Raw genomic sequence first — 115,343 nt, 5'->3', positions numbered from 1 at the left:
CTTGATGGGGATAGCGGCAAGATAGTTTACAGCGCTGAGATTGGCGGCGGAACCGACAGCATCGTCTACGACGGCGATCTGAAGCGTATCTTCACTGCAAATGGCGTGAGCGCCAATCTCAACGTATTCGAGGTCGATGGCGCCGATACTTACAAGCCGCTGGAAACGCTCGGCACCCGCGCCGGCGTTCGTACGATGGCGATGGATCGTCAAACCAAGGCGATCTATGCCATCACGGCCGAAGGCAGCGCCGATGCCTCCAAGAAGATCCTGACGGCCGTCTCTCCCTTCTATGCCAACACTTTCTTCCCGAATACGTTCACGGTCCTGACCTACGGAAAATAGTGAAAGCACGATCAGAGCGCCGGCCTTGCTATTGAGCCAAGACCGGCGTTTTGACGCCGAAGTCAGGCACCCCTATGGCTCGGTGGGTGAAGCCTTACGCATAGGATTGGATTGATTTCGACACTGGCTAGCGAGCAGGAAACTGAAGAGACGACAGTTTTGTTGCCAATTGCGCGGCATCGACGGAAGCAAGATGACCCCCGGAGAAAAACGGATCGTCCGATACGTCACGACCGATCCACGGCGGCGGTACGAAGGTATCAAGCGCGGCGAGAGACTCCGCCTCAAATTCGCATAGAACCAGTCCGGCAAGATGATCCTCGAAGACATCGATGCAAAGTGCCGATGCAACCATGTCGTATCGCTTCTTTCGGACGCCTTTGCCGGCCAACGTAGAGAGAAGATCGTATTCTTGTGATGTCAGATAGATATTGACGATTGCGAGAGGACCATCGCCTTCGCCGGGATATTTCTTGCAGAGCTTATGCTGCGTATCGCCGTCGCGACGCGTGATCTTGCGCAGGCGCAACCTGGTCCCGTCGATATAGAGATCCTCGATCAGCCGAAATGCTGTTACTGAAAGATCCGGAATGTCGCGGACAAGAAACCGACGCTCATATTCGGGCCGTGCATATTTCGGAATTGAGTTCGCCATATCGCAACGGAGCGCCCGCCGCTCGAAAGCACGGGCGCCTGACCTTTCGATATCAATGCGTGGACATCGAGTGCGGCTGGTTGAGGCGGCTGCGCACGGCCGTCAATTCCGACGTCGTATGGTTGAGACGGTCCGCCAGCACGCGCATGATCTCGACGGCCATTTCCGGAAAATCGCTGAGCAGCTTCAGAAAATGTTCCTTGCTGATCTTCAGGGCTTCGAGCCTGGAGGTTGCCTTTACCGTAGCGGTACGCGAGACATCACAGAGGATGGCGATTTCGCCGACGATGGAGTTCAGGTCGACTTCGGCAACCTTGATCTCGCCGGCTGGGCTATCGACTAGAATATCAGCAGTTCCTGAAAGAACAACATAGGCCGCATCACCCTGATCGCCCTGATGAAACAGGGTTTGACCAGCATTGTAACTGACGCGATCGGACGTGAACGCCAAGAGTTTCAATTTTGCGGGTGCGATGCGCGAAAAAATCGGCACCCGCTTCAACATTTCAACTTCATCCTTCAGAAGCATGAGCTTCGGTACCCCCAGTGTTCGGCCCCAGACGCCACTGTCGAGATAGAATATTACGATAACAGTTCTTTGAACATACCGTTTTTCTCTAAAAGATCGGTGGTGGAACCACTTTCGACAAGGCTACCGTGATCGAAGACCAGGACGCGGTCGAACAATTCGGCAAAACTGGGATTGGACAGGACCCAGATAATCGCCGGCGCATACCCGTCGCTGTCGAGTTGCCCCAGAATCGCCCGTGCAATCTGATCCTGAATGCGATGGTCCAGCGCCGGCAGCGGGCGATTGCAGATAAGGTAGTCGGCACGTTTCAAAAGGGCGCGACCGAGATTGAGTTTCTGGCGCTGCACATTCGTCAGCCGCTTGCCGCCGGAGCCGACATCGAAATCCAGGCCGATCGACAAAACGCTGTCATGCATGCCGAGACGGCCGAATACATCATACATGATCTGATGGATGCTTTCCGGGGCATTGGCCTGCTGATGGGCAATACGACCGAACAGCACGTTATCCATCAAGGTGGCGGAGGCGGTAAAGCGCTCCGGATCGTAACGCTCGATAACCTTGGCAAGATCGGCCGGAATATTCTCATAGAATTTGGCGCGCGCCTGCACGATCTTTTCCATCAGCACCTGCGTCAGAAGGCCGAAGCGGTGACGCGGTTCGATATAGGAGAAGCTCAGCCGGATGATGGCGGCGCGCTCGTCGTCGGCCGCCGCCTCAAAGCCCTTGCCGTTCAGCTTTTGCAGCAGAGCCTCGTAAGTCGGAATGTCCTCGGCCGTCATGAAGGTCAGTTGCTGGAAGAAAGGATGGTCCGGCGGCAGATCGGTGAAGAGTTCGACGGCGTTTTCGGCAATCTCCAGACCCATGTCGTACAAATCGGATACCAGGCCGGTTTCCGCGAATACCTGCCGGAAATAGGGATGAGCAGCCAGCTTGCGGTTGGTCATCTGCGGCCGCTTCAGCGTGCCAAAAAGCAGATTTTCACCGACCGTCGCCTGTAGATTGTAACTATCGAACTGGAAGGGGACGACGAGGTCCTCGAGCTTCTCCTCCTCCAGCCGCGACCGCAATGCCTGCCGCAGTTCGACGATGCGCGACGTCAGATCCTCGTGAGAGACGGCATCGACATTCGAGCGCAATGCCATGTCGAAAATATCCTGCGACATCGCGACGGCATCGAGCACCGGCCGGATGGCGGAATAGATATCCTCAGGCCCCGTCGCGCCGGCGGCGGCATAATCGACCCAATCGCTGTTGGGATCGAGTTCCGGATTGGCTGCGCGCCGCGCCTCGGCGAAACTCCACTTGACCTTTTCTGCCTCATCGTCGCTGTAGACGGGAGCAACGAGCGGCGCATGCTTAAGGCCATAAAGGAGATTGCTGCGCAAGGTGCCGTGGAAGAAGAACGTCTCGGACGACGCATAGGCTATGCGGCGCCCGGTCAGCGATTCCGGCAATTCCAGCAGATCGCGGCCATCGATCGAGATGCGACCGCTATCCGGCCAGGTCAGGCGTCCGAATGCCTCCGCAAGATACTCGCCGCCGGCACCGCTGTCGCCGACGATCGCCACCCTTTCGCCGGGATGAATCTCAACCGAAACGTGATCGAGCACGCGCGCGCCGCTGTCATCGACGACGGTCAGATTGGTTGCAACGAGGGAATGGGTGATGCGGCCGGCCGGCGCGTGTGAAACGACCTGTATCTTCGGATCGATCAGGTTATCGACGCTGAACTGCTCGACCACCTGATTGTACTTGACCTGAACGTCCTGGCGCGACTGATCCCAGTCGATCAGTTCCTTCAGCGGCCCGGGGAGATCCTTGTAGGCATTGATGACGGCAACGAGCTGACCGATGTCCAGGCGGCCCTGCAATGCCAGAAAGCCGCCGATCAGATAGAACAGGAACGGCGTCACCTGAGCCAGGAAGTTATTGATGAACTTCACCATGAACTTCCATTGATAAAGATCGTAGCGGATCGAGAAGATCAACCCGAGGCGGTGCGCGATATCGGCGCGTTCCAGGTTCGTCGTGTCGTTGGCATGGATAGTGCCGATGCCGTCGACGATCTCGCCGACGCGACCGGACAATTCGCGCGCCGTCAGCTGCCGCTGGCGGCCAAGCTCCAGAAGCCGCTTGCGCATGCGGGGAATGACGATCGCCTGCACGGCGACGATGGCGGCTGCAATCATGCCCAGCCAGAAATTCTGCATGATGATGAAGACGAGCGCGGTCACCGCCTGACCGCCGAGAAGGGCGGGCTGCACGAAGGCATCGCCCGTAAAGCCGCCCATCGGCTCCACCTCGTCCTTGATCATGGTGGCGATTTCCGCGGGCTTCACCCGCTTGAAATGCGCCGGCGGAAACCGCAAGACACGATCGATCAGCTCGAAGCGGATGCGGCGAAGCATACGCTCGCCGAGACGCCCCTTGTAAGTATTGATATAGAGCTTGAAGAGACCGTTGAGCACGACAAGCGCCAGGAACACCAAGCTCAGTGCCACGAGCATCCACATGCGCGTCAGCTGCATGCCCTGAAAGACCACGACATGGCCGATCAGCGGCAAGTCGAAGGCGATGTGCATGAAAGTCTGCGTATCGCCCGGATGTTCGAAACCCTTGCCCTGGATCGGGCCGTTGACGATCTGCTTCGGCAGGTCGAAGGACAGGAAATAGGGAATCATCGAAGCCGCCACGACAAGCAGTATCCAGATCTGCTCCAGCCGGGTATTCGACCAAATGTAGCGCGCTAGGCTTTTTTCCATTGCTTACTGCAGGCTTTCAAATTCAACGCCCAGCGCCGGCGCGATGCCGGCACCGATGTTGCAGAGATGCGGGAAGGTTTCGTTGCGGATACGTGGCCCCATATGTGAAAGGGGACTCCGCCCGGTCTTTCGTCCACGCTCCTCCCGATTCATCGATTTCTCGATTTATATCACAAGATTGCGGGAATCCAGGAAGATAAAACGACAGGACGTCATCAACGCCCGCCGCTGCCTCCTATTCGATCCCGCGCAGAATGGCCGATGTCCTGGCGGCCCCGCCGAGATCGACATCCGGGGTGCCCGGTCTGGGTCTCGAAAGCGCTGTCCTCACGGCCTCGACAAGCAAATCTGTAGTCAACCCCGCCTCCGGCAAGGCCAATGCCAGCCCCAATCGCTCCAACCGCTCGGCTCTCACGGATTGTTCCGTCTCGCCGCCCGCGGTGAACGGAACCAGAATGGCGCGGCAGCCCGCAACAAGGAGATCGCCGACCGTGTTGTAGCCTGCCTGCGAAATCGACAGCTCGGCGCCGCGCAGAAGCGAGGGGAAATCCTTGCGGAAACGAACGAGTTCGACATTGCCGGGCGCGTCCTCGGCGAGATCGACGTAATCCTTTTCGGGCAAATTCGGCCCAGCGATCAACAGCCAGCGCCGATCGGTGGCCACACGGCTCGCCGCCTCCAGCGAGGCGCGGATAAGGTCACGGCCGACAGCACCACCGCCGGCCGAAACGACGATGTCGAAGGTTTCGATCGGCTCCGGCGGCAAAGCGGGTGCGACGAGACCCGTATAGACGATCTTGTCGGCGATCGCCTCCGTCAGGGGGAAGGTTTCTTCCAGCCGGACAAAATGCGGGTCGCCATGGACGAGCACGCCGTCGAAGTGATCGCGAAGAAGCCTGACTGTCTCTTCGTCGCGCCCCGGCTTTTTCTGTTGCTGCAGAATATCACGCACCGAAGTATAGAGCCGCGGCTTCGGATCGCTGTTGGAGATGGCATCGAGCAACGGCAGCAGCTCGAAACGCATCTGCCTGCGGCCGAAGGGAAATGCCTCGATAATGACGACGTCAGGCGCCGCCTGCCGGAATGCCTCCAGCAGCAGATCGCGCCTGCGTGACAGAAATTCTTCGCCGACCGGGTTGCCGTACTGGTCGGCAAGACCGGAAAAGCCGGCACTGCTGGCAACCACGGCCGGCAATGTGACGGAGGTAACATCCGTCCCCGGAAACCCGTTGACCGGCACGCCGCCGGTCACGACCGTCACCTGGCAGCCGTCCTTCGCCAGCGCACTGGCAACGCGGCTTGCACGCGCCAGATGGCCGATGCCGAGCAGATGTTGAACGTAGAAGAAAACGCGCAAGGGAGGGACATGCGAGGCCATCATGCGGATTTCCGCCATTGGTCTTCTTTCTGCCATTGCTCCTCGAACAAGCCGGTCAATTGCCGGATGCTGGCGTGATAGTCGAAATGGTCGCGCACCCGCTTTTCGGCCGCCGCCCCGAGCCTGTGGCGCAATGCCGGGTTGCGAATGGCAGATTCCAGCCCGGCGGCAAGCGCCTGTGGGTCTTCCGGAGGTACTACCAGGCCGTTCTCACCGTCGTCGAGCAATTCCGGCACCCCGGAAACATTGGTGGAAACGCAGACGAGCCGCTGGCTCGACGCTTCCACGAGCACATTGGGCAATCCGTCGCGATCGCCATCGGCCGCGACCCTGCAGGCAAGCGCGAAAATATCGGCCTGGCGATAATGGGTGAGCACATCCTCCTGGGCCAGCGCCCCCTTCCAAGTGATGCGATCGGCAATGCCGAGCGTATCGGCCAGCGCCTTCAACTTCGTAAGACCGTCGCCGCCGCCGATATGGGTAAAGCGCCAATGGAGATCGCCGGGCAGCAGCGCCAGCGCCTTCAAAAGCACATCATATCCCTTCTTTTCCACCGCGCGGCCGACGCTCAGAATGAAGGCGGGATCGGTACGGTCCGCCCCATCACGACCGGAGTGCTCGCCGGCAAAGGGAGCGAAGCGATCTAGATCCAGCCCGTGATAGCTCAGATATACCTTGTCATCCGCCTTGATCAGGTCACGCATATGCTCAAAGCCGGTGCGCGTGCAGGTCACGGTCCAGCGGGCGCGGCCGAGCTTTTCGGAAAGCTCCCAGTCGGGCGAAGTCCATATGTCCTTGGCATGGGCCGAGCAGGTCCATGGAATGCCGGTCATGATGCTGGCGTAGGCCGTCACCGAAGCCGGCGTGTGGATGAAATGCGCGTGCAACCACTCGCCGCCGTCGGGCCATTCATGTGCCAAGACCAGTGCCTGGCCGAAGCGGCGCACGCGGTTCGGCGTGATATCCCGCTTCAGGTCAGCCCAGAATTGCTTGAGCAACGGCTTGAAACCAGGCTTGCCGATGCCCGCAAGGAAGGCTCGCAGCACCCGCCTCGGCTCGTTGTGCAGATATTCCGGCAGGTAGACGACACGCGCCTTGATCTCGTCGTGGACGGGATGGCGCTTCTTGTCGGTGGGCTTGCGCATCGAAATCAGCGTCAGATCGAAGCCCGCCTTCTCAAGGCCGAGCAGCTCCTGTGCGATGAAGGTTTCCGACAGGCGAGGATAGCCTTTCAAGACCACCAATATTTTCTTGCGCATCAACAGGTTCCGGTGATCTACTCGGCAACGATCGACAGCGGCGTATAGCGCTCTCGGTCATCGAACCATTCGCCGACGGTGCGCGAGATATGCACCAGTCCTTCCAGGCGCATGTTGCTGTTGCTCGCCGAAGGGGGCGCCCGGTTCGGCAGGCGCTTCAACGCGGCGGCCAGTTGCTTCGGATCGGCCGATTCTTCTGGCAGCAGCATATCGACGAGACCGAGCTCGCTTGCCCGCTGCGCACGGATGAGCTGCTCCTCGCGCGGGCGCGTGCGCGGAATGATCAGCGCCGGCTTGTCGAAGGACAGGATCTCGCAATAGGTATTGTAGCCACCCATCGCGACGACGGCTTTGGCGCCGGCAATCAGCTCTTCCATCTTGTTATCGAATTCGATGACCTGCAAACAGTCGATCTTGCTAGCGCGCTCCAGTAATTGGCTGCGCTCCTTGGCCGGCATGTAGGGACCGAGCACGATCAGCGTCTTCTGCGTAAGAGAGCTGTCCTCCTCGAAAGCGCCGATGACGTCGCTGACGAGATCGGCGCCATCGCCGCCGCCGCCCGTCGTCACCAGAATATAATCCTCGTCGGGCACATGTTCGGACTTCGTGCCCAAAGTGGAAACGCTGCGCTGCAGGAAGCCCACGAACTCCATCTTCCGGCGCACGCCCGCGGGAACATCGAGACCGACGAGCGGATCATGGAAATCCGGCGGACCATAGACCCAGACGCGATCGTAGAACTGATCGATCTTCTGCAGCACGTTATTCTTTTTCCATTCCGCTTCCAGCAGGTGTGGCGCGTCCATGACGTCGCGCATGCCGAGAACAAGCGTCGTGCCGCGCGCCTTGAGATAGGTCAGCGTCTCCTCGACCTCACCCTTCAAGCCCATCGGCTCCTTGTCGACGATAAAGACATCGGGCTGGAATGTTTCGGCCGTGTGGCGAATGATCGACTGCCGCATCTTCAGCGTCTCCTGAAGCGCGACATGGCTTGCCATCGATGTGTACTCGCCGTCGCGCAGCTTGATGACGCTCGGCACCTTTACGAAATCCACGCGGGCACGATAATCGAATGCCCCGGCAATCGTTGCGCCGGAGATAATCAGCACGTTGAGCCCGCGATAGTCCTCTACAAGCGCGTGCGCGATCGTCCGGCATCGCCTGAGATGGCCGAGACCGAACGTATCGTGGCTATACATGAGGATTCGAGCATCTTCTAAGCGCCGCTTCATAGGCAAAACCTCTGGGGGTGAAAGTTATACGCGGTGTGTCGGCAAACGACAGCCGCGGCCGCTTCTCGAATTGCAATCCTATCTTCGCCATTCACCCTGCTATTTGTAGGGATCGGCGGCATCGCGCAAGCCGTCTCCTAAAAAGTTGAACGCCAGAATGACCAAAATCACCGGGATCATGGGAAAAAGGAGCCATGGATAGAAGGCGATAACGCTGACGCTCCTCGCCTCGGTCAACAAAATACCCCAACTCGTGATGGGCGGGCGAAGCCCCAATCCGAGAAAACTGAGCGCGGTTTCACCCAAAATCATGCTCGGAACCGAGATGGTCGCGGTGGCAATCAGATGCGACATGAAGCCGGGCACGAGATGCCGGCCGATGATGCGTCGGGTGGGAGCGCCCATCAACTGCGCAGCGAGTACATAATCCTCCTCTCGCAGGGATAGCAGCTTTGAGCGCACGGCGCGGGCAAGGCCGGTCCAATCGAGAATGCCGAGAATGATGGTGATGCCGAAATAGACGATGATCGGACTCCAGCTCACCGGCATGATCGCCGCCAGCGCCATCCACAATGGCAGGCTCGGTAGCGATTGTAGCACTTCGATGACCCGCTGCACGAGCAGATCGAAGAGGCCGCCGTGATAACCGGCCAGGCCGCCGATGACGATGCCGAGCACGAAACTGATCGCAATGCCGATCAGCCCGATCGTCAGGGATATGCGCGCGCCGTAGATGATGCGCGACAGCACATCCCGGCCCAGACGGTCGGTTCCAAGCAGATACATTTGCCCTCCGACCGCCGGGCAGACCAGATGGACGTTCGAATCCACCAGGCCCCAGAAGCGATAGGCGTCACCACGACAGAAAAAGCGGATCGGCTGCACGTCTGAGGGATTTTCGGTATAAATCCGGCGCAGCGTGTCGATATCGAGCGTCATCTTGCGGCCATAGACGAATGGCCCGACAAAATTGCCCTTATCGAAAAAATGCACCATCTGCGGCGGCGAATGGATGTAGTCGACATTGCGGGTATGAAGCCCGTAGGGCGCGAGGAATTCCGCAATCACGATCATGCCGTAGGCCAGCAGCAGGAAGATTCCGGAGGCGAGCGCGAGCCTGTGCCTCCTGAACTTCCACCACATCAGCTTCTTTTGCGAAGCCATGTAGTAGCGCTGTTGGCCGGCCGACATGGTTTCGAACTGATCCGGATCGAAATCCGCACTCGATACGTAATGCTCCAGGGGGGCGCCTGGTTTGGGCAGGGATACGCTCACTTTGTACTCCTGCCTTGCAAGCGGATGCGGGGATCGAGAAAGCCGAGCGCGATATCCGAGATCAACACGCCGATGACGTTGAGGAAGGCGAGGAACATCAGAAACGAGCCGGCAAGATACATGTCCTGGCTTTGCAGGGCCCGTATCAGCATCGGGCCGGTCGTCTCCAACGACAGCACGATCGCGGTGATTTCAGCGCCGGAAATGATCGATGGCAGGATGGACCCGATATCCGCAACGAAGAAATTCAGCGCCATGCGCAGCGGATACTTCACCAGGGCCTTCAGGGGATGCAGCCCCTTGGCGCGCGCAGTGATGACATATTGCTTCTGCATCTCGTCGAGCAGGTTGGCGCGAAGACGGCGGATCATCCCCGCCGTGCCGGCCGTGCCGACGATGATGACGGGAATCCAGAGATGCGAAAGGATGGAGCGCGCCTTTTCCCAGCTCATCGGCTGCGAAAGATATTTCTGATCCATCAGGTGGCCGATCGACACGCCGAACCAGACATTGGCGAAATACATCAGAATCAGCGCCAGCATGAAGTTCGGAATGGCGATACCGAGCAAGCCGAGGAAGGTCAGCCCGTAGTCGCCCCAGCTGTATTGATGGGTCGCCGAATAGATGCCGATCGGGAAGGCAATCAGCCACGTCACCAGGATCGTCGTCATCGACACCAGAATGGTCAGCCACAAGCGGTCGCCGACGACGTCGGAAACCGGTAGCTGATATTCGAAGGAATAGCCGAAATCGCCGTGCAGCATCCCCGCGACCCAGTGGACATACTGGATCGGCATCGGTTGATCGAGCCCGTATTCATGGCGTAGATTCTCGATCTCCTGCAGGTTCGCCGTCTCGCCCTGGGCGCGCAACTCGGCAATCTGGCTTTCGAAGAAGTCGCCGGGCGGAAGCTGGATGATGGTGAAGACCAGCATCGAAATGACGATCAGGGTCGGGATCATCACGGCAATGCGCCAGAGGATATATCTAAGCATTGCGGCGATCCTCCTTCATCCAGAAGGTATCCGGCATGTAGATGCCGAGATAGCAGGTCGGATCGAAGCCGTAGAGCGCCTTTTCCGGCACGTTCTGCATCCGCGCCGAATGGACGATCGGCTGCAGCGTGGCATTGATGAGGCCGATGGAAAAGACCTGATCCGTATAGATCGACAGCATCTCGTGCCAGATCTCGGCGCGTTCGAACGAGGAGGCGGCGGTTCCCCATTCGCGAAGCAGCTTGACGAGTTTGGCCGCCTCCGGAACATCTGGCGCGACGCCCTGCGTCTCGCGCGAGAGGTAATACATGCCCCAGAGCGGCCATTGCATCTGGTCGTCCTGGGTCGGGGCCAACTCGGCCGGGTTCATGTCCGCCGTCGGCACGCCGTTGTCGAGCCCGTACCAGAGCGACATCAAGATACGGCCGCCCATGGCGCGGCTGCGGAAGATGTCGCGCTGCGACACCCGGGTGAAAAGAGCGATGCCGACTTTGCGCCAGTGATCGGTGACCAGTTCCAGAACATCGGAATCCAGCGTGCTTTCGCCGGGAGTCTCGACCGTGATCTCCATCCGCCGTCCATCCGGCAAAAAGCGGATACCGTCCTCATCGCGCTTGGCAAGGCCGGCGGCGTCGAGGAGAGCGTTGGCCTGATCCGGATCATGGGCGACCCAGGCGGAGGCATATTCCGGCTTGAAGAGCGGGCTGTCAGGCAGGACCGTATCGGCGCTTTCCGTTCCCAGACCGTAAAAGACGGCCATGTTGACTTCGTGACGGTCGATCGCCAGCGACAACGCTCTGCGTACCCTCACGTCGCGCAGGACATCCCTCCAGACGGCATCGGCGCTATTCAGATTCGGAAAAAGCGCAACGCGGGAACCGCGCGCCATCTTCCATAGATCGACCTTGATCGGATAGCGCTTCTCCGCCTCCTTCAAGAAGGTATAGTCGTTGAAATCTATGCCGGTTGCCTGCAGGTCGCTCTCACCCGCGCCGGTCTTGGCGGCAATGATCGAAGAAGAGCTGATATTCAGGATCATGCGATCGATATAGGGCAGTTGCCTGCCGTTCTCGTCCACACGATGAAAATAAGGGTTACGCTCGAAGACGAATTGCTCGGCCGGCGGCGCGGTCGTGTTCTTCCAGGGATCGAGGACAGGCAGATTGGGGTTTTCCGGCCTGTAGGAGCGGGCCATCTTGATGTGAAGATCCTGCCATTTCTTCACTCGGCTTTCCTTCATCAGCGAAGAAAGGCGAATGCTGTCCTGATACTTCTTATGGAACTGCTTCAGGTAGTGCGCCGGCCCGGCGATGACGAGCGGCTGCGGCGCGGCGAGAATCGGCAGAAAATTGGGATTTGGATCATCCCAGGAATAACGCACCGTCAGTTCGTCGAGCAGCTCGAAGCGCGGCAGGCTGCCATGTGGGCGCAGCTCCAGAGCGCCCCCGCCCGGCGTCAGCTCCTTGTTGAGAATGACGTCTTCCCACCAATAGCGGAAATCATAGGCCGTGAAAGGTTGCCCGTCCGACCACTTGTGTCCGGCACGCAGTTTGAAGGTGAAGACCATGTCGTTGACGGAGGTGAAGGATTCCAGAATATCCGCCTGCAGCGACAGCGTGCGGTCATAACCGACGAGACGGGCATAACCATAGATCGTCATGAAGCGGATATCGTTCTGGCTGCCAATGATGGTGCGCACGGAGCCGCCATAATGCCCCGGCGTGCGCCCCATGGCCGCGACGTTGACGATACGCGGAAATTTCGGCAAGCGCCTGGCGAGATGCGGCAACTGGCCGGCCCTCAGCCAATCGGCAAGATATTCCGGTTCATTATCGACGTCGGCCGCAAGAACCGGCTGGGGCAAAACGGTAGAGGCCAGCAGGCCTAGAAAGGCGCGGCGATTGATCATTTGCGCAGCTCCTGGACACCGAGACCGCGACGGGCACGTACGAAATGTCCCCCGCCCAGATCGGCATAGGCCAGATCTCCATCCGCTCCCTCGGAGAATTGCGGCCCCCATTTCTGCTTGGCTGCGGGACCTTCATTGTTGAGGACGGAGAAATCCAGCGGCCGGTCGAGATCGGGGAACGGCACTGCCGCAAGCAACGAGCGTGTGTAGGGATGAACGGGATCGCGCAGGATGATCTCGCGCGGCGCGATTTCGACGATGCGCCCCCGCGCCATCACCGCAATCCGGTCGGCCATGTAATCGACCACGGCGAGATTGTGCGAAATGAACAGATAGGTCAGACCGAGCTCTTTCTGCAGGTCTTTGAGGAGGTTCAGGATCTGCGCCTGCACCGACACGTCGAGCGCCGAGACGGGTTCATCGAGGATCAGAAGCTTCGGCCCCAGCGCCAAAGCGCGGGCGATGCCGATGCGCTGGCGCTGGCCGCCGGAGAAGCTGTGCGGATAGCGGCTGAGAAAATGCTTGTCGAGGCCGATCGCCTGCATCAGCGCCTTGACCTTTTCCTTGCGTTCAGCGCTGTCCCCATGCCCATGGATTTCCAGGGGCTCGCTGAGGATGTTGCGAATGGTCATGCGCGGCGAAAGCGAAGAGACCGGGTCCTGGAAGACCATCTGGATCTTCGTGCGCAGATCCATCAATTCATCGCGCTTGACGGCGAGCACATCGATCTTGCCGCTGCCATCATCGAAGCTGACAGACCCGCTGTCGGCCGTGACGGCGCGCATCAGGATCTTGCTCACCGTCGTCTTGCCGCAGCCGCTTTCGCCGACCAGGCCAAGACACTCGCCGCGGCGGATATCGAAGCTGACATCGTCGACCGCGCGGAATTTCGTGCCATCCCGCCTTCCGAATAGCCCTCCGGCCTTCGACGTGTAGGTCTTGGTCAGGTTGCGCACGCTGAGCAGGACATCCGGCGCTGTCCCTGCCGCAGCCGCCGCGCGGTTACCGATCAGCTTCGTCTTGCCGGAGAAGGTGCCGAGATTGACGGGAACGTCCCGCAAGGATTTCAACCGCTCTCCCGGCTTCATGTCGAAATGCGGCACCGCCGACATCAGCGCCTTCAGATAGCGATGCTGCGGCTGACGGAAGATCGTTTCGACCGGCCCCGCTTCCATGATCTCGCCGTGATAGATGACCACGACCTCGTCGGCCATGTTCGCGACGACGCCGAGGTCGTGGGTGATCAGCAGCATCGCCATATTGAATGTCTGCTGGAGATTGCGCAGCAGGCCAAGAATCTGGGCCTGGATAGTGACATCAAGCGCCGTCGTCGGCTCGTCTGCGATCAGCAGTGCCGGGTTGCAGATCAGCGCCATGGCGATCATCGCGCGCTGACGCATGCCCCCGGAGAGTTCGAAAGGATACATGTCGAAGGTGTGAACCGGGTCCTGGAAGCCGACGAGGTTCAGCATCTCCTCGGTCTTCTCGCGCAACTCGGCTCTGCTCATCCCAAGGCTGTGAATGCGGAGCGCCTCGCTGATCTGGTCGCCGACCGTGTGTAACGGCGACAGCGAGGTCATCGGCTCCTGGAAGATCTTCGCCATGCGCGCGCCGCGCAGCCTGCGAATTGCGGCACCGTCACGCGGCAGCTGCAGAATATCGGTCGTCTGGCCGTCGAGCGGATCGGTGAAAAGAATTCGACCGGTCGCCTTCGCCGCCGGCGGCAAAATACCCATGATCGACTGGCTGATGATCGACTTGCCGGAGCCCGATTCGCCGACAAGGGCTGTCACCTTGCCGGGAAGCACTCTCAAGCCGGCATTCTTGACCACGCGCAGGCTGTCCCCGTAAAGCGAGAACGAGACGTCGAGGTTCTCGATACGCAGTAGATCAGTCCCTGACGCCATACATATTACTTCCCGCTCACATGACCTTTGTGGCCTTACAAGGCACACTAACGTAGGCTATAACGGGTGTCTAGCTGGTCAAAGCAATGCCGCCACTGTAAAAAAACTGTCGTCTTTCCAGTGATATATCGGCTTATGCTGAAGCGTAGGGTGTCTACGGTTGCGGAGTGACGTTTTCGACTTGAAGACGGCCCTCGAACTTCTTGGCATCCCTGTGCAGGAGAATGACTTGTTCGGCCTCGGACAGGCTGTCAGCCGCCTCTTCCTGGAAGATCTCCAGCGCGCCATTCGCCGCTGCCGCGGCTTTCGGGGAAACGACGGTGAAGCGCTGCCGCACGCCGCGCAGCTTTTCTTCCCCAAGTTTTCCCCATTCGCAATCGGTGTAGCTGGAGAAGGCCTGACTCGCGACGACCTCGGTCGAATACTTCTTGGTCAAGGATTGCAGCCGTTCGACCTCGTTGACCGCCGCGCCGAAGGCCGAAAACGTCAATCGATCCTTCAATCCGACGTTGCCGAACATAACGTTGCCGACATGGAGGCCGATCCCATAGCGCACTTCGCTCAGATTGCGCGACTGGCGATCGACGTTCAACGCTCTCATTCGGCGCTGCGCCTCGAAGACAGCCGAAAGCGCAGCCTCGCAAGCCACCTTGGACGGGTCCTTGTGCCGACCGCATGGATAGACGGCAAGAAACCCATCCCCGAGAAAGCTCATGATCTCGCCGCCGTTACGATTGAACGGCGCTGCAATCGCGTCAAAAAACTCGTTCAGCGTATCGATATAGGCCTGACGCCCTTCCTTCTCGGCATAGACGGTGGATTGCCGCATGTCGCCCATGACGAGCGCCGCCCGGATCGTCTCGCCGTCGCCGCGGCGGATCTGACCATTCAGCACGCGCTTTCCGGCATCACCGCCGAGATAGGTGGTCAGCATATTGTTGGCGAGCCTGCCGAGTACCGCCATCTTCGCGGCCATCGCCAGATGGTTCTGCATGCGCATCAACGCGCCGATCATGTCCTCACTGAAGCCGCCGATGCCGTCGGTCGACCAGGAGCCCATCATGCCCTGCACCGAACCGGCGCCGAAGGTCTGCACGAAGGCCATGTAGTCTGTCACCTTCTCCCTGCGTAGATCCTCGAAAATCGGAAACTCGACGGTCCCGTCGGCCTCGATCCGGCGACGCAGGTGCTGAAGATTGTTGGAGAGAAGATAATAATAGGGGCTCTCCATGAAACGTTCCGGCTTCTCGTTGACATGCCGATAGCCCTCAATCGTCAGGCCGCCGGCGCGCCGCCAGGTAAATCCGAGCGCGTCATAGAGCGGATGGAGCATAGAGAAGGTCAGATGTACGCGATTGAGCGGCATACCCGTTGCTGCCATGCGCTCGCAGAAACCTCGAACGATGGTCTCAAGGTTTTCGCCCGTCAAAGCAGCCTGCGTCAGCCACTCCGCTACCTTATCAAGAAGAATATCGGAAACACTCGAATGAATAGTCATTATTCCCGCGGCCTATCTTGCAACGCCTGATGTCTCGGCCCGATCATGGAGCACCGTAAACACCGGCCGCCATGCCCTGGATTTGTCGCCTGCCGATCAAGGCTGGATGAAACAATCACGCAACGGCACCGACACGTTTCCCTGCTACCCTTGGATCGTGCGGACACCAAAAAACTCAACTGCACTTCCTCACGCCCCCGCTCGTGAAATGCAGTAAAAACAGCCACCCCGATCGGCGGCTCTCGTTTTGTTCTCTTTCAGATAAGGCGCATATGCAGCTGAAACAATGGTCAAAAACAAAATGGGGCGATAAAAATCGCGGCTGCAACCAATAGCCAGCTGCACATTGCGTCTATTATCACGTGCCCGCGGCAAGCGCAGGCGGCCGCTTTTGCCGCAATGCCAGGGCCGCCATCGCATAGCCGCCGCTCGCCCCGTCGATGAAATGCATATGATCGCGCATAAGTGGGGTCGGCACGAAACAGGTCATCAGTGCGCTGTCCTGACGATGCAGGCCAAAGCGAGAGACGCCGTCCGCCTCGGCCTGGCGCAGACGCGCCTCGATGCGCTCCAGATGCGAGACGTCCACATCAATCGTCATTTTCAGACCATCGTCGAACTTTCGGAAATCGGAATTCGCCGCGAGATCGCGCCGGTAGATCTTGGCATCGAAAGTTGCGGTCCTGACGCCGAACCTGTCGAGAAGCCACACAAGGGCGATCTGGGCGTCGATTGCAAGCTTGCGCCACCAGCGATTGGCTGGGGACGCCAGGGCGCGCGCCTCCATCTCGACGCCTTCGAATATCAGAGCCGGTGTCGGGCCCTCCTCCGGCACGGGGTGGCTGTCGCGGCTCTGCTCTGCAGAAATGGCGATAATATCCGCGACCAATTGCTGAAACTTCGGACCGTTTCCTTCGTCGCCGGGAATGGCGATGATCGAGACGATCTCGCCATTCTGCGCCTCGATCGGATTCCATCGACAGGAAAGGCCCGTCAGATCAGGTTCCACCGTTGCCGAAAGAGGTTCGACGATGAAGCGGCCCGCCTTCATCTGCCGTTCCGCCCAGCTCGTCCCGCCGCCGGAAAACATGGCGTAGGAAACATGGTCGCTCGGGTTGAAGCGCGCGACCCGCACGTCGAGCCCCTCGCCGCGTATGGCGTTCAGCGGCACCAAAGCCGTGCGCAGCTCGAGCTGCAATTCCGCCATCACCCAGCCCCGTACCGCCGCAAGGGCTCGCCGCGCCCGCTCCTCGCCGGAAGGCGGGACGGCCACCAAGGCGCCATCTCCGCCGAAGGCAAAGGGATAGTCGCCTCTGTCCAAAGCATTGAGCACGGCGGAAATCACGCTGGCGCCTGCCATGTTGACCGACTTGTAGTGGCCTGCGGCAATCGCCTTCGTCGAACTGACGATATCGGCAATCGCGATCAGCCAGTCATCCGGCAAAGGTCGGTAATTGCCGCTGTCGGTCACTCCCTCGAAACGGTTGAAACCTGCAAGCTTATGGAAGAAATCATCATTGGATGGCTCGGCCATGATATCCCCCGCATTGAGCGCCGCGACAATCTATCCCTACAGCAAATGCATCGAAAAGCCAGCGGGCGGTCGACGCCGCGCTGTCGGCCGTGCTACGCCCACCAAGGGAGAGGCACAAGACACCAAGGATACTTCAAATACGATGAGCCGCCTGGATAGTTTCATTCGCCGCCTAAGCGCACAGCGCGACATCCTCAATGGCGTTGCCGACGAGGTGAGAGCACTCGATGGCCCCGTGCTGGAACTCGGCCTCGGCAATGGCCGTACCTTCGATCATCTGCGCGAACTCTTTCCCGATCGCCGCATCGTCGCCTTCGATCGAGCGGCCAATGCCTACGGTCCTTCCATGCCGACGGCCGACAATCTCGTTCTCGGAGAGATCAAGGAGACGGCGAAGACCTTCGTCGGCGCGAATGCATCGCTTGCCCATGCCGATATCGGCACCGGCTACGAAGACAAGGATGCGATAACGCTGACCTGGCTGCCGGAGATCATGGCCGGTGTTCTCGGCGCCGGCGGCCTTGCCGTCAGCGGCCTTCCTCTGGAACATCCGGCTCTGCAGCCGCTGCCTCTGCCCTCGACCGTCAAGGACGGGCGTTATTTCATCTACCGGCGTAAATAGGTTCAACGCAGAAACAGAACGTCGAACTGTTCGCCTTTGGTGGGCAGCTCGGCTACCTTCATGACCTGTTCGCCGCCTTCGAAGAAGGCGAGACATTCGCTATAGTGCCTGGCAAGATCGGCAATGAAGCTTCTCGTCTGGTCCTCGCCGTAGAAGGCTGGCGTGAATTCCATGTAGAGCGGCACCTTGCGGGCCATCAAAACCTCCATCGAACGGCAGGCAACCGGCTCATAGCCCTCGATATCCATCCAGATCAGCCCGACATCGTCAGGATCGATACCCGCCTGCGAAAGGATATCCGCGACGGGCCGTACGGGAACCGAGATCCTCTCGTCGGTCGGGCTTTGCCGCAATGCGCTGCTTTTGCCGTGGTTCTTGTGGTTGAGATAGAAGTCGAGCTGGCCCTCGCGATCGCCGGCGGCGCAGTTGACCACCGTTACCATCTCCTGCAGATCATTATCGGCGATGTTGACCGCCAGCAGACGGAAATTGCGTGGGTCAGGCTCGACGCTGACGATGTGGGCATAAGCGCCACTCAGGGCGAAATAGCAGGTCTGCGTGCCGATATTGCCGCCGAGCTCCAGAAGCGCCGAGCCCTTGCGCAGCAGGCCGCGCTCGCGCAGCACGCTCAACAGCCGATCGACATGGTCGCGCTCGAAGTGCCCCTTGCGGAACACCTTGCGGCCGATATAGTCGGCCGGTGAGAAGCTCAGAACGTGATCGCCGCAATCGACCGTCATCGTCTTCACGCGGGGGCCGAGCGCACTGACCAGAATGTCGCGGCCAAGCCTCGTGTCGAAGAGGCGCGTCGCCATCGCATCCCGCTTGCGGCGAAAAGCTCGTTTCCAGTATTTTCTCGTGAGGATCTTGCGGTCGAACATGAACGCCATCCCTACACCAGCGCCTCTGCATTGCAAACAGGAGGGATCGGCGATACCCGTCCCTCGACATCAGGCGAAATGGCTGCTCGCCTCCTTCGAGACAATATAGACGCGCAAGGGCTCGCCACGACCTCGAACGGCGATCTCGCGGCTTTCGGTGCCGGTGATGTCCGTTTCCGAAAGTTGCGCCACCGGCTCCGAGAAGACGAGTGCCGTGTTGAATTCCTTGGCAACGCTTTCGAGACGGCTCGCGACATTCACCGTATCGCCGATCGCCGTCACGTTCTTGACGCTGCCGTAGCCCATGGAGCCGACGACGGCGAGGCCGGTATGGATGCCGATGGCGATTTCGAGGGGTGCCGCCAGCTCGTCGGCCAGTTCTTCACCGAGCTTGTCGATCTCCCGGATGATCGCCGCCGCCGCCTTCAATGCCTGACGATTGGCCTCTTTCGGCGTCGTGCGAAGGCCGAACAGCGCCATGGCGCCATCGCCGATGAACTTGTCTATCCGGCCGCCATTTTCCTCGATAACGCGGCCGACGATGGCAAAATAGCGATTGAGGAGGAAAACGATGTCGAATGGCAGGCGCGATTCCGTCAGCGATGTGAAATGGCGGAGATCGCAGAAGAAGACGACAATCTCACGTTCGCGGCCCGGACTTGCGGCTTGCGTATAGACCGGGATCGTCGCCTCCGCCATCGGCGTCAGCAAAGGCACGACGCTGATATTGCCCGTCGGGCGCAGCTGGCAGGCAAGTCGGACATCCGGCGTTGCGCCAATCCGGTTCAAGGTCTTCTGCTCCAGCGGCTCCGGCGGCGGCAGGTTTTCGGCGCCTTCGATAATCTGCACGCGGCAGGTCGAGCATTGCCCCTTGCCGCCGCAGACCGAATAATGCGGAATGCCGCCAAGGCGGCTTGCTTCAAGCACGCTGTAACCGCGCGGGGCATTGACGACCTCGCCGCCTGCATAGCGGATGGCGACCTGATATTGCCGCTCCCGCAATCTGCGATGCACCCGAAAGGCGAAAAGACCGACGAGCGACAGACTGAAGGCACCATAAAAACCGGCGCGATAAGGCCATATGGCCGCCGCCATCTGATCGCCCGGCACGGAACCGAACTCGCCGAAACTCCGCACGTCGCTGTAGTAACCTCCGGGATAGCCGCGCTCGTCTTCCTGCGCGACTTCATGCTTCACGGTCTTGCCCATCGCGGCAAAGCCGAGCAGGGCGAGAACCGGCAGAACGATTGCAAGCGACAGCATGACGGGGGCAATCGCTGTGTACCAGGGGCGATAGCGCAGCCAGAAATGAACTCCGATGCAGCCGTGAAGCCAGACGATCACAAGCACGACCGCCTGGCGCAGGCCGCTGAGGGGCCAAACGACCCACAGATTGCGCACGATCGTCTTGTAGGTGTCGTGGTAGCCATAGACCTCGTGGATGACGCGCGTCGAAACGATGTGGTCGATCAGGAGGAGAGGTACCAGCAGTCCGGTGAGGATTTGAAAGGCTTCCCCCGGCGGCATGACCAGGGTCCGTCGCCTATAGAGCATTCGCAGCACGAGCAGGATATGGAGGATCAGCGACCCGTAAAGAAGCACGGTTCCGATCGGATTGCGCCATATGGCCATGAACCAATGTTGCGCGCGTTCCGCCGTGCCGAGCGAAATCAGCCCTAGGGAATGATTGGCCAGATGCATGATCACGAAGGCAAAAACGATCAGACCTGAGCCAAGACGGAGCTTTCGCACAAGGCGATCGGTAATGATTGGCTTTCTTGCCTCGATGGTCATCAAACCCAATGTATATTGCCCGTTCACAACAGGTGGGAAAACGGCTATCGCCTATTCATCTAGCCGCAACGCCGCACGCTGTCGAGGATGCGGCTTTTTGAAGCAGGGACCTTATTGTCACGCAACCGGTCGGAATTCGGGCAATCCTCTCACAATTCAGGCTCCTACCATCACTTAATCGTCAACCATGCGACGACACCATGAAAATCGCCTTCTACGCTCCATTGAAGTCCCCCCACCACCCGGTCCCGTCAGGTGACCGGCTGATGGCACGACAGATCATCGCGGCGCTGGAGATGGCGGGGCATCGGGTCGAAGTCGCTTCCGAATTGCGCAGCTTCACACCGACCCCGGAAGCCGGTCAGCGCATCGAGATCGCCGGACAGGCGCAAAGCGAGACGGGCCGACTGCTCGAACGCTGGCGGTGCGAGACTGCGCCGGATCTTTGGTTCACCTATCATCCCTATTACAAGACGCCCGATCTGATCGGCCCATCCGTCGCCAGACGCCTGCGCATTCCCTATGTCACGGCGGAGGCTTCCTATTCGCGCCGCCACGATGAAAACGGATGGAGCGAGAACCAGCGCCTCATCGCGGATGCCGTGCGGCTAGCCGCCGTCAATCTGTGCTTTACCGAACGCGACCGGATCGGCCTCCTAGATGCTATTCCAGATGGCCGTTACGAACGTTTCCTGCCCTTTATCGATACTACGCCCTTTGCACGCTCCATCTCCGATCCGCGTCAGCTGATTGCCGTGGCGATGCTGCGCAAGGGTGACAAATTCGACAGCTACACCATGCTGGCAGGCGCCCTCGATCGCATCCGCGATCGGGACTGGAAACTCACCGTCATCGGCGACGGGCCGATGCGGACCGAAATAAAATCGCTGTTTTCCACATTCGGCGAAGACCGGATCACCTGGCGCGGCGAACGCAGCACTTCCCAGATCGCCAGCGAGCTGGCAACAGCCGGCCTCTATGTCTGGCCGGGCTGCAACGAGGCCTATGGCCTTGCCTATCTGGAGGCACAGGCGGCAGGCCTGCCCGTTGTCGCGCAGGCTACGGCGGGCGTACCGGAAGTGGTGATGGCGGACAAGACGGGGCTCTTGACACCGGAGGGCGACATCGAGGCCTATGCCCACGCCGTCGCGCAGCTTCTGACCGATCCGGAAAGACGACTAGCGATGGCGAATGCGGCCCATGATTTTGTTCATCGGGAGCGTTCGCTGACGGCCGCGTCGAAACGACTGGAAACCATTCTTCGAAACCATCTGGGAGATAGCTATTATGAGCGATAGAACCGAATGGCAGCCCTTGCGCGACGAATTGCAGCGCTGGAGCGCGGCCGGACGAAAGGCGAAACTCTGGTTCCGAGACGACGATGCCATCGAGCCGACCCCTGCGCTCGACCGGCTGCTGTCACTTTCCGATCGTTTCGACGTGCCGATGACGCTTGCGATCATTCCCGGACCCTCGGGCGAACAGCTGGCCGAACGACTGGCGAGCGAGGGCCGCGTCACCGCCACGGTGCATGGCTGGACACATCAAAACTATGCGCCCGACGATACCAAGAAGCAGGAACTCGGCTTGCATCGGCCTCAGACGATCGTGCTCGACGAACTCCATCGCGGCTTCGACAAGATCAAGGCGCTTTATCCGCACCAGTTCGTTCCGCTGCTGGTGCCGCCATGGAACCGGATCGACGACGCGCTGTTGCCGCATCTCGCACCTTTCGGCTATCGCGCCGTCTCCGTTTTCGGATTGGCAAAGCAGGCGCCCATCGGCCTGGTCAACACGCATATCGACATCATGAGATGGCATGGCGTGCGTGGAGGCTTACCACATGCGGAGATCATCGCGCGTCTCGTGGAGGAGCTCCAGAATCGCTTCGATGGCAATGACGAGCCGATCGGCGTGATGACGCATCATCTCGTCCATGACGATCTTGCCTGGAGTTTCATCGCAGGGCTGTTCGAGGAGACGGCCGGCCATGCCGCCATCGAATGGCGGCCGGTCGGCAGCTTCGTGCACTAGCCCTGTTCCGATCGTTCGCGCGTCGCTGCCAGCCGTCAAAGCTGCAGCGACTGTCCGTCGAAGGCGAAGAACGCTTCCGGGAAGCTCTTCTGCGCCTCGCGCTGCATCTCGTCCAACTCGCGGTCGGTGCGACCGGGCGCATGATGGAACATGGCGAGCCGCTTGGCGCCGGCTTTCTTGGCGAGCTTGATGCCCTCCTGCCATGTGGAATGGCCGAAGCCGAGATATTTCTGCATCTCCGCTTCGAGATAGGTCGCATCGTAAATCACAAGATCGGCACCGGCCATCAGGGCGAGCGCTGCCTCATCGAGCTTGCCCGCGACGTGCTCGGTGTCATAGACCATGGCGATCACCCTGCCCGACCATTCGATGCGATAGCCGATGCAGCCGCCCGGATGGTTCAGCTTGGCCGTGTGCATCACGATGCCGGGATGCGGCTTCAGCGTATCGCCGGCTGCGAAGTCGCGGAAACTCATTTCGGCACGACAGATATCCGGTTCGACGGGGAACCAGGGCGGCCGCATGAACTGACCGATCAGCTGCCGCGTCGTCGTCTTGCCGGCCAGATGACCCGACCAGAGATCGACGCTGACGCGCGGGTCATAGATGGCGTTGAAGAAAGGCAAGCCGATGATATGGTCATAGTGCGAATGCGTGAAGAAGAGGTCGATATTGCGGACCCCCTCTTTCGCAAGCGACGCGGCCGCTTCACGCAGCCCGGTCCCGGCGTCGAATAAGATATGCCTGCCCTGATGTCGTAACTCAATGCACGACGTATTGCCGCCGTACCGCTCAAATTCCGGTCCCGATACAGGGATGCTCCCCCGCACGCCCCAAAATTTCAGCTCAAAACTATCGTTGTTCATGGAAGTTTTTACACCATTCCCCTTTCGGTCAAAAAAAGCACACTTTTGCTATCGTGCGAAGCCAGCAATTTCCAAAAGTGGTGCGGTAGTAAAAACTGGATCTCATCGGATGACCGACTCGGATCGCTGGACGAGGAGCCGCCAGCGGATCGCACAGACCTAATATAGGTACGACATGACAGAATAGATAAGGTGGGGGTATTCGCCGACGGCCTCGGCGGTTCCGATTATATTAATCGGAAATTAAATACGAACCTTAAAATGCGCGCGAAAGATCTCGGAGAAGCTTTCGCTCCCATCCTCGGCCTACAGGGTGGCGGCAGATCGCGCGGCTTGCTCGTAATAGCCAGACAATGTCCTGAGATGCGAGGCGATATCGGAGAGGCCGTCCTGCGAGAGACCGGAGACCTTGGTCGCCTCCACCAGCAGCCGCTCGCGAATTTCGGTATAGCGTTTCAGCGCATCGAGGCCCTTGTCGGTCACCCCAATCGTCTTTTCCTTCCCAGCCTTGCCGCTTTTGACGAGACCCGCCGCCTCGAGCTTCTTGATAGCGTAATTGGCCACATGCGTATCCTCGATATCGAGGACGAGGCAGAGATCGGCAAGCGTCTTCGGCCGGTCGCGATGCCGCACGGAATGAATGATCAGGATTTCGACCGGTGAAAGACCGGGCACACCGGCAGCCGCCATGCAGCGTACCAGCCATCGATTGAAGGCGTGGGAAAAGAGGATCGACCCGTATTCCAGCTCCGACAAAGCAGGCGAGCTGCCGCCGGCAAGATGGGCCGACGATACGATCAATTCACGCCGTTTGCTCTTTTCCTCGGACGTCACCTGAAAACTCCTTCGAACCGGATCTAGAGCGGTTCAGCTTTTCACGGAATCTCTGAACCGCTCTATCTCTTTGTTGTCTAGCAATTCCCGGACGGAAAACCGCTGCGCACTTTTCCTGGAATTGCTCTAGGCACTCGCAGATTCGACGGGCCAGGCGGTCGATGACCGCTCGGCTCCGGTATCATATGTCTATTCGTCGCGCTTTCCGTAGCCACCGCCCGTCGGAGTCACGACGGTAAATGCCTCGCCCGCTTCAAGTACGGTATGCGCCGAGCCGATCAGCTCCTCGATCGCACCGTCGTTGCGGCGGACATAATTGCGGCCGGTCTGCCCGGCTTCACCGCCCTTGACGCCGAAGGGCGCCACGCGCCGATGGCCGGACAGGACGGCGAATTCCAGCTTTTCGCGGGTGCGGATCGTGCGCTGCGTGCCGTTGCCCGCGTTCCACTTGCCGCGCCCGCCCGAGTTCGGGCGAATGTGGAAATCCTCCAGAACGACGGGGAACCGCGTCTCGAGAATCTCGGGGTCGGTCAGGCGTGAATTGGTCATATGCGTGTGGACGGCGTCGGCGCCATTGAAGCCTGGGCCTGCCGGCGCGCCGGAGCAGATCGTCTCGTAGTACTGATAGGCGTCGTTGCCGAAGGTCAGATTGTTCATCGTCCCTTGCGCTGCGGCGAGCGCCTCGACCGCGCCGAACAGGCAGTTGGTTACGGCCTGGCTGACTTCGACGTTGCCGGCAACGACGGCGGCCGGGTATTTCGGTGTCAGCATCGTGCCTTCGGGGATGATGATGCGGATAGGCCTCAGGCAACCGGCATTCATCGGAATATCGGCCTCGACAAGCACGCGGAAGACATAGAGCACGGCAGCGCGCGTCACCGGCTGTGGCGCGTTGAAGTTATCCGGGCGCTGCGCCGAGGTGCCGGTGAAATCGACCGTCGCCTCGCGCTTGTCCTTGTCGATCGAGATCTTGACGACGATCTTGCAGCCCTGATCCATCTCATAGCTGAATTCGCCATCCGACAGACGGTCGAGGACGCGGCGCACGCTTTCGGCAGCGTTATCCTGAACGTGACCCATATAGGCGTCGACGACATCTTCGCCGAACAGCGCGATCATCTTCTTCAGCTCGGCGACGCCCTTTTCGTTGGCGGCGACCTGGGCCTTGAGATCATTGATGTTCTGCGCAAGTGTGCGCACCGGATAGCGCGCGCCAGTCAAAAGCTTGGTAAGCTCCGCTTCACAGAAGCGGCCGCGATCGAGCAGCTTGAAATTGTCGATATAGACGCCTTCCTCCTCGATATGGGTGGCGAGCGGCGACATCGAGCCCGGCGAAATGCCGCCGATGTCGGCATGATGGCCGCGGCTGGCGACCCAGAAGCGGATACGCTTACCGGCATCGTCGAAGACCGGGGTGCAGACGGTGAGGTCGGGCAGGTGCGTGCCACCATTATAGGGCGCATTGATCAGGAAGACGTCGCCTGGATGAATGACGGCATTTTCGCGTATCGCGGTTGCGACGGACGCATCCATGGAGCCGAGATGAACCGGCATATGCGGCGCATTGGCGACCAGATTGCCTTCGGCATCGAAGACGGCGCAGGAGAAATCCAGCCGTTCCTTGATGTTGACCGAATAGGCGGTGTTCTGCAGCGTCATGCCCATCTGCTCGGCGATCGACATGAAGAGATTGTTGAAGATCTCCAGCATGACGGGATCAGCTTTGGTGCCGATGGCGTTGCGTTCGGGCAGAGCCTTGATGCGCTTGAGAACGATATGATCCTTGAGCGTCAGCTGCGCCTGCCAGCCATCCTCGATGACGATCGTCTGGTTCGGCTCGATGATGATCGCCGGGCCCGTGACTGTCTGGCCAGGCTTGATCGCCTGGCGCAGGACGACGGCCGCATCGTGGCTTTCGCCGTTCGAGTAGAAGGCGGTGCGCCTTGCTGCCCCGGCTTCGCCCTCTGCTGCGGCTTCAAGCTCGACCGCGATATCGGCAGCCGCGCCGCCGATCGTTTCGATTTCCACAGCCTCAACCACCAAAGGCTTGTCTTCCGCGACAAAGCCAAAGCGGCGCTTGTGCAGCGTCTCGAACTGGCTGCGCAGCCGCGCGGGATCATCGATCTCGGGGAACGTCGTCTCGACGGCGAGCAGCGTGTCGGTACCGGCATAGCGAACATGGGCGCGCTGAACCGTCTTGATCTCGACTGTCGCGACGCCCTGCGCTTCAAGCTCCGGCACGCATTCGCCGCGCAATTCGCTGCCGAGTGCCGCGATCGCTGCCGGTGCGGCATCATCAAGGGGAATGCCGAGCGCCTTCTGGCGTGTTGCCCTGATATCGGCAAGGCCCATGCCGTAAGCCGAGAGAAGGCCGGACATCGGATGCAGAAGAATGCTCTTCATGCCGAGCGCATCAGCCACCAGGCAGGCGTGCTGCCCGCCGGCACCGCCGAAGCAGTTGAGCGCATAGCGCGTCACGTCATAGCCGCGCTGAACGGAGATCTTCTTGATCGCCTCGACCATGTTGGCGACGGCGATGCGGATGAAGCCGTCGGCGACGTCTTCCGGGCTGCGGCCATCGCCGATTTCGGCTGCAAGCGCCGCGAACTTGGCGCGCACCGTTTCGACATCGAGCGGCTGATCCTGGTTGGGACCGAAGATGGAGGGGAAGAATTCCGGCAAGAGCTTGCCGGCCATCACGTTGGCGTCGGTGACGGCAAGCGGGCCGCCATTGCGGTAGCAGGCCGGCCCCGGAAATGCGCCGGCGGAATCTGGGCCGACGCGGAAGCGATCGCCATCGAAATGCAGGATCGAGCCGCCGCCTGCGGCCACGGTATGGATCAGCATCATCGGTGCACGCACGCGAACGCCAGCCACTTCCGTCTCAAAGGCGCGCTCATATTCGCCGTCAAAATGCGCCACATCCGTCGAGGTGCCGCCCATGTCGAAGCCAATGACATTGGCAAAGCCCGCCTGCTCGCCGGTCTTGGCAAGGCCAACCACGCCGCCGGCGGGGCCAGACAGGATCGCGTCCTTGCCCTGGAACATATCGGCCGCCGTCAGACCGCCCGACGACATCATGAACATGACGCGCGCGCCGGTACGCTCAACATCGAGCTCATCGCAGACCTGGCCGATATAGCGACCCAGCACCGGCGAGAGATAGGCGTCGATGACGGCGGTATCGCCGCGACCGACGAGCTTGATCAGCGGCGAGACCTCATGGCTGACCGAGACCTGCTCGAAGCCGATGGCTCGCGCGATTTTAGCGACCGCAGCCTCATGAGCCGGAAACTTGTAAGCATGCATGAAGACGATCGCGACCGAGCGATAGCCCTTGGCGAGGAGATCACGCAGCGCCACTTCTGCGGCCTTCTCGTCCAAAACAAGCTCGACGGTGCCGTCGGCAAGCACGCGCTCTCCGATCTCGACGACCTCTTCATAAAGCGCTTCCGGCTTGACGATCTCGGTCGCGAAGATCTTCTTGCGTTCCTGATAGCCGATGCGCAGCGCGTCGCGGAAACCCTTCGTCGTCACCAGGGCAAGACGTTCGCCCTTGCGCTCGAGCAGTGCATTGGTAGCGACCGTCGTGCCCATGCGGACCTCGCCGATCGCCCCCTCGGGAACCGGCTCGCCCTTGCCGAGGCCAAGATGGAGCCGAATGCCGTGCACGGCCGCGTCACGGTAAGCCTCGGGGTTCTCCGAAAGAACCTTGCGGGCATGGAGAGCGCCAGATGGATCGCGCCCGACAACATCGGTAAAGGTACCGCCGCGATCGATCCAGAAATCCCAACGACCCGAAATGTTCTCCGACAAACCCGCCTCCAGCAGCACGACGCCAACAACGATGATAATATATCGATAAATCGTCAACGTTTTGTCGTCAACCCGAATTGGATTGGATACCCAGCGAATTGAGCATGTCTCGGCATTCGCAGTTCTATGGTTACAATCGGGCTAATGGAGCGAATAGGCAATCAAGCAAGAACGACGAGCCTACACGCCGCCGTTCTTGCAGCTTTTCTGCGAATCTAATGTTTGAACCGCCGCTAAGCGCCTTAGCTTTTGGCAGCGTCGATAATCAAGGCAGCAACCTCTACCGGATGCGACGCGAGAGAGGCATGGCTTGCATTGAGCTCGATCTGCTTCACCGGATTCATGCGTGCCGCCATCATCCTCTCATTGTCTGGATGAATCATGCGATCCGCCGTGGACACCTGATAATAGCAGGGTTTCTTCCTCCAAGCCGGGTCGGAAACGGTATTGCCGAAGGTGCTGCCAAGCGGCGCTTTCTGCGTTACGGCCATGACGAGGGCTTCATCCTCCGTCAGATCCTGGCAGAAGCTCTCGCGAAACTTATCCTGCTTGATCCAGAGATAGCCGTCGCTGTCGGGAGCGATGTTTTCAAAGGCGGCCGGAGGCTTTGCCTGGCTGATGCCGCCGGCGCTCTCGCCGGCATCCGGCGCGAAAGCCGCGATATAGACGAGAGCCTTCACATTCGGCAGATCTCCCATTTCGGTGATGACCTTGCCGCCGTAGGAATGTCCGGCAAGGACAACGGGGCCGGAAATTTGCCTGACCATCTGTCGGGTACGTTCGGCATCGTTTGCCAGAGATGTCAGCGGGTTTTCGACCGCGTGCAGATCGTCATAGCCAAGTCGTTTCAGCTCTAGGATAACCTTCGACCAATGAGCCGCCCCACCCCAGAATCCATGCACCAATACGATAGCAGGTTTGTCAGACATTATCTTCCTCCCAGTATCAAAGGACAACAGGCCCCTGGGTGCGGCACCGCGAAAGCGATGTCGTCACTATTGCCTCTCGGCCGGCTTATGCTTTGCCAAGTGCGATCCAGGGGAGTAAAACGATAGGCCTCGGCCCAAGAATACGTCAACTTCTCATTGGTTGCTTAATGTTAATGCAAGCCACCAACGCCGAGTAGACTCTCGACCGCGTGATGATCCCGCGCCAGCTCTTCGGGTGTGCCCTTCCAGGCAAGCCGGCCACGCTCCAGAATGATGACGTCGCTTGCAAAGTCGAGCGCGCTCTGGATGCGCTGCTCGACCAGCAGGATCGTCATGTCGCCCGTCTTGGCGAGCGTGGCGAAGGCGGCCATCAGCTCCTCGCAGATGACCGGGGCAAGTCCTTCCAGCGGCTCGTCCAGAAGCAGGACCGAGGGGCGCCCGAGGATCGTGCGGGCAGTCGACAGCATCTGCTGCTCGCCGCCGGAAAGCTGGCCACCCAGATTGCGGCGGCGCTCCTTCAGGCGCGGGAACATGTCATAGGCCTCTTGCAGGGCGCTCTTCGGACGCGCCTTCAGACCGACGGAGAGATTCTCTTCCACCGTCAGCGTCGGAAAGACATCGCGCGTCTGCGGCACATAGCCAAGGCCCTGATGGGCTCGCCTCGCGCTCGGCAGGCCGGCAATATCTGCAGAGCCAAGCCGGATGCGGCCATCATAGCGGCGAGTCTGGCCGGCAAGCGTTGCAAGCAGCGTGCTCTTGCCCATGCCGTTGCGGCCGAGCACGGCAAGACGGCCACCGGCCGGCACGGAAAAGGAAACTCCTTCCAATACCCGCGTCGGCCCGTAACCGGCCGACAGGTTTTCGACTTCAAGCGGCGTGGCCGGCATTGGCGTAGCTCCCGAGATAGGCTTCGCGCACACGCGCATCCTGTGTCACGTCTTTCGGCGAACCGTCAAAGATGATCGTGCCGGCGGCGAGCACCACCACACGCTTGGCGAAGCGGAAGACGAGATCCATGTCATGCTCGATCATCAGCACGGCGAGATCGGCGGGCAGATCCGCCAGCGCCTGCTCGATGCGGCCAGTATCGCTCTGCGGCACGCCGGCGGCGGGCTCGTCGAGCAACAGCACCTTCGGCTTCAGGGCCATGGCAACGGCAATCTCCAGCAACCGCTGTTGGCCATAGGCGATCTCGCTGACCTTGCGATGCGCAAGGGTCGCAAGACCTAGCGTGCGGAGCAATTCCTCCGTTTCGGCCATGACGTCGGCCATGGACAGAAAATTGCCGAACATGCGGCCGGAACGGCCCGTCCGCTGCAGTACCGCCATGCCGATATGCTCGGCGGGCGTCATATCCTGGAACAGCCGCGTCACCTGGAACGAGCGCACCAGCCCGCGCCTGACACGGCCGATGGCATCGACCTTATTGACGTTGTGTCCAGCGATGCGGACCTCACCGGAATCGGCAGGCAGATTGCCTGTTACGAGGTTGACGAAGCTGGTCTTGCCGGCACCATTCGGGCCGATCAGAGCGACACGATCTCCCGGCGCCATCGACAGGCTGACATTGTTGGTAACAGTCAGACCGCCGAACGCCTTTTTCAGATTGATGACCTCGAAAATAGCGCTCATGTCCTTGCCTCCCGGCGGCGAGCCAGGTAGGCGGCGGCGGTGCCGTAGATCCCCTTGGGCGCGAAGAGGACGACGAGGATGAGAAGAGCGCCGACAAGCGTCAGCCAGTGGAAGGGATTGGCGGCAGAGACGTAATCCTCGAACAGCATGAAGATCAACGTGCCGACGAGCGCGCCAAACAGCGATCCCGTACCCCCGAGCACGAGCATGACCAGTGCTTCGGCAGATTGCGTAAAGGAGAGGCTGTCGAGGCCTACGACCTGCGTCGAGATCGCGGTCAACGCCCCGCCAACGCCGGCAACAGCGCCGGAAATTACATACATCTTGATCAGCGCCATCTTTGGCGAGGCACCCATGGCACGGATGCGCAGCGGGTCCTGGCGAATACCGCGGCAGAGCATGCCAAAGGGCGAGCGCACCAGAATTCGCAGCAGCACGAGCGTAATCAGCAGTAACGCCACGCCATAGATGTAGGCGGTATGCCCATAGAGATCGAATTCGAAGGTGCCGAATAGCGGATCGGCCGATATGCCCGACAAGCCGTCGCTGCCGCCTGTCCAGCTCGATGCCTTGTTGGCGAATTCGTGGAAGAGATAGATCAACGCGATCGATAGCACGAGTTGCGGCAATCCATGCGCTCTGAGGATAACGACGCCGCAGATCAGGCCGGCAACGGCGCCGGCGACGATGCCGGCAAGTGTCATCAGCAGGGGATCGTTGATGCCGTAATGGGCTGACACAATGCCGGCGGCATAGGCGCCCGCGCCGAACAGCGCGGCATGACCGAGGGTCGCGACGCCGCAATAGCCGGTGACGAGATCGAGCGAGAGCACGAGGAGCGCAATCGCGATCAGCCGGGTGAGGAGAGCGAGGTTGTCGGGAAACAGCAGGTAGCCGGCGGCAGCCACCACGACGATGACCGCGACCGCGATCAGGTCCTGTCCGAATGTACGATGTCTGGTCACGGTCGGCGCGGCCTCTCTTTCAAGGGTCAAAGCCATGTTACTTCATTCTCCCGGCAAAGCCGCGCGGGAAGACGCAGACGATGGCAATGACGGCCAGATAGAAGAAGAACTCTCCATATTCCGGCATGAGATAACGGCCGGTCGTATCGATGCACCCGAGAATGAGGCAGGCGAGCAGCGCGCCCGAGATGGAGCCGGCGCCGCCGACGGAGACGACGACGAGGAACGTCACCATGTAGCGCAGTGCATAGTAGGGTTCGACGGGCAGGAGTTCCGCACCCACGACGCCGCCGAAGGCTGCAAGCCCGACGGCAACGGCGAAGCTGACTGCGTAGACCACTTCCGTTCGCACTCCGAGCGCGGCCGCCATTGCGGGATTGTCGACGGAGGCGCGCAGCTTCACGCCGAAGGAGGTTTTCTCAATCGTGTACCACAATGCCAAAGCGACGATGAGGCCACAGACGATCGCGAAGATGCGATGGGTGCCGATGGTCCGAAAGCCGAGATCGACCGAACTTTGCAGGGCCCCGGGCAGCGGTATGGTCTTCAGGGTCGGGCCGAAGACATAGTTGGCAATGCCGATGATGCAGAAGGTGATGCCGATCGTCATCAGCACCTGTGTCAGCTCCGGCGCACCGTAGATGCGCCGATAGAGCAACCGCTCGATCGGAATGGATATGATGACCGTGCCGACGACGGCCAGGAGAACCGCCGCGCCATAGCCCAGTCCCAGGTCGCGCGCCGCATAGGACGCGATGTAGCCGCCGATCATAGCAAAGGCGCCATGGGCGAGATTGACGACGCGCATCAGACCCATGGTGACGGACAGGCCGATGGAGATGACGAACAGCACCATGCCGTAAGCGAGGGCATCGACTGCTATGCTGAGCACGGTTTGCATTGATATTGCTGGTCCGGTTGTTGTTGCGCGGCCGCTGTCGTCACGCGCCTGAACGGCAGCTCCCGCTCAGGCGTGTGACATTCAGGAGCGCTTACTTCGCGGCGGCAAGGCCGGGATCGCCCTGCTTTTCGAAGGTCTGGATTTCCTTGTTATAGTACTTGCCATCGCTGCCCTTGGCGACTTCGCGCAGATAGATGTTCTGCGTGATGTGCCGGCTTTCCGCGTCGATGGTGACCGGCCCGCGCGGGCTGACCCAGGACAGGCCCTTCACGGCGTCGACAGCCTTCTGCGCATCCTGCTTGCCGCCGGTCGCCTCGATCATCTTATAGATGACGTGCATGCCGTCGAAAGCGCCGACGGCCGGGAAGGTCAGCTCGGCCGGGTTGCCGATCGCCTTGTCGGCGGCGGCAACGAAGGCCTTGTTTTCGGGCGAGTCATGCGAAATCGCATAGTGGAAGGTCGTTTGCATGCCGAGCGCCGCGTCGCCAAGCGCCGGCAAATCGGATTCCTGCGTGAGGTCGCCAGGCGCGAAGAGCTTGATGCCGGCCGACTTCAGGCCATTTTCGTTGTAAGCCTTGACGAAACCAAGGGTCGTCGGACCGGACGGCAGGAAGGCGAAGACGCCCTGCGCGCCGGAATCCTTGATACGCTGCATGATCGGGCTGAAGTCGTTGGTCGACAGCGGCATGCGGATCGCCTGGACAACTTCGCCGCCCTGCTTCTCGAAGCCAGCCTTAAAGGCATTTTCAGCATCGACGCCCGGACCGTAATCGCTGACGACGGAGATGACCTTCTTCACGCCGGCGTCATAGGCGACCTTGGCGATCGGCGTCGAGGTCTGCCAGGTGGTAAAGGAGGTGCGCACGACGAGCGGGCTCTTGGTGACGATCGCCGAGGTCGCGGCATTGAAGATCACCATCGGCACGTTCGCCTGCTTGAGGATCGGCGTCACGGCCATCGCGTCCGGCGTGAAATAGAAGCCGGCGAGATACTGAACCTTTTCCTTGACCACGAGCTCCTGGGCCAGCGCCTTCGACTGTGCGGGATCGGCCTGCGGCACATCGCGGTAGATCACCTCCACCTCGTCATTGCCGACCTTCTTGCCATTGATCGCCATATAGGCGTCGATACCGGCCTTGAAATTCTTGCCCTGCAATGCGAAGGGGCCGGAAAACGGACCGATGACACCGACTTTGATGGTATCGGCATAGGCCGCGCCGCCAAGAGCAACAGCCGCGATGGCGGCCAAGACAAACCGTTTCATTCTTTCTCCTCCCAGCGGCTGTTTCTTGTGCCGCCCTTGATCGTTTAATTCCTGATCACCCCCAATTTCTCATAGGAAATGGTGATGTAAAATGAAATAAAGCCTTCCATCCATATTCATTTGGTTATGAATATCGACTGATACCTACTCCGTTGTCGTTCCCAGACGCTTGACCGAGCCGATCAATTGCAGGGCATGGCGAAGCGACGCCGCCGTTGCCACGACCATAGGCGGCAATAGCAGCCATTCCAATGTCCAGGCGGCGCCCGAACGTTCCTGCTCGTGCACGAGCGACTGATGGATGCCCGAAAGCTGCACCGCATTGAAACGGGCGAGCGTGACCAGCGTCTCGGCGGCAACCGGATTCTGTTTATGCGGCATGGCCGACGAGCCCCCGCCGCCGGCAAGCTCAATCTCGTCGCCCGCCTGCGCCAGCAGCGCCACATCCTGACCGATCTTGCCGAGACTGCCCGAGATCATCGAAAGCAATCCGGCCAGTTCGGCTATGCGCGCCCTCTGGCTTTGCCATTGCGGCTCATCCGTCAGGCCGAGCGCCTGCGCCAGCGAGCTCCTGATTTCGGCCGCTTGTGGCCCGAATTTTTCGAGCGTACCGGCTGCGCCGCCGAACTGCAGCGGGAAGGTCTCCTGCGTCAGCCGATCCCGATATTGATCGAGCGGGTGGCGCCATGCCCGTAGGCGATCAGATACGGTGATCGCGATCGCCGCCTGCATCCGGGTGTGGCCCATGAGCCTGTTCGATCCGAAACGCTCATCCAGTTTGGCAAGCGCGGACGAAACGGCGAAGAGACGGCCGCTCAGGATAAACGTCGCAGCCTTCAGCCGCATCATCAAGCTGGTGTCGATGATATCCTGGCTGGTGGCGCCGAAATGCACGTGCCTGCCCGCATCGTCGCCAATTGCCTTGCGCAGCTGCCTGACAAGATCAGGCACGACAACGCCATCCGACGTTGTTGCCGTCTTTAAACTCTGCAGATCCGGCTCGAAATCCGCGCAAACGTCGGCGATATGCTCCGCCGCCGCCTGCGGGATCACCCCGTGCTGCGCCTCGACCTTTGCAAGCGCCGCTTCAAAGGCAAGCATCGAACGAACATCGACCTTGGCGGAGAAATAAGCGGCAATCTCCTCGTCACCGAGAAGGCCTGACAGAAAGGGATGGTCGAAGGGAGAAACGCTCATGATCTATATATCGAGGAAAACAGTTTCCTTGTCGCCCTGCAAATGGACATCGAAGGTGTAGACCGAGCCTTCCTTGGCTGCAATCAGGGTCGCGACGCGATCCCTATGCTCGATGCGCGCAAGCAAAGGGTCTTCCGCGTTCGCGGCGGTCTCTTCCGGAAAATACATGCGCGTGTGCAAGCCGATATTGATGCCGCGCGCCACGATCCAGAAGGTGATATGCGGCGCCATCTTGCGGCCATCCTTGAAGGGGACGCGGCCGGGCTTGATCGTCTCGAAACGGAAAACGCCGTCGGTCGAATTCGTCGGACAACGGCCCCAGCCGGTAAAGTTCGGATCGGCGGTACCACGCAGTTCCGACGGGCTGTTGTAAAGCCCGGCGCTGTCGGCCTGCCAGATCTCGAGAACGGCATCCTTGACCGGCGCTCCGCCGCCATCGAGGACCCTGCCCGTCACGGTGATGCGCTCGCCAAGTGTCTTGTCGTTGACCATGGCGGAGCCGAGATCGCTCTCGTAGACGCCGCCGATCTCGCTATAGTTTGGCGTGAGGCCGATATGGACGTAAGGGCCTGCCGTCTGCGACGGCGTTTCCTTGAGATAGCCGAGTTCCTGTACCATCAATTGCCCTCCAGCCGGTTTTCGAACAGGGTCGAACGGCGACCGCGCAACACGATATCGAATTTATAGGCGCGGGCATCCATCGGGATCGTATTGCCCCAATCGAGCGGCGCAATCAGCTGCTCGATCGCCTCTCTGTCGGGGATCGTGCCGACGATCGGACATTTCCAGATCATCGGGTCACCCTCGAAATACATCTGCGTAATCAGCCGCTGCGCAAAGCCATGGCCGAAGACGGAGAAGTGAATATGAGCCGGCCGCCAGTCGTTGACGCCGTTCGGCCAGGGATAGGCGCCGGGACGGACGGTACGGAAAGCGTAATGCCCTCCGTCATCGGTGATGGCGCGGCCGCAGCCGCCGAAATTCGGGTCGATGGCGGCCAGATAGGTTTCCTTCTTGTGGCGGTAACGCCCGCCGGCATTGGCCTGCCAGAATTCGAGCAGGGCACCCGGAACAGGCCGTCCGCGCTCGTCGAGCACGCGGCCATGCACGATGATCCGCTCGCCGATGGCGCTTTCACCGGGCTTGGCGAAATTGTGGATCAGGTCGTTGTCGAGCTCGTTCAATATGGAATGGCCGAACACCGGTCCAGTGATCTCGGAGATCGTGCCGTCGAGCGAGAGCAATGCCCGCTGTGGGGACCGCAGGACCGAGGTCTTGTAGCCCGGCGCAAAGGCCAGCGGATGCCAGGCTCGATCTCTCGCAAAAAAGGCGCCCGTCTCGGGCTTGCTGTTGCTTCTATCGGACATGTCTGCCTCGCTTCATGCCGCCCTTTCGGCGTCCATCTGTTCAAAAACCTGCTTGGCGATCTTGATCGCGTGGTTGGCCGCCGGCACGCCGGCATAGATCGCCACATGCAGGAGCGCCTCGCAGATATCGTCGCGCGTAGCACCGGTGTTGCGCGTCGCGCGCACATGCATCGCCACCTCATCGTCCTGTCCGAGCGCTGCCAACAGCGCGATCGTCACGATGGAGCGCTCTCGGCGGGTGAGCGTCGGGCGTGACCAGACATGCCCCCAGGCTGCCTCGGTAATCAGCTCCTGGAAAGGCTGGTCGAACTCCGTCACGCCCTGTTGGGCACGATCGACATGGCTGTCGCCGAGCACGGCACGGCGCGTCGCCATGCCCTGCAGATAACGCTCGGACGGCGTGGCATTTTCATTCATGGGGCTTGTTCTCCACGCAGGACGACGTCGATGAAGGCACGGATGACTTCGGTCAACGCCTCGGGTTGCTCGACGCAGGGGATATGCCCTGCGTCCTTAATCACTTCATAGCGCGCATTCGGAATGAGCTTTGCCGTCGAGAGCACCAGCTCGGGCGGGGTCGAGCCGTCCTGATCGCCGACAATGCAGACGGTGGGCACGGCAATCTTGCCAGCGGCCTCGGTCAGATCGGCATCGCGAAGCGCGGCACATGTTGCGGCATAACCTGCGGCAGGCTGACGTGTCAGCATGTTGCAATAGCCAGCGAATGCGATGTTTTCCGGACGGCGGAAGGCGGGCGTGAACCAGCGCTCCATGACGGCATCGAGAATGGATTCGATGCCATGAGCTTCGACCTGTGCGATGCGGGCATTCCAGCTCTCGGCCGTGCCGATCTTGTGGGCAGTGTCGCAGAGGATCAGCGCCCGCACCAGATCCGGGCGCCGCTGATAGAGCGATTGCGCGATCAAACCGCCGACCGAAAGTCCGCAAATGATCGCATTCTTGACAGAGAGGAAGTCGAGCAGGCCGGCAAGATCGGTTGCATGATCCTCGATGGAATAGGGCATCTGGCCGAGGTCGGAGAGGCCATGGCCGCGCTTGTCGTAGAGCACGATGGCGAAATCGCCGGCAAGACGCACAATCACATCGCGCCAGATCCTGAAATCGGTACCCAGCGAATTGGCAAAGACAAGAACCGGCTTGTCGGCGGGGCCACCAATGATCTGGTAGTGGATCGTGACGTCGTTGATGCGGGCAAACTGCACTGGAAATCTCCTCGGGCGTGAGATTGGATGTATAATCTGGTTAGGTAAAATGATATTTCTGCGCTCTGCGATAACTCTGTGGTTATGAATTGTTATGCTCGACGCACGCATCAAATTCCGTCATCTGCAGACCTTTGTCGAGGTTGCGCGCCAGAAAAGCGTGATCAAGGCGGCCGGCCTGCTGAATGTCAGCCAGCCGGCGGTCACCAAGACGATCCGCGAACTGGAAGATGCGCTCGGCGTCGCCGTCTTCGAACGCGACGGGCGCGGCATCCGCATCACCCGCTACGGCGAAGTCTTTCTGCGTCATGCCGGCGCGGCCCTCACGGCCCTCAGGCAGGGTCTCGATTCCGTCTCGCAGGAGCGCTCCGGCGAAGCGCCGCCGATCCGCGTCGGCGCGCTGCCGACGGTTTCGACGCGGATCATGCCGCGGGCGATGGAATTGTTTCTGAAGGAGGAGACCTGGAGCCGTATCAAGATCGTGACAGGCGAAAACGCCGTCCTTCTCGAGCAGCTTCGCGTCGGCGATCTCGATCTCGTTGTCGGGCGGCTTGCAAGCCCGGAAAACATGACCGGCTTTTCCTTCGAGCACCTCTATTCCGAGCAAGTGGTCTTCGCCGTCAGGGCGGGACATCCGTTGCTTTCCTCCCGGCAATCGCTGTTTTCGGATCTCAACCGCTACACAATACTGCTGCCGACGCGCGGTTCGATCATCCGTCCTTTCGTCGAGAGCTTTCTGATCGCCAATGGCGCCGGCGGACTGCCCAACGAGATCGAGACGGTTTCCGACTCCTTCGGCCGCGCCTTCGTGCGTGCCAGCGACGCCATCTGGATCATCTCGGCCGGCGTGGTTGCCGGCGATGTCGATGACGGATTGCTGGCATTGCTGCCGATCGACACCAGCGAGACGAAGGGACCGGTTGGATTGACCATGCGCACCGACGCCATCCCCACCCTTCCCCTGTCGATTCTGATCCAGACGATCCGGGAAGCGGCAGGCGAGGTCGCGAGGAAACTCTAAAGCCGGCTCACAACGGCAGGCCGACATAATTTTCGGCAAGCGCTGTCGAAGCCGCGCGCGAATGGGTGAGATAATCGAGCTCGGCTTCCTGGATCTTCTGGTCGAAATCGTTGGTATCGGGAAAGCGATGCATCATCGTCGTCATCCACCAGGAGAAGCGCACTGCCTTCCAGACCCTGGCAAGCGCGCGAGCGGAATAGGCTTCCAGCGCGGCATTGGAGTGATCCTGATAATGTTCGGCGAGACCCGAAAACAGGTAATGCACGTCGCTCGCTGCCAGATTAAGCCCCTTCGCGCCGGTCGGCGGCACGATATGCGCGGCATCGCCGACGAGGAAGAGACGGCCGAAGCGCATGGGTTCGGCCACGAAGGAACGCAGCGGCGCGATCGATTTTTCGAAAGATGGCGCCGTGACCAAAGCCTCAGCATGGTGGGTCGGCAGCCGGCGGCGCAACTCGTCCCAGAAGCGGTCATCACTCCAGTCCTCAACCTTCTCGTCGAGCGGACACTGGATATAATAGCGGCTGCGCGTCATCGATCGCATCGAGCATAACGCGAAGCCGCGGGGATGGTTGGCATAGATCAGCTCGTGATTGACGGGTTCCACTTCCGCCAACACGCCAAGCCAGCCGAAGGGATAGACCTTCTCGAAAGTGCGGATCGCCTTTTCCGGAGCCGATTTGCGGCTGACGCCATGAAAGCCGTCGCAGCCGGCGATGAAGTCGCAATCGATGCGATGAGAAACGCCGTCCTTCTCGTAGGTCAGATAGGGCGCATCGCCGTCGAAATCATGCGGCTGGACATTGCCCGCATCGTAGATGGTCAGAGCGCCACGCTCTTCGCGGCGTGCCATCAGGTCGCGGGTCATCTCCGTCTGGCCGTAGATAACGACCCGCTTGCCACCCGTCAGGCCGTGAAGGTCAATGCGGTGATCGCGGCCGTCGAAGGCAAGCGAGAAGCCGTCATGCGGCAAGCCTTCCGCATGCAGGCGGGCGCTCGCCTTCGCCTCGTCCAGCAAGCGGACGGTGCCTTCCTCAAGAACCCCGGCACGCACGCGGCCGAGGATATAATCCTTGCCGACGCGATCGAGGATGACATTGTCGATGCCGGCCTCCGTCAGCAACTGGCCGAGCAGCAGCCCGGACGGTCCTGAACCGATAATGGCGACTTGGGTGCGCATCTCATCCTCCCATGCGTGATCTTGTTTCAAGTCTCTTCGGCGCATGGCAAATCCGCAATGGACATTTCGGTCATGAAATTGCACAAATCGAACATGGCGAAGGAGGAGAGCCATGACGAAGACTGTGCCGACCTATGAGCTCTACGGAGAAAACACCGGCCGAAAGCCAGATTTCTGGCTGCATTGCGAGACTATTCCCTCCCGCAGCAGCCTCCATCACTGGGAAATCCGCCCACATCGGCATGAGAGCTTCTTTCAGATCTTGTACATAGACGCCGGCTCGGGCGACGCCGTCTTCGACGGAGTTCCCCATGCCATCACCCCGCCGGCCGTCATTACCGTGCCGCCGCATCTCAACCACGGCTTTCGCTTTTCGCGCGATATAGACGGTTTCGTCATCACGGTGCTGATCTCTCATCTGAAGGCCTCTCCGGGCGATCGCAGCCGGCTGGGCGCATGGCTTGCCGATCCGCACCTGACCTTGCTCGACACCCGCGGCGAAGACGCGGCTCACGTAGCCAGCACGCTAAAACGCCTGGGCGAAGAATTTGCCAGCAACCGCAACGGCCGCAACGACCTGCTCGACGCCTATCTGACCTCGGCCCTGTTGCTCACGGCACGCATTGCCCAGAAAGCCGATGAGAGTTCCACCCCGGGCGACGAGAGCGAGCGTCGGATGGAAATGCTGCAAGGCCTTATCCAGCGCCACTTCCGTTCACACAAGCCGGCCGCCTTCTATGCCGAAAGCCTTGGCATCTCACCCGCCCATCTCAGCCGTATCGTTCGCAGCCGGACGGGACATGGCGCACACGAGCTGATTACCCGCAAGCTGCTGGATGAAGCCAAGCGCGAACTGGTCTTCACCTTCGCGACCGTCCAGGAAATCAGCTACCGCCTCGGCTTCGCCGATCCCGCCTATTTCTCGCGCTTCTTCGTCAAGCAGACCAGTCAGACGCCCCGCGCCTGGCGCATCGAGGAGCGGGAGAGGCTCGGGGTGTGACGGTTAAGGCAGTACCAGCCGCAGCGCTTTCTGCGTCTCCTTCAACAGCGGCAGAAAGCGCTCCGCCATGTCCGCGGCGGCGACATAGGCGGCCGGTGCGCCGATATTGATCGCGGCAACAGTCTGTCCGCGATCGTTTTCGACCGGCACGGCAATTGAGCATAAGCCGATTTCCAGTTCCTGATCGATGACGGCATATCCCTGCTCCCTCACCAGGCGGAATTCGGCCATCAGTTCCTCCGGATCAGTCTTGGTATTCGGTGTGTTCGCCTTGAGCTCGGTCCGTTCAAGCACCGAACGCGCCTCGCCTTCCGGCAAGGCGGCAAGCAACACGCGGCCCATCGAGGCGCAGAAGGCCGGCAGGCGGCTGCCGGGTGTCAGGTTGATCGACATCACCCGACGCTGCGAGGCGCGGGCGATATAGACCACTTCCGTTCCGTCGAGCACCGAAGCCGAAGCATTCTGCCCGGCGCGCTCGGCCAGCTGATCGAGATGCGGCTGGATGATGATCGGCAGCGGCGTCGCGGCGAGATAGGCATGACCGAGCCTGAGGATCTTCGGCGTCAGCGTGAAGAACTTTCCATCATAGATGGCATAGCCGAGCTCGGAGAGCGTCAGCAGCGAGCGGCGCACGGTGGCACGGTCGAGCCCGGTCAGCTTCGATGCCTCGGCGATCGTCAGTCGCCGCTGCGTTTCGCCGAAAGCCTCGATGACTTTCAATCCCTTGGCAAAGCCGCTGACAAAATCCGTTTCGCGCATCGCAGATCCTCAGTTCGCTCTCATTTTGTGCGATATATGAACAAAAATCAAATATCGCACAAAATGATTGCCGTCCAGCCCATGCTGATCTATTCGAGGAGAAGAGGACGGGTCGTCTCAATCCGCCCGCAATGGCAAACGGGAGAATCCGTATGGACAAGACAATCGCAAGCACGGCAGCTGCCGTCTCTGATATCGGCGATGGTGCGACCGTCATGATCGGCGGTTTTGGTGGCTCCGGTGCACCGATCGAGTTGATCCACGCGCTGATCGACAAAGGCCCGAAGAACCTGACCGTCATCAACAACAATGCCGGCAATGGTCGCATCGGCATCGCCGCCATGATCGATGCGGGCATGGTCAAGAAGATGATCTGCTCCTTCCCACGCTCATCCGATCCGCGCGCCTTCACCGACCGCTATCTGGCCGGCGAAATCGAGCTTGAACTGGTACCGCAGGGGACACTGGCCGAACGCATCCGCGCTGGTGGCGCCGGCATTCCGGCCTTCTACACGCCAACGGCCTATGGCACCGAACTTGCCAACGGCAAGGTCATCGCGGAATTCGACGGCCGCCACTATGTTCAGGAACGCTGGCTCAAGGCCGATTTCGCCATCGTCAAGGCTCAAGTCGGCGATGTGCAGGGCAATCTCATCTACAACAAGGCCGGTCGCAACTTTAATCCGCTGATGTGCATGGCCGCGGCCAGGACGATCGCGCAGGTCTCGAGGATCGTCGCGGCAGGCGAGCTCGATCCCGAGCATATCGTCACCCCCGGAATCTTCGTCAACGGCGTCGTGGAAGTCGCCGATCCCCAGCAGGAAGAAAACCTCATTCGAGCCGGAGTGGCATACGCATGACCATCGACACACGCGAAGACATCAAGCTCTCCAACGCCCAGATCGCCTGGCGCGCGGCTCAGGATATCCAGGATGGCGCCTATGTGAATCTTGGCATCGGCTTTCCGGAAATGGTCGCCCGCTATCAGCCTCCGGGCCGCCAGGCGATCTTCCACACCGAAAACGGCATCCTGAATTTCGGCGAGCCGCCGGCGGAAGGCGAGGAAGATTGGGACCTGATCAATGCCGGCAAGAAGGCCGTCACGCTGAAGCCGGGCGCCTCCTTCTTCCACCACGCCGATAGCTTCGCCATGGTGCGCGGCGGTCATCTGGATGTCGCGATCCTCGGCGCCTATCAGGTGGCGCAGAATGGCGATCTCGCCAACTGGCGTGTCGGTTCCAAGGGCGTGCCCGCCGTCGGCGGGGCCATGGACCTGGTGCACGGTGCCAAGCAGGTTTTCGTCATCACCGAACATGTGACCAAGGACGGCAAGCCGAAACTGGTGGAGGCCTGTACCTTTCCGCTGACCGGCGTCGGCTGCATCACCCGAATTTATACGAGCCATGCGGTCATCGACATCGCCAAGCAAGGTTTCGTCGTTCGCGAAAAACTCGTCGGCATGACAATGGACGAGCTGCAAGCAATGACCGGTGCTCCGCTCCATACCGACGGTCCCGTTGCCGAACTCGTCGTGCCGACGCTCTAAAGTGTGTCGCGATCTTCCAGATTTGCCCGATATGCTTTAAGCTTATAATATTTCGCAGGTCGCTATCGCAAAACTGCCGCAGATTTTTGCGCGACATGCATGAGGGAGAAAACCATGACCGACGCTTTCATCTGTGACTACATCCGCACCCCGATCGGCCGCTTTGGCGGATCGCTCTCCTCCGTCCGCGCCGACGACCTCGGCGCTGTGCCGCTGAAGGCACTGATCGAGCGCAACGGCTCGGTCGATTGGGAAGCGATCGACGATGTGATCTATGGCTGCGCCAACCAGGCAGGCGAGGACAATCGCAACGTCGCGCGCATGGCAAGCCTGCTTGCCGGCCTGCCTATTGCAGTGCCGGGCACGACGATCAACCGGCTCTGCGGCTCGGGCATGGATGCCGTCATCGCCGCAGCTCGTGCCATCCGCGCCGGCGAGGCCGATATCATGATCGCCGGCGGCGTCGAGAGCATGTCGCGGGCCCCCTTCGTCATTCCCAAGGCCGACAGTGCTTTTTCGCGCAATGCCGAAATCTACGACACCACCATCGGCTGGCGCTTCATCAACCCCGTCATGAAGAAGCAATACGGCGTCGATTCCATGCCGGAGACCGGCGAGAACGTCGCTGAAGACTATAAGGTCAGCCGCGAGGACCAGGACGCCTTTGCCGTTCGTTCGCAGGCAAAGGCAGCAGCCGCGCAGGAAAACGGCCGGCTCGCCAAGGAAATCACCTCGGTCACGATCCCTCAGCGCAAGGGCGACCCGGTTGTCGTCGGCAAGGACGAGCATCCGCGCGCAACGTCGATGGAAGCGCTTGCCAAGCTCGGCACTCCCTTCAAGAAGGAAGGCGGCACGGTAACGGCCGGCAATGCCTCCGGCGTCAATGACGGCGCTGCCGCGCTCATCATCGCCTCCGAAGCAGCAGCCAAAAGATACGGCCTGACGCCGATCGCCCGCATCCTTGGCGGCGCTGCCGCAGGTGTCCCTCCACGCATCATGGGCATCGGCCCGGTTCCGGCCTCGCGCAAGCTCATGGCCCGGCTCGGCATGCGCCAGGAACAGTTCGACGTCATCGAACTCAACGAGGCCTTTGCCTCGCAGGGGCTTGCCGTGCTGCGCGAGCTCGGCATTGCCGATGACGACGCCCGCGTGAACCGCAATGGCGGCGCGATCGCGCTTGGCCACCCTCTCGGCATGTCGGGCGCCCGCATCACCGGTACCGCCGCGCTCGAGCTGAAGGAAACCGGCGGCCGCTACTCGCTGTCGACCATGTGCATCGGCGTCGGCCAGGGTATTGCCATCGCGCTGGAGCGCGTCTGATCGTTTCGAGCTATCATGGCCCGCCACCCATGCGGTGGCGGGCCATTTTTGCCTCAAACTCTATCCCGAGAACCAAATAAGGCGGCAACGACCCATCTGATCGGGAACGGCGGACGCTCTGGCGCGTTTTCCTGCTACTCAGTGGGATCGATCCATGCCGTCACGCCAGAATTTTATAAGATCATTTCCATCAAACGCCCTTATCATTGTCATTGCCATCATCCTGTCCTCGTCGATTGCATCGTCCGCCTTCGCGGCTGAAGGGCAGAAAGCCAGCCATCCCTCCGAAGGGCTGTTCCTGATCCAGATCGTTCTGCTCGTCGTGTCGGGCAGGCTGCTCGGCGAATTCATGGTGCGCATCGGCCAGCCGTCGATCATGGGTCAGATCATTGCCGGCATCATGCTCGGCCCCTCCTTGTTCGGCCTGGCGTTTCCGCAGGCGCAGGCAAGCCTTTTCCCTTCCAACGAGGCGCAGAGGAGCATGGCCGATGCGGTCGGTCAGCTCGGCATCCTCTTTCTCCTGCTGCTCGCGGGCATGGAAACCGATCTGGGTCTAGCAAGACGGCTGCGCAAATCCGCCGCCGGCGTGTCGCTGGCGGGCATCGTCATCCCATTTGCGGCCGGCTTCGCCCTCGGCGAGTTCATACCGAGCGCCTTGCTTCCAGATCCTGAGAAGCGGCTGGTCACGTCCCTCTTTCTCGGCACCGCGCTCTCCATCTCATCGGTCAAGATCGTCGCCTCCGTCGTCCGCGAGATGGACTTCATGCGGCGAAACATCGGCCAGCTGATCGTTGCCTCCGCCATCATCGACGATACCGTGGGCTGGGTCATCATCGCCATAACCTTCGGCCTGGCCGAAAAAGGGACCGTAGATCTTGCGACGTTGTCGACAAGCGTCATCGGCACGCTCGCCTTCATGGCCGTCAGCTTCACCGTCGGCCGCCGGATCGTCTTCGAGATCATCCGCTGGACCAACGACAATTTCCGTAGCGACCTGCCAGTGCTCAGTGCCATCATCGCGATCATGGGCACGATGGCGATCATCACCAATCTCATCGGCGTCCATACCGTGCTCGGCGCTTTCGTAGCGGGCATTCTTGTCGGCGAATCGCCGATCCTGACGCGCCAGATCGATGTGCAGCTTCGTGCGCTGACAACGGCGTTGTTCATGCCCGTCTTCTTCGGGCTCACCGGCCTGCAAACCGATCTGACCGTGCTTGTCGATCCCTCGATATTGTTGCTGACGGCTGCCGTCGTCGTCATAGCGAGCATCGGCAAATTCGGCGGAGCTTTCGCCGCCGCCAAGATCAGCGGCTATACAAGATCGGAGGCTCTGGCGCTCGGCTGCGGCATGAACGCCAGAGGTTCGACCGAGGTTATCGTGGCGACCATAGGCCTGTCCGTCGGCGTGCTGGACGAGAAGCTTTTCTCCGTCATCGTCGCCATGGCCGTCATCACCACGATGGCGATGCCGCCGACGCTTCGCTGGGCGCTCGCCCGCCTGCCGTTGCGCGAGGAGGAACGCGACCGTCTCGAGCGCGAGGAGTTCGAAAACGAAAGCTTTCTCGGAAATTTCGAACGCATCCTGTTGACCGTCGACGCCTCGCGCAGCAGCCGCCTTGCGACCTGGATCGCCGCCTTCTTCGCCGTGACGCGAAAGATGCCGGTTACCGTTCTCGACGTGCGGGAACAGCAAAGTGCAGAGAAGGAACCCGCGACGGCAAGCCCCACCGCCCAACCTTCGCAACCGCCGGTCAAAACTATCGCTCAGGATCTACGCCAATGCGCAACGGATCTGCTGTCGTCGGCTTCGCCCGATGCCGACTTCGCCAGCGAAAGCGACATCCACATCACCGTGCGGGAGAGAAACGGCGAACTCGAAACCGTGCTCGGCGACATATCGAGCACCGGTCACGATCTCCTCTTTGCCGGGGTCGAACCATCCATGGGCGATGACGGTCGTTTCAGCGAAAATCTGCAAATCATCACATCCGCCTTCAAGGGCACCTCCGCCATCGTGACAGCACGCGGCCCGCTTCCAGATCGCCCTCAGGATCTGAGGATCTTGCTGCCCGTCAGCGGCACGGAGCGCTCCATCCGGGCCGCCGAATTCGGGCTCGCCATCGCCAAGGCGGCCGGAGCCCATTGTGCGCTGCTGCTGATCGTGGAGCCCCGGCAAGTCAGAGCTATTCCGCGTATCAGCGATCGCGGCAACGACCATCTCGATATTCTCAAAAAGGTTAGCGCAATCGCCGACTATTATGGCGTCGAAGTCGAAAAGGTGGTGCAGCAGGGGCCGTCACCGGAACTGTCGATCCTGCGCCATGCACGCGGCGGCAAATATAACCTGATCGTGCTCGGCGTCAGCAAGCGGGCGAGCGGCAGCCTCTCTTACGGCAGCGTGGCCGACACGCTGCTGCAGGCGGCCGACAGATCCTGCATTTTCATCGAGACCGACCTCGCCGCCTCCCAGGCAATTCGTGAATAGGCAGGTCTGTCAGAACTGGATCAGCCACGAGATGGATCAACGGAATCAATAAAGGCATCAATGCTATTCATTTCTCCAATGCCGATCACTAAGCCATACTTACCAACAGTCAGTATGATTTGACCGAGCGCCCCGATGTCAGAACTTGCCCTTTCGCGTGACCATGAAGAAGCCGATACGCGGGAGGGATGGAAAGTCGTGGCCGCCACGCATGTGCTGACGGCCGTGACGTTCGGAGGCGCCTATTCCTTCTCCGCCACCCTACCGGGGCTCGCTGCAGAGTTCAGCGCCTCTCGCGGCGAGATCGCCCTCGTCTTCTCCATTTCCGCATTCCTCTTCTATTCCCTTGGCGCGATTGCCGGGCCGCTCGCCGATAGATGGTCGCCACGCAACCTGAATCTTCTGGGGCTCGCGGCCATGATCCTTGGCTACATCGGTGCCAGTCGGGCCGGATCACTCTTGTCGCTTTATATCTGGTACGGCTTCGGCGTCGGGTTCGGGATCGGGCTGTCTTACGTGCCGGCCCTTGGCGCTGTGCAATCCTGGTTTGTTCGCAAGCGAAGCCTGGCGTCAGGTATCGCCACGGCCGGGATCGGCCTTGGCACGCTGATCCTGCCTTTTGCCGTTGGGCAAGCCCTGCCATCGATCGGCTGGCGGGGATGCTTCATCGCACTTGCATGCATCGTCGCGGGCTTTGGATTGCCCGCCGCAATGCTCATGCGGAAAAGGCGCGACAATAACCAGATATCCTCGAACAGCGGTGCAAATGCTTCCGTAATATGGCGGGACAGCCGGTTCTATCTTTTCTATCTCGTGCTCATTCTGTCGTCGTTTTGCACCTTTATCCCTTATGTCCATATCGTTGCTGCTGCCCAGGACCTCGGTCTTTCCATTCAGGACGGAACCACTCTTGTCGGCCTTATCGGCGTCGGCAACGTCATCGGCCGGTTTTTCCTGGCTGGCCTTGGCGATCGCCTTGGGCGCCGCCGGCTGCTGGCATCACTGACATTCGCCGTCGCCGCCTCCTTTGCTCTGTGGGCAACGGCATCGGGCATGGTCCAGCTGGCATTGTTCGCACTGACATTCGGTATGAGCTATGGCGGCTGTGTCGGCCTTTATCCCGCCGTCGCAGCCGATCTGTTCGGCACGCGCAATATCGGTGCTGTTATCGGCTATCTCTATACGGCGGTGGGTATTGCAGCCTTGATCGGCCCCACGGGCGCAGGCTTCATTTTCGACCACACCGGCAGCTATTTTGGCCCGATAGTCGCAAGCGGCCTGGCCGCGCTCCTGGCAGGCTTCTTGGCACTGCGTCTTGGACCCAAATAGCGCAGATTGTCGACCGCCAATTCTAAAGCAGAGATGCTGTCACCTACAGCTGGGCTGCGATCGCCGCCTTGTCGACGACGGACCAGACATTGCGAATTCGCCTGTCCAGAAACTCGTAGAAGACGTTCTCAGTAAACCACACCTTCCTGCCGTTCACCGCCATGCCGAACAACATTCCCGTCGGCGTGCAATCAAAATGCAGGCGACTTGCCACATGCGGCGGTCCGCAGATCAGCAAAGCGATATTGAAATGGAGATCGGGAATGGCGCGAAAATCGCCTTCGAGCATGTCTCGATAGCCTGACAGCCCAACATAGCCGCCATTGTAGTGCACGTCCTCGTGGACGAAGTTAGCGAGATTCGGCCAGTCCTGCGCGTTCAGGCAGGCAATATAGCCTCGATAAATCTCGACAAGATGGACGTCTGCCATTCTCATCGCCCTCGGCCTGGTGACGGTCAGTTCTTCAGGCTGACGCCTGCAGACGGCGGCGCCCCTGATGCATCATGGCAATCGGATGCTTGAGGGGCGGTGCCGGACGGCCGATATGGTACCCCTGAACGGCGTCGATGCCAAAGGACTTGACGAGGTCGAGCTGCTCTTCGTCCTCCACGCCCTCGACCAGGATGCGGTGCCCGCGATTGCGCACCAACCCGATGATATCCTCCAGAAGGACCTTCGCGCCATCGCTGTTTGCGGCATCATGTAGGAATGATTTATCGATCTTGACGGTTTCGAATTCCATCAGGCGGAGCCATGACAGACCGGCAAAGCCTGTGCCGAAATCGTCCAGCCAGAATTTGATGCCGAGCTTCTTCAGATCCTGAATGCTGTCGAGAACATCGGGGCGTATCTCCATGTCGACACCCTCGGTGATCTCGAATGCGATCCTGTGGCCGGAAACGCCGGTTTCCGCCAGAATGGTGGCCACCTGCGCGGCGAAACCAGGTGCACGCAGCTGGATCGGGGAGACATTGATGCTGACCGTATCGACGATATCGCGGGTCAGCAGGTCGCAGCATGCTCTTCTGATCGCCCAATAGCCGAGCTCCATAATGGCGCCTGTACGCTCCGCGATCGGGATAAAGACTGCCGGTGAAGCATTCGACCCATCCAGCAATTGCAGACGCATCAGCGCCTCATAGGCGCCGATCTCTCCTGTCTGGAGATATAGGATCGGTTGATAGACCAGCGAGACGAGGTTTTGCTGGATGGCAATCTTCAGAATGGCAGCTATGTTTTCACTCGCATCGCCGCCAGGCAATTCGTTCGGATCGAAGATCCTTGCGCAGTTGCGGCCGCTGGCCTTTGCGGAATAGAGAGCGCGGTCAGCTTCGTTGATCACGTTCTCCAACTTTGCGCCGGCGACATCTCTCGTAACGGTCGCTCCGACGCTCACCGTCACATGACGGAAACCGTCGAGACGTTGCGCGTGGACGATATCGAGAGCCTCAATCCCCTGACAAATAGCTTCCGCCAGGGCCAGCGCATCCGAGCTGCATTCCAGATCGAGGATGACGATGAACTCCTCGCCGCCGTAACGTCCGACAGTCGCCCCGAGAGGAGCGACGATGTTCGACAGGGCATTGGCGACCGTGACAAGGCAGTGGTCGCCCTCCTGATGACCGTAATAGTCATTATACTTCTTGAAGAAGTCGACATCGACCAGCAGGATGGCGAATGGTGCCCCCTGATCACGCCAGCGGTCCCAGAACTGCTTCAGCCTTATATCGGCAGCGCGTCTATTCTCCATGCCGGTGAGGGAATCCGTAATAGACAGCCGCAAAAGCGCCTCGCCGCGCTCCGTCGCCTGGCGCTGCTGCAATTCCGCTTCCCTGGCATTGAGGAAGACGTTGAAACGTTCCTTGTTCAGTTTCCAGTTCACATAGGACGTAAACACGAAGCAGCAGAGATAAAAGGTCGCAAAAGCCAGGCAATAGGCAGGACTGTAATGAAACTCCGCGAGCGACAGCAGGAACGAAGCAAGGATCAGGCCCGACGAGACGATCGCCAGGCCGAATTCGAGACTGAAGAATAGGTTAACGCCCATCATAAAGATGGCGCCGAAGGCAGCATAATAGGAGAATGCCTCGGCATTGGCAGTCTGCAATGCCGGAACCAGCCATACCACGTATCCGAGAACCACGGCTGTGGCGCAGGTCGCCTCAAGCTCGCCGGCGCGGCGTTGCCGCGTAAACTGGATTTCCAGGATCAGCAGCGAAAGACCGCCGATCAGAAAGCGCGCAGGGATCGTTATCTGCGAGACGTCGGGAATGAAGATCAGATCGGTGATCAGAAAGAGAACATAGACCGGCACGGCAAGCCACAGACCGCTGCGTGCCAAGGCACGCCGCGCATCGTTGCTATAGGCTTTGTAGAGCACGCGCAGATCGTCGGGGCGCTTCGTCCTGCGAGCTTCGCTCCGGCCAAGATCGCTTCTCCCCGACATTCGACGCATACCCATCATCACCCGAGTTAGCCGAGACCTCATGTCCACCGCGTTACCTTTGCGTCACTCGACTGAACAAATCATCCGCTTCACCAAGGCGGCAAATTTGATCCGTTTGATAACGACAGCGTTGCCGCAGCGACATTAACAAAACCATAGCGCTCAATATTTATATGAGATATGGTTTGCATAGTGTTCACGGAATGATTTAAAATTGAAACAATTTCAAACCGCTCTCGATGGCTTCAGCCTGGTTACCGCGCAGTCCATCTCGGAACATACGAGATCGTCCGGTAACGACCTTGCAACCGATCAAATAAAGGAGGGCGAAGCCGAACTCGCCCTCATTCTCTCCATGACACAGCAAGCGTTCGAGGCGAACGCACCCGTTCAAGGCACGATGAAAGCCCTGACGGAGCGTCTGCAGGCGCTGAAAAACAAAACAACTCCGCTGACCTGGGCTCATTTGGCTTCGGTTGCGCAGGGTCATTCCGTGTCGTCCTTCTTGCTGCAGGACCCTTTGACACGATGGTCCTTCGAAAAGCCGCGCGGCTATAGCGGGGATGCCTATTTGCTGGATTTCATTTATGAGCATCCGGCCGTTGCCGCGCAGGTGGCGGAAGCTTCAGCGCTCGGCGCCGAAGTTTACGATTTCACCCGGCGCGCAGCATCCGCCGTCGCCGTGCGTGAGCGGCGCGAGATCCTGGCAGCGCATGTCGACGCGGTGGCGGAGACGAAGGACGACGCCGAGATCCTGGCGATTGCGGCGGGCCACCTTCGCGAAGCAGAGCTCTCCCAGGCTCTGCAGAGCGGCAGGATCAAGCGCTGGATCGCACTGGATCAGGACCCGGTCAGCGTCGGAGCCGTAAGCTCGGCCTTCCACGGCAGTTGCATCGAGGCGATCAACGGCTCCGTCCGCACCATTTTGGGGCGCGCGCAGAAGCTCGGCACGTTCGACTTCATCTACGCGGCCGGCCTTTACGACTATCTCGCAGAAAGCGTCGCCGTGCGACTGACGGAGCGCTGCCTGCAGATGCTGAAGCCCGGCGGCAAGTTCCTGCTGGCGAACTTCGCCAAGGATATCGGTGTCGAAGGTTACATGGAAACCTTCATGAACTGGCCTTTGATCTGGCGCACGGACGAGGATGTCCAGTCGATCATCGACAAGGTCAAGCACCCGATCACCGATGTTTCCGTCACTCGTGGCGAGAATGGCGGCGTCATATACGCCGTCCTGACCGTCTAAGTCTGCGGCCAGCGACAAGACCGGCTAAGCCGCATTACGGCTTGGCCGGCAAAGCCTGAACAGGGCAAAGAGCAGAAGATTAGCCAGAATGATGGCTGCAACGGCGGCGGGTGTTGCTGTATCTGCCGCCAATATCTGCCTACGCAACAAGTAACCCGATACCAGAAACGGCGCATTCCACGTCGCCGCGCCGCAGAATGTTGCGACAGCAAACGCAGGCGCCGGGATGGCAAGCACGCCTGCCGGAAACGGCATATAGGCCCTAACGACCGGCACGAGCTGCCCGAGGAATGTGACCCATATCCGGTTACGACGATAGTCGCGCTTCAGCCGCAAATACCGCTCTTCCTTGATATCCAGGCGTCTGCTCATTTTGAACACGAACGCGTCGCCGCGGGCTGGCCCCAACCATCGCCCTATTCCGTACCAGAACAACGAGCCTACCGTAGAACCCGCGGCTGTGATGGCAATCGCGAAGGGCAGATCGCCGGAATAGGCGACACCCAGCATGCCAAGCATCAGCAACATGCCGGCGGAGGGTATGACAGGGATGAGTTTCTCGACGGCAGAGCATAACGCAAGTCCGATTAACCCCCCTTCGGCCAGATCAGGCAGGATGCTCCATAGATAGGAAGGGTCACTCATGCGGTGACACTCGCGCAATGAAGCGGCCTGCGCCGAACGATCTTATAGACCCTGGCAGGCGGAAAGTTACGCAGCACTTGGCCATGCAGCGTCGCCTTGAAGCCGAACCGGTCGAGCAACCGGTAAGGCACCGGACAGCGCAAGCCGTAGGTGAACTGATAGAAGGCGCCGCCTTCACGCAGCCTCGACGAGACCCCGTTCAGAATGGCAATTACCGTCTTCGGCGACATGTTCAGCAGAGGTAGCCCGCTGATCGCGCAACCAAACGACACACCATCCGGCAAGTTGTGAGCCCCGAGCCGCGCGGCATCGGCGCAGATGACCCGGGCTTCAGGAAACCGGTTCCGAAGCAGGCTCGCAAAACCATGAGCGGACTCTATCAGCGTGATATCCCTTTCGCATACGCCCCGCCTCAGCAGGGCTTGCGTAAATACGCCCGTTCCGGGACCGAGTTCGAGAACAGGACCAACCGACGGATCGACTTCGCTTGTAATGAGATTGGCCAGCATCGCGCTGGAGGGAGCTATCGCCCCCACCATGCGCGGATTCGTCAGCAGAGTTCGCAGAAATAGTGAGGAGCTTGACATGGGTTCCCGCCAGTAGGGCCTTCGGAGTTTCGCCTGCGCAGCAGGCTTTTCCTACGGGGAGCCGATTGCGAGAACATTGCACAGGAAAACCGACGCCATCTATCCGGCAATCGGGAAACTCAATCTGAAGGCTGCGCCACCCGTCGGCCCATCCAGGACACAGATCTCTCCGCCATGAAGCCTTACAATTTCTTCAACGAGGTTAAGTCCGAGACCAAACCCGTTACCCTGCCCCTTGAGGCGATGAAACGGCTCGAAGATGCGCGCCCGCTCTTCCCGCGGGATGCCACTTCCTTCATCAGTCACGGTGATGCCGGTCGCTCTGCCGACTTGAACGGTTATCCTGCCGCTGCGGCCGCCGTGCTGGATCGCGTTCTGCACAAGATTGGTAACGGCGCGCTCAATGGCCGCCCGATCGCCGAGAATTCCCACCACCTCATCATCTCTGATGAAACAGGGCTCGTAATTGGCGGCGATCGCGAGCGGCGCCAGTTCTGAAACAACATGCTCCGCGATTTCCACGAGATTGATGGATGCGGGCTCGAACCGGTGATTGAGACGCTGAAGATCGAGGAATTGTTCGGCAAGGGTTGCAAGGCGAACCGTATCCTCAAAGAGCCGCTCCTTCAAAGGGCCCGCCGGCAGACCATCGAGGCGTGCCTGCAGGATCGCGACCGGAGTCCGCCATTCATGGGCAAGATGACAAAAAAGGCGCCTCTGCCGCTCATAGCCTTGGTCCAGCCGGCTCAATGCTTCGTTGACGGCATCGACAAGCGGCAGGATCTCGCGTGGCACATCCTCGACCGGCAGGCGCATACCCTGACGATTGATGTCGATCTGCCCGGCACGGGCAACGGCGGCATCGAGCGAGGAAAAGGTACGGCGAACCACAAGCGGCGCGGCAATCAGCGTTGCGATCCCCGTCACGATGAGCAGCGGCAGGAGGGCGCTGAAGAAGACGATCCCCATCGCGCCAAGGATGCGGACCAGGGATACGCTGCCGTCGACGCCCGTCAGGACCTGTACCTCGCCGGCCGGAGACGATACCCATTGCAGCCGGGCGGCAGGCACGATACTTCCGCCGAGGTTGCTGCCAAAACGGGCCTGTCCGATGCCGTCGAGCGCACCGCCGATCGCCGTATAGGCCAGTGGTATATTTCCGTCGGTAATCGTCGCACCGCTGCGATCCCGCACGACGAACCAGAGGCCCGGCACATCTTCGCGCCGCGCGGCAAGCGCCGGCGTCTCCTTCAGCACAAGAGCGCCATTCTGGGAGCGCCCGACGGACTGCGAGATGGCATCGATAGTCTCATCTTCCGGCTGAAGCGAGATGAAACTGCCGGTCGCCCAGAGGGCGGCGACGATAAGCACCGCAAGCAGAATCAGAAAAATCGCCTGCAGGAAAGAAAGACGCAAGACAAGGCGCCATTGCAGCGAAGGCTGGCCCGCGCTCATGACGCCAGTCTCATCAGATAGCCGATACCGCGAACCGGGTGAATTTCCAGACCTGAATCGACCGAGGCCAGTTTGCGGCGAAGGCGGGAGATATGCGCATCCAGTGTGTTGGACTGGATATCCTCGGCAAATCCGTAAACGGCCTCTTCCAGCGCATGACGCGGCACCGTGCGGCCGAACCGGCGCGCCAGCGCCTCGAAGACCAGCACTTCCCGACGTGGCAGTTCGAGCCGTTCGCCTTCAACCAGGATATCGTGGCAACCGAAGTCGTAAGACAAACGCCCGAAACTCACGACATCGGTCTGCACGTCGCCCGGACGGCGCAGGATGGCGCGCAGCCGCGCCAGAAGCTCCTCTATGGCAAAAGGTTTGACGAGATAATCATCGGCACCGGTATCGAGACCGCCAATGCGGTCATCGAGTTCGCCTCGCGCCGTCAACACAATGACCGGCGTACCGATACCGGCCGCGCGCAACCTTGGAACGATCGACAGACCGTCGCCATCGGGAACCTGTCGGTCGAGAAGAATGAGATCGTAAGGGAAAGTTAGCGCGGCCTCTTCGGCATCGGCCAGCATCGAGACATGATCGACGACGGCATCGCGAGCCTGCAGGGCGGCGCTCAGCGCCGCAGCCATTTCCCGCTCGTCTTCAAGCAACAAGATCCGCAATGAACCATCCCCATAAATGGAACAGCTGCATTGCATAGGCGGATTGCGGGAAGATTGCGACTCTCTTCAGATGGAGATCGATCACTTAAGAGAGGAACCGGGACGCGGGACATTTTTCACGACGCACCCGCTGCGAACGGTCGTCAGCGACAGCGGTGCGACAGGGGAGAATGCATAGCCTCCTCCCCCGCCTCTTTCGCCTCTGGGATGTTCATGGGTAAGCAATAACTCACGAACTTGGTGCGTTCGATTCGTGAGCAGCTCACCCTTCCCGTCTTTTTTCCTGCCGCAAAGCCATGCCCGCGCCAAAGTGGGGCGAGAACGACATGGAGCCAGGCATTTGCCTGCACCGCCCCCATTCAGCTGTAGGTGCGCAGATGCGGGGGCATGTGGCTGGGATGCCCGATAGGGTATTCCCGTTCGGGCAGACCGATATCCCGAAGCTGGTAGTTCGACAGCTCCGACACCAGCTTGCGCGTCTGGCGTTGCCTCCAGACGACGAACAACAAGGCGCGCGCCGTCTTCCAGGCACCGAATTCCTGGCACAGTTCATCGACCGTCGCCGTTAAGTTTCCAGCAACTAAAAATTGTGAATGAGTCATCGTTTTTCCCGGCGCAATGACGCAACCAGGTCCTCTTGAAGCTTGACCGGCTTCAGGAGATGACGCACGAAAGGCGCGTCGATTCATTCCCTCAGCAAGTCATGATGTGTTGATGATAAAAACGCCTAAGTGGCTTATATTTAAAGCGTCTATGGGCTTTAAATAGCTGCTCGTCGCATAGTTGGAGTGGCACATGCCAAACCAGTACGGAGCATTCCGCTAGAGGCGCAGGTAAGCATTAGAGTATAGTGCATGTCTCGCCTCCTTTGTTTAATTTGCGGACGAGCGTATAATACGCCAGATCATGAAATCGGCAAGCCCACAATTTCGAATTGTAAATTTGCCGCATCCAGTGTTGCTTCGCAGCAACAGTCGATGCCGCTCAATCGCATCAGAAGGAATTGACGATCCCGCCACCCGTACGCATCTGCTGAACCATGATGTGGGCATGATAATGCATGGCGCACTTGATGGCGTAGATCTGCAAAACCACAGGGGAGCGCCGGTGCCGCAGGAGATTGAAAAGGCGCGCGCGATAGACGGCACGCAGATCCGCCTCCTTAACGCGCCGCATCAAGCGAACGAAAATCCCCACAGCCTCGAACGCCCATGTCGCATTGAGGGCGATCAGACGCAGCGGATGCCGGCGCAGGTGGCGTAAGCGCGTACTTTCCGGTTCGATGCGGGCATCGATGTAGAGTGCGTCCAGCCGATCGAAATAGGCGGCGGGCTGATGCAGATCGCCAAGCACGGAAAGATATCCGTCGCGCAAGGTTTCACGCGAAAGGTTGAGCGGAATGACGTTGGTGCCGTAGGCGGGCGGATCGTCGTGATCGAGCCTGCCCTCCTTGGCGAGGCGCGTATAGAGCGGCGTCTTCGGGATCGCCGCCAGCATGCCGATCATCGCGTTGACGATGCGCGCATCCCTAATGAAGACGCGCTGCGCATCGAAGATGGTCGCATCATCGCTGTCGAAGCCCAGGATCATGCCGCACCAGACTTCCATGCCGGTCTTTTGGATCGCGTGGATCTTGTCCAGCATCGTCCCGCCCTTGCGCAGGTTCTGCAGCTTCTTGGTTTCACGCAGCGCTTCCTCGTTCGGCGTCTCGATGCCGATGAAGACGGTGCGGATATTGGCGTCGACCATCAGCTGCATCAGTTCGGCATCGTCAGCCAGATCGATCGACGCTTCCGTCAGGAACGTCATCGGATAATGATGGCGCTCCTGCCAGGCGACGACATCGCGCAGGACTTCCTTGATGGCCTTCTTGTTGCCGATCAGATTATCGTCGACGATGAAGGCCGTATCCATTCCGGATGCGAGCAGGGCCTCCATCTCGGCGATGATCTGAACACTGGTCTTGATACGGGGCTTGCGGCCGAAGACCACGATGATATCGCAGAAATCGCAGGTGAAAGGACAGCCCCGCGAGAACTGGATGCTGCCGACCGCATAGTCATCCATCTTCAGGAGATCGAAGCGCGGGACAGGCACCGTGCTCATATCCGTCCTGTCGGACTGCTCGTAGCGCCGAGCGTGACGACCCTCCTGCCATTCAGCCAGGAATTTGGGCCAGGTCTCCTCCGCCTCGCCGATGAAGGAGACATCGACGAGGTTGCCGAAATATTCCTCCTTGACCGTGACCCAAGGTCCGCCGACGACGGTGAAACAGTTGCGCCGTTTGAGCTCGGTCAGGATTTCCGTCATTCGGAAGCGCTGGACGATCATACCCGTCAGCGCAACGATGTCGGCCTTCTCGCAAAGGCCGTAATCTATCGGCTCGATATTCTCATCCACCAGGGTGACGGTATGTTCCGCTGGCGTCAGCGCCGCAAGCAGGGGCAGGCAGGCCACCGGAAGATTGGCCTTCACATCGAACAGCGGCAGAGCGTGCTCCATGCCCCAGTAAGAGGTTTCGAAACGCGGATTGATGATGACGATATGAGCCATTGAATATGCCGCTCCATGACGTGAGGATCTGGTTCGGTATTGCTTTGAGCTTGCGTGTCATTCGTCGCTGCTTGCGTTCGCCTCATGGCTTGGCAGCAGGTCTTTCAGCATCGAGGCGGATGTCTTAGCAGCCCTATATGAGCTCAGGATTAAATTCCAGGTGGCGCGGTGGCTGGCGGCGGCCCGTAGCCCAATGGCCGCCGGCACCGGGCAAACCTCGCTCGTCCGTTGTTGGATCAGGCGACAGCCTGTAGAGTGGAACGGCACCTTGGAGATTGGGAATATGGCTCTCAAGCGAATGGACAACGTGGGAATCGTCGTCGAGGATCTCGGAGGCGCGATTGATTTCTTTCGCGAACTTGGCCTCGAGCTCGAAGGACAGGCCACGATCGAAGGGGAATGGGCCGGACGCATAACGGGCCTCGGCGATCAGCGTGTCGAGATCGCCATGATGCGCACGCCGGACGGCCACAGCCGGATCGAGCTCTCCCGCTTCCTCAGGCCGCCTGTCATCGCGGATCACCGGAACGCCCCGGTCAACGCCCTAGGCTACCTCCGTGTCATGTTCGCGGTGGACGACATCGACGAGACACTTGAACGGCTCCGCAGGCACGGCGCACAGCTCGCGGGCGAAGTCGTCCAGTATGAGGATGCGTATCGGCTCTGTTACATCCGTGGGCCGGAAGGGGTTCTCATCGGACTAGCACAGGAACTCGGCTGAGCACGGCTGATCATCAGCCTGGACCCGCTGCCCCGCGAAACAGCTGTCAGTCGCAGACAGGGCCTTCTGCCGAAGCCCTGGAGAACCAACCGTCGCAGGGGTGTTGATCTACTCAAGGTATGGAACGGCATCTGGCACGGACATATGTGGCCCGTGGATCGCGCGGAACAACATTTTCGGGCAACAATGTCGAAATCATCCCGATGCAATCGTCTTTATTCCAGACATGCCGCGAAAGGTGACCACCCGATCCTTCGCGTCGTGGGCTGAACCGGATGAAGGGAGCTGCAAAATGAGTTCGTCCTATCGTTGGGTGATTGTCGGCGCCGGCGCGTTGATGACCTGCGTCGCGCTCGGCGCGATGTTTTCCTTGGCGATCTTCCAGGTGCCGATCGCTGCCGATACAGGCTGGTCGCATGCCGGCATCGCCGCCGCCATGACGCTTAATTTCCTTACCATGGGCTTCGGCGCCTTCGCCTGGGGCGCTGCAAGCGATCGCTTCGGCGTCCGCATCGTGGTGATAGCAGGCGCCCTGCTGCTCGGGCTTGCGCTTGTCCTGGCGAGCCGGGCGGGTTCGCTTCTGCAATTTCAGCTGACCTATGGCATCCTTGTCGGCCTTGCCGCCAGCGCCTTCTTCGCGCCGATGATCGCCGCGACAACCGCATGGTTCGACGAGGGCAGAAGTCTCGCGGTATCGCTGGTATCGGCCGGCATGGGCGTCGCTCCGATGACGGTGTCGCCCTTCGCCCGCTATCTGATTTCGGCCTATGACTGGCGCTTGGCCATGCTCGTCATCGGCATCATGGCGTGGGTTCTGCTCATACCGGCGGCACTCTTGGTGCGGCAGGCGCCCGTTCTTGCCGAAGCCTCGGGAGCGGACGGACAAAGGGAAGAACAAAACCTGCCGCTTGGCCGTATCTTCCGTTCACCGCAATTCCTCGTCCTCGGCGCGACCTTCTTTGCCTGCTGCGCCGCTCATTCCGGCCCGATCTTCCACATGGTCAGCTACGCCACCATCTGCGGCGTGGGACCGATGGCCGCCGTCAGCATCTATAGCGTCGAAGGGCTCGCCGGCCTCGGCGGCCGGCTTCTCTACGGAACGCTGGCTGATCGGCTCGGCGTCAAGCCGGTGCTAGTCGCCGGCCTTCTGGTGCAGGCGGCAGCACTCGCTACCTATCTCCTGGTCAGCGAACTCGGCGAGTTCTATGCGCTGGCGGTCGTCTTCGGCAGCGCCTATGGCGGCGTCATGCCTCTTTATGCCGTGCTGGCGCGCGAATATTTCGGGCCTCGCGTCATCGGTACCGTCTTCGGCGCGGCATCGATGCTCTCGAGCATCGGCATGGCAGCCGGACCTTTGATCGGCGGCTGGATATTCGATACCTTCGCCAATTATTCCTGGCTCTTCATCGGCTCGTCCATGGTGGGGCTCGGGGCAGCCGCCATCGCGCTTGCCTTTCCGCCGATGCGGCGCCTGCGGCTACAAGCGGCCTGAAACAGGCATGAAAGGCTCCGGAATCACATCAGCAAACGGTAGCGGACGCGTCATGTTTCCCCGCTCCCGGCACGGCTTTTGCCGGTGCCGGACCGTCGTTGCGATACCGGTCGAAGACATATGCGTATTTCTTGATACTTACACACAGATTTCCATGAGCCGCACCGGTTGCAGGCATTGCAATTTTCAATTTTTAGCGAAAACTCGCTCGTGCATCAGGTGCGTGATCTCCTGGGGGAGGAAATCAGGAGAGCATCCACTGGCGCGACTTTCCGCGCCCATCGGCGGGAAAGTCCTGCGTAATGTCATTAAGGGGGACATGACACGGGTCTTTTGACCATGTCCCTGGTGCAATTGGGAGGACTGATTAATGGCAACCACGTCCGTGGCCGAGACGAATGGTCAAGGCATGACCAGGGAAGAGAAGAAGGTCATCTTCGCCTCCTCCCTCGGGACCGTGTTCGAATGGTACGACTTCTACCTTTATGGATCTCTGGCCGCCTTCATCGGCGCGACCTTTTTCAGCGACTATCCTGAAGCAACCCGCAACATTTTCGCATTGCTCGCTTTCGCAGCAGGCTTCCTGGTCCGGCCGTTCGGCGCGCTGGTTTTCGGACGGATCGGCGATCTCGTCGGCCGCAAATATACCTTCCTGGTCACGATCCTCATCATGGGCTTGTCGACATTCCTGGTGGGTATCCTGCCCGGCTCGGCGAGCTGGGGTCTCGCAGCCCCGGTCATTCTGATCATACTGCGCATGCTGCAGGGCCTGGCCCTCGGCGGCGAGTATGGCGGTGCTGCGACCTATGTCGCCGAACATGCGCCCAATAATCGGCGTGGCTTCTACACCTCCTGGATCCAGACGACGGCAACGCTCGGGCTGTTCCTGTCGCTGATCGTGATCCTGGTGGTACAGAACTGGCTGGGCAAGGACGCGTTTGCCGCATGGGGATGGCGTATCCCGTTCATCCTGTCCTTCATCCTCCTCGGCATTTCCGTCTGGATCCGGCTATCCCTTAGTGAATCGCCGGCCTTCAAGAAAATGAAGGAAGAGGGCAAGGGCTCCAAAGCGCCGCTTTCCGAAGCCTTCGGTCAGTGGAAGAATGCAAGGATCGCCCTGATCGCACTGCTTGGCCTTACCGCCGGTCAGGCTGTTGTCTGGTATGCGGGCCAGTTCTATTCGCTGTTCTTCCTACAGAACGTGCTGAAGGTCGACGGCCAGTCCGTCAACATCATGATCGCTATCGCGCTCCTGATCGGCAGCGGCTTCTTCGTGTTCTTCGGCTGGCTTTCCGACAAGATCGGCCGCAAGCCGATCATCATGGCCGGACTTGCCCTGGCAATCCTGACCTACTTCCCGCTGTTCAAGGCGTTGACCAACGCGGCAAACCCGGCACTCGCCCAAGCCGAACAAACGGTCCGGGCCACAGTGACGGCAGCTCCTGGCGATTGCACATTCCAGTTCAATCCTGTGGGAACGGCCAAGTTCAACAACTCGTGCGACATTGCCACGTCCTTCCTCTCGAGGACGTCCGTGCCCTATACGGTTGCCGAAGGTCCGGCAGGCCAGCCAGCAACCATCAAGGTCGGCGACGCAACGATAACGTCGTACGACGCAGCGGCGGCCGGCGCCGGCGCAGCGGCCAAGAGCGCAGCATTCACGCATGACATGAACCTCGCCCTGCAGAAGGCCGGTTTCCCGCTGGCACGCGATCCGGCCAAGGTACCGGACGCGAAGCTCGATGCCTTCATCGCCGCCAACCCCGAACTCGGGCTAAACGCGGCAACTGTGCGGGCGGGCGACAAGACCGTCACCCCGGTCGCGGATCTCGTCAAGGCGAAGCTTCTGACGGCGGATCAAGCTGGTGGCGCCACCGATATGCCGGTCTACACCATCGCCAATGGCGGTGCCTTCAAGATGGTTGCCGATCCCGCGGCTATCAATTGGCCGCTGACCATCCTGATCCTGACGATCCTCGTGATCTACGTGACCATGGTCTACGGACCGATCGCCGCGATCCTGGTGGAGATGTTCCCGACCCGCATCCGCTATACCGGCATGTCGCTGCCATATCATATCGGCAACGGCTGGTTCGGCGGCCTGCTTCCGGCAACGGTCTTCGCCATGAGTGCTGCCAAGGGCGATATCTACTATGGCCTTTGGTATCCGATCGCGATTGCCGCGATGACCCTCGTCATCGGCCTTATCTTCGTTCGCGAAACCAAGGGTGTCGATCTGAACAGCATCAAGTAACAGCTTAAAGGCCCGGCGTTCAGAAACGGTACGCCGGGCTTTTTCTTTGCCTTGATTCAGTCGCCTCCTGATGATCAAAGCGTGGGCTCTCAGCTTCCACAAAGAGCATGCAGCAATAGCAAAAGGGAAAGCAGCACCATCAGGCTTGCCAGGAAATGCTGCAGGATCGACCAGATGCGTTTGGTTACAGCGCGACTGGGTCGCGTTGCAAGGGAGGCAAGGTAGAGCACTGTGTCCATGAAAACTCCTGGCGCATATCTGCACGCGCGACACGAACGCTGTTGCCGCGACAGAAATTCTTGATATTTAATGGTTTTATATTGTCTATAAAATTAGTAGATTAAAGAAAGAGTTTTCCGGTTCGCCGGATATTTCGGACAAATTAAACTCAGGGCGACATCATCGGAGATCGCTCATCTGAGCTCGTCGCCGACCTCATCGAGACGAGTACCAAACCGAAACGAAACCAGATAAAAATATATTCTATAGAATAAGTAAACAAAGAAAGGCCTGTCCTTGTGATCGGCCGGTAGTGGCTTACGAGTATCGCAACGATCATCGAACCCTTGCTCATGACCTTGCTGGATGCCCAAAATCTCTCGCTTGCTTTCGGCTCGACACAGGCTTTGGCGGGAGCATCGCTGACCGTCGATCGCGGCGAGGTCGTCGCGCTGATGGGCGCGAATGGCGCAGGCAAGTCGACGCTGGTGAAGATTCTTTCCGGCATTCACCATGCCGATTCTGGCAGGATCATATGGAACGGCGATGATTATCGCCCCGAACACCCGGCCGAGGCAACCGCGCGGGGCATCGTCACCGTCCATCAATCGACCGACGTCGTCGGTGTGGCCGGTCTCTCCGTCGCGGACGCGCTGCTGCTCAACCAATTCGTTGACGGGCGCCAAGCCTTCTTTCTTTCAAGACGTTCGGTGCGGCGAAAGGCGGAAACCATCCTGTCGGAGACCGGTTTCGACCTGCCGCTCGACCGGGATTTTGGCGATCTCGGCATTGCAGACCGGCAGATGGTTGCCATTGCACGCGCCCTCTCCAACAACGCGCAGCTGTTGATCCTCGACGAGCCCACTGCAAGCCTCTCGGCGCGCGAAACGGCCCGCCTCTATGATATTGTTCGCCGGCTGAAAGCCCGCGGTCTCGGCATTCTCTATATTTCGCACCGCACAGCGGATCTCGATGCCCTTGCCGATCGTGTGGTCGTCCTGCGCGGCGGCCGCAATGTCGGTGCCTTCTCGCATCCGATCGACTTCGAGGCCGCCATCGAGACAATGATCGGCCGCTCCATGAAAGCGGCCCGCCCCCATCGCCGCGAACAGTTCGACCAGACCGTACTGGAGCTCCGGGCTGCGCGACTGCTTGCCGACAGTCCGCCGATCGATCTCAAGCTCCATGCCGGCGAAGTCGTCGCCATCACCGGCGTTCTCGGCGCCGGCAAGAGCCGACTTCTGTCGGCTCTCTTCGGCCTCGAACGTTTTGCGGCAGGCGAGGCATTTGTGGATGGCACGGCGTTTCGACCCACCTCGCCTGCCGATGCGATCGCGCGGGGCGTCGTCATGGCCGCCGCCGACCGACATCGCTCGTCGCTCATGCCGTCGGACTGGCCGGGGGAGAGCATTGCGGCGACGATCAGCCTACCACACCTGAAGCATTGGTATCCCTGGAGCTTCCTGTTGTCCGGGCGAGAAAGCCGCGAGGGAGAAAAGGCCATTCGGCGACTCGGCATAAAGGCCCCTGGCCCCGAGACGTCGGTCTGGTCGCTTTCCGGCGGCAATCAGCAAAAGGTTGTGCTCGCCCGCTGGGAGGCCGAGCCGAGCCGGCTGCTCCTGCTCGACGAGCCTTTCCAGGGCGTCGATGTCGGCGCCCGCCAAGACATTATCGCCGCCATCCGCGCCTATACCGACCGCGCCACCTTGATCGCGACATCCGACCCGGAAGAGGCGCTGGAAGTCGCTGACCGGGTGCTGGTGATGGAACGTCATGGCCTGAAAGATGTCACCGACGCGAAGGCCGATGGTCGACAGAACGAGGAATATGCCCGATGAGTGACGGTACAGCGGAGATTCCGCAACAGATCAAGCCAGCGAGCCGGGCGATATCGCCGCAGGAATTCGTGCGGCGGGGAGCGGTGTTTTTTCTCCTCTTCGCCCTTGTCGTCATCTTCGGTTTCACCCAGCCGGCCTTCATCAACATCAACAACCTGATGAGCATTCTGCAGGCCGTTTCAGTCGTCGCCATCATTGGTGCCGGCGTCACGGTGACGCTTGCGATCGGCGGCTTCGATCTTTCCGTCGGCGCGGTCGCCGCCTCCAGCGTCATGACCGCCAGCTATGCCATGATCGTATGGAATCTCAACGCCTATGAAACCGTGCCGCTGGTGCTTGCCTTCGGTGCGATCGTCGGGCTCGCCAACGCGCTCCTGATCGTCAGGCTGAAGGTTCCAGACCTGCTGGCGACGCTTGCCACCATGTTCCTCCTGACGGGACTGCAACTGATCCCGACGGCGGGGCGCTCGATCTCCGTCGGCCTCATCCTTCCCGATGGGACGACGGCAACCGGCAAGGTCGATCCGGCTTTTTTGACGATAGGACGTTCAAGCCTGTTCGGCACGATCCCTTTTCCCGTCATTCTGATGCTTGTCGTGGCCCTCGTGCTCCATGTCCTCACCGAGCGCACGCGTCTTGGCCGCCTTCTCTACGCGACCGGGGGCAATGAAACCGCGACGCGGCTCGCCGGCGCCAATGTCGCGCGCCTGAAGACCTTTGCCTATGTCCTCTCGGGCGTACTGGCCTCGCTCGGCGGCATCATCATCGCCGCCCGCGTCGGTCGCGGCGATGTCTCCTCCGGCGCCTCGCTGCTGATGGATTCCGTTGCAGCCTCGCTCATCGGTTTTGCCGTACTCGGATTGCGTCGCCCCAACGTGCTCGGCACGACAATCGGCGCGGTCTTCGTCGGCGTGCTTCTCAATGGCCTGACGATGCTGAATGCACCCTATTATACCCAGGACTTCATCAAGGGCGCCGTCCTCGTCGGTGCGCTGGCGCTGACTTATGGGATCGGCCGGGGCAAGGCCTGATCTACACGCCTGCTCCTACCCCGAAACGCGCCCGATAGAAGCCGGGCGTTACGGCAAGATGCTTGAGAAATGCCCTGTGCAGGGTGTCGAGACTTGAAAATCCGGAGCGCTCGGCGATGCGGGCCAGCGGCCAGTCAGAGTTCTCGAGAAGCGCCTTGGCCCGGTCCAGCCGTGCAGCTTCCACGAATTGCGCCGGCGTGGTTCCGGTTTCCTTGCGGAAGCTGCGCGAAAATGTGCGCTCCGTCATGCCCACCCGGCTGGCAAGAGCAGAGCCAGATAAATCCCCCGTGGGATCGTCGATGATCTCGCTCAGAAGCTGGCGCAAACGCGGCGTCGCTTTTGCCTGGAGCGCGAGACCGGTGCTGAACTGCGATTGTCCGCCCGGCCGACGCATGAACAACACCATCTGCCGCGCAACGGCCAGAGCCGTCTTGGGGCCACAGTCAGCCTCGACCAGCGCCAGACACAGATCTATGCCGGCGGTAATTCCGGCAGAGGTAAAAACCGGTGGCGCCGCCACGAAAATGGCATCGGGCTCGACGTCGATCTGCGGGCGTAACTCCTTCAACAGAGAGCAGGAGTTCCAGTGGGTGGTGGCACGCCTGCCATCGAGAAAGCCGCCAGCCGCCAGTATGAATGCACCGGTGCAAACACTCGCCAGGCGTCTGGTGGGCTTTACGCGCGATTGCAGCCAGGTGAGCAGGCCAGTTTGAAATATGACCTGGCGAAGGCCGTCCTCGCTGCCGCCGGCGACGATGATCGTATCCAGATCGGCAGGCAGTTGCTCAAGGCCTATGGTCTCGCCGAACACCAACCCGCCCGCAGAGCTGCTCTTCAGCGCACCGCCCGCCGGCGAGGCTAGCAGAACCTCGTAGGGCCGCGTGCCCTCCGGCAAATGGAAATTCGCCATCGCGAAAACTTCCATCGGCCCGACGATATCAAGCGCCTGTACACCATCATAGCCGATGACGGCGATGCGCCTTGGGAGAAGTCCAGAATCCGACATTGGCGAAAAATGCGATATCTTTGACATTTCCGCCAGACGGGGCGGCCGATATTTTTCGAGGTGCGTCATCACAATTCCGGACAAACGCCATGTATCGCATCTATTTCAGAATTCTGCTTCTCGCCCTGCTTACATTCTCGGCCATGATTTTGGCTTCGGAGAGAACCGCCATAGCAGCGGAAAATGTCATTCGGCTCGCTCCATTAAAAGCCGGGCGGACGCGACCTCTCGTTGCGATCATCGCCGACAACAGAGGCACGGAGACCACGGACCTCATCATCCCCTACGGCGTCATCCGCAGCGCCGATGTTGCTGATGTGGCAATTGTCTCCACACATGCCGGCATCGTAAACCTGATGCCGGCGTTGAAGATCAACCCCGACACGACGATGTCGGAGTTCGACCGAGACCATCCCGAGGGCGCCGATATCGTCATCGTTCCCGCCATGCATGATGACAGCAGCCGCGAGGTCATCGCCTGGGTCCGGAAACAATCCTCCAAGCGGGCAATGATCGTTTCGATCTGCGAGGGTGCATGGCTTGCGGCAAGGGCCGGTGTGTTCGACGGCAAGCGCGCCACCACCCATTGGTATGCCTTCGACAAGCTGCGCGCTGCCTTCGCGCAAACCCAGTGGGTTCATGACCAGCGCTATGTCGTTGACGGCAATGTCATGAGTACCACCGGCGTCACGGCCTCGATCCCCGCCTCGCTGGCGCTCGTGGAGGCCATTGCCGGCCCGCAGCAGGCGCGCTCGCTAGCTGCCCGCATGGGCGTCGGCGATTGGAACAGTATGCACGATTCCGCGCCGTTCCACATGACCACGAGCCGCCTCTGGCGCTTCGCGAGCAACACCCTTGCCTTCTGGAACCACGAGACCATTCGCCTTCCCGCTCAGGATGGCTTCGACGAAATCGCCTTGGCGCTGACGGCGGATGCGTGGTCGAGAACCTACCGTTCGCAAGCCGTCATTGCCGAGACCGCCAAATCCATCCGTTCGCGTCACGGCCTCGTTCTTGTCCCGGATCTTTCGTCCGCCACCGATGCCTCTGTCATAGCGGTTCCCGCACTTCCATCGGCCCGGGCGCTAGATTGGACACTGTCGGAGATCGCTACCCGTTATGGTGCGCGAACATCTGACATCGTCGCGCTGCAGCTCGAATATCCGGCACGGCATTGAGCCGCCCAATCGACGGCCGAGCAGAGTAGCCCTTTCCTGGTGAACACGGACGGCGGATCATGATCGGCGCCGCGGCGACCGTTGCCTTTTCGGCAATCGATAGTGCGCATAATTGTTCTTTATTAGAACGCTGAATTCCCCCATCATCCGGCGATTGGTGGATAACGAGACGAAAAGTCCGATCGCCCAATCAACAGGGGAACTGTCAGAATGTCTCAATTCATGATGAACCGCCGCCGTTTCCTGTCCAATGCTGCACTTGTCGGAGGTCTTGCCGCAACGCAGACCTTCGTCGGCATCCGCGCCGGCAAGGCGGCCGATGTTGCCGAAGTCCGCATGCAGCTCGGCTGGCTCGCCTCAAACGGCCTGCTCGGCGAAGTCGCCGCCCAGAAAAAGGGCTTTTTCAGCGAGCAGGGCATCAATCTCACCATCGTCCCAGGCGGCCCGAATGTCGATGGCGTCGCCGGTGTCGCGGCCGGGCAATCCACGATCGGCCAGATTTCCTCGAGCCCCTCCGTTATGCTCGCGCGCTCGGCCGGCATGCCGGTCAAGGCGTTTCTGGCCGGATATCGTAAGCATCCATTTACATATTTCTCGCTGAAGAAATCGCCGATCCGCGAGCCAAAGGATATGATCGGCAAAACGATCGCCACGCAGCCGACCGCCTTCATCCTGCTGCGCGCGCTGCTCGCTCAAAACGGTATCCCCGAAGACAAGGTGAAAATGGTCAACATGGGTTCGGACATGAACCAGCTGATCACCGGTCAGGCCGATGCCGTCACCGGCTGGGTCACGAACACCAATGCCTTGAAGGTGCTTGGCGACGAACGCGTCGACATGATGCTGTGGGATGCCGGCCTGAAGCTCTACGCCAACGTCTACTATACGACCGACGAACAGCTGGACAAGCACTCCGACGTGCTGGTGCGCTTCACCACGGCCGCCGCCAAGGGTTGGGGCTATGTGCGAGACCATCCGGAAGAAGCCGTCGACATGCTGGTCGACGCCTATCCTAATCTCGACAAGGCGAGCGAACTCGAAGCCGTCCGTCCGGTCATCGATTTCTCCTTCGGCGATAGCACCAAGCAGACCGGTTGGGGCGCGATGAACAAGGACAATTGGGCCGCCCAGATCAAGGCATACGCCGATCTCAAGCAGTTTACGGGGGCCACGCCGACCGTCGACGATGTCGCCACCATGGCGATCCTCGACGCGACGACTGAAATCCGCAAGCAGATCGGGTGAACGCCATGATGAGCGCCGCTACCATCAAACAGCCGCAGCCAGCACCGGCCGTCGAAACGGCACGGCTTGCCGTTTCCATTCGCAATCTCGACATCCGCTTCGGCGACAAGGGCAATGAGTTTACCGCCCTCTCCAATGTCTCCGTCGACATTCCCGAGGGGTCGTTCGTCACGATGCTCGGGCCTTCCGGCTGCGGCAAGTCGACATTGCTGCGCTGTATCGCCGATCTCGTCCATATCAGCGATGGTTCGGTTTCGGTGTTCGGCCGCCCGCCGCGCGAGGCACGTCAGGGTCGTGACTTTGCCTTCGTCTTCCAGGAGGCGACGCTTCTGCCGTGGCGCAGCGTCATCGACAACGTTCGCCTGCCGCTGGAAGTCGGCAAGCACGACAAGAGCGCCTATGCGGATCCCATGGAGCTACTCGCTCTCGTCGGCCTGAAGGGACGGGAGAATGCCCTGCCGCATGAATTGTCCGGCGGCATGCGCCAGCGCGTCGCTATCGCCCGCGCTCTTGTCACCAAGCCGCGCATCCTGCTGATGGACGAGCCTTTCGGCGCGCTGGACGAAATCACCCGCGATAAGCTCAACGAGGAGCTCCTGCGCATCTGGCGCGAAACCGGCACGACCATCGTCTTCGTCACCCACTCCATCCCGGAAGCGGTCTTCCTCGGTCAGCACGTGCTGATGCTGCAGGCCCACCCGGGCAGGGTGAAGGAATTCATGAAGGTCGACCTGCCCTATCCGCGCTCGCTTGCGATGCGCGACACGGTCGATTTCATCAAGGCGACGGCGCATCTTCGCGCGCTGCTGGAGGAATGCATATGAGCAACGCCGTCCACTCCGACATCGGCCGCATCGCCAAGGCGCCCCGCAAGGTCGCCATCCTCGACGCAACGGTCGGCGTCCTTTCCTCGCATATGCCGGCAATCCTTGCCGCACTCGGCTGCATCGTGCTGTGGCAGGCGGTCATCTGGATCTTCAAGATCCCGACCTTCATGGCGCCAAGCCCGCTCGACGTCCTCTATGCCTTTCGCGACAATGCCGCGACGCTGACGCGAAACGTCCTGCCAACGGTGCTCGAGGCTGTTCTCGGCTTCGTCTTCGGCAATCTCATCGCCATCCTGCTGGCCATCTGGTTCGTCCATAGCGCCACCGCCGAGAGGGCCTTCTATCCGATCGCCGTCTTCGTCAAGGCGATCCCGATCATTGCGCTCGCGCCGATCCTCGTTTTGATCTTCGGCAACGGCGTCGCCCCGAAGATCATCATCGCCGGCCTGATCTGCTTCTTCCCAACGCTGGTCAACATGGTTCAGGGCCTCCGCTCCGCCAGCCCCGCCATGCTCGACCTGATGCGGGTACTATCAGCCAGCAACTCCGAGATCCTCTGGAAAGTCCGCCTGCCAAGCTCGCTGCCATTCCTCTTCGCCGCCTTGAAGATCGCCGCCACAAGCAGCGTCATGGGAGCGATCGTGGCGGAATGGATCGGCTCCAGCTTCGGGCTTGGCGCTCTCATCATCGAGGCGACCTACAATTTCCGCTCGCCGCTGCTTTACGCAACAGTCGTCATTGCCGCGCTGCTTGCCGTGATCCTCTTCTTCATCGTCTCGATCGCCGAGACGAAGATGATCCGCTGGAAACCGGCCGGCCAACACTAAAGCCTTAAGAAAACATCGAGGGAACTCCAATGGAACAGGTTATTCACCAGCCTGCACGGGATATCCGTGTCGTCGATCGCTCCGATGTCGTCGTGGTCGGCGGCGGCCCGGCAGGGATTGCCGCAGCCGTGTCGGCGGCACGCAATGGCGCGAGCGTCACACTTCTCGAACGCTATCCCTATGTCGGCGGCCTTGCCGCCGGTGGCATGGTGCTGGTGCTCGACGACATGATCAACGAGCTCGAAATCACGGTGCGCGGCATCTGCATGGAGATGATCGAGCGCATGAAGCGCTGGGATCTGTGCGTAACGCCCACCGACCGTGACCGGCTGATCGAATTCCGCGACACGCCGGAGGCCTGGCAGCGCTGGGCGCGCTGGGGCCTTTTCGATTTCCACACGCAATCGATGCCACATCCGATCTGCTTTTCCGCCGCCTTCGATCCCGACGCCTTCAAGCGCGCCGCCTACGACATGATCGCGGAATCCAGGATCAAGCTCAGAGCCCACAGCTGGTTCTCCTCAGCAATCGTCGAAGGTGGAGCGATCAAAGGCGTCATCTGCCAGACCAAGGAAGGCATGCAGGCGATCCTCGGCGATGTTGTTATCGACACGACAGGCGATCTCGACGTGGCCGCGAGTGCCGGCGCTTCCCACGTCGAATCCAACTTCATTCTGACGACGGTGTCGCGCTGGGGCGGCGTCGATACGGAAGCGGCGGAGCGTTTCGAGCAGCAGGAGCCGGAAGCGTTCAAGGCGCTCGATCATGAAGCCAAGCGGCTGATCGGCGGTTGCTGGTCCTTCTGGTGGCTGAAGACGCCACTCCCCGGGGTCGTCTGGCTGAACTGCCCGCACATGCCGACCTTAAGCGGCCTGAAGGTCGATGACTTGACCAAGGCTGAGATGGAAGGCCGCTCGCGGATCGCCAAGCTGCTCGATTTCGCCCGAGAAAAGATGCCGGGCTTCGAAAATGCCTATGTCGTCGATTTCGCGCCGCAGACCGGCGTGCGCCAGACACGGCTGCTGCAAGGAGACTATGTCGTGACGAAGGACGACGTCATGACCCGCCGCCATTTCGCCGACACGGTCTGCCGCGGCCGCGATTATTACACGCCCTACCGAGCCATGCTGCCGAAGGAAATCGACCAGCTGATCGTTGCCGGCCGTCATTACTCGTCAACGCCGCAAGCGCAGAAATCCAGCCGCGAAATCCCGCCCTGCATGGCGATGGGCGAGGCTGCGGGTGTGGCCGCGACTGTCGCACTTAATGCCGGAACGACCGTTCGCAAGGCCGATATCCGGGCAATTCAGAAACAGATGCGAGCCCAGGGTGCCGATCCAGGCGACATCCCCTCGGAGAACGCGACATATTTGGAGGCTGCAGAATGACCACCTTGCCACTCGACGGAATCCGCGTGATCGACTTCACACAGGTCATGCTCGGCCCCTCCTGCACGCAGGTGCTGGCCGATTATGGCGCCGAAGTCATCAAGATCGAGAAGGTGAAGATCGGCGATCTATCGCGCTGGTCGCTCGGCTCCGATCCGGACGGGCTCAACAACCCGGTCTTCTGCTCCCTGAACCGCAACAAGAAGAGCCTGGCGCTCGATCTGAAGGAGGCCAACGCCCGCAAGACGGTCCAGGCGCTGCTCGAGACAGCCGATGTGGTCGTCAACAACTTCCGGCCCGGCGTCATGGAGCGCATGGGCTTTGGTTATGAGGATTTGAAGACGATCAATCCGCGGCTGATCTATGCGGTCGGCACGGGCTTCGGGCTGACCGGTCCCTATCAGCACAAGGGCGGGCAGGACGTGTTGGCGCAAGCGGTTTCCGGCGTCATGCGCCGCAAGTCCGACAATAGCCACCCGACCTCGATCTATGCAACGCCGCTTGCCGACTACTCGGCCGGCATGCACCTCGTCCAGGGTATTCTCCTGGCGCTTCTGCAACGCGACAAGACAGGCGAAGGACAGCAGGTCGCCGTCAGCCTGTACAACTCCATGATCGCCATGCAGATGCAGGAAGGCACGACGCATCTGATGCGCCAGAAGGACCTGAACTGGGGCGCCTTCCCGCTGACAGGCGTCTTCGAAACGACCGACAGCGCAATTGTCATGGTCGGCGCCTTCAAGCCAAATCCCTTGCGCGACATCTGCGAAGCGCTTGAGATCGAAGATCTCTCGCAATATCCGCAATATAAGGATTTTGACGCGCAGATGGCGCGGCGACCGGAACTGCAGGCGATCTTCCGCGAGAACTTCGCCAAAAACAGCACCGCGCATTGGATCGCGCGACTGGAGGGCGTGGACATTCTCTGCGCACCGGTACGTTCGCTCCCCGAGGCGTTGAAGGACGAGCAAACCATCATCAACAAGATGATCCTCGAGGCGGGCGAAACGGCCGCTGGTCCGATCCGCCTGATCGGTTCGCCGATCGACATGTCGGCCGCTCAGGTGACGGTGCGGATTTCGCCGCCGCGACTCGGCCAGCATAATGAGGAAATTCTCGCCTCGCTTTCCGAAGTGCAGGGAGACGCCGCATGAGCGTTTCCTTCACAGTAGAGGACCGCGTCGCCCGCGTCACGCTCGACCGGCCCGACCGGATGAACGCGGTCGACGCCGAGACCGAGGCGAGGCTGGAAGCGATCTGGACAGAGATCGAGAGGCGCGACGACATCAGCTGTGTTGTCCTGACCGGTTCCGGCGAGAAGGCCTTTTGCGCGGGCGCCGATCTGAAGGGCGGAAGCGGCAGTTCGGGCGTCGATTACTGGACCGTCGGGCGGGAAAGCGGTTTTGGCGGCCTCGCCTTCCGCCGCTCGCTCGACGTGCCTGTTGTCGCCCGCGTCAATGGTTATGCGCTAGGTGGCGGCTTCGAGATGGTACTCGGCTGCGATATCGTCATCGCAGTCGAGACGGCGCGCTTCGGCTTGCCCGAAGCACGTGTCGGCCGCATGCCGCTCGATGGCGGCATGGTGCTCTTGCAGCGCAAGATCCCCTTCAACCGCGCCATGGCCGTGATGCTGACGGGACGGCAGTTCGGCGCACAGGAAATGGCAAGCTACGGCATCGTCAACGAAGTCGTCTCCGCCGGCGAACTCGACGCTGCGGTCGATCGCTGGGTCGCAGACATCGTCGCCTGCGCGCCGCTGTCGCTGCGGGCGATCAAGCAGACGGTCAATCGCACCGCGCATTTGAGCCCGGCCGAGGCGCAGGCGCTCAGAACGCCGGCCCTCATCAAGGCCTTGAAAAGCGAGGATGCCATGGAGGGTGTATCGGCATTTCGGGAGAAGCGGGCGCCCGTTTGGCGCGGCAGATAGGCATGCTATAGCTTCGAGATTGCCGAGGGCTTTTCATGCATGCCAGCATTCTGAAGTATTTCGCCGAGGTCGCGCGCTCCGGATCAATCCGCAAGGCATCTGAGGAGCTTCACGTCGCAACCTCCGCCGTCAGCCGTCAGATCAAGAAATTGGAAGATGAGCTTGGAACGCCGCTATTCGAGCGCTTTTCCGACGGGTTGCGACTGACGTCTGCCGGCGAGATCGTGCTGCGCCACGCCAAGGAAACGCTGCACGAATATGAGATCATGAAGTCCAACCTCGGCGATCTCCACGGCAAGAATACCGGCCGCGTCCATATCGCCGCCCTGGACAGTCTCGCAATCCAGTTCCTGCCGGAGTTCGTCTCCGGCTTTCACAAGAAGCATCCAGCCGTGGATTTCCGCATCCGCACCGATAATTACAACAACATTTTCCGGTTTCTGGCGGAAGGCGACGTCGACATCGGCGTCACCTTCGATCTTGCCCGGCCGCACGACATGAAGCTGATCCATGGCGTGCGCATGCCGCTGATGGCAATCGTCGCCAAAAGCCATCCCCTGGCTCGGCAAAAGTCCGTGACGCTGCAGGAATGCGCCCAGTTCAACATGTTGCTGCAGCTCGACAACGAAGTCATGAGTTCGATGATCGCAGTCGAGCTCGGCGCGCTCAACCGCGTCGGACGGACACTGGTCGCTACGAACAATCAGATGATGCTGAAACCTATGATCCTTTCAGGCGAAGGCGTCGCCTTCTTCACGCCGCTTGGCTTGCTGCGCGAGTTGGAGGCCGGCGATGCCGTCGCCCTTTCGATTGCGGGATCGAAGCTGCAGGATCTGCAAGTCGGCATCGTCGTGTCGCGGCGCCGGCAGCTCACCCATGCGACAGAGGTCGTCGCCCAGTCGATGGGCGAGGAACTGTCGAAGTTCGCCGCCAAGATCAACACGCTGGTCTCACGATAAGGGAAACGTTCATGGCTATGCGGTTGTTGCTCAATCCGGGCCATGCGCCTGCCCAGAGGATCGCAGATCGGGTGGATCTGCCGGGGGAGCTCCAATCCCTTCGCCTGGAGCCCGGCGACCTAGTCCTGCCTTCGCCCGTGAATGCCCATGACCACGGCTACGGCATCCGCACTCTCGATTTCGGCGCTGTCGACGACGCACTTGAGGTGTGGATACCGAGCCTCAGGCTGCGGCCGCGCACCGACCCTTATCTTGAAGCGCTTGTCGCCTTCGGCCGGCTTGCTCGAACCGGCGTCGGCGCGACGATGCATTGCCATAACTCGCTCAATGTCGATCGTCTGGTCGACGAAGGAGGCGCAGTCATGCGGGCCGCCGGCGACATCGGCATTCGGCTTGCACTCTCCTGCCCTCTCCTCGACTACGACGCCTGGGCCTATGACGGTGGACCGCAGCGGCTACAGCCGTTTCTATCCCCCGCGGACTGGGATGCGCTTGCCGGGACTATTCCAGCCTATGCGCCCATCCGCGCGCAGCTTTCAGCCGTCGAGGCGGTGGCCGCTGCAAACACGAACCCATTGATCGATGTGCAATACGGGCCGATCGGGCCGCAATGGTGCTCCAATGCACTTCTGGAAGCGATAGCCGAGGCCTCCGTGCTTCATGGCAGACGCATCCACATGCATCTGCTTGAAAGTCCGCGACAGCGCTTGTGGCTCGACCAGCGGTTTCCCGAAGGTGTCGTCACCTATCTCGATAAAATTGGCTTCCTGTCGCCGCGGCTCGCGGTCGCTCATGGCGTCCAACTACGCCCTGATGAACTGGAACTGCTTGTCGCGCGCGGCGTGCAACTCGTCAGCAACCCCACGGCCAATCTCCGTCTTCGCTCGGGCGTCGCCCCGATTGCATCGACGCTGGAGAATGGCGGCCTCGCCTTTGCCATCGGCCTCGACGGCACCGGGCTGGATGACGATCAGGATCTTTGGCGGGAGATGCGGCTCCTCTATCTCCTGCAGGGCGGGCGGAGCCTCACCCGACGATTGACGGCTCGGCATATCTTCGATGCCGCAACCCGGGTCGGTGGTCAGGTCGTCAACGCGGCGGATGCGGCAGACTACACCGTCATCGACTATCGGGCCCTGACTGCCGAGGCGCTGTTCGATGACGTCGACGAGGCGGAGGTCCTGCTAACCCGTATGAGCGCAAAATATGCCAAAGGACTTTTTGTCGCCGGGCGGGAAGTCATGCACAGGGGGGAATTGACGGGCATCGACTTCGACGCGGCCCTCGCCGAATTGCTCGCACAGGCGAGAGCCGATCAGCCGAGACTGGAGAAGCAAAGACCTCTCGTCGGCGCTTTGTCGGCGGCGACACGCGCCTATTACGCCACGTGGTCCGGGCTCTCCTGACGCCGCAAGAAGCGGCCGTGGGGCTTCCGGCACGAGCAAGGCTGCGCAATCAACCGCTATTTCGCGTTACAAATGATCGCCGGGAGTGCCGCCATAACCGGCCACGAATGGGTGATCGAGGCTGGTCGTTCGGCTCTTGTCCCAGCCGCCGGGCGCACCCCAGCCGGTAACATCGTCAGCGAAAAAGTCGCGGTTGACGTCACGCAGGAACAGCCGCTCCGCCGGCATTTCCTCATCCCACAGGATGGCATCGACGGGACAGACCGAGAGACAGAGCCCGCAATTGATGCACTCGTCCGGGTGAATGTAGAACATCCGCCCGCCTTCATAGATGCAATCCACCGGGCAGGCGACGGTGCAGGCGCCATCCTTCGTATCGATACAGGGCTCGGTGATTACGTAAGCCATGACGTTCGCCTCGTTGCGCTCTCAAGGGCGCTTGCAACGAACTATGACAAATGGAAGCGTTCTGAAGAAGAACCAATTTTCGGCATTTTCATTGCCGAAAAGGCAACGCTCGTTCTGGTCGGCGGCGATGTTCCGCGCGAAAATGCGGCTCTATCCATGGACTGGAAGAGCCGCATCGGAGAAGATCAGGCCGCGAGATCGATAGCGCGCCGCAGAGCGGGCAGCATGTCCTCGGGATCGGGGCGACGGGTATAGTCGGGATTGACCTCGGCATAGAGGATCGTTCCGTCCTGGCCGACCACGAAGCGGCCCGGCATCGGCAGGGTCCAGCTCGGATCGCCGTTGAAAGAGGGCAGATCGTTCTTCAGGCTCTTGTAGAGCTCGACCAGATAGTCCTGCAGCTCGAAGCGCAGGCCGAAGGCGGCAGCGAGATCATTATGTGGATCGGACAGGATCGGGAAGCTCAGGCCGTTCTGGCGAACCGATTTGCGGCTGTTGACGGGGTTCTGTGGTGAGATCGCCACAAGGCTGGCGCCAAGGGCCTGAAACTCTGGCAGCGCAGCCTGGAGCGCCTGCAATTCCATATTACAATAGGGGCACCAGACGCCGCGATAAAAGCTGATGACGAGCGGGCCATGTTTCAGAAGGTCCGCCGAAGACACCGGATTGCCATCCGGGTCCAACAGCGTGAAGCCAGGCATCTTGTCGCCGGCCTTGAGAGCGCGTTTCGCGGCGCCCGAGGCAATCAGTTCGGCGGTTGCGCGACGCATGGTCTCGATGACTGCGGGCGGGACATTGTACGGCGGCTTGCCGGCTTCGAAATCGGCTTTGAATGCGTCGAGTTTGGCTTGCAGGGACATGGGTCTACTCCTTTGCTGTTCCGGCTTTCGGCGACGGCTTGCCAGAAGTGCAGTGGTGCGCCGATGGAGAGGAGTATGCTCATTCCAATTGTGTTGCGGCAGGCGGCTTGTCGCGATAATGCCTATTCTCAGGAGGAATAGGCATGGATCGATTGCAGGCAATGTCCACCTTCGTGCGGGTCGTGGAGACCGGCTCCTTTTCCGGCGCGGCCAGACAGTTGGGGATCGGCCAGCCGGCCGTATCGAAGACCATCGCGCAGCTCGAGGAGCGGCTTCAGATCCGCCTCCTGCTACGCTCGACGCATGGACTCACCCCGACCGATGCCGGGCTTCGTTTCTATGAAAGGGCGCGGGCAGCCATCCGAGAGGCCGACGAGGCGGAACTGGAGGCGCGTGGCGTCGGAGCGGGCCTTTCCGGGCGCCTGCGCGTTTCGGCGGCGACAACCTTTTCCCGGTTGCTCATCTTGCCGCGATTGCCGGCATTCCTGAAGCTTCATCCGGATCTCGAGATCGACGTGATCCTCGACGATCGAGTCATCGATCTCGTCTCGGAGGGGATAGATCTCGCTCTCAGGATGGGGGATTTGCCGGATTCTACGAGTATCGCGCGGCGGATCGCACGCGGGCGGCGCTCGGTGATCGCGACACCGGCCTATCTGGAACATGCAGGCACACCTCTGGCTCCCGCCGATCTCGTCGCCCATGAAGCGATCGTCTATACACAACTCAGCAATAGCTGGACCTTCCAGCAGCGCGGGACCGAGGTCTCCGTTGTCGTCAACGGGCGCCTCCGCGTCAGCGCTGCGGAAGGAATTCGCGCCGCCGTGCTTGCCGATATCGGCCTGGCCATCGCTTCGGACTGGATGTTCCAGCTGGAGCTGGAGACCGGCGCCGTTCGCCGCATTCTGGAGGATTGGGACCTGCCGCCGATCGATCTATGGGCGCTTTTTCCGACGGGGCGGCTGGCGAGCGCTAAGGCACGCGCTTTCGCCGATTTCGTCGAGCAGATATTTTCGATGAAATCACGCGCGAACGGAAATCGAAATGATAGCGACGGGGATTGAGCCGCAAGCGGTGCTGCGGCTCAATCCTTTCTGCCCTTAGAGCAGCTTTTCCAATGTGATCGGCAGGTCGCGCACGCGTCTGCCGGTCGCGTGGAACACGGCATTGGCAATCGCCGGCGCCACGCCGACGATGCCGACTTCGCCGACGCCCTTGCCGCCGAGCGCCGAGGCCTGATGATCCGGCACGCCGACCGATATCACCTGGATATCCGGAATGTCGGAGTTCGTTGGCACGAGGTAATCGCCCACATTGTTGTTGACGGTGCGGCCGTTGCGCTGATCGATCAAGCCTTCCTCGAGAAGTGCCTGGCCGATGCCCATGATGATGCCGCCCCGCCACTGGCTTTCGACCAGTCTCGGATTGTAGAGGCGGCCGCAATCGAAGGCGGAAACCATGCGAGAAACCCGCACCGTGCCGAAATCTTCGTCGACCCGCACTTCAGCGAAGTGCGCGCACCAGCTGTGCATGGAATAATCGCCCATGGTCGGCCCCTGAACCTTTGCCATGGTGGTCCAGGCCTGCAGTTGCTCCTGTGCGTTCGCGCCGTCAGGCAGGGTGTTGCGCCGGACTTCGATTTCCTCGCGTTTCAGCGCCGACATCAGTTCCGCCAGCGTCAGTGATGGCGTCTCGCCGCGCGGTGCTGCGATGCGCCCCTCGGCGAAATTCAGCGTGTTCGCACCCGTCTCGCGGAAGGGAGAATTGGCATCGCTGAGCGCAAGGCCGATGAGTTCGTCGCGGGCTGCGACCGCTGCCTTGTGGACGGCTCCCATGATCGAGCCGGCCAGCATCGAACCGCCGGCGATCGCCGCACCCGGCAGACGAGAATCGCCGAGATACACTTCAACCTGATCGACCGGGATGCCGAACACTTCCGCAGCACTTTGGGCGAGGATCGTATAGGTCCCTTGCCCCATGTCGATGGCGCCGCTGACGACCTCTACTCGGCCGTTCGCGAGAATGCGGATCATCGCTTCGCTCGGTGCGCGGATGACGGGGAAGGTGCCGCAGCCGATGCCCCAGCCGATCAGCGTCTTGCCGTCGCGCATCGAGCGCGGCGCGTGGCTGCGCCGCGACCAGCCGAAAGCTTCCGCCCCTTCGGTCAACGCCTCGCGCAGCCGGCGCGTCGACCACGGCTTGCCGGACTGGTAGTCGTGGTCGGCATAGTTCTTCAGCCGTAGCTCGAGCGGGTCCATGCCGAGCTTGTAGGCCAGTTCCTCGATCGCGCATTCGATGCCATAGGCGCTCGGGTTCTTGCCCGGACCACGCAAGGCGCCCGGCGTCACGCTATTGACCGGCACGACGCGGTGCTGCGAGGAAAAATTCTCGACCTTGTAGAGGACCGCCGTTGCGGCCCCCGTCTGTTCCGGCCAGTCTGCATCCATGGAGGTTTCGCTGGCACCGCGATGGACGATCGCCTGCAAGATACCATCCTCGCTCGCTCCGAGCGCGATCTTCTGTCTGGTCGCGGCACGCCCACCATAACTCGTGAAATTCTGCGGGCGTGTGACCGCAAGCTTCACCGGCCGGCCGAGCTTTCTTGCGGCCGCGACCGCGACCGCGCCATAGGCAAGCGGCACCCCTTTCGATCCGAAGCCGCCGCCGATGAAGGGCGAGATGATCCGGACGTTTTCATAGGGCATGTCGAACCATTCGGAATACATGCGCGCCATACCGTGCGACCACTGGCTCGGTTCCCAGATCGTCAGCTGGTGGCCATCCCATTTTGCCGTCAACCCGTGCGGCTCCATCGCGACGTGATATTCGCGCGGCGTCGAATATTCAGCCTCGATCCGCACCGGGGAAGCGGCAAGCGCCGCCTCGGCATCGCCCCAGGCGGAAGAGAGGGGTTCCATGAGCTTGCCCTCAGCGGCATTCGGGTCGTTGAGGGCGGCGACGTGGCTGCTCTCTTCATAGGTGACGCGGACCAGCCTGGCGGCCTCTGCCGCCAGTTCGCGGCTTTCCGCCACGACGGCTGCAATCGACTGCCCGTTAAAGAGCACCTCGCGCGGCAATGGATAATAGGGACCGTCGACGGGCTTGTTGCCGCCCCAGTCGCCGGCAAGCTTAAGACCGAGATCATCCTCCGGCGTCAGCACCAGAAGCACACCCGGCATTGCCAGCGCCGCCGAGGCATCGACCTCGACGACGCGGCCAGCCGGAATCGTGCTTTGGACGAGGACGGCATAGGCCAGATTTTCGACCGGGTATTCCAGCGCATAAGTCGCGGTACCCGTCACCTTCATATTGCCTTCGAAGCGCGACTGACGACCGCCGACCGTACCGTCGGAAGCATCGCCGCGTTTGCGGGGTTCCATCATGGTCATGCGAGACCTCCCATCGTCAGAATGGCGCGAGCGATAACGCGCGGTGCAAGTTCGATCTTGTAATGGTTACCGCCGTGGGAGACGGCACCCTTGATGGCAAGCCGGCTGGCCGCTTTGACGGCCTCCGGAGTGAGCGCCTTGCCGATCAGCGCCTGCTCGACATCATTCGCCCGCCAGGGCCTGGTGGCCACCCCGCCGATCGCCACGCGAATATCACGGACGGTCCTGCCATCGGCTTCCAATTCCAGACCAACAGCGGCGCTCGCGGCGGCAAATTCATAGGACTGCCGGTCGCGGACCTTGATGTAGGTCGAGTTCCGAGCGGCCGTGGAAGCAGGAATGGTGACGGCGGTGATGATCTCGCCGTGCTGCAGGACCGTTTCCCTGTTCGGCGTGTCGCCGGGAGCGAGAAAGAAATCGTCGACAGCAACCTTGCGGCTATCCGTCTCGACTACGGCATCGAATGCGACCAGAGCGACCGCCAGATCGCCGGGATAGGAGGCGATGCAGGCCTCACTCGTTCCGAGCACGGCGTGATTGCGCGTGACGCCGCCGATCGCCGAACAGCCGGAACCAGGATTGCGCTTGTTGCAGGCGGGAAAGGCGCCGGGATCGCGGAAATAGGAACAGCGTGTCCGCTGCAGGAGATTGCCGCCGATCGTCGCCATGTTGCGAAGCTGGGCGGAGGCGGCCAGAGACAGGGATTGTGAAACTGCCGGAAAGGCCGCGCGGATCTCCTCGTGGTCGGCAACCTCGCTCATCCTGGCAAGCGCGCCGATCGTTACGCCGGCGGCGTCGACCGTGATGCCGCTCATACCGGAGAGACGGGTGATATCGATGACCGTATCGGGCTCACCCACGCCGCATTTGGCGAGATCGAGCAATGTCGTGCCGCCGGCAAGCAGCACGGCGCCAGCCTGTTGTGCCGCCTGAGCGGCCTCGGCTGTCGATGTGGCGCGCAGATAGGAGAAGTTTCGCATCATGCCACCTCCGCTGCCTGGCGCACCGCCGCGACGATGCTGTTATAGGCCCCGCACCGACAGAGATTGCCTGACATGTATTCGCGGATTTCCGTGTCCGAACCGGCATGTCCTTCGCGAATGCAGGCGACCGCCGACATGATCTGGCCCGGCGTGCAATAGCCGCACTGGAAGGCATCATGCTCGATGAAAGCGGCTTGCACCGGATGCAGATCGCCAGCCTCGCCGGTCAGCCCCTCGATCGTCGTGATCTCGCGCCCTTCGGCCTGCGCGGCAAGCGTCAGACAAGAGAGCACGCGCTTGCCGTCGATATGACAGGTGCAGGCGCCGCACTGGCCTTGATCGCAGCCCTTCTTGGTACCGGTTAGCGAAAGATGTTCGCGCAGCGCGTCGAGTAGCGTTACACGCGGCTCGATATCGAGCTCGTGGCGCTGCCCGTTGATGTCGAGCGCGATCTGGATTGTTCGTGTCATGATAAGCTCCTGCCATCGTCACGAAGATGAGACCTGCGGAATCTAGTAGAAACTATCCGTCGGTCTACCGGTTGCTATGGGTTTCTTTCAGGAAGACGAGGCCGATGGAGTTCTGGCGTCATGGTCGGCTCTCGTCTGAATTAGGAAGCAAGGGACACCTCGGATAAACGGAGGCGCCTCCGTTTAAATTAATACCTGGCGTGTTTTCGTCAAGCCCCGGCAAACGGGCAAATCAAAGTAGAACCGAGTGAAGGATGGGCAAGAGGTAGGGCCGAAAGAGCCTCTGCTATTTCCCCTCGGTCGCCCACCACTGCGTGCCAGTCGGATCGGGGGATCGATCAACATCCATTCACGGCTCGCGAAATCGCTTGAAAAGCGAGGCGCGCCCCTGTTATGCTCAATTTGAGCAATAGCTATCAAGTCATCGGAAACCCATTTTGGTTCAGCGCCAAAGGGAATCGCGACCTGCTGTTATCGCTCAACTATTTTTAAATCGCGCTCTCTGGAGCAGGCTCGGCCTGTTCTGAATTCACTCAAGGAGGATTTTCCATGATCCATGAAATGCGCATCTATACTTGCTTGCCCGGCAAGCTGCCAGCGCTCAAGGAGCGTTTCGAAACGGCGACGCTGGCGATCTGGGACCGGCTCGGCATCCGCCCCCTTGGCTTTTGGACGACGATGATCGGGCCTTCCAGCTACGACCTCATCTATTTCCTCGAATGGCAGTCGCTGGAGGAGCGCGAGCGGAAATGGGCGCAATTCGTGGCCGATCCGGTCTGGAAGGAGGCTCTGGCAAAGAGCGAGGCACCGGGCCAGATCGTTGCCAATATCGCCAGTTCGATCCTGCAGCCGACCGGATTCTTTCGTCCCCTTGTTTCCGCCGAGGTCAATGGCTGAAGGCGGATAGAAGATTGATGGCACCGGCGGTCCTCGCCTATGCCCGATGATCAAGAAACGGTTGCGCCGGTTTCCCGACCTCATTGTGGTTCGGTTCAACGAGACCTGTGTCAGGATCCACGGCAAATGGTGACATCGCTCGTCACTGGGAGATGGGCAGCCATGCCCCCGAGAATCAGAAAGCCGGGACATGCCCGGCTTCCAGCTTCACAGTCAAAATCGTTTCGGCAGACGCGCCTGCCGCTCACAGTCAGCCGTTCTGGTCGCCGCTATTGTCGGCGGCCGGCTCCTGTTCTTTTTCCTTTAGAACGTCCGTCAGCTTGTTGACGCCTTCGAAGCCGGCGACGGCAGCAGCGGCCTTCGTTATGAAACCGGCATTCGGGTCTACAGCCTCGACAGCCTCGTCGGCAGCCACGGCGCCTGCAACTTCTTCAATCAGCTTTCCGATACCCATTTCAAGCTCCTGATCTCTTTGCTTTGCCGCTGGCGTGCGGCGATCGAGCGTTGCAAAGGCCTCGCTACGGATATCTAAAAGGTCGCTGCGAGCAGCCTTTTCCTCCCTGGAGCGAGGCATGGTTTTCCCCGGCTCCTGCCATTTAGGCAACCAAGCTGAAGGCGACCTTAACCGAAGATGAAGCGAGGCTGATATCGCGCAATCTCTAGGGCGTGGATCGGCTCCGATTCGACGAGGAACGCCGTCAAGCCGTCACATGAGCCTAATAGGCCTATGATAAGCCCTCCGGAATTTCGGAAAGTGCCAAACCGTTTGAACCAGGGAAGTTTCCTGCCATGACATACTCGCGTCGCGTCACGGCTCTCGCCGTATCCTTCCTCCCCCTCCTTTTCGCCCCCGCCTTTGCAGACTCAGACGTGCTCTGGAAGATTGTGCATGACAAGTGCGTCGTACAGACCGCACCATGCATTTCGGTCAATACGGCCGAGCATTATGCGATGCTGAAGGATCTGCGCGGCGTTGCCCAATTTCTTCTCATCCCCACCGACAAGATCACCGGTATCGAAAGCGCGGCACTCCTTGATCCTGCAACACATAACTTCTTTGCCGACGCCTGGGCCGAGCAGGGCGATGTCGATGCCCGCTTGCCGCACGCCCTCCCGCGCGACGGTCTGAGCTTGGCCGTCAACGCGCAGCAGGCGCGTTCGCAGAACCAACTGCACATCCATGTCGATTGCCTCAGCGCAGATGCGCGCGCAACCTTAAAGACCGATGCCGACAAGATCGGTGCCGACTGGTCACCGCTCCCCGATGCCATTGCTGGCCACAAGTTCGTAGCGATGCGGGTTAACGGCGAGACATTGGGAGACTTCAATCCATTCCTGGCGCTCGCCAAGACGTTGAAAGACCCGACAAAGGAAATGGGCGATCACAATCTTGTGGTGGTCGGCGCTAGTTTCGCTGACGGACCCGGATTCATCGTCCTGACGGACGTCGCGACAACCGGCATGGGCGGGGAAGACGTGCAGGACCACAGCTGCGCGATTATGCATTGAAATCATAGGCTTATGCTCGCCACAAGAGCCGCGTCTCTCGTCATGGTCGATGCGGCCACTTTCCTCCCCGAGGTGGAACGGAGCCTTGAGAGCCGATTTATGATCCTGGCTTCTAGGTTCTATCGCGATTCACGCACTAATCTTTTTGATGTGACGGGTTCAGTGTTATAGTCCCGGGTTGTGAGCCTGAGCTATGCGTCATCCGATGGTCGAGCATTCAGATCATCGCGCAGCGTCTGGCATCGAAGGCTCGCCATCGAAAGCCTCAGGAGGCGCCTCATGAATCTTCAGATCAATAGCCAGTCCTATCAGGTCAATTCGGACGGAGACACGCCGCTCCTCTGGATCATCCGTGACGAGCTGGGCATGACCGGTACGAAGTACGGTTGCGGACTGGCACAATGCGGCGCCTGTTCGGTCCTTGTCGACGGCGAGGTGGTGCGCTCGTGCGTGACGCCGCTCGATAGTGTTGCCGGTCGTCAGATTACCACGATCGAAGCGCTCGAGGCAGACCCGATCGGCAAGCGCGTGGTTGCCGCCTGGGTCAAGCATCAGGTTCCGCAATGTGGCTACTGTCAATCGGGGCAGGTTGTGGCGGCAACCGCGCTCCTGAAACAAACGCCCAATCCTTCCGACGACGAGATCGCTGCGGCGATGATCAATCTCTGTCGATGCGGAACCTACAACGCGATCAAGGCGGCGGTCAAAGATCTCTCCTCCAAGCAGGGAGAAACGCTATGACCGAAACCACCCGCAACCTCGTTCCGGACGATGAATTCCCGATCGGATCTCCGGTCAACATCTCGCGCCGGCACTTTCTCCTGACTTCCGCCGGTGCGGCGGCAGGAGCGTTCGTCCTCGGCTTTGGCGTTCCGGTTGGACAGGCACGAGCCCAGCAGGCGGCAAGTCCTATGCCTCCAGGGACACGCGTTCCCGCGTTCCTTGAAATCCGCCCCGATAGCAGCATCCGTTTCATGAGCCCCTTCGTCGAAGGCGGCCAGGGTGTCTTCACGGCGATGGCCCAGATCGTCGGTGAGGAACTCGACGCTGACCCCAAGACCTTCGTCGTCGAAAATGCGCCGGCGGGCGGCGACTATCTCGTCATCAATGGAAAAATGCGCATCACAGGCGGCAGCATGTCGGTGCGCACGAGCTATGAGACCATGCGCAAGCTCGGCGCGCTGGCGCGCAACATGATCCTGCAAGCGGCTGCAAAGCGCCTCAACGCACCCATCACCGAGCTGACGACAGAGCCCGGCCGCGTCATCCACGCCGCCTCGGGACGCAGCCTCGCCTATGGCGAAGTGGCCGCAGAGGCGCTGGATCTACCGGTACCTGCCCCCGAGAGCGTGTCGCTTCGCGACCCGAGCAAATTCCGCTGGATCGGCAAACCAGTCGAACGGCTTGACATGCACGACAAGTCAACCGGCAAGGCGGTCTATGCGATAGACTGCAAGGTCGACGGCATGCTGCATGCCGCCGTCCAGCATGCGCCGCGCCTCGGCCTGACAATCGGCAAGATCCGCAACGAAGAGCAGCTCAAGGCAATGCCGGGCGTTCATTCCGTCCATAGTCTGTCCGGTGCGGTCGCTGTTGTCGCTGAACGCTGGTGGAATGCCAAGCGCGCGGCCGAGGCGGCTCAGGTCGATTGGCGCGAGCCCGGCTCGGACGCCGATCCCGCCCTCCGCCATATGCCCGCGGATTTCTCCACCGCTGCTTTCAGCGACAAGCTCGCCAACGAGCCGGGCAGCGGCAAGGAGGCGGAGAATGTCGGCGACGTTACCAAAGCGTTCGATGCTGCCAAGACCGTTGTCTCGGCAACCTACAAGAGCCAGTATCTGCATCACGCGCAGCTGGAGCCGCCATCCACCCTGGCCCGGTTCAATCCTGATGGCAGTCTGGAAGTCTGGCTGCCCAATCAGGCGCCCGAGCAATTCCAGGCCGACATTGCCAAGCTGACGGGGCTCGACCCATCGAAGGTAACACTCCACAGCCCGATCCTGGGCGGCTTCTTCGGCCGGCACTTTCTCTATCCGTCCGCCAATCCCTATCCGCAGGCGATCCAGCTCGCCAAAGAGGTCGGTCGACCGGTGAAGCTTATCTGGAGCCGCGAGGAGGAATTTCTGCGCGACCCGATGCGCCCGATGGCGGCCGTGCGCTTCCGCGGCGCACTCGACGCCAGCGGCATGCCGGTCGCACTCGAGGCCATTAGTGCCTGCGAGGGACCGACGGAGGCCGTTTTCGGTCATAAGGAGGATTCGCTAGACCCGATGGCGGTGGAAGGGTTGACCGGCAAATCCTACGACATCCCGAACCACCGCATCGCGCAGATCTACGTCAAAAATCCGACGACACTGGCTTATTGGCGCTCGGTCGGCAATTCCATGAACGACTTCTTCTACGAGACGTTCCTGGACGAACTGGCCGACAAGGGCGGGCAGGACCCTTACGAACTGCGCATGAAGTTGTTGCAGAAGAACGAGCGGCTGAGCAACCTGCTGAAAGCGGTCGGCGATCTCTCCGGCGGCTGGAAGCGCGGTCCTTTCACGGCGGACGATGGTTCAAAGCGGGCGCGGGGCGTGGCCATGGCGTCGCCCTTCGGTAGCCACACGGCGGCGATCGCCGAGGTCTCCATCCGCAACGGTCAGGTCGTCGTCCATGACGTCTGGGAAGCGATCGATCCCGGCAGCATCGTCAATCCGGCGATCATCGAAGCCCAGATCAATTCGGCAACGGCGCTTGGAATGTCGCAGGTGCTGATGGAGGAAGCCGTCTATAAGAACGGCGAGCCCATCGCCCGTAATTACGACCTCTATCCGATCCTGCCGCCGGACCGCATGGCTCGCGTCCATGTCCGCATCATCGAAAGTGGCGCCGAGATGGGCGGTATCGGCGAACCGGGGCTTCCGGCTATTCCGCCGGCCGTCGCCAATGCGGTTTCGACGCTAACGGGCAAGCGGATACGCAGCATGCCCCTCTCCAACTACACCTTTGAAAGCTGAGGCGCAGCTGTCGCTGCGCCTGGCATGATTTCGGCTCTCGGCCCTGCTGGTCCGAGAGCCGGCGTGGTTGGCTCCCTCCATAGCCGAGTACGAAATCCCGAAGCAAAGACATGAGGGCACACCCTTGAAGAAATTTCTTCTGGTTCTTCTTTTGATTGTCGTGCTTGTAGCCGGCGGCGTCGCATGGTTCGTGACCCGCACGCCGGCATCTCCCTTCGACAATGTCGCCTTAGCGCAGCCGCCCTCGGAGGAGTTGCTGCAGCACGGCGAATATGTCGCGCGCCTTGGCGACTGCGTCGCCTGTCACAGCACGCCGAAAAGCGCTCCCTTTGCCGGAGGACTGCAGATGGGGACGCCGCTCGGCGCCATCTTCACGACGAATATCACTCCGGACAAGGAAACCGGCATCGGCAATTATACGCTCGCCGATTTCGACCGCGCCGTCCGCCAGGGCGTTGCCCGGGACGGACACCGCCTCTATCCGGCCATGCCCTATCCCTCCTATGTGAAGATGAGCGACGACGACATTCGTGCGCTTTACGCTTATTTCACCGGCAGGGTCCAACCCGTTCAGCAGGCAGACCAGCCCTCGGACATTCCATGGCCTATGAACATGCGTTGGCCGCTGGCGCTGTGGAACGCAGTCTTTACTGAGAGTGGAACCTATCAATCGAAAGCCACCGGCGACGACCAGTGGAACCGGGGCGCCTATCTCGTTCAAGGACCGGGTCACTGCGGCAGCTGTCATACGCCGCGCGCCATCACCATGGCGGAAAAGGCGCTCGACGAAACCAGCCCGCTCTATCTTTCCGGCGCGCTTCTCGACGGATGGTATGCCCCGAGCCTGCGCGGCGACCACAATGTCGGCCTCGGCCGGTGGACGGAGGAGGACATATACGCCTTCCTCAAGAGCGGCAGGAACGGTCATGCCGTCGTCTTCGGCTCGATGGCGGATGCCTTCAACAATTCGACCCAATTCATGACGGATGACGATCTCAAGGCCATTAGTCATTATCTGAAGTCATTGCCGGGCGACCCGACCCGCGACGGCACACCATGGCAGTATGACGACGCCACAGCCCAGAATGTCGCCCTTCCCGCACGCCAGCAGATTCCCGGCGCACAGACGTTCGTCGCAAAATGCAGCTTCTGTCACGGCCTCGACGGACGCGGAAAACAACAATGGATTCCGCCGCTCGCCGGCTCCGCCGCTTCGCTTGCAAAGGAAAGCGCGTCCCAGATCAATGTGACGCTGAACGGTTCCAGCCGTGTCGTGGCGAACGGAATCCCCGATGCCTATCGCATGCCGCCCTTCCGGCAGCAGCTTTCGGATCAGCAGATTGCCGATGTCCTGACATTCGTACGCTCGTCCTGGGGTAATCATGGCGGAGCAGTTGCAGCAGCCGATGTAACGGCGCTACGCGAGCACACGGACCCGGCAAGCAGCAATCCGATCATATTGCAGATGCGGTAACTTCCCGCCGCACCGACCTTTCGTGAAAAGGGCGAAAACTGTGCTTGTGATTTGAGGCAATGCGTAGCCCGCAGTTTGAAGCAATCGCGGGCTGCTCTTGCGTGGCCGTGCCCAACACGCCTTCCCCGCCAAGGTGAAGGCGTCAGTGCTCCTGCCCGGCAAGTTTCAGCGACTGCGCCCGCTTTCTCCTCCTGCTCACCCGCGATGAGGGCGTTTTAACGTGCCCTTCCTGCGGCAGGGTGATAATGGCCCTCAGACCGGGATTGTTGGGCTGCAGCAGGACATCGCCGCCATGTTGGCGCGCGACGGCCCGCGCGATCGAGAGGCCCAGGCCGACGCCGCCCGTGCCCCGGTTTCGCGACGCTTCCAGGCGGAAGAACGGCGCGAAGACCTTTTCCTTCATATCCTCGGGTATGCCGGGCCCGTTGTCCTCGATGACGATATCGATCGTACTGGCCGAATGGCGGATATAGACCTTCGCGTGGCCGCCATAGCGCACCGCATTTTCCGTAAGGTTGCGAACGGCTCGGCGCAGCCCGTCGGGCCGACAACGATAGGTCGTCTTCGCTCCCTCGAGATATTCCACCGGCAGTCCGAGATCGGCAAGGTCATCGCAGATACTGCCGACCAGGGCCTCAAGCTCGATTGCCCGCGTTTCCTCCGCCGTGGACTCGCCACGCGCGAAGGAAATAGCGGCTTCCGTCATGCCCTGAAGCTCGTCGATGGTCGACAGCATCTTCTGCTGGATATCGGCGTCCTTGACGAACTCCGCTCGCAGCCGAAGCGAAGTCAGCGGCGTCCTCAGATCATGGCCAATCGCGGCCAGCATTCTCGTCCGGTCATCGACGAAGCGATGCAGGCGTTCCTGCATCCTGTTGAACGCCTCGGCGGTGCGCTTGATATCGTCGGGTCCCTGTTCGGGCAGCGGCGGAAGATTTTCGCCTCGCCCCAGAGCCTCCGCGGAAACCGCCAGCCGTCGCAGCGGCCGTGCGATGCGGCTGGCGATGAACACTCCGATCAGTGACAGGATCAATGCGGTGGTGGCGAGCGAGGTGAGCGATTTCATATCCCACCATTGATCACCGACATTCTTGTAGAATGCCGTATTCAACCACATGCCGTCATTGAGCTGGACGACCAGTCCGTATCCGTTGTGTCCGCCGAAATAAACGAACTTAGCAGGTTGCGGCAGGCTCCAGAGTATCGGGGGCGGAGTGGCCCAACCCTCCCCTGCGCGTTCCGAAGTCAATGTTCCGGAGGTCAAATGTTCCGCATCGGAACCCGATCGCTTGCCGTATCTCCCGGCAAGATCAATGAAATTCTCGATCGGACGAGAAAGCTCGCTTGCCGCACGCTCACGCCATGCGCTGACGTCCGTTACCTCTTCCGGCGATAGCCAAAACCGGGAATAGCTGGTCTCGCTTGCCAGCAGCGCCTGCTCACGCAATGGCTTGGGCATGGATTCCATCAACCGCGTGACGGAAGCGCAACGGCTGAAGAATTCGCTCTTCATGGCCGCATGCAGCGCCTTGGTCCGTTCGTCCCAGGAGATTGAAAAGGTCAGGGCCTGCGAGACGACAAGGGCAAGCAGGGTAAAGCCGATGAACTGGGCGGCAAGGCTCCTCCTCCACCAGTAGATCATTCGAACCCCACATCCGCCGAGAGGCTATAGCCGCCACCCCAATGCGTCTTGATGACCGATGGGTTCTTCGGGTCCGGCTCGATCTTCTTGCGCAGGCGGCTCACTTGATTATCGATGCTTCTGTCGAAGATATCAGCGGTTCTCCCGACAGTCAGATCGAGAAGCTGCTCGCGGCTGAGGACAATGCCCGGGCGCTCGAGAAAAACCTTCAAAAGCCGGAATTCGGCCGTGCTAAGGGGGATGCCGACGCCATCGTCGCCGGAAAGCTCCTGCCGACCCATGTTCACGCGCCACTGCCCGACGCGGACGACCCTGGCCTTCTTCAGCGTTTCCCGCTGCTGCTGCGGCACGCCGTTGACCCGGCGCAGGACGGCCCTGATGCGCGCCAGTAATTCACGCGGATTGAACGGCTTGACGAGATAGTCGTCCGCTCCCAATTCGAGGCCGATGATGCGGTCGGTATCCTCGCTCATGGCGGTCAAAAAGATGATGGGGGTATCCGTTGTCGCTCGCAGATGACGGCAGACGGAAAGACCATCCTCACCGGGCATCATGACATCGAGAACGATCAGATCCACGGCGCCGCGCTCGAGGATTCGTCTCAGGGCAAGCCCGCTATCGGCGACGCTGACCTTGTAACCCTGCTGTTCGAGATATTGGCCGACGAGGTCCCTTATGTCCGAATAATCATCGACGACGGCGATGTGCGCAGCTTTTTGCATGAGATTTTCCACGATCTTAAGTCACTTTACAGAAGGCCGCACCAAGCCGCATCGAAAAAAGTGTATCAAAGTTTCACATAGACCGAAGAGTTGCGTCTCAGGTCGCACCCACGACAGCTTGAAACCCCGGCGAGAGCAGAAACATGCTCGTATCGAGAGGATATGGATTTCACCAAACCATCCCCGAAATCCAATCAATATTCCGCGCAAGGCCCTCAACAACTGACAAATTATAAGATTGCTGTCACAGGGGTATGCCGCAGACCAGCAAATTTGTAACAAGCTGTCGCAAGATTCACGTCGCCAGCAGGCGTTGCCAAGACGAACTATCGCAGCGAAACGGCGCCGCGCCGACAATGGTCAAATCCTGCCGTTCCCCCTGTAAGGCAGGCGCTTGCGGCAGCCGTTGCAGCGCTGTCGTCGCGCCGGCGCGCTTGGATACCGACAGACCGCGCTGTCATCACCAGCGACAGGCTTTTACATCTCCGGCACAAAGCTGCGACAGGACCGGTCTACTCTTGCCGTCGAAAATCACTTGTTCGGTCATCAATATCGAAGCTGGCAGGAGGATATGGAATTGGCCATAGAACTAGCACAGATCGCAACGCTTCGCCGCGTTCTCGAAATATTTTGCGCCCGGCACGAACTGGCTTTTGCCGACCGGACGGCAATCACCGCCGCCCGCGAACTGATGAAATTTGCCGACGAAGGCGAAACTGATCCGACAATTCTGGAACAGCGCCTCGACGAGGCAATGCAGACTTACAGCGAGCGCTCGCCTCTTGCTTCCAAGATAATGGTGTCGATGAGCGCTTCACCCGCGCGGCATCAGTAATTGCGAGAGCCGGTATCATCCCGTCATCGTCCAGGTCCAAAATCCGAGGACAACCTCATGCATCTTTCCCGCCGCACCGTGCTGACATCGATAGTGGCCGCAGCAGCCGCACCGAGATGGAGCTTCGCCGCCGGCGAGCAACGGGTTCTGATTGTCTACTATTCCTACACCGGCCACACCGGAGCGGTCGCGGAGAAGCTTCGCGCGCTTCTGGGAGCGGAGCTTTTCGAAATCCAGATGCAAGCTCCCTATCCGCTCGACATGCAGCGCGCCGCCGAACAATCGAAATACGAACTGGAAACCGGCGAGCTTCCCCCCTTGTTCGATGGCCTTCCGAAGCCTTCGAAATACGATCTGGTTCTCGTGGGTGGTCCCGTATGGTGGAATACCATTACGCCGCCCGTCATGAGCTTTCTTGAGCGGACGGACTTTGGCGGACGGAAGGTCGCGCCCTTTGCCACATATGTGCTGGAACCGGCGCATTACGAACGGAATTTTGCCGCCCAAGCGCGCAGTGCTTCGCTTCTGTCGAGCCTGATGATCAGCGAATTCGAAGTAACCGAGGGACAGGCGGACAAGGCCATTGCAGCCTGGGCCCTCCGAAATCTGCCGAAATACGGCCCACAAGCCTTGTGAGCTTGCCGGAAACACGCGAATTATTTTCACTCCGCCAACGGCATAGGCACCGATCTGCCGTCATAATGGCAAGCCGCCCACCACGATGTTCTGCGTTCTGCTGCCTGGACGTTGATAATATTCTATGCTTGCAGAGGCCATCCACCAGCGGAGATTCTCAATGGGCGAAGCATTTCCCGCGACTTCGATGCCGGACCGCGACTGGTGGGGTGCTCTCTGGCCAGATCCACTGGCGATCCTCGAAGCGCTTGGCATCAAGTCCGACATGACCGTACTCGATCTTTGCTGCGGCGACGGCTACTTCACGGCGCCGCTGGCGAAACTCGTTGCCGGAAAGGTCTATGCGCTCGATCTGGATGAGACCATGATCGAGTTGGCAAGAGCTGAAGCCGCGCTACAGGATGTCTCCGTGCAGAAATGGATCCATGCCGATGCCCGCGACATCGCGGAACATCTTCCCGAAAACGTTGATTACGTTCTGATGGCGAACACGTTTCACGGCGTTCCCGATCAGCCCGGCCTCGTCCGTGCCGTCCGTTCGGTGCTCGCATCGAACGGATTGTTCGCTATCGTCAACTGGGAAGCACGAGCACGCGAGGAGACCACGGTGCTCGGGGCGCCGCGCGGCCCCAAGACCGAGATGCGCATGACGCCGGCACAGGTCGCCACGATTGTCGAAACCGGCGGCTTCAAATCCCGAAATACAATCGAACTACCGCCCTATCACTACGGTATCGTCTTTGCCACCTCGTAGTTGATCCCCCAACAGCACCCGATCCGCTATTACCCTTCGGCACAATGCAAGGTCTGCATGACTAGCCCCGTGCAAGCTATGGGCGATATTGGATACACGCGTGCACGATCGTGGTCTCGCCGGGGGCGGAGAGCCAAGCTGGTCGAGCACCGATGATCATTGGGGCAGATCGGAGATATCGACATGGTGAACAGCATCAATTCGCTGCGACTTCTCAACTCGCATAGCACGCTGCGAAGCCTGCACAGCGGAAACGCGACGGAGACCGATACATCGCGGATATCGAGAGCGACGAGCTCGCTTGCAAACGACGCCTACACGTCGGTTCGTTCGAACAGCAAGCTCAGCATCCTTCTCCAGGGGCTGTCGACGAACAATGGCTCTGCGAAAGCCGGATCGACGCTTTCGGCTTCGAAGCCGATCGATAATATCTCGTCCGGTGATTTCATGAAGGCACTCAATGCGAAGCTAAAGGCCTCTTCGTTCGATCCTGTCAGCGGACCGCAGTCGAAAGCGATGTTGAGCGCGCTCAAAAGCGGAAATCTGTCCGTCTACGATCCGATCAAGGGCGTCTCGGTCGACGCATGGAATCCGGATGACAAGACGAGCAAGGCCAGCAAGCCCGAAGCGATGGAAAAGAGCACCTGGAACGAGTTTCTGAAGGAGCACCTGAAGCGCGACGGCAAGGGAGCCCTGGTGAGGACGAGCGATGGCAGCTACATCGACAAGGCTACCGGACAAAATGCCTTCTTTGGCACCATCAATGGCAAATACTACTATGCGACTTGGCCATCGGTGACCGCGAGCGACGGTGCATCGCCGGGGAAGACGAACGGCTAGGCAAAACCGTGAAAAACCTTGGCCGCCCCCGCTGAACCACGGGGGCGGCCATATCCTTCAATTCAAGACGACCGCGCGCATCCTTCGAAGAGAGAGCGTGAACAACAGACCGGCGATCGCAGCAACAGTCCCTGCCATGAAAACACTGCCATAGCCGGCCCTGTCGGCCAGAAGGCCGGCAAAGGGCCCGGTCAGCCCGTAGGCAAGATCCTGGAAGGCAGAGAAGCCGCCGAGCGCTGTGCCGCGCAGATGTGGCTCCACCCGGCTGACAACTTCCCGACCCAGCGCCGGATAGATCATCGAGCAGCCGAGCCCCGTCAGGAATGCGCCCGCCAGCGCAACCGTCGGGTCCGCAGCGCTCCAGATTAACAACTGGCCCACCGCTTCGACAACGAGCGATCCGGCTGCGACCGGCAGGCCGCCGATGCGATCCGGCAGATGGCCGAAGAACACGCGCATCAGAACGAAGCCAACGCCGAAGGCGGTGAGGCCCAAGCCGGCATAGTTCCAGCCCCGATCGAGGAAATAGAGCGTGAAGAACGCACCGATCGCAGCAAAGCCTATGCCCTGCAGGCACACGACCGCGCCATGCAGCCAGACCTTGCCTATGACGCTCCAGAATGGCGGGCGCTCTGCACCGGGATGCGGTGCGATCCCGGGAACTCGCCAGATTGCCAACAGACCGAGGAGCGGCAGCACGGCGCTGATCGCCATCATGCCGGCAAAGCCGAAGCGGTCGAACAGCGCCAGACCGATCGGACCGCCTACGGCCAGCGCCCCGTAGATGGCGGCGCCGACCAGTGCCAATACCCTGCCCGAACGCGCCGGGCCGACAAAGCCGATGCCCCAGGCGATGATGCCGACGGCGACCAGGCTCTCGCCCAGCCCGAGAAGCAGGCGCCCGACCAGCAGCAACAGAAAGGACGGCAGCGGCATATGGGCGACAAGGCCCGCAGCCAGCGCCATCAACGCGCCGGCAACATAGAGGGCAAGGCCCCGCATCACGGCCGGCTTGGCGCCACGATGATCCGAGAGGCTGCCAGCATAACCGCGTGTAAGGATGGTGGCGAAAAAGGCGATACCGACGCCAAGCCCGGCCCAGACATTGCCGAACCGTAACTGCTCGCTCACATAAAGCGGCACAATGGGAAACGACATGCCGATGCAAAGATAGGAAATGAAGAGAATGGTGCTGAGCAACAGCAGACGACCGCGTGCCGGATCGGGTGTCGATTGAAAAGCCATGATGATCTCCAGGCTTTTCCTCGATCGGCGAAGGCATTAAAAAACGCACTCCGACCGACGAGGATCGTTGAGTGCGTTGCTTGACGTCAAACGCTTACGGCCAGCAAGACTGGCTGCGTTTCCAATAGTCTCTTGCCGAATGACTGTCAATAAAGCGAGGCCGAGAGATCGTTCAAAGAGGTTTGAGGCTTTCGAGATAGGCACAGAACATATTCGCCATGGCCTCTCCATAGGCATCGATCTCCTGCGACGTTCGCGGGCTCTCCGAAAACCGCTTCCCCACTGCGCCGAGCGTGGTTGTCACGAGATCCGTTGCCAAATCGAGTGTTGCGATATCGACCCCCGGCAACGCTTCGCGCATGAAGGCCAGCAAAATCCGGTCCCCGGATGATCTGACCTCACGCGCTTCAGGAGCATCCCGATAAAGCGGCGCGGCATCGTTGAGTGCGACACGCATGGCGGCCTCTTCGCATTCGGAGCGAAGAAACGCGTGGACGAGCGCGCGCAATCGTTCCAGTGGCGGCTTTGCACCATCTTCAAGAATCTCGCGCAACAGATCGGACGTCTGTCGCCATTCGTCGCTCTGAAGTCGGAAAAGGATTGCCGCCTTGTTGGGAAAATACTGGTATACGGACCCGACGCTGACGCCTGCCTTTTCCGCGACGCGCGCCGTGGTGAAACGTTGTGCGCCTTCCTTTGCCAAAACCTGAGCGGCGGCGCTGAGAATTGCGGAAACGAGCTCGGTCGACCGCGCCTGCTTCGGCTGCTTTCGCGATGAAATCTTGGCTCTTGGACGATCCGCCATATCGATGTCCTCAATGCGAATAGCGAGAATGCCGAACTAGTCGTATTTTGCGCGTTGCGCAACAACGTGCGCGGACGGCCCTTATGTGCAGCCGCGGTGAACGCCGCCAGGGAAGGACTGCGGGCACTCGAACTCATCAATGCCACGCCATCGCGAAAGACGGCGCCGCCGCTTCGCGCCCGCATCGGCATCGGCATCGGAGACGTCGTTCACGGCAATATCGGCTCGGCCGGGCGTTTCTCGTTCACGATCATCGGGACGCCGGTCAACAGGTCAGCCCGGCTCCAGGCCCTGGCAAAGAAACTGGACGCGGCCATGCTGATAACAACTGACATCGCCGAAGCGACCGGTGTCGAATGTAGGTCCTTCGGCAGCCGCGCCTTGAGGGGCTTTGACCATCCCGTCAATGTTGTGGGTTTCGGCGTTTCCGACGATCACTGAAAATGCGAATGGCGGCATCGAAGATCACCGAGGTCATCCGGTTTTCGTGACACGTAATTTCAATTTTTCGATTTATTTTCAAATATATAACAGCACGCTCTGCGCACCCTTGACGAATGCGATTATGAAATGCGACGAATTATTCGTATTTTCTCCCGGCGATACTTCAGATCAAAACGGAGAGACAGATGACCACCTTGACGACTGCCCCGCTGCCAAAATTGCTCGACCGGCTGTTTGAGGAAGCCGAAGCGGCATCGCCGGCCGCGCTTCCCTCGGTCGCGGCATATTGGAACAACCTTTCGAGCGAGGAGCGCGGGCGTCTAGTGCGCAGCAGGACCGATTACCTCGACTTCTATGGGCGAATGAAGGACATACCGCTCGCCATCTCCCGCGAGACCGGGATGTTGCTTTATATGCTGGCACGGAGCACAGGCGCGCGAACCGCCGTCGAATTCGGAACCTCGTTTGGTGTCTCCACCCTGTATTTGGCTGCAGCACTGCGGGACAATGGAGGCGGCCGCGTGATCACAACCGAATTCGAGCCTTCCAAAGTGGCACGGGCGCGGGAGAATCTGACGGCCGCCGGCCTTATCGATCTTGTCGAGATCCGCCAGGGCCACGCCCTGCAAACCCTGCGGTCCGATCTCCCCGATACCATCGACCTCTTGCTCCTCGATGGCGCCAAGGCGCTCTATCCGGATATCCTGAAGCTGGTGGAAAGCCGCCTCCGACCAGGAGCGTTCGTGGTCGCCGACAATGCCGATTTCTGCCCGGAATATCTGGCTTTGGTGCGGTCGTCGACCAGCGACTACATGTCCACCGCCTTTGCCGAGGATATCGAGTTGTCCATGCGGCTCGGCTGACGCGAGCCGCCGCATGAACGCACTTCGAAAAGCCGCCGTTCGCTCCTCTGCTCCTTACCGGAGCGGGGGGCGGATTATTCGGGAACCAGACCGCACCAGCCGGGCAGGTAATCGGCATCCTTACCCTTGGCAAGCTTATGCGCCTTCTCTAGCGCGGACTCGAAATCCTTATCGAGTTCCTTGCGCTTGATGCGGCGGCGCAAGAAATCCGCCCAGAGGAATTCGCTGAAGGGCGTCGTATCCTTGGCATAACCACCGACATGCCGCAGTTCACCGGCAAGCGACCGATAGGGATCATCGATCAGATCCTTGATGCTTTTCGGAATGTCCTCATAACCGCGTCGCTTCCCCTCGTCGTCGAAGGGATGCATCCAGTCGTGGCAGTCCATGACGAACCAGAAGGAATCCCGGTCGAGCCGCGAGAGATCGGCGACGGTCGTCACCAGAACATCCTTCACCCCCTCTTCATAGAGCGCGAGGGAAAGATGGTGATGATCGATGACATAGTATTTTCCGCGCGGTCCGCGAATCGCCGGCACCATGTGATTTCCGAGGAACTCGCCGGCCTTGTCGCCCTCGGCTTCCGCCTTGAGGCGCCACGCCTTGCGCTTGGCCTTGACCTCGCGCATGCCGACGGTGATCTGGGTGGGCTTCAATTCTTCGATGGGAACTGGATGCAGGATGGGTTCGCGCAGCGTAACCATTTGAAAGCTCTCCGCAAAGGCAGGACTGCGCTAACGTAGCACAACCGTCCAATCCGGCAAGCTCGGCGTCAAATATGCTTAGCCGCCAAATCGTCACGGCCACAGAACGGTCCGCAGCGACGAGCACCCTTGTCTTTGAACTAGCGGATCGCCCTCATGCGGCCGTTTTAATCACCGTGAACTGGGAACGCCGGTAGAAGGCCAGCATTTCCCGCTCGAAGCTTTCCACGGCGAGCACGGCCCATGGTTCGTAATGATCGTTGCGGGAGCGCATCCCGCGCCGACGACCCATGTCGAGCAGTCCACGCCATGCCCAATCTACCAACCCCATCCCGTCACTCTTACCCTGCCCAGGTCCTGTCGCCATCCGCTCTACCGGCCTCAATCGCGTCCGGCGGCATGACCAACTGTAAATAGGTAACCCTTGATCGAAGGAAAGGTGAAGCAACGTTGTATTAAGGTTTGTAACATGCGTTTGCCTGGAACTGTCGCATTGCGGCGACACTATGCCTCCGATCCTGACCCGGAAAGCAGGAATGAACGAGAGACAAGTAACTGGCGCACACACTCTCAAGGCGCGAATAATCGGAATTGCCGGCACCCAGGGTCCACGGGACGATGGGCTCATCGGAACATCAGGCGCGTGACATAGCGATCGATCACCCGCGAGTTCGCTTCGATCCAGCGCCAGATCACAACCATGGCGAACATGGTCAAAAGCCATCCAAGCATCACATCGGACATGAAATGAGCGCCGAAGATCACGCGATTGAACGCCACAAACAGCAGGCATGGAGCAAGGATCAAGGCTGCAATCCATCTGCGTCCGGCCGGCGCGAACACCAATAGAGACAGCGCAGCCGCCGCCGCGGCGGCTTCGCCAGAAGGAAAGGAACAATTGCGGGTGCATGCCGCCGAAAACTGCCACACCGGGGTAAAATCCGCCGAGCCGCCGAACTCTATCAGCTCGCGAGGGCGCACGCGTCCGATCGCAACCTTGAGCGTCTGCACGACCAGCAGCGGCCCGGCGGCAAAGCTCAGAAGCACGAACAACGGCTTGTGAGGAGCGCAGAATCGTAATCGCCCCGGCAGGAAGACATGTAGGACGATGATGACAGCCATGGTGCCGAGAATATAGGCCTGGCTCTGGCGGGCGCCGTCCCTGACAACTCTCAGCCAGGGATTTTCTGCCAACCAGAAGAGGTGCCCATGGGCAAACAGGCGCGTAATAGTCAGATCAAGTTTTGGAAAGACCACGAAGACGAAGCTTGTCCAGACGATCAGCATGCCGATGAGCGCCAGGTCCCCGTCCGTCATTGCCCGATCCTGCTGTCGGCGCGCACGCGCCTGATCGGAATGAGAGCTCCAAGAATTCGATGCAAATTTCCACATGCCATGTCTCCAGAGGCGGAATGGCGCCAATCTGAATCCCGATTGTCAAGAAATGGCGAAGATCGCATCAAGGCCCTGTTCAGAATCGGCTGTCGGACGGTCAGAGGGCTGTTTGGAAATTGCAGAAGCCGGCTTTGTCCGCAATAGTGGTTCCAAGCGGCAAAGCCGAACTGAAAACGGAAGAAACATAAGGCGCTAGGGTTGGACAACAGTCTCGTTCTCATCGTGGAGGATGAACCGGCAATCGCACAGATACTGGAAGGCTATCTGACGCGCGACGGCTTTCGCACGGTACGCGCCGGCGATGGCGAAACCGCGCTGCAGCACCATGCGCTTCTGAAGCCTGATCTCGTGCTCCTCGACGTTCGCCTGCCGAAACTCGACGGCTTCGGAGTACTCGGCCGCCTGCGCCAGGCCGGCTCGACGCCCGTCATCATGGTCACAGCCGTCGCCGACGACATAGACCGCCTGAGCGGGTTGCGCCTCGGCGCCGACGACTATGTCGTCAAGCCGTTCAACCCGCAGGAAGTCGTTGCCCGCGTGCGGGCGGTGCTGCGCCGCACGCAGGGCGATCGCGCCGAAGCCATCAAGCGTTACGGCGCGCTGGAGGTCGATTTCAGCAGCTATACCGTCTTCATCAACAAGGACGAGCGACGCATCGCACTGCCGCTGACGCTGAGCGAATTCCGTATCCTCGCCTACATGATCCGCCATCCGACGCAGGCTTTCGCACGCGCCGACATCCTTGATGCCTGCCTGCCGGAAAGCGACGCCCTCGTGCGGACTGTCGATACGCACATCTCCAATCTCAGGCGCAAGCTGGAGGAAATGGGGCAAACCGGCTTCTTTCCCGCCGTACGCGGCATCGGCTATCGCTTTTCGGACCCAAGATGAAAAAAGCAAGACTTCCCAGCCTACCGCTTGCGACGCTCACGGCCATCGTCACCACCATAATGCTGCTGCTCAGCGTCGGCCTGACATATCTAGGGGTCATCTCCTATGCCAACCATCTGGAGCAGGGCATCACTGATGCTTTGCCACCGAAGGCGGCTGCGACCTACAAGATGCTGAGCGACAACAAGGTTCCCGATGGAGATTCCCTCAAGTTCCTGGTCGAAAACCTCATTTCGATGAACGAGCCGACGGATTTCCAGGTGCAGCTTTCCGTACTCGTCTTCGGCCTGCTCTCGGCCCTTCTCTGCGCTGTTATCGGCGTCTTCCTGGCAAGACGGCTTACACGACCGCTCGAAGAACTCACCTTCGCCGCCGAAGGTTTGAAGTCTGGCGATTTTTCCGTCCGTGTCGCCGCGCACTATCACAGCACCCGCGAAGTCTCGAGCCTTGTTGGAACCTTCAATGCCCTTGCGACCAGCCTGGAGACCATGGAGGAAAGGCTGCGATTCAACAACATGGCGGTTGCGCACGAATTGCGCACGCCGCTGACTATCCTGCAGGGCTCGCTGCAGAGCATGATCGACGGCGTGTTTCCGATGGATCGGAAGATCATTTCCGATCTCCTCCTGCAAGTCGAAGGCCTGGGGCGAGTTGTCGAGGACTTGCGCACCCTGTCGCTTGCCATCGGCCAGAAACTCGTGATGGAGCGTCAGCGCATCGACGCATCGCAACTGGTCGAGACGGTCATCGCCTCGGCAAAACCCATGCTGGAAGCCACCAAGCTGCGGGTCGAAACCGGTCTGAAGCCTGTCTGGATCTCCGCCGACTCCCCGCGTATCCGCCAAGCCGTGCTGGCGCTCCTCGAAAACGCCTGCCGCTACGCCGGCGAAGGCGGCTGGCTGCGATGCGAAACCGAGCAGCTCGCAGACAATAGCGTCGTTATCCGCGTTCTCGATCGCGGGCCGGGATTTCCACAGGACATGGATTCGGTTGCCGTCAATCCCTTTTGGCGTGGTGACCCCTCGCGCGCTCGCGCGACCGGCGGCACCGGGCTGGGCCTGTCCGTCGTACAGGCCATCGCCGTCGCCCATGGCGGCCATCTGGAATTCGCAAACCGGCCCGAAGGCGGCGCCATGGTCACGATCCACTTGATGGACAACGGCGTTCCGGGAGAGACCCATGGGTTTGCACCACAGGATGCCACGCACCGGCAATGCCGACTTTGCTGACCAAAGCGACGGCCGACGCCTGCCGATGGTCAGTGGAAGAGTTCGCCGATATTGTAGAACCATAGCTTGCTCTGGCTGCGCCTGTCCGCTCCACTGAGCTTGGAATAGGGAACCCTGAAGCCGTAAGTGCCCTCGTGTTGGGCGGAACGCTCGACCCAGAAAGCATCGATGTTTGACAGCAGCATCGATTGCCGCGCGCGCCGGCGATAGCGGATCGGATGCTTCGCCTGCGAGACCGCAAAGAAGTGGTGCATCCCGCCCTCCGCCGCCAGCCCCTGCAGCACGATCAGGATCGCCTCCTTCGGGCGGAGGCCGAAGAGATCGCGGGTGACATCCACGACACGTTGCTTCGCATTACGCGGCCCCTGCATGCTCCCGACGACGAATGTATAGCGCCCCTCCGGCTTCTGGCTGACAAAGACGAACCTCGCCGTGCACAGAAGCGCCTGGTCGTTGAAACGCACGAGTTTGATCGCGAAAGCACCCTCGTGGCGGCCGCCGCTGCGATCGGCGAGCGCGATAGAGCATGCATATGCGTCGCACTTCCCTTGGACGGTGCCCATTTCCAGCCACTCGCCGCGCCAGAGCCGCATCAGGCTCTCTCTGGAAAGAATGGCTCCCGCAATCGAGAAATGCTCCATGAGCAGCGCGAGGCGTCTGGAGTTGGGCATTCCGTGGACAAGAAATTTCGACAAAGGCTTCTGCAGGAGCTCATCATGTGGCGGCGGCAATCCGCGAACCACTGCAAAGGTCGCGGTAAAGCGCCACCATCGCATGGTCGGCAGCGGGTTGGCTGCGAAACGGCACCAGAAGAGAAGCCCCCGTTTCCACCGCGTCCGCAGACTGAAGGTCGCTACTCTCCAAAGCAGGATGTATGGGTATACGTGGGACGGGGTTGCTTCCGGCGGCACCGCCGTCTGGGGAGAAATACAGGATATGACGCCCTCTGGCGTCACGGCGATCGATGTCTTTCGATTCATGCAAAAGCCCGGCGGATGTGATCTCGCCGAACCATCTGCACCGGAATTGTCAAGACAGCGTCAAGGCAAGATCGGCCTTCCATCCGGCTCCATGAAGGGCCGGCCCCAGCTTGCAGTGGATGGGGGATATGCGACGGCGCGGGCTGAGATGCCGATCTGCCGCGCCGCGTTACAGCTTGCTAAAAGAGAGCTTCCGCGAAGAGATCCTCGTCGCTAGCCGGAGCAGGTGCGCTTTCGACCGCGGCGCTCACCGTACCGAAGATGGCCGCATGGATCTCGCGTTCGGCCGCCATGGTATAGGTCTTGAAGATGCGCTCGGAAATGACTGCGACAGGCGCTTCGAGTCCTGTCGTATCGATAAATGCGCTCCGCGTGCGGCCGGCCTCCTTCGTGCAGGACGCCAAAGTCTCGCCGATGCCGGCACGGAAATCCAACCCCTTGACGACATCGCTCACTTGCGAGGTCATGGCCTCGCCGCAACGGCGCAGCTCCTGCACGTTGAGATCCATGGACGCGCCGGCTTCGCCGATATGGGCAAGAGCCGTGTCTATATGCGTGCCGAGACCGCCGGAACTCTCCTCCTCGTCGGCCTGTCGCCCGTCCTTGAGGCCGGTCGCCTGCGTTTCGAGCTTGCCGAGACCGACGAGGATCTTCTCGGCGTCCTCATCGAGCAGAGATGCAAACGAGCGTAGCTCGCCGGCGACCACATTGATGGCCCGCCCTTCCTCGCCGAGCTTGCCGCAGCGTAGATTGGTGTTGAGGGCCATGTATTGAATGTCACGACGCACGAGCTGAATAGTCAGGATGCTCGTAGTCAGTTCCTTGACCATCTCGGACGTTTGCTCGCTCAGCCGATTGGCGCCGGCCGCGGCAATGTCGATGCGATCGACGACGACCCGGGCGACTGACAGATCGCCCCGCAACGAGTTGATCGGACTTTTACCGTCCTGCCCGCTCTGCGACATCATCGTCCGATAGAGATCAAGCAGCGTGCCGATATCGCCGCTGAAGCTGCGGATATTGTCGACGATCTTGGCGGTCTCGCGGTCGAAGCCCTTAGTCGTCTCGCCGAGCAGGTCGAAGATCAATGTCATTGCCAGTTGCGACAGGCGCTTGCGGTCGGCGGCCGACAGGTCCGCAGGAGCCTCCGAGGCGAGATAGGCCTCGACAATTGCATGTGCCGTCTGGCAGTGCTCGACCCTCTGTCTGGTGATGTCGCCGATCTGCATGGCCGACAACGTATGGGCGACCTTGTTTTGGATTTTGCGCGCCAGGCCCGCGACGGTCTCCGCCAGTTCGGAGAGATTGCGGCGCTGCACCTGGATTTCCTCGGCGTTCGACACGAGACGCTGCGAGATCGACGGGATGCCGTTCAGATGCTGCGCCAGAGAACCGTCCTCGTTTGCCATGGCAGATTCGATCTGCCCCTCCAGCGAACGGATCTGCAGGGACAGGGCCTTGACTTCCTTGGCAGCAAATTCGATGCGCTCGACGATCTCGCTGGCGAAACTCGAAAAGTCGGGAATGCGCGCACCCGCTATCTTTGCAGTCGCCGCAAAAGTTCTCAGATAGCGCAGGGTCTCCTCCATGGAGAGCACATGCTCGGCGAGCCCCTGTCCGGTCTGGCCGATGGCGGCAACGCTCTCCTGGCGACGCGCTTCGGCATGCGGCAGCTTGTTCAAGTGGTCCACTGTCTGGAGCAGCCGCGCCGTAGCTTCGGTCGCATTTTCCTCCTTCAGCGAATTGCCGATATCCTCCAGCAGGCTGATGAGCTTGGCCAGCGCTTCAGTGACCGTGATGAGAACGGCTCCGCCATCCAGGAAGCGCTGCTCAATCTGTAACCGGGCACTCTCGAGACGATCGACGAAGCTATCCGTCGAAGGGATAAATTGCCGGCTTGTCGCTGCATACGCCATACTGTTCGGACCCCGCCTGAGACTTTCCCCGGCAAACTAAGGCGAACAAAGAAATACGGAGTTAACGCAGGGGACGAAACATGCCGCTCGTCTGCAACCTCAGTCCCTGCGCCGCCGGGAAAGCTCTGGGCAAGACCCGTATCCTATAGCTGGCCATCAGCACATCTCGTCTTTGTGCGGGCCACCGGCTGGCTCTGCTTGCGATCAAACCTTCAAGCGGACCCGCCAATGCTGATTGAAGTACGATGAAGATAGCGAGCGAGAAATACGCGTGGTCGGCCTGCGAACCCGCGGAATTGCAGGAAAGATTGCGGGACGCAGGCATATCCGTCGCCTTCGAACGAAGGCCTGGCAACCCGCATTTCCATGTCGACGTTACGTTGACGACAATCCGAAAGATGGCGGCCTGGAAGATTGCGTCGAAAACAGGTTACGAAATCCTCTATCTATTCGATCCCGCCGACAGGATAGAATTGCATTTCGTCGAAAGCGGCGTGTTTCAGATCGAAACGGAGGATCAGGAATTTACGGCCGCAGCAGGGACAGCCTTCATGCTGCTGTCTCCCGGCTCGACAAGGATCAAGGCCTCCGACAACGCGCGCAAGGTCGCGCTTGCCATACCCCGCATCCATTGCCTGCCGCTGATCGACATCGGAAAAGACGACCCTGGGTTGTTTTTTCGACGTTTTGACACAATGACCGACATTGGCGAGAAGGGAATAAAAACCATCCACCGCATGACGACCTTGCTGTTGGAGCCAGGCGAACATCCCTTCGCCGGCTCGCCATTGGGGGCATCGCTTTTCAAGGAAGCGCTCCTTACGGCCTTTATACAATCATGGCCCCGATCGGTGCAAAGACCCGCAATCCAGAGCGCCCGCCCGCGCAATCTGAAGCGGGCGCTGGACTGGATTCAGACCCATCTTGGCGACGAGTTCACCGTGCTCGATATTGCCAGGAATGCCGGGCAGAGCGTGCGCAGCCTGCAGCTTTCCTTCCAGCAGAACATGGGCATGAACCCCTTGAATTACGTGCAGCGCCTGCGGCTCCAGCAGATCCACCACGACCTGCTCCACAGCGATGCCGGCGAAACGATATCCGAGATCGCGGCACGATGGGGTTTCAGCCATATGGGATATTTCGCAGCGCGCTATCGGGCCATGTATGGCGTATCCCCATCATCGACACGCACCAGCCGCCGCGACTTCGACGCGGCCGGTCATATTTAATATCAGAAAAACGCAATCTTATCATTTAATCGCAGTTAATTATAAAATCGTCTACAGGTTGAGCATTAATTTAACACACCGTTAGCCATTTAACGATTTCGTTACCTCAGCCAAGATTCACAATCATTGTGACGCGGCCCTTTCATCCGAAAGGTCTCCAACAACCTTCCAGCCGAAAATCCTGAGTAGATCCGTGGGTGTGCCGCGGGCACTCCGCGGGGTAGCTATGCGCGTCTTCGTAATCGATGACAGTCCTTCCGTTGTGGCCACGCTTCGTCGCGTGGTCGAAGCCATCAAGGGCAGCGAAGTATTGTCGTTCCTTCATCCGAGCGATGCCCTCAAACGGCTCGACGACCGGACGCCGGATCTCATTCTCGTTGACTATATGATGCCCGGCATGAATGGCATCGAGGTCATCAGCCATGTGCGCAAGAACGCCCTGACCGCCCATGTACCGACGATCATGATTACCTCTCGCAGGGAAGCCGATATCCGGCTCGCTGCGATGAAAGCTGGCGCCACCGAATTCCTGAACAAGCCGATCGACGAGATGGAGTTGACGCTTCGCGTCCGCAACATTCTCGCCATCGGCGAAGAGCGGCTGGCGCTGGCCGCCAAGGCGGCGACGCTGCAGCGCGATTTCGACGTCGCGATGCAAAGGATCGAACGGCACGAGGAAGAGATTATCTGGCGTCTTTCCAAGGCTATCGCCTGCCGTCACGGCGAGACCGCCGACCATCTCGACCGCGTCGCGATCGTCGCGCGAATGATCGCTGAAGAGGTAGGCCTGGATACCGGCCAGTGCCGCATGATTTTCCTCGCGAGCGCTTTACACGATGTCGGCAAGATCGGCCTGCCGGACGCTATTCTCTCCAAGCCCGGCCCCTTGACCCAGGATGAGCGCCGGCAAATGCAACAGCATGCGGGTTTCGGTGCGGAGATCCTGAGCGACAGTTCAAGCGAGCTGATCCAGATCGCCCGCAAGATTGCCGAGAGCCACCACGAAAGATGGGATGGCGCCGGCTATCCCAGGGGACTATCGGGCACCGCAATCCCGATCGAGGCCCGCATCGTCGCCATCGCCGACGTCTTCGACGCGCTTTGCTCCAAGCGGGCATACAAGGCCGCATGGCCCATCGCCGACGCCTTTCGGGAGATCGTCAACAGCAGCGGCACGCATTTCGACCCGGCTTGCGTTGCAGCCTTCTGTCGCCGCTGGACGGATATCAAGGCCCTCTTCGAGTCCCAGGATGGCGACGACACGGCCATAACGACGCCCACAATTCAGCTATCCCGAGGTTCAGCATGAGCGAGCAATCCGAGATTCTACACCTGCATGGACCACTGACGATCAAGACGATCACCAATGTCAGGGACATTCTCCAAGTCTACCTACAGGAAGCGGCTTTACGCAACCGGACCCTCGTCGTCGATGTCGACGGCGCCGAGGAGATCGACCTCACCCTACCCCAACTGCTTCTGTCCGCATGGCAAACGGCAAACCGCGCCGGCGTGACGATTGCATTGAGCAAACCGGCGGACGGCAATTTTTTGACCGTCCTGCAACGTGCGGGTCTCCTTCACGGAGATCGGCAAAAAGACAGTTTCTGGCTAGAAGGAAAAGCAGCATGAGCGCAAACATTCTCACCGTCGATGACTCCGCCAGCATTCGACTGACCACGCGCATTGCGCTGACCAACGCCGGATATTCCGTCACCGAAGCGGTCGACGGCGCCGACGGCCTCACCAAGCTAAAGTCGGGTAACTTCGATCTCATCGTCACCGACCTCAACATGCCGAACATGGATGGCCTGACGATGATTCGCAGCCTGCGTCAGCTGCCGGCCTATATGGGAACGCCGGTCATCTTCCTCACAACGGAATCAGACGGCGATCTCAAGCAGCAGGCGAAGGCCGCAGGCGCGACGGGATGGCTGACGAAGCCCTTCGACCCCGAAACCCTCATCAAGATAGCACGCAAGGTTCTCGGCAAATGAACGATCTCGATCCGATCGCCGTTTTCAGGACGGAGGCCGCCGAGCAGCTCGAGCTGATCGAGGCCGGCCTTCTTGATCTGATGCGCGATCTGGGCGACCGCGCCCAGATCGATGCGGTCTTTCGGGGCCTTCATACGCTCAAGGGATCGGGCTCGATGTTCGGTTTCGATCAACTTGCCGCCTTTACCCATCACTGCGAAACCGCCTTCGACCGGGTTCGCAAGGGGGAAGCGCCGGCCACGAAGGAGCTGGTCGGCGCCGTTCTCGATGCGCAGGGCCACATGCAGGCGTTGCTGGAAAATCCCAACGGCGAATACGAAACCATGAGCTCCGTGCTGCTGGAAAAGCTGCGCCAGGCCGTGGGGGCAGCGGGAACGCACACTGCGGCGGTGGCGCCCATCGTTGCGCAGCCGGCTGCGGCCGCTTCTGTAAGCGCCGATAGTGCAAAGACCTGGCATCTGAAATTCAGCCTGCCGGCCAATTCGATGGTCAACGGCACCAACCCGCTTGGTCTATTGGATGAATTGCGCGAGCTTGGCGAATGCCGGATCGCAGCCGATACCGACGTCGTACCGCCGCTTGCAGACATCGAACCGCGCGATCTCCACATCGGCTGGACAGTCCATCTGACGACCGACAAGCCGCGCTCGGACATTGAAGACGTCTTCATCTTCGTCATGGACGACATGGCGATGGAGTTGAAGGAGCTTCAGACGCAGAACGAACCAAGCCCGGTACCTATTCCTGCACAGTCTGAGCAATCGATCGAGGACGAACCGTCGAAGCCTGCCGCGCAGCCGGTAGATGCGGCCAAGGCTCAGCCCGTCGACGCCAAGTCGCAGAAGCAGGCTGACAATGTCCGTGTTCCCGCTTTGCGCCTCGATGAGATGATGGACCGGGTCGGCGAATTGGTCATCGCCCAATCGCGGCTGAGCCAGATGGCAAACTCTGCCGCCGATCTCGGGCTGCGTTCGGTCTCCGAAGAAATCGAGCGGCTTGCCGGCGAACTGCGGGACACGATGATGGTCCTGCGCATGATGCCGGTTGCAAGCCTTTTCAGCCGCTTCCGCCGCCTGGTCCACGATCTCGCACGCGAAACAGGCAAGGATATCGAGCTCGTCACCGAGGGCGAAAGCACGGAAGTCGACAAGACGGTCATCGACCGCCTGGCCGATCCACTCGTCCATCTCGTCCGCAACTCGATCGACCATGGACTTGAAAACCCGGACGATCGCATCGCCGCCGGCAAGCCGGTAACGGGGCGTGTCTTCCTCTCGGCGCACCAGACCGGCAGCGAAGTCGTCATCTCCATCAAGGATGACGGACGCGGCATTGATCGCCAACGGGTACGCGCCAAGGCAGAGGCTAACGGCCTCATCCAGCCCGGCGCCCAGCTGAGCGACAAGGAACTGCTGCAACTGATCTTCCAGCCCGGTTTCTCGACCGCGGAAAAGGTCACCAACCTCTCCGGCCGCGGCGTCGGCATGGATGTGGTCAAGAAGACGATCGAGACGCTACGCGGAGCGATCGACATCAGCAGTGAGTTTGGCAAGGGCTCCGAAATCGCCCTGCGCATTCCCCTGACGCTCGCCATCATCGACGGTCTCCTCGTTCGTGTCGGCAACGGGCGCTATGTCATCCCACTCGCCGCTGTCGAGGAATGCCTGGAATTGTCGGTCGAGCAGGATCTGCGCTCGCGCGGCCGCAGCTTCATCTCGCTGCGTGACGATCTCGTGCCGTTCCTGCGTCTGCGCGAACTCTTCCGGACCGGCACGGAGCCCGATCCTTACCAGAAAGTGGTTGTTATCTCGACCGGCAGCGAGCGCGTCGGCCTCGTCGTCGATCAGATCATCGGCGACCACCAGACCGTCATCAAATCGATGTCGAAGCTCCACGACCACGTCTCCACCTTCTCCGGCGCGACGATTCTCGGTGACGGCAACGTGGCGCTGATCCTCGACGTCGTCCATCTCATCGCCGCCGGACAGCATCAGGAGGCGCAATTGCGGGCAGCAGGATGATCGAAGCAGACGTAAAATCAGACCATCGCGCCATCTGGAAAGGCGCCGACGAGCTTTCTGTTCTGACCTTCAGCCTCAATGGCGAGACCTTCGCCATCGAAGCGGTCGTCGTTCAGGAAATCCTCGATCTGCTGCCGGAGACCAGCGTTCCCGGCAGCCTGCCCTTCGTCGGCAGCGTCATCAATTTCCGCGGAAAGGTCATTCCCCTTGCCGATATCCGCATTGCCTTCGGCATGGAGGCGGCAAACGTCACCATCGACAGCCGCATCGTCGTCACCGAGCTCGAACTCGACGGCGAGACGACCCTGATCGGCATCCGCACCGACAAGGTGCATGAAGTCACGCAGCTTTCGCAGGCGGCAAGCGAACCGCCGCCTGTCATCGGCATGCGCTGGCGCACCGACTACATCCACGCCCTCGTCAAACGAGACGGCGAATTTATCATCCTGCCGAACCTCCAGGCGATCTTCTCGTCGCAGCGGGCGGTTGCGGCCAGAGCAACAGCATGAATTTTCCAGGACAAGGAGGCCATCGGATGCGCTTTACGATCAAGCTCAAGCTGCTTTTAACGTTTGCTGTCGTGATTGCCATGCTTCTTGGCACGGCCGTTTACAGCATCAGCACTCTCGGGCAGGTTAACGGCAACTGGTCCGATACGTTGTCAGGACCGGCCGAACGGCTGCGGCTCGCCCAAAATCTCGATATCGCCATCCTGCAGCAACTGCGGCAACAGAAGAATATCGTGTTGTCCGCCTCGCTCGACGAGACCAAGGGCTATATCGCCAAGAGCGATGCGGCGCGTACAGCCTTCGAGGCCGATCTTGCAAAGATCCTCGCCAATACCACGGACCAGGATATGGCCTATTGGACGCAGATCAAGGACCTCTCCGTCACCTGGCGCGACGCCGACGACCGCATCCGCAACCTGATGCTCGCCGGCGACAGCGCCGGCGCGCATCAGATCTCCTCCAATCAGGCGCGCGAGGCAAGCACGAAGATCGACAACGTCCTCGCACAGGTCTTCGATGTGGAACGCGGCCGCCTGAAGCAGGCGGATCTGGATGCAGCCGACGCTTATGCGAATGCACGCTCGATCCTGATCATACTTGCCGCCGTTGCTTGCGTCATAGCGCTCGTCTCGGCGATCTGGATCGTCATTTCGATCAACAGGGGCATAAATCGCGCCGTCAAGACGGTTCAAACGGTGGCCGAAGGCGATCTGACGGAATACGCTGAAATCACCGCGCGGGATGAAATCGGCGAGCTCCTGGGTCACGTCAACTCCATGATCGAGCGCCTTCGCGGTGTTGTTGCCGATGCGCTTTCGGCGTCCGATAACGTCTCGTCCGGAAGCCAGCAGCTGTCGGCAGGCTCCGAGCAGCTGTCGCAGGGCGCCACCGAACAGGCCTCATCCGCCGAAGAAGCTTCCGCCTCGATGGAGGAGATGGCCGCCAACATCAAGCAGAATGCCGACAACGCCGCCCAGACCGAGAAGATCGCCCGCCAGTCCGCCAAGGATGCCGAGATCAGCGGTCAGGCCGTCGACCGCGCCGTCAACGCCATGCGCACTATTGCCGAGAAGATTTCCATCGTTCAGGAAATCGCTCGCCAGACCGATCTGCTGGCGCTGAATGCCGCCGTCGAAGCGGCGCGTGCCGGCGAACATGGCCGTGGCTTTGCCGTCGTCGCCTCGGAAGTGCGCAAGCTGGCCGAACGCAGCCAGGCGGCCGCGGCCGAAATCTCCAGCCTGTCGGGCGAGACCGTCACGGTCGCGACCGAAGCCGGCGACATGCTCTCGCGTCTGGTTCCAGATATCCGCAAGACCGCCGAGCTGGTCGCCGAGATCTCGGCCGCATGCCGCGAGCAGGACATCGGCGCATCGCAGATCAACGAGGCGATCCAGCAGCTCGACAAGGTGACGCAGCAAAATGCCGGCGCATCCGAGGAAATGTCGGCAACCTCCGAGGAACTCGCCGCCCAGGCCGAGGAACTGCAGGCCTCCATCGCCTTCTTCCGCGTCGAGCAGGCCAATGCCCGCAAGGCTCAGGCCGTCCACGCCCCGGTGCATCATGCCGCAAGCCCGGCCAAGCCGAAGCCTGCCGCCAAGGCACCAGCTGCCAGAGCCCCTGCGACACGCGCCGACAACAGCGTCGCCGCCCAGCAGGCTCGCCTCAAGGGCTTCACCCTCGACATGTCAATGGGCGGACCCGATGCCGACGATAACGACTTTCGCCAAAGTGCCTGAGCGGCTGAGCGGCTGACTGAAAATTAACAAACACCGGCGCCGAGAGGCGCCGGACCAAAGGCCGGCAAATGCTACTGCAGGCCTCAAGAACCGGTACCGGTTCGCGGAAGGGTGAATGTATCGGTCTTCGCGCATCAAGACGGCTCCCCGTCTGACATTTCAATTATCAAACCCTTCATCTCCACCAGGAGCTTTTCAGAGATGCGCTTTACCATCAAACTCAAACTGGCCCTCGCCTTCGGCCTTCTGATCGTCATGTCGACCGGCATGTCGGTCCTGGCGATCATGAGCCTATCCTCCCTCAACTCGGCCATTACCGACATCGTTCAAGGGCCTGCTGAAAATCAACGCAATTCCGGCGATCTTTCGGCTGCGGTGCTGAATGCCATCGCCAACGAAAAGAACGCCATCCTCAATACCGATCCGCAAGCGATAGGCGGCTATGTCGATGAGGTCCATGCAAGCACGGCGAAGATAGAAGAGCTGACGGCCAGGCTTTCGCAGGATCCTGCCATTGCAGAAAAGGTTGCCGAGTTCTCCAGAGCATATCCCGCCTGGAAGCAGATTGACGAGCAAGTCCTCAAGTTGGCCATCGAAAACTCCACCGAAAGCAACCGAAGGGCGGGAGAGCTTTCCATGGGCGAAGGGCGCAAGGCAAGCAACGCCCTGCTCACCGCCGTCGACACCGTCAACAAGGCGATCATCGCGGATCTGCACGCGACCGATCTTGCTACCAACGACCAGTATGCCTTTGCACGGAATCTCCTCCTGACATCGCTCGCTGTCATGTTCGTGCTGTCGACCGTCATCGCCATCTGGATCGCGCTCGGCATCAATCGTGGCCTGAAGAAGATCCAGGCCGTCGCCGAGGGCGTCGCAATCGGCGACCTCAACCAGAACATCGAAATCAAGACCAATGACGAGATCAAGGATCTGGTCAACACGATCAACGTCATGACCGGCAACCTGCGCAACACGGCAACCATCGCCGATCAGATCGCCAATGGCGACCTGACGGTCAAGCCGAAGCCGATGTCGGAAAAAGACACGCTGGGCCTTTCGCTCCAGTCGATGGTCGAGCGCCTTCGCGGTGTTGTGGCCGATGCGCTTTCGGCGTCCGATAACGTCTCGTCCGGAAGCCAGCAGCTGTCGGCAGGCTCCGAGCAGCTGTCGCAGGGCGCCACCGAACAGGCCTCATCCGCCGAAGAAGCTTCCGCCTCGATGGAAGAGATGGCCGCCAACATCAAGCAGAACGCCGACAACGCCGCCCAGACCGAGAAGATCGCCCGTCAGTCCGCCAAGGATGCCGAGATCAGCGGTCAGGCCGTCGACCGCGCCGTCAACGCCATGCGCACTATTGCCGAGAAGATTTCCATCGTTCAGGAAATCGCTCGCCAGACCGATCTGCTGGCGCTGAATGCCGCCGTCGAAGCGGCGCGTGCCGGCGAGCATGGCCGCGGCTTTGCCGTCGTCGCCTCCGAAGTGCGCAAGCTGGCCGAACGCAGCCAGGCGGCCGCGGCCGAAATCTCCAGCCTGTCGGGCGAGACCGTCACGGTCGCGACCGAAGCCGGCGACATGCTCTCGCGTCTGGTGCCCGATATCCGCAAGACCGCCGAACTGGTCGCCGAGATCTCGGCCGCATGCCGCGAGCAGGACATCGGCGCATCGCAGATCAACGAGGCGATCCAGCAGCTCGACAAGGTGACGCAGCAAAATGCCGGCGCATCCGAGGAAATGTCGGCGACCTCCGAGGAACTCGCCGCCCAGGCCGAGGAACTGCAGGCCTCCATCGCCTTCTTCCGCGTCGAGCAGGCCAATGCCCGCAAGGCTCAGGCCGTCCACGCCCCGGTGCATCATGCCGCAAGCCTGGCCAAGCCGAAGCCTGCCGCTAAGGCACCAGCTGCCAGAGCCCCTGCGACACGCGCCGACAACAGCGTCGCCGCCCAGCAAGCTCGCCTCAAGGGCTTCACCCTCGACATGTCAATGGGCGGACCCGATGCCGACGACAACGACTTCAGGGAGAGCGCATAAATGGCTGCAACCAGCACCGAAGCTCAATATGTGACGTTCGGCCTCGGCGATGAAAGCTTCGCCGTGCCTGTCGAGGTGGTCCGGGAAATCCTGGACCATCAGGACGCCTTCCGCATTCCGCATGGACCTGACTATCTGCTCGGCCTCCGGGACGTGCGCGGTCAGGGCGTGCCGGTTATCGACCTGCGCCTGCGTCTGGGCATGTCGGCCACCACGAAGACGCCGCACACGCGCATCCTCGTGATCGACATCCCGATCACGGACAAGGCCCTAACGCTCGGCCTGGTCGCCGATCGCGTCTTCGAGGTGACGTCCTTCAAGCATCAGTCGATCGAAAGCGCCCCCGATATCGGGGTGCGCTGGCCGTCCGAATACATTGCCGGCGTCGTGCGCCGCGACGGTGGGTTCGTTGTCATCATCGATCTCGCGAAGCTTTTCTCATCGACCGACAAGGTGTCGCTGATGGGAGTAGGCACCGGCCATAGGGCCCCCGAGTTCGCCGCTGTTTGAGTGAGATCGTCGCGTGGCAATGCAGGATTTGAGAGAATACGGTGACAAGGGGTTGAGCCGGCGGAATTTCGACCAGCTTGCCCGTTACATCTACGACTACAGCGGCATCAAGATGCCTCCGGGCAAGCGCACGATGCTGGAGGGGCGGTTGCGGCGCCGGTTGCGAGCAACCGGGATCGGCGACCTCGACGACTATTGCGACTATCTTTTCAAGCGCGGCGGCATCGACCGCGAGGCGATCCA

The 115,343-nt window shown here is 60.4% G+C and carries 105 protein-coding genes and 1 pseudogene (2 of these 106 only partly in view); 50 read left to right on the top strand and 56 right to left on the bottom strand.

Translation table 11 applies throughout. The features are described from left to right. Positions 1–345, top strand: the 3' portion of a protein-coding gene (locus tag BJ928_RS09005) for a YncE family protein (RefSeq protein WP_147413896.1). Its footprint begins 684 nt before the window's first position; the window shows 345 of its 1,029 coding nt (coding positions 685–1,029); the start codon falls outside the window, past its left edge; it ends in the stop codon at positions 343–345. Between the two features lie 127 nt (positions 346–472). On the opposite strand, the gene BJ928_RS09000 is transcribed toward BJ928_RS09005, so the two are convergent. From BJ928_RS09000 to BJ928_RS08945, 12 genes are all read right to left on the bottom strand, one after another. After that, entirely contained in the window at positions 473–1,000 is a 528-nt protein-coding gene (locus tag BJ928_RS09000; protein WP_052227717.1) for a hypothetical protein, read from the bottom strand. A 52-nt stretch (positions 1,001–1,052) separates the two neighbouring features. Continuing rightward, positions 1,053–1,529 (bottom strand): Crp/Fnr family transcriptional regulator, encoded by a 477-nt coding sequence (locus BJ928_RS08995; RefSeq protein WP_047631808.1) that lies wholly within the window; start codon positions 1,527–1,529, stop codon positions 1,053–1,055. A gap of 53 nt (positions 1,530–1,582) precedes the next feature. Next, positions 1,583–4,297, bottom strand: a complete 2,715-nt coding sequence (locus BJ928_RS08990; RefSeq protein ID WP_047631809.1) for an ABC transporter ATP-binding protein — start codon at positions 4,295–4,297, stop codon at positions 1,583–1,585. A gap of 235 nt (positions 4,298–4,532) precedes the next feature. Then, complete coding sequence (locus BJ928_RS08985) at positions 4,533–5,678, bottom strand: glycosyltransferase (protein WP_047631944.1); 1,146 nt, start codon at positions 5,676–5,678, stop codon at positions 4,533–4,535. Beyond that, positions 5,675–6,940: a glycosyltransferase family 4 protein gene (locus BJ928_RS08980; protein WP_183079390.1), complete on the bottom strand. Its 1,266-nt coding sequence runs from the start codon at positions 6,938–6,940 to the stop codon at positions 5,675–5,677. Before BJ928_RS08980 ends, BJ928_RS08985 begins: the two co-directional genes overlap by 4 nt. 11 nt (positions 6,941–6,951) lie before the next feature. Beyond that, a complete protein-coding gene (locus tag BJ928_RS08975) occupies positions 6,952–8,166 on the bottom strand; it encodes a glycosyltransferase family protein (protein ID WP_047631811.1) in 1,215 nt (404 codons plus the stop codon). A 99-nt stretch (positions 8,167–8,265) separates the two neighbouring features. Further along, a complete protein-coding gene (locus BJ928_RS08970; RefSeq protein WP_047631812.1) occupies positions 8,266–9,441 on the bottom strand; it encodes an ABC transporter permease in 1,176 nt (391 codons plus the stop codon). Continuing rightward, positions 9,438–10,436 carry an ABC transporter permease gene (locus BJ928_RS08965; RefSeq protein ID WP_047631813.1) on the bottom strand — a complete coding sequence of 333 codons (999 nt, stop codon included), beginning with the start codon at positions 10,434–10,436 and terminating at the stop codon, positions 9,438–9,440. Before BJ928_RS08965 ends, BJ928_RS08970 begins: the two co-directional genes overlap by 4 nt. After that, a complete protein-coding gene (locus tag BJ928_RS08960; RefSeq protein ID WP_047631814.1) occupies positions 10,429–12,345 on the bottom strand; it encodes an ABC transporter substrate-binding protein in 1,917 nt (638 codons plus the stop codon). Before BJ928_RS08960 ends, BJ928_RS08965 begins: the two co-directional genes overlap by 8 nt. Continuing rightward, positions 12,342–14,252 carry an ABC transporter ATP-binding protein gene (locus BJ928_RS08955; protein WP_047631815.1) on the bottom strand — a complete coding sequence of 637 codons (1,911 nt, stop codon included), beginning with the start codon at positions 14,250–14,252 and terminating at the stop codon, positions 12,342–12,344. The genes BJ928_RS08960 and BJ928_RS08955 overlap by 4 nt, the downstream gene beginning before the upstream one ends. A 154-nt stretch (positions 14,253–14,406) precedes the next feature. Then, the gene (locus BJ928_RS08950) at positions 14,407–15,753 is read right to left on the bottom strand and encodes an adenylate/guanylate cyclase domain-containing protein (protein ID WP_183079389.1); all 1,347 of its coding nucleotides are present in this window, start codon (positions 15,751–15,753) and stop codon (positions 14,407–14,409) included. Between the two features lie 355 nt (positions 15,754–16,108). Continuing rightward, entirely contained in the window at positions 16,109–17,284 is a 1,176-nt protein-coding gene (locus tag BJ928_RS08945) for a DUF3095 domain-containing protein (protein ID WP_047631817.1), read from the bottom strand. 142 nt (positions 17,285–17,426) lie between these two features. Here BJ928_RS08945 and BJ928_RS08940 point away from each other — a divergent pair, with 142 nt between their 5' ends. Further along, positions 17,427–17,906, top strand: coding sequence for a class I SAM-dependent methyltransferase (locus BJ928_RS08940; RefSeq protein WP_047631945.1), 480 nt, complete (start codon positions 17,427–17,429; stop codon positions 17,904–17,906). Between the two features lie 2 nt (positions 17,907–17,908). Here the strand turns inward: BJ928_RS08940 and BJ928_RS08935 are convergent, their stop codons facing one another. Together BJ928_RS08935 and BJ928_RS08930 are read right to left on the bottom strand one after the other, a co-directional pair. Beyond that, the gene (locus tag BJ928_RS08935) at positions 17,909–18,787 is read right to left on the bottom strand and encodes an FkbM family methyltransferase (protein ID WP_047631946.1); all 879 of its coding nucleotides are present in this window, start codon (positions 18,785–18,787) and stop codon (positions 17,909–17,911) included. Positions 18,788–18,856: 69 nt separating this feature from the next. Further along, positions 18,857–20,581 (bottom strand): adenylate/guanylate cyclase domain-containing protein, encoded by a 1,725-nt coding sequence (locus tag BJ928_RS08930; protein WP_047631818.1) that lies wholly within the window; start codon positions 20,579–20,581, stop codon positions 18,857–18,859. Between the two features lie 200 nt (positions 20,582–20,781). Here BJ928_RS08930 and BJ928_RS08925 point away from each other — a divergent pair, with 200 nt between their 5' ends. Both BJ928_RS08925 and BJ928_RS08920 read left to right on the top strand, forming a co-directional pair. Then, positions 20,782–21,879, top strand: a complete 1,098-nt coding sequence (locus BJ928_RS08925) for a glycosyltransferase family 4 protein (RefSeq protein WP_047631819.1) — start codon at positions 20,782–20,784, stop codon at positions 21,877–21,879. Continuing rightward, complete coding sequence (locus tag BJ928_RS08920) at positions 21,869–22,615, top strand: polysaccharide deacetylase family protein (protein WP_047631820.1); 747 nt, start codon at positions 21,869–21,871, stop codon at positions 22,613–22,615. Before BJ928_RS08925 ends, BJ928_RS08920 begins: the two co-directional genes overlap by 11 nt. Before the next feature lie 35 nt (positions 22,616–22,650). Here BJ928_RS08920 and BJ928_RS08915 read toward each other — a convergent pair whose 3' ends face one another. The 14 genes from BJ928_RS08915 to pcaD form a co-directional block, all read right to left on the bottom strand. Further along, positions 22,651–23,481, bottom strand: coding sequence for an MBL fold metallo-hydrolase (locus BJ928_RS08915; RefSeq protein ID WP_047631821.1), 831 nt, complete (start codon positions 23,479–23,481; stop codon positions 22,651–22,653). 306 nt (positions 23,482–23,787) lie between these two features. Next, positions 23,788–24,315 carry a winged helix DNA-binding protein gene (locus BJ928_RS08910; RefSeq protein WP_047631822.1) on the bottom strand — a complete coding sequence of 176 codons (528 nt, stop codon included), beginning with the start codon at positions 24,313–24,315 and terminating at the stop codon, positions 23,788–23,790. Positions 24,316–24,504: 189 nt separating this feature from the next. Continuing rightward, a complete protein-coding gene (locus BJ928_RS08905) occupies positions 24,505–28,131 on the bottom strand; it encodes a hydantoinase B/oxoprolinase family protein (protein ID WP_052227727.1) in 3,627 nt (1,208 codons plus the stop codon). A 242-nt stretch (positions 28,132–28,373) separates the two neighbouring features. Beyond that, complete coding sequence (locus BJ928_RS08900) at positions 28,374–29,060, bottom strand: alpha/beta hydrolase (protein WP_047631823.1); 687 nt, start codon at positions 29,058–29,060, stop codon at positions 28,374–28,376. 170 nt (positions 29,061–29,230) lie between these two features. Beyond that, positions 29,231–29,947, bottom strand: coding sequence for an ABC transporter ATP-binding protein (locus BJ928_RS08895; protein WP_047631824.1), 717 nt, complete (start codon positions 29,945–29,947; stop codon positions 29,231–29,233). Beyond that, a complete protein-coding gene (locus BJ928_RS08890; RefSeq protein ID WP_047631825.1) occupies positions 29,928–30,692 on the bottom strand; it encodes an ABC transporter ATP-binding protein in 765 nt (254 codons plus the stop codon). Before BJ928_RS08890 ends, BJ928_RS08895 begins: the two co-directional genes overlap by 20 nt. Next, positions 30,689–31,693, bottom strand: coding sequence for a branched-chain amino acid ABC transporter permease (locus BJ928_RS08885; RefSeq protein WP_047631826.1), 1,005 nt, complete (start codon positions 31,691–31,693; stop codon positions 30,689–30,691). The genes BJ928_RS08890 and BJ928_RS08885 overlap by 4 nt, the downstream gene beginning before the upstream one ends. A 1-nt stretch (position 31,694) precedes the next feature. Next, complete coding sequence (locus BJ928_RS08880; protein ID WP_047631827.1) at positions 31,695–32,558, bottom strand: branched-chain amino acid ABC transporter permease; 864 nt, start codon at positions 32,556–32,558, stop codon at positions 31,695–31,697. 91 nt (positions 32,559–32,649) lie between these two features. Continuing rightward, positions 32,650–33,822 (bottom strand): ABC transporter substrate-binding protein, encoded by a 1,173-nt coding sequence (locus BJ928_RS08875; RefSeq protein WP_047631828.1) that lies wholly within the window; start codon positions 33,820–33,822, stop codon positions 32,650–32,652. Positions 33,823–33,966: 144 nt separating this feature from the next. Next, the gene (locus tag BJ928_RS08870; protein WP_047631829.1) at positions 33,967–35,019 is read right to left on the bottom strand and encodes a 3-carboxy-cis,cis-muconate cycloisomerase; all 1,053 of its coding nucleotides are present in this window, start codon (positions 35,017–35,019) and stop codon (positions 33,967–33,969) included. Positions 35,020–35,022: 3 nt separating this feature from the next. Beyond that, entirely contained in the window at positions 35,023–35,637 is a 615-nt protein-coding gene (pcaG, locus tag BJ928_RS08865) for a protocatechuate 3,4-dioxygenase subunit alpha (protein WP_047631830.1), read from the bottom strand. Then, complete coding sequence (gene pcaH, locus BJ928_RS08860; protein WP_047631831.1) at positions 35,637–36,386, bottom strand: protocatechuate 3,4-dioxygenase subunit beta; 750 nt, start codon at positions 36,384–36,386, stop codon at positions 35,637–35,639. The genes pcaG and pcaH overlap by 1 nt, the downstream gene beginning before the upstream one ends. A gap of 12 nt (positions 36,387–36,398) precedes the next feature. Continuing rightward, positions 36,399–36,803 (bottom strand): 4-carboxymuconolactone decarboxylase, encoded by a 405-nt coding sequence (gene pcaC / locus BJ928_RS08855; protein WP_047631832.1) that lies wholly within the window; start codon positions 36,801–36,803, stop codon positions 36,399–36,401. Beyond that, complete coding sequence (pcaD, locus tag BJ928_RS08850) at positions 36,800–37,609, bottom strand: 3-oxoadipate enol-lactonase (protein WP_047631833.1); 810 nt, start codon at positions 37,607–37,609, stop codon at positions 36,800–36,802. The genes pcaC and pcaD overlap by 4 nt, the downstream gene beginning before the upstream one ends. Positions 37,610–37,703: 94 nt before the next feature. Between pcaD and pcaQ the strand changes: the two genes are divergently transcribed. Further along, positions 37,704–38,630: a pca operon transcription factor PcaQ gene (gene pcaQ, locus BJ928_RS08845; RefSeq protein ID WP_047631834.1), complete on the top strand. Its 927-nt coding sequence runs from the start codon at positions 37,704–37,706 to the stop codon at positions 38,628–38,630. 7 nt (positions 38,631–38,637) lie between these two features. On the opposite strand, the gene pobA is transcribed toward pcaQ, so the two are convergent. Next, positions 38,638–39,810, bottom strand: coding sequence for a 4-hydroxybenzoate 3-monooxygenase (pobA, locus tag BJ928_RS08840; protein ID WP_047631835.1), 1,173 nt, complete (start codon positions 39,808–39,810; stop codon positions 38,638–38,640). Positions 39,811–39,922: 112 nt separating this feature from the next. Here pobA and BJ928_RS08835 point away from each other — a divergent pair, with 112 nt between their 5' ends. After that, a complete protein-coding gene (locus tag BJ928_RS08835; RefSeq protein WP_047631836.1) occupies positions 39,923–40,810 on the top strand; it encodes a helix-turn-helix domain-containing protein in 888 nt (295 codons plus the stop codon). 3 nt (positions 40,811–40,813) lie between these two features. Here BJ928_RS08835 and BJ928_RS08830 read toward each other — a convergent pair whose 3' ends face one another. Next, the gene (locus BJ928_RS08830; protein WP_047631837.1) at positions 40,814–41,569 is read right to left on the bottom strand and encodes an IclR family transcriptional regulator C-terminal domain-containing protein; all 756 of its coding nucleotides are present in this window, start codon (positions 41,567–41,569) and stop codon (positions 40,814–40,816) included. A gap of 152 nt (positions 41,570–41,721) precedes the next feature. Here BJ928_RS08830 and BJ928_RS08825 point away from each other — a divergent pair, with 152 nt between their 5' ends. The 5 genes from BJ928_RS08825 to BJ928_RS08805 all read left to right on the top strand — a co-directional run bounded on the left by BJ928_RS08825 (position 41,722) and on the right by BJ928_RS08805 (position 48,252). Further along, positions 41,722–42,429, top strand: a complete 708-nt coding sequence (locus BJ928_RS08825; protein ID WP_047631838.1) for a 3-oxoacid CoA-transferase subunit A — start codon at positions 41,722–41,724, stop codon at positions 42,427–42,429. Further along, complete coding sequence (locus tag BJ928_RS08820) at positions 42,426–43,115, top strand: CoA transferase subunit B (RefSeq protein WP_047631839.1); 690 nt, start codon at positions 42,426–42,428, stop codon at positions 43,113–43,115. Before BJ928_RS08825 ends, BJ928_RS08820 begins: the two co-directional genes overlap by 4 nt. Positions 43,116–43,229: 114 nt before the next feature. Then, entirely contained in the window at positions 43,230–44,435 is a 1,206-nt protein-coding gene (pcaF, locus tag BJ928_RS08815) for a 3-oxoadipyl-CoA thiolase (RefSeq protein ID WP_047631840.1), read from the top strand. 154 nt (positions 44,436–44,589) lie between these two features. After that, positions 44,590–46,923: a cation:proton antiporter gene (locus tag BJ928_RS08810; RefSeq protein WP_052227718.1), complete on the top strand. Its 2,334-nt coding sequence runs from the start codon at positions 44,590–44,592 to the stop codon at positions 46,921–46,923. Positions 46,924–47,058: 135 nt separating this feature from the next. Then, positions 47,059–48,252 (top strand): MFS transporter, encoded by a 1,194-nt coding sequence (locus tag BJ928_RS08805; protein WP_047631841.1) that lies wholly within the window; start codon positions 47,059–47,061, stop codon positions 48,250–48,252. Between the two features lie 43 nt (positions 48,253–48,295). Here the strand turns inward: BJ928_RS08805 and BJ928_RS08800 are convergent, their stop codons facing one another. Continuing rightward, positions 48,296–48,682: an ester cyclase gene (locus BJ928_RS08800; RefSeq protein ID WP_047631842.1), complete on the bottom strand. Its 387-nt coding sequence runs from the start codon at positions 48,680–48,682 to the stop codon at positions 48,296–48,298. Between the two features lie 34 nt (positions 48,683–48,716). Next, positions 48,717–50,699, bottom strand: coding sequence for an EAL domain-containing protein (locus tag BJ928_RS08795; protein ID WP_245432262.1), 1,983 nt, complete (start codon positions 50,697–50,699; stop codon positions 48,717–48,719). A 214-nt stretch (positions 50,700–50,913) separates the two neighbouring features. On the opposite strand from BJ928_RS08795, the gene BJ928_RS08790 reads away from it, so the two are divergent. Continuing rightward, positions 50,914–51,945 (top strand): class I SAM-dependent methyltransferase, encoded by a 1,032-nt coding sequence (locus tag BJ928_RS08790; RefSeq protein WP_047631844.1) that lies wholly within the window; start codon positions 50,914–50,916, stop codon positions 51,943–51,945. 24 nt (positions 51,946–51,969) lie between these two features. Here BJ928_RS08790 and BJ928_RS08785 read toward each other — a convergent pair whose 3' ends face one another. The 6 genes from BJ928_RS08785 to BJ928_RS08760 all read right to left on the bottom strand — a co-directional run bounded on the left by BJ928_RS08785 (position 51,970) and on the right by BJ928_RS08760 (position 57,856). Beyond that, positions 51,970–52,590: a VTT domain-containing protein gene (locus BJ928_RS08785; RefSeq protein ID WP_052227719.1), complete on the bottom strand. Its 621-nt coding sequence runs from the start codon at positions 52,588–52,590 to the stop codon at positions 51,970–51,972. After that, on the bottom strand, positions 52,587–53,099 hold the full coding sequence (locus BJ928_RS08780) for a methyltransferase domain-containing protein (RefSeq protein WP_245432261.1): 513 nt from the start codon (positions 53,097–53,099) through the stop codon (positions 52,587–52,589). The genes BJ928_RS08785 and BJ928_RS08780 overlap by 4 nt, the downstream gene beginning before the upstream one ends. A 177-nt stretch (positions 53,100–53,276) precedes the next feature. Continuing rightward, complete coding sequence (locus tag BJ928_RS08775) at positions 53,277–54,632, bottom strand: HAMP domain-containing sensor histidine kinase (RefSeq protein WP_047631846.1); 1,356 nt, start codon at positions 54,630–54,632, stop codon at positions 53,277–53,279. Beyond that, a complete protein-coding gene (locus BJ928_RS08770; RefSeq protein ID WP_047631847.1) occupies positions 54,629–55,303 on the bottom strand; it encodes a response regulator transcription factor in 675 nt (224 codons plus the stop codon). Before BJ928_RS08770 ends, BJ928_RS08775 begins: the two co-directional genes overlap by 4 nt. Positions 55,304–55,662: 359 nt before the next feature. Further along, a complete protein-coding gene (locus BJ928_RS08765) occupies positions 55,663–55,905 on the bottom strand; it encodes a DUF1127 domain-containing protein (protein WP_047631848.1) in 243 nt (80 codons plus the stop codon). Between the two features lie 391 nt (positions 55,906–56,296). Continuing rightward, positions 56,297–57,856: a B12-binding domain-containing radical SAM protein gene (locus tag BJ928_RS08760; protein WP_047631849.1), complete on the bottom strand. Its 1,560-nt coding sequence runs from the start codon at positions 57,854–57,856 to the stop codon at positions 56,297–56,299. A gap of 283 nt (positions 57,857–58,139) precedes the next feature. Here BJ928_RS08760 and BJ928_RS08755 point away from each other — a divergent pair, with 283 nt between their 5' ends. The 3 genes from BJ928_RS08755 to BJ928_RS08745 all read left to right on the top strand — a co-directional run bounded on the left by BJ928_RS08755 (position 58,140) and on the right by BJ928_RS08745 (position 62,323). Next, positions 58,140–58,577, top strand: a complete 438-nt coding sequence (locus tag BJ928_RS08755; RefSeq protein WP_047631850.1) for a VOC family protein — start codon at positions 58,140–58,142, stop codon at positions 58,575–58,577. Between the two features lie 292 nt (positions 58,578–58,869). Continuing rightward, positions 58,870–60,069 carry an MFS transporter gene (locus tag BJ928_RS08750; protein ID WP_047631851.1) on the top strand — a complete coding sequence of 400 codons (1,200 nt, stop codon included), beginning with the start codon at positions 58,870–58,872 and terminating at the stop codon, positions 60,067–60,069. Between the two features lie 370 nt (positions 60,070–60,439). Then, complete coding sequence (locus tag BJ928_RS08745; protein ID WP_047631852.1) at positions 60,440–62,323, top strand: MFS transporter; 1,884 nt, start codon at positions 60,440–60,442, stop codon at positions 62,321–62,323. Between the two features lie 89 nt (positions 62,324–62,412). Here BJ928_RS08745 and BJ928_RS38770 read toward each other — a convergent pair whose 3' ends face one another. Beyond that, positions 62,413–62,562: a hypothetical protein gene (locus BJ928_RS38770; RefSeq protein WP_156151443.1), complete on the bottom strand. Its 150-nt coding sequence runs from the start codon at positions 62,560–62,562 to the stop codon at positions 62,413–62,415. A 333-nt stretch (positions 62,563–62,895) separates the two neighbouring features. Between BJ928_RS38770 and BJ928_RS08740 the strand changes: the two genes are divergently transcribed. Both BJ928_RS08740 and BJ928_RS08735 read left to right on the top strand, forming a co-directional pair. Further along, positions 62,896–64,380: a sugar ABC transporter ATP-binding protein gene (locus tag BJ928_RS08740; protein WP_047631853.1), complete on the top strand. Its 1,485-nt coding sequence runs from the start codon at positions 62,896–62,898 to the stop codon at positions 64,378–64,380. Next, positions 64,377–65,411, top strand: a complete 1,035-nt coding sequence (locus tag BJ928_RS08735; RefSeq protein ID WP_047631854.1) for an ABC transporter permease — start codon at positions 64,377–64,379, stop codon at positions 65,409–65,411. The genes BJ928_RS08740 and BJ928_RS08735 overlap by 4 nt, the downstream gene beginning before the upstream one ends. A 1-nt stretch (position 65,412) precedes the next feature. Here BJ928_RS08735 and BJ928_RS08730 read toward each other — a convergent pair whose 3' ends face one another. After that, the gene (locus BJ928_RS08730) at positions 65,413–66,486 is read right to left on the bottom strand and encodes a helix-turn-helix domain-containing protein (RefSeq protein WP_245432260.1); all 1,074 of its coding nucleotides are present in this window, start codon (positions 66,484–66,486) and stop codon (positions 65,413–65,415) included. 20 nt (positions 66,487–66,506) lie between these two features. Here BJ928_RS08730 and BJ928_RS08725 point away from each other — a divergent pair, with 20 nt between their 5' ends. The 9 genes from BJ928_RS08725 (at position 66,507) to BJ928_RS08685 (ending at position 76,174) form a co-directional block, all read left to right on the top strand. Next, the gene (locus BJ928_RS08725; RefSeq protein WP_047631855.1) at positions 66,507–67,595 is read left to right on the top strand and encodes a DJ-1/PfpI family protein; all 1,089 of its coding nucleotides are present in this window, start codon (positions 66,507–66,509) and stop codon (positions 67,593–67,595) included. A 210-nt stretch (positions 67,596–67,805) separates the two neighbouring features. Then, entirely contained in the window at positions 67,806–68,840 is a 1,035-nt protein-coding gene (locus BJ928_RS08720; protein ID WP_047631856.1) for an ABC transporter substrate-binding protein, read from the top strand. Positions 68,841–68,845: 5 nt separating this feature from the next. Continuing rightward, entirely contained in the window at positions 68,846–69,664 is an 819-nt protein-coding gene (locus BJ928_RS08715; RefSeq protein WP_047631951.1) for an ABC transporter ATP-binding protein, read from the top strand. Beyond that, on the top strand, positions 69,661–70,494 hold the full coding sequence (locus tag BJ928_RS08710) for an ABC transporter permease (protein ID WP_047631857.1): 834 nt from the start codon (positions 69,661–69,663) through the stop codon (positions 70,492–70,494). Before BJ928_RS08715 ends, BJ928_RS08710 begins: the two co-directional genes overlap by 4 nt. Positions 70,495–70,523: 29 nt before the next feature. Then, complete coding sequence (locus BJ928_RS08705) at positions 70,524–71,882, top strand: FAD-dependent oxidoreductase (protein ID WP_047631858.1); 1,359 nt, start codon at positions 70,524–70,526, stop codon at positions 71,880–71,882. Continuing rightward, positions 71,879–73,036, top strand: coding sequence for a CaiB/BaiF CoA-transferase family protein (locus BJ928_RS08700; RefSeq protein WP_047631859.1), 1,158 nt, complete (start codon positions 71,879–71,881; stop codon positions 73,034–73,036). The genes BJ928_RS08705 and BJ928_RS08700 overlap by 4 nt, the downstream gene beginning before the upstream one ends. Further along, complete coding sequence (locus BJ928_RS08695) at positions 73,033–73,809, top strand: enoyl-CoA hydratase-related protein (protein WP_047631860.1); 777 nt, start codon at positions 73,033–73,035, stop codon at positions 73,807–73,809. The genes BJ928_RS08700 and BJ928_RS08695 overlap by 4 nt, the downstream gene beginning before the upstream one ends. A gap of 35 nt (positions 73,810–73,844) precedes the next feature. Continuing rightward, complete coding sequence (locus BJ928_RS08690; protein WP_047631861.1) at positions 73,845–74,768, top strand: LysR family transcriptional regulator; 924 nt, start codon at positions 73,845–73,847, stop codon at positions 74,766–74,768. A gap of 11 nt (positions 74,769–74,779) precedes the next feature. Beyond that, on the top strand, positions 74,780–76,174 hold the full coding sequence (locus BJ928_RS08685; RefSeq protein WP_047631862.1) for an amidohydrolase family protein: 1,395 nt from the start codon (positions 74,780–74,782) through the stop codon (positions 76,172–76,174). 66 nt (positions 76,175–76,240) lie between these two features. On the opposite strand, the gene fdxA is transcribed toward BJ928_RS08685, so the two are convergent. Together fdxA and BJ928_RS08675 are read right to left on the bottom strand one after the other, a co-directional pair. Further along, on the bottom strand, positions 76,241–76,582 hold the full coding sequence (gene fdxA / locus BJ928_RS08680) for a ferredoxin (RefSeq protein WP_047631863.1): 342 nt from the start codon (positions 76,580–76,582) through the stop codon (positions 76,241–76,243). A gap of 185 nt (positions 76,583–76,767) precedes the next feature. Beyond that, a complete protein-coding gene (locus BJ928_RS08675; RefSeq protein ID WP_047631864.1) occupies positions 76,768–77,442 on the bottom strand; it encodes a peroxiredoxin-like family protein in 675 nt (224 codons plus the stop codon). 143 nt (positions 77,443–77,585) lie between these two features. Between BJ928_RS08675 and BJ928_RS08670 the strand changes: the two genes are divergently transcribed. Then, positions 77,586–78,506: a LysR family transcriptional regulator gene (locus BJ928_RS08670; protein ID WP_052227720.1), complete on the top strand. Its 921-nt coding sequence runs from the start codon at positions 77,586–77,588 to the stop codon at positions 78,504–78,506. 36 nt (positions 78,507–78,542) lie between these two features. Here the strand turns inward: BJ928_RS08670 and BJ928_RS08665 are convergent, their stop codons facing one another. From BJ928_RS08665 to BJ928_RS39310, 4 genes and pseudogenes are all read right to left on the bottom strand, one after another. After that, positions 78,543–80,831, bottom strand: coding sequence for a xanthine dehydrogenase family protein molybdopterin-binding subunit (locus tag BJ928_RS08665; RefSeq protein WP_047631865.1), 2,289 nt, complete (start codon positions 80,829–80,831; stop codon positions 78,543–78,545). Then, positions 80,828–81,811, bottom strand: a complete 984-nt coding sequence (locus tag BJ928_RS08660; protein WP_047631953.1) for a xanthine dehydrogenase family protein subunit M — start codon at positions 81,809–81,811, stop codon at positions 80,828–80,830. Before BJ928_RS08660 ends, BJ928_RS08665 begins: the two co-directional genes overlap by 4 nt. After that, on the bottom strand, positions 81,811–82,284 hold the full coding sequence (locus BJ928_RS08655; RefSeq protein ID WP_047631866.1) for a (2Fe-2S)-binding protein: 474 nt from the start codon (positions 82,282–82,284) through the stop codon (positions 81,811–81,813). The genes BJ928_RS08660 and BJ928_RS08655 overlap by 1 nt, the downstream gene beginning before the upstream one ends. A 294-nt stretch (positions 82,285–82,578) precedes the next feature. Then, a pseudogene (locus BJ928_RS39310) lies at positions 82,579–82,704 on the bottom strand (IS5/IS1182 family transposase); the annotation flags it as partial. Positions 82,705–82,833: 129 nt separating this feature from the next. On the opposite strand from BJ928_RS39310, the gene BJ928_RS08650 reads away from it, so the two are divergent. After that, positions 82,834–83,181 (top strand): NIPSNAP family protein, encoded by a 348-nt coding sequence (locus BJ928_RS08650; RefSeq protein ID WP_047631867.1) that lies wholly within the window; start codon positions 82,834–82,836, stop codon positions 83,179–83,181. A gap of 250 nt (positions 83,182–83,431) precedes the next feature. Here BJ928_RS08650 and BJ928_RS39305 read toward each other — a convergent pair whose 3' ends face one another. Continuing rightward, the gene (locus BJ928_RS39305; protein ID WP_245432259.1) at positions 83,432–83,755 is read right to left on the bottom strand and encodes a hypothetical protein; all 324 of its coding nucleotides are present in this window, start codon (positions 83,753–83,755) and stop codon (positions 83,432–83,434) included. Positions 83,756–83,970: 215 nt separating this feature from the next. Here BJ928_RS39305 and BJ928_RS08640 point away from each other — a divergent pair, with 215 nt between their 5' ends. The 4 genes from BJ928_RS08640 to BJ928_RS08625 all read left to right on the top strand — a co-directional run bounded on the left by BJ928_RS08640 (position 83,971) and on the right by BJ928_RS08625 (position 89,166). Next, positions 83,971–84,690, top strand: coding sequence for a CDP-diacylglycerol diphosphatase (locus BJ928_RS08640; RefSeq protein WP_047631868.1), 720 nt, complete (start codon positions 83,971–83,973; stop codon positions 84,688–84,690). Between the two features lie 279 nt (positions 84,691–84,969). Beyond that, the gene (locus tag BJ928_RS08635) at positions 84,970–85,431 is read left to right on the top strand and encodes a (2Fe-2S)-binding protein (protein WP_047631869.1); all 462 of its coding nucleotides are present in this window, start codon (positions 84,970–84,972) and stop codon (positions 85,429–85,431) included. Continuing rightward, positions 85,428–87,692 (top strand): xanthine dehydrogenase family protein molybdopterin-binding subunit, encoded by a 2,265-nt coding sequence (locus tag BJ928_RS08630; protein ID WP_047631870.1) that lies wholly within the window; start codon positions 85,428–85,430, stop codon positions 87,690–87,692. The genes BJ928_RS08635 and BJ928_RS08630 overlap by 4 nt, the downstream gene beginning before the upstream one ends. A gap of 124 nt (positions 87,693–87,816) precedes the next feature. Continuing rightward, on the top strand, positions 87,817–89,166 hold the full coding sequence (locus BJ928_RS08625; RefSeq protein WP_047631871.1) for a cytochrome c: 1,350 nt from the start codon (positions 87,817–87,819) through the stop codon (positions 89,164–89,166). Positions 89,167–89,308: 142 nt separating this feature from the next. Here BJ928_RS08625 and BJ928_RS08620 read toward each other — a convergent pair whose 3' ends face one another. Further along, positions 89,309–90,808, bottom strand: coding sequence for a HAMP domain-containing sensor histidine kinase (locus tag BJ928_RS08620; protein WP_047631872.1), 1,500 nt, complete (start codon positions 90,806–90,808; stop codon positions 89,309–89,311). Continuing rightward, positions 90,805–91,530, bottom strand: coding sequence for a response regulator (locus BJ928_RS08615; protein ID WP_047631873.1), 726 nt, complete (start codon positions 91,528–91,530; stop codon positions 90,805–90,807). The genes BJ928_RS08620 and BJ928_RS08615 overlap by 4 nt, the downstream gene beginning before the upstream one ends. A gap of 577 nt (positions 91,531–92,107) precedes the next feature. Between BJ928_RS08615 and BJ928_RS08610 the strand changes: the two genes are divergently transcribed. The 4 genes from BJ928_RS08610 (at position 92,108) to BJ928_RS08595 (ending at position 94,595) form a co-directional block, all read left to right on the top strand. Next, complete coding sequence (locus BJ928_RS08610) at positions 92,108–92,365, top strand: hypothetical protein (protein WP_147413895.1); 258 nt, start codon at positions 92,108–92,110, stop codon at positions 92,363–92,365. Between the two features lie 57 nt (positions 92,366–92,422). After that, positions 92,423–93,001 carry a flavodoxin gene (locus tag BJ928_RS08605; protein ID WP_047631875.1) on the top strand — a complete coding sequence of 193 codons (579 nt, stop codon included), beginning with the start codon at positions 92,423–92,425 and terminating at the stop codon, positions 92,999–93,001. Between the two features lie 160 nt (positions 93,002–93,161). Further along, on the top strand, positions 93,162–93,755 hold the full coding sequence (locus BJ928_RS08600) for a class I SAM-dependent methyltransferase (RefSeq protein WP_047631876.1): 594 nt from the start codon (positions 93,162–93,164) through the stop codon (positions 93,753–93,755). A 183-nt stretch (positions 93,756–93,938) separates the two neighbouring features. Next, on the top strand, positions 93,939–94,595 hold the full coding sequence (locus BJ928_RS08595; RefSeq protein ID WP_047631877.1) for a hypothetical protein: 657 nt from the start codon (positions 93,939–93,941) through the stop codon (positions 94,593–94,595). 57 nt (positions 94,596–94,652) lie between these two features. On the opposite strand, the gene BJ928_RS08590 is transcribed toward BJ928_RS08595, so the two are convergent. Next, entirely contained in the window at positions 94,653–95,840 is a 1,188-nt protein-coding gene (locus BJ928_RS08590) for an arabinose transporter (protein ID WP_047631878.1), read from the bottom strand. 172 nt (positions 95,841–96,012) lie between these two features. Continuing rightward, entirely contained in the window at positions 96,013–96,645 is a 633-nt protein-coding gene (locus tag BJ928_RS08585; RefSeq protein ID WP_047631879.1) for a TetR family transcriptional regulator, read from the bottom strand. A gap of 96 nt (positions 96,646–96,741) precedes the next feature. Here BJ928_RS08585 and BJ928_RS08580 point away from each other — a divergent pair, with 96 nt between their 5' ends. Together BJ928_RS08580 and BJ928_RS08575 are read left to right on the top strand one after the other, a co-directional pair. Continuing rightward, positions 96,742–97,086, top strand: coding sequence for an adenylate/guanylate cyclase domain-containing protein (locus BJ928_RS08580; RefSeq protein ID WP_047631880.1), 345 nt, complete (start codon positions 96,742–96,744; stop codon positions 97,084–97,086). Between the two features lie 188 nt (positions 97,087–97,274). Next, positions 97,275–97,952 carry a class I SAM-dependent methyltransferase gene (locus tag BJ928_RS08575; RefSeq protein ID WP_047631881.1) on the top strand — a complete coding sequence of 226 codons (678 nt, stop codon included), beginning with the start codon at positions 97,275–97,277 and terminating at the stop codon, positions 97,950–97,952. 74 nt (positions 97,953–98,026) lie between these two features. On the opposite strand, the gene BJ928_RS08570 is transcribed toward BJ928_RS08575, so the two are convergent. From BJ928_RS08570 to BJ928_RS08560, 3 genes are all read right to left on the bottom strand, one after another. Then, positions 98,027–98,656 (bottom strand): ParB-like protein, encoded by a 630-nt coding sequence (locus BJ928_RS08570; protein ID WP_047631882.1) that lies wholly within the window; start codon positions 98,654–98,656, stop codon positions 98,027–98,029. Between the two features lie 154 nt (positions 98,657–98,810). Further along, positions 98,811–98,987 (bottom strand): hypothetical protein, encoded by a 177-nt coding sequence (locus BJ928_RS38765; RefSeq protein WP_156151444.1) that lies wholly within the window; start codon positions 98,985–98,987, stop codon positions 98,811–98,813. A gap of 293 nt (positions 98,988–99,280) precedes the next feature. After that, entirely contained in the window at positions 99,281–99,973 is a 693-nt protein-coding gene (locus tag BJ928_RS08560) for a phosphatase PAP2 family protein (protein ID WP_245432258.1), read from the bottom strand. Positions 99,974–100,249: 276 nt separating this feature from the next. On the opposite strand from BJ928_RS08560, the gene BJ928_RS08555 reads away from it, so the two are divergent. Beyond that, complete coding sequence (locus tag BJ928_RS08555) at positions 100,250–100,942, top strand: response regulator (RefSeq protein ID WP_047631885.1); 693 nt, start codon at positions 100,250–100,252, stop codon at positions 100,940–100,942. Continuing rightward, entirely contained in the window at positions 100,939–102,171 is a 1,233-nt protein-coding gene (locus BJ928_RS08550) for an ATP-binding protein (protein WP_047631886.1), read from the top strand. Before BJ928_RS08555 ends, BJ928_RS08550 begins: the two co-directional genes overlap by 4 nt. A gap of 29 nt (positions 102,172–102,200) precedes the next feature. Here BJ928_RS08550 and BJ928_RS08545 read toward each other — a convergent pair whose 3' ends face one another. Further along, complete coding sequence (locus BJ928_RS08545; protein WP_082011873.1) at positions 102,201–103,151, bottom strand: DUF535 family protein; 951 nt, start codon at positions 103,149–103,151, stop codon at positions 102,201–102,203. 179 nt (positions 103,152–103,330) lie between these two features. Continuing rightward, positions 103,331–105,067, bottom strand: a complete 1,737-nt coding sequence (locus BJ928_RS08540; RefSeq protein ID WP_047631888.1) for a hypothetical protein — start codon at positions 105,065–105,067, stop codon at positions 103,331–103,333. Between the two features lie 245 nt (positions 105,068–105,312). Here BJ928_RS08540 and BJ928_RS08535 point away from each other — a divergent pair, with 245 nt between their 5' ends. From BJ928_RS08535 to BJ928_RS08490, 10 genes are all read left to right on the top strand, one after another. Next, complete coding sequence (locus BJ928_RS08535; RefSeq protein ID WP_052227721.1) at positions 105,313–106,296, top strand: AraC family transcriptional regulator; 984 nt, start codon at positions 105,313–105,315, stop codon at positions 106,294–106,296. A gap of 226 nt (positions 106,297–106,522) precedes the next feature. Continuing rightward, positions 106,523–107,605 carry an HD domain-containing phosphohydrolase gene (locus BJ928_RS08530; RefSeq protein WP_047631889.1) on the top strand — a complete coding sequence of 361 codons (1,083 nt, stop codon included), beginning with the start codon at positions 106,523–106,525 and terminating at the stop codon, positions 107,603–107,605. After that, positions 107,602–107,928 (top strand): STAS domain-containing protein, encoded by a 327-nt coding sequence (locus BJ928_RS08525; protein WP_047631890.1) that lies wholly within the window; start codon positions 107,602–107,604, stop codon positions 107,926–107,928. The genes BJ928_RS08530 and BJ928_RS08525 overlap by 4 nt, the downstream gene beginning before the upstream one ends. Then, positions 107,925–108,293, top strand: a complete 369-nt coding sequence (locus BJ928_RS08520) for a response regulator (protein WP_047631891.1) — start codon at positions 107,925–107,927, stop codon at positions 108,291–108,293. Before BJ928_RS08525 ends, BJ928_RS08520 begins: the two co-directional genes overlap by 4 nt. Then, on the top strand, positions 108,290–110,314 hold the full coding sequence (locus BJ928_RS08515) for a chemotaxis protein CheA (protein ID WP_047631892.1): 2,025 nt from the start codon (positions 108,290–108,292) through the stop codon (positions 110,312–110,314). The genes BJ928_RS08520 and BJ928_RS08515 overlap by 4 nt, the downstream gene beginning before the upstream one ends. Then, positions 110,311–110,823 (top strand): chemotaxis protein CheW, encoded by a 513-nt coding sequence (locus tag BJ928_RS08510; RefSeq protein WP_047631893.1) that lies wholly within the window; start codon positions 110,311–110,313, stop codon positions 110,821–110,823. The genes BJ928_RS08515 and BJ928_RS08510 overlap by 4 nt, the downstream gene beginning before the upstream one ends. Before the next feature lie 26 nt (positions 110,824–110,849). Continuing rightward, positions 110,850–112,559 carry a methyl-accepting chemotaxis protein gene (locus tag BJ928_RS08505; protein ID WP_120296482.1) on the top strand — a complete coding sequence of 570 codons (1,710 nt, stop codon included), beginning with the start codon at positions 110,850–110,852 and terminating at the stop codon, positions 112,557–112,559. Between the two features lie 201 nt (positions 112,560–112,760). Beyond that, on the top strand, positions 112,761–114,590 hold the full coding sequence (locus BJ928_RS08500; protein ID WP_120296480.1) for a methyl-accepting chemotaxis protein: 1,830 nt from the start codon (positions 112,761–112,763) through the stop codon (positions 114,588–114,590). Further along, positions 114,591–115,100: a chemotaxis protein CheW gene (locus tag BJ928_RS08495; protein WP_047635517.1), complete on the top strand. Its 510-nt coding sequence runs from the start codon at positions 114,591–114,593 to the stop codon at positions 115,098–115,100. A 19-nt stretch (positions 115,101–115,119) separates the two neighbouring features. Continuing rightward, positions 115,120–115,343, top strand: the 5' portion of a protein-coding gene (locus BJ928_RS08490; protein WP_047635516.1) for a CheR family methyltransferase. It continues 622 nt past the right edge of the window; 224 of the gene's 846 nt are visible here — the first part of the coding sequence; the start codon lies at positions 115,120–115,122; the stop codon falls past the right edge of the window.

The sequence above is a fragment of the Rhizobium sp. WW_1 genome, from assembly GCF_003610155.1.
Lineage (GTDB): Bacteria > Pseudomonadota > Alphaproteobacteria > Rhizobiales > Rhizobiaceae > Rhizobium > Rhizobium tropici_A.
The sequence above is the reverse complement of the archived record's forward strand: the minus strand, read 5'-3'. Positions and strand labels throughout refer to the sequence as shown.

Bases quoted from the DNA above. Each gene is read 5' to 3' on its own strand.
- BJ928_RS09000 (WP_052227717.1), bottom strand. From the start codon at position 1,000: ATGGCGAACTCAATTCCGAAATATGCACGGCCCGAATATGAGCGTCGG.
- BJ928_RS08995 (WP_047631808.1), bottom strand. From the start codon at position 1,529: ATGCTTCTGAAGGATGAAGTTGAAATGTTGAAGCGGGTGCCGATTTTT.
- BJ928_RS08990 (WP_047631809.1), bottom strand. From the start codon at position 4,297: ATGGAAAAAAGCCTAGCGCGCTACATTTGGTCGAATACCCGGCTGGAG.
- BJ928_RS08985 (WP_047631944.1), bottom strand. From the start codon at position 5,678: ATGATGGCCTCGCATGTCCCTCCCTTGCGCGTTTTCTTCTACGTTCAA.
- BJ928_RS08975 (WP_047631811.1), bottom strand. From the start codon at position 8,166: ATGAAGCGGCGCTTAGAAGATGCTCGAATCCTCATGTATAGCCACGAT.
- BJ928_RS08965 (WP_047631813.1), bottom strand. From the start codon at position 10,436: ATGCTTAGATATATCCTCTGGCGCATTGCCGTGATGATCCCGACCCTG.
- BJ928_RS08960 (WP_047631814.1), bottom strand. From the start codon at position 12,345: ATGATCAATCGCCGCGCCTTTCTAGGCCTGCTGGCCTCTACCGTTTTG.
- BJ928_RS08955 (WP_047631815.1), bottom strand. From the start codon at position 14,252: ATGGCGTCAGGGACTGATCTACTGCGTATCGAGAACCTCGACGTCTCG.
- BJ928_RS08945 (WP_047631817.1), bottom strand. From the start codon at position 17,284: ATGGCCGAGCCATCCAATGATGATTTCTTCCATAAGCTTGCAGGTTTC.
- BJ928_RS08940 (WP_047631945.1), top strand. From the start codon at position 17,427: ATGAGCCGCCTGGATAGTTTCATTCGCCGCCTAAGCGCACAGCGCGAC.
- BJ928_RS08935 (WP_047631946.1), bottom strand. From the start codon at position 18,787: ATGTTCGACCGCAAGATCCTCACGAGAAAATACTGGAAACGAGCTTTT.
- BJ928_RS08930 (WP_047631818.1), bottom strand. From the start codon at position 20,581: ATGACCATCGAGGCAAGAAAGCCAATCATTACCGATCGCCTTGTGCGA.
- BJ928_RS08925 (WP_047631819.1), top strand. From the start codon at position 20,782: ATGAAAATCGCCTTCTACGCTCCATTGAAGTCCCCCCACCACCCGGTC.
- BJ928_RS08920 (WP_047631820.1), top strand. From the start codon at position 21,869: ATGAGCGATAGAACCGAATGGCAGCCCTTGCGCGACGAATTGCAGCGC.
- BJ928_RS08915 (WP_047631821.1), bottom strand. From the start codon at position 23,481: ATGAACAACGATAGTTTTGAGCTGAAATTTTGGGGCGTGCGGGGGAGC.
- BJ928_RS08900 (WP_047631823.1), bottom strand. From the start codon at position 29,060: ATGTCTGACAAACCTGCTATCGTATTGGTGCATGGATTCTGGGGTGGG.
- BJ928_RS08895 (WP_047631824.1), bottom strand. From the start codon at position 29,947: ATGCCGGCCACGCCGCTTGAAGTCGAAAACCTGTCGGCCGGTTACGGG.
- BJ928_RS08890 (WP_047631825.1), bottom strand. From the start codon at position 30,692: ATGAGCGCTATTTTCGAGGTCATCAATCTGAAAAAGGCGTTCGGCGGT.
- BJ928_RS08885 (WP_047631826.1), bottom strand. From the start codon at position 31,693: ATGGCTTTGACCCTTGAAAGAGAGGCCGCGCCGACCGTGACCAGACAT.
- BJ928_RS08880 (WP_047631827.1), bottom strand. From the start codon at position 32,558: ATGCAAACCGTGCTCAGCATAGCAGTCGATGCCCTCGCTTACGGCATG.
- BJ928_RS08875 (WP_047631828.1), bottom strand. From the start codon at position 33,822: ATGAAACGGTTTGTCTTGGCCGCCATCGCGGCTGTTGCTCTTGGCGGC.
- BJ928_RS08870 (WP_047631829.1), bottom strand. From the start codon at position 35,019: ATGAGCGTTTCTCCCTTCGACCATCCCTTTCTGTCAGGCCTTCTCGGT.
- pcaG (WP_047631830.1), bottom strand. From the start codon at position 35,637: ATGGTACAGGAACTCGGCTATCTCAAGGAAACGCCGTCGCAGACGGCA.
- pcaH (WP_047631831.1), bottom strand. From the start codon at position 36,386: ATGTCCGATAGAAGCAACAGCAAGCCCGAGACGGGCGCCTTTTTTGCG.
- pcaC (WP_047631832.1), bottom strand. From the start codon at position 36,803: ATGAATGAAAATGCCACGCCGTCCGAGCGTTATCTGCAGGGCATGGCG.
- pcaQ (WP_047631834.1), top strand. From the start codon at position 37,704: ATGCTCGACGCACGCATCAAATTCCGTCATCTGCAGACCTTTGTCGAG.
- pobA (WP_047631835.1), bottom strand. From the start codon at position 39,810: ATGCGCACCCAAGTCGCCATTATCGGTTCAGGACCGTCCGGGCTGCTG.
- BJ928_RS08835 (WP_047631836.1), top strand. From the start codon at position 39,923: ATGACGAAGACTGTGCCGACCTATGAGCTCTACGGAGAAAACACCGGC.
- BJ928_RS08830 (WP_047631837.1), bottom strand. From the start codon at position 41,569: ATGCGCGAAACGGATTTTGTCAGCGGCTTTGCCAAGGGATTGAAAGTC.
- BJ928_RS08825 (WP_047631838.1), top strand. From the start codon at position 41,722: ATGGACAAGACAATCGCAAGCACGGCAGCTGCCGTCTCTGATATCGGC.
- BJ928_RS08820 (WP_047631839.1), top strand. From the start codon at position 42,426: ATGACCATCGACACACGCGAAGACATCAAGCTCTCCAACGCCCAGATC.
- pcaF (WP_047631840.1), top strand. From the start codon at position 43,230: ATGACCGACGCTTTCATCTGTGACTACATCCGCACCCCGATCGGCCGC.
- BJ928_RS08810 (WP_052227718.1), top strand. From the start codon at position 44,590: ATGCCGTCACGCCAGAATTTTATAAGATCATTTCCATCAAACGCCCTT.
- BJ928_RS08805 (WP_047631841.1), top strand. From the start codon at position 47,059: ATGTCAGAACTTGCCCTTTCGCGTGACCATGAAGAAGCCGATACGCGG.
- BJ928_RS08800 (WP_047631842.1), bottom strand. From the start codon at position 48,682: ATGGCAGACGTCCATCTTGTCGAGATTTATCGAGGCTATATTGCCTGC.
- BJ928_RS08795 (WP_245432262.1), bottom strand. From the start codon at position 50,699: ATGTCGGGGAGAAGCGATCTTGGCCGGAGCGAAGCTCGCAGGACGAAG.
- BJ928_RS08785 (WP_052227719.1), bottom strand. From the start codon at position 52,590: ATGAGTGACCCTTCCTATCTATGGAGCATCCTGCCTGATCTGGCCGAA.
- BJ928_RS08780 (WP_245432261.1), bottom strand. From the start codon at position 53,099: ATGCTGGCCAATCTCATTACAAGCGAAGTCGATCCGTCGGTTGGTCCT.
- BJ928_RS08775 (WP_047631846.1), bottom strand. From the start codon at position 54,632: ATGAGCGCGGGCCAGCCTTCGCTGCAATGGCGCCTTGTCTTGCGTCTT.
- BJ928_RS08765 (WP_047631848.1), bottom strand. From the start codon at position 55,905: ATGACTCATTCACAATTTTTAGTTGCTGGAAACTTAACGGCGACGGTC.
- BJ928_RS08760 (WP_047631849.1), bottom strand. From the start codon at position 57,856: ATGGCTCATATCGTCATCATCAATCCGCGTTTCGAAACCTCTTACTGG.
- BJ928_RS08755 (WP_047631850.1), top strand. From the start codon at position 58,140: ATGGCTCTCAAGCGAATGGACAACGTGGGAATCGTCGTCGAGGATCTC.
- BJ928_RS08750 (WP_047631851.1), top strand. From the start codon at position 58,870: ATGAGTTCGTCCTATCGTTGGGTGATTGTCGGCGCCGGCGCGTTGATG.
- BJ928_RS08745 (WP_047631852.1), top strand. From the start codon at position 60,440: ATGGCAACCACGTCCGTGGCCGAGACGAATGGTCAAGGCATGACCAGG.
- BJ928_RS38770 (WP_156151443.1), bottom strand. From the start codon at position 62,562: ATGGACACAGTGCTCTACCTTGCCTCCCTTGCAACGCGACCCAGTCGC.
- BJ928_RS08740 (WP_047631853.1), top strand. From the start codon at position 62,896: ATGACCTTGCTGGATGCCCAAAATCTCTCGCTTGCTTTCGGCTCGACA.
- BJ928_RS08735 (WP_047631854.1), top strand. From the start codon at position 64,377: ATGAGTGACGGTACAGCGGAGATTCCGCAACAGATCAAGCCAGCGAGC.
- BJ928_RS08730 (WP_245432260.1), bottom strand. From the start codon at position 66,486: ATGACGCACCTCGAAAAATATCGGCCGCCCCGTCTGGCGGAAATGTCA.
- BJ928_RS08725 (WP_047631855.1), top strand. From the start codon at position 66,507: ATGTATCGCATCTATTTCAGAATTCTGCTTCTCGCCCTGCTTACATTC.
- BJ928_RS08720 (WP_047631856.1), top strand. From the start codon at position 67,806: ATGTCTCAATTCATGATGAACCGCCGCCGTTTCCTGTCCAATGCTGCA.
- BJ928_RS08715 (WP_047631951.1), top strand. From the start codon at position 68,846: ATGATGAGCGCCGCTACCATCAAACAGCCGCAGCCAGCACCGGCCGTC.
- BJ928_RS08710 (WP_047631857.1), top strand. From the start codon at position 69,661: ATGAGCAACGCCGTCCACTCCGACATCGGCCGCATCGCCAAGGCGCCC.
- BJ928_RS08705 (WP_047631858.1), top strand. From the start codon at position 70,524: ATGGAACAGGTTATTCACCAGCCTGCACGGGATATCCGTGTCGTCGAT.
- BJ928_RS08700 (WP_047631859.1), top strand. From the start codon at position 71,879: ATGACCACCTTGCCACTCGACGGAATCCGCGTGATCGACTTCACACAG.
- BJ928_RS08695 (WP_047631860.1), top strand. From the start codon at position 73,033: ATGAGCGTTTCCTTCACAGTAGAGGACCGCGTCGCCCGCGTCACGCTC.
- BJ928_RS08690 (WP_047631861.1), top strand. From the start codon at position 73,845: ATGCATGCCAGCATTCTGAAGTATTTCGCCGAGGTCGCGCGCTCCGGA.
- BJ928_RS08685 (WP_047631862.1), top strand. From the start codon at position 74,780: ATGGCTATGCGGTTGTTGCTCAATCCGGGCCATGCGCCTGCCCAGAGG.
- fdxA (WP_047631863.1), bottom strand. From the start codon at position 76,582: ATGGCTTACGTAATCACCGAGCCCTGTATCGATACGAAGGATGGCGCC.
- BJ928_RS08675 (WP_047631864.1), bottom strand. From the start codon at position 77,442: ATGTCCCTGCAAGCCAAACTCGACGCATTCAAAGCCGATTTCGAAGCC.
- BJ928_RS08670 (WP_052227720.1), top strand. From the start codon at position 77,586: ATGGATCGATTGCAGGCAATGTCCACCTTCGTGCGGGTCGTGGAGACC.
- BJ928_RS08665 (WP_047631865.1), bottom strand. From the start codon at position 80,831: ATGACCATGATGGAACCCCGCAAACGCGGCGATGCTTCCGACGGTACG.
- BJ928_RS08660 (WP_047631953.1), bottom strand. From the start codon at position 81,811: ATGCGAAACTTCTCCTATCTGCGCGCCACATCGACAGCCGAGGCCGCT.
- BJ928_RS08655 (WP_047631866.1), bottom strand. From the start codon at position 82,284: ATGACACGAACAATCCAGATCGCGCTCGACATCAACGGGCAGCGCCAC.
- BJ928_RS08650 (WP_047631867.1), top strand. From the start codon at position 82,834: ATGATCCATGAAATGCGCATCTATACTTGCTTGCCCGGCAAGCTGCCA.
- BJ928_RS39305 (WP_245432259.1), bottom strand. From the start codon at position 83,755: ATGCCTCGCTCCAGGGAGGAAAAGGCTGCTCGCAGCGACCTTTTAGAT.
- BJ928_RS08640 (WP_047631868.1), top strand. From the start codon at position 83,971: ATGACATACTCGCGTCGCGTCACGGCTCTCGCCGTATCCTTCCTCCCC.
- BJ928_RS08635 (WP_047631869.1), top strand. From the start codon at position 84,970: ATGAATCTTCAGATCAATAGCCAGTCCTATCAGGTCAATTCGGACGGA.
- BJ928_RS08630 (WP_047631870.1), top strand. From the start codon at position 85,428: ATGACCGAAACCACCCGCAACCTCGTTCCGGACGATGAATTCCCGATC.
- BJ928_RS08620 (WP_047631872.1), bottom strand. From the start codon at position 90,808: ATGATCTACTGGTGGAGGAGGAGCCTTGCCGCCCAGTTCATCGGCTTT.
- BJ928_RS08615 (WP_047631873.1), bottom strand. From the start codon at position 91,530: ATGCAAAAAGCTGCGCACATCGCCGTCGTCGATGATTATTCGGACATA.
- BJ928_RS08605 (WP_047631875.1), top strand. From the start codon at position 92,423: ATGCATCTTTCCCGCCGCACCGTGCTGACATCGATAGTGGCCGCAGCA.
- BJ928_RS08600 (WP_047631876.1), top strand. From the start codon at position 93,162: ATGGGCGAAGCATTTCCCGCGACTTCGATGCCGGACCGCGACTGGTGG.
- BJ928_RS08595 (WP_047631877.1), top strand. From the start codon at position 93,939: ATGGTGAACAGCATCAATTCGCTGCGACTTCTCAACTCGCATAGCACG.
- BJ928_RS08590 (WP_047631878.1), bottom strand. From the start codon at position 95,840: ATGGCTTTTCAATCGACACCCGATCCGGCACGCGGTCGTCTGCTGTTG.
- BJ928_RS08585 (WP_047631879.1), bottom strand. From the start codon at position 96,645: ATGGCGGATCGTCCAAGAGCCAAGATTTCATCGCGAAAGCAGCCGAAG.
- BJ928_RS08575 (WP_047631881.1), top strand. From the start codon at position 97,275: ATGACCACCTTGACGACTGCCCCGCTGCCAAAATTGCTCGACCGGCTG.
- BJ928_RS08570 (WP_047631882.1), bottom strand. From the start codon at position 98,656: ATGGTTACGCTGCGCGAACCCATCCTGCATCCAGTTCCCATCGAAGAA.
- BJ928_RS38765 (WP_156151444.1), bottom strand. From the start codon at position 98,987: ATGGGGTTGGTAGATTGGGCATGGCGTGGACTGCTCGACATGGGTCGT.
- BJ928_RS08560 (WP_245432258.1), bottom strand. From the start codon at position 99,973: ATGACGGACGGGGACCTGGCGCTCATCGGCATGCTGATCGTCTGGACA.
- BJ928_RS08550 (WP_047631886.1), top strand. From the start codon at position 100,939: ATGAAAAAAGCAAGACTTCCCAGCCTACCGCTTGCGACGCTCACGGCC.
- BJ928_RS08545 (WP_082011873.1), bottom strand. From the start codon at position 103,151: ATGAATCGAAAGACATCGATCGCCGTGACGCCAGAGGGCGTCATATCC.
- BJ928_RS08540 (WP_047631888.1), bottom strand. From the start codon at position 105,067: ATGGCGTATGCAGCGACAAGCCGGCAATTTATCCCTTCGACGGATAGC.
- BJ928_RS08535 (WP_052227721.1), top strand. From the start codon at position 105,313: ATGAAGATAGCGAGCGAGAAATACGCGTGGTCGGCCTGCGAACCCGCG.
- BJ928_RS08530 (WP_047631889.1), top strand. From the start codon at position 106,523: ATGCGCGTCTTCGTAATCGATGACAGTCCTTCCGTTGTGGCCACGCTT.
- BJ928_RS08525 (WP_047631890.1), top strand. From the start codon at position 107,602: ATGAGCGAGCAATCCGAGATTCTACACCTGCATGGACCACTGACGATC.
- BJ928_RS08520 (WP_047631891.1), top strand. From the start codon at position 107,925: ATGAGCGCAAACATTCTCACCGTCGATGACTCCGCCAGCATTCGACTG.
- BJ928_RS08515 (WP_047631892.1), top strand. From the start codon at position 108,290: ATGAACGATCTCGATCCGATCGCCGTTTTCAGGACGGAGGCCGCCGAG.
- BJ928_RS08510 (WP_047631893.1), top strand. From the start codon at position 110,311: ATGATCGAAGCAGACGTAAAATCAGACCATCGCGCCATCTGGAAAGGC.
- BJ928_RS08505 (WP_120296482.1), top strand. From the start codon at position 110,850: ATGCGCTTTACGATCAAGCTCAAGCTGCTTTTAACGTTTGCTGTCGTG.
- BJ928_RS08500 (WP_120296480.1), top strand. From the start codon at position 112,761: ATGCGCTTTACCATCAAACTCAAACTGGCCCTCGCCTTCGGCCTTCTG.
- BJ928_RS08495 (WP_047635517.1), top strand. From the start codon at position 114,591: ATGGCTGCAACCAGCACCGAAGCTCAATATGTGACGTTCGGCCTCGGC.